Consider the following 102,969-nt stretch of genomic DNA (forward strand, 5'->3'; position numbering starts at 1 on the left):
CTCCTCACCCCCGCCGCCGCCAAGGCCGCCGGCCTGCCCACGGTGCCGCTCGGCTCGTTCTTCTCGACCGACACGATGCCCACCGCCGAGCAGCGCCAGAAGCTCGACGGCGAGCTCGCCAAGATCGGCAGCGATGTCGGGCTCTACCTGGAGGAAGGATTCGTCAGCGACATGAGCATCGTGCTCCTCTCGCTGACCGTCTTCGCCGGCCTCGTCACCATCGGCGCCGCGGGCATCGCCACCGGCCTCGCCCAGGCCGACGCCGAGGCCGACCTCAAGACACTGTCCGCCGTCGGCGCGCCCCCGCGGGTCCGCCGCACGCTCAGCGGCTTCCAGTGCGGGGTGGTCGCCGCGATGGGCGTGATCCTGGGATCGGCGGCCGGTGTGCTCCCTGCGATGGGCCTGCGGCTCACCGAGGAGCGCCAGGAGCTGCGCTTCTACCAGGAGAGCCTCGACCAGGGCTGGGCCACCGCGGCGGAAGCGCCGTACGTCCCGATCGTCGTCCCCTGGGAGACGCTCGCGGCGCTCCTCGTCGCCGTACCGCTCGGCGCCGCGCTCCTGGCGGCCCTGGTGACCCGCTCGCGCGGGGCCCTGGCCCGCCGCGAAGCGACCTGATCGGACCGTTGCCGTCCTGTGCCCCCGGAGAAGGGTGGATCACCCTCCTCCGGGGGCACACCGTGTGGTGAGGCATGTGTGCGAGAGAATGGCGGCATGGAGATGCCGAGGAATGAACGGTCGCAGGAGACTCCCCAGGTCCTCATCGTGGGACAGGACGGGATGGCGCTCGGCGGCACTCAGGGTGACGACGAATCCCGCGAGGTCCCGGTGACGGAAATGGTCGAGCAGCCTGCGAAGGTCATGCGCATCGGCAGCATGATCAAGCAGCTCCTGGAGGAAGTACGCGCGGCACCTCTCGACGAGGCCAGCCGTGTCAGGCTCAAGGACATCCACGCCAGCTCGGTCAAGGAGCTGGAGGACGGGCTCGCGCCCGAACTGGTCGAGGAACTGGAGCGGCTTTCCCTGCCGTTCACCGACGAGGCGATCCCCTCCGAGGCGGAGCTGCGGATCGCGCAGGCCCAGTTGGTGGGCTGGCTCGAAGGCCTCTTCCACGGTATCCAGACGGCGCTCTTCGCCCAGCAGATGGCGGCCCGCGCCCAGCTGGAGCAGATGCGCCGTGCGCTGCCTCCGGGTGCGTCCTCCGACGATGACGACGACAACGGCCGGGGCCACGCGATCCGTTCGGGCCCGTATCTCTAGTCCGCCCCTGCGGGCGGCGCCCGCTGTACGAAGAAGGGCCCGGCACCCCCTCGGGGGTGCCGGGCCCTTTCCTCGCGCTCTCAGGCCGCCGTGGGCGCCACGAGCAGGACCTTGCCGACGTGGGTTCCCGAGTCCAGGGCGCGGTGCGCCTCTGCGGCGTCCCGCATCTCCACCGTACGGTCGACGACCGCACGCACCGTCCCCGAGCCGATCAGCGGCCAGACGTGCTCACGCACTGCGGCGACGATCGCCGTCTTCTCGTGCAGCGGACGGCCCCGCAGCGTGGTCGCCGTGATCGCGCCCCGCTTGGCGAGCAGCGCACCGAGGTTCAACTCGCCCTTCACGCCACCCTGCAGGCCGATGACCGCCAGGCGGCCGTTGACCGCGAGGGCCTTCACATTGCGTTCCAGGTACTTCGCTCCGACGATGTCCAGGATCACGTCCGCACCGGCCCCGTCGGTGGCCTTGCGCAGCTCCTCGACGAAGTCCTGCTCGCGGTAGTCGATCAGGATGTCCGCGCCCAGCTCGGCGCAGCGCGCCAGCTTCTCCGGTCCGCCGGCGGTGACCGCGACCTTCGCGCCGACCGCCTTGGCGAGCTGGATCGCCATGGTGCCGATACCGCTCGCACCGCCGTGCACCAACAGCGTCTCGCCGGGCCGCAGATGGGCGATCATGAAGATGTTCGACCAGACGGTGCACGTCACCTCGGGCAGCGCCGCGGCCGTCACGAGGTCCACCCCGTCCGGTACCGGCAGCAGCTGGCCGACGGGGACGACGACCTTCTCCGCGTACCCGCCGCCCACCAGCAGCGCGCACACCTCGTCCCCGACCGACCAGCCGGAGACCCCCGGGCCCAGCGCGGCGATCCGGCCCGAACATTCGAGGCCGGGGTACGGGGAGGTGCCGGGCGGCGGGTCGTAGAAGCCCTGTCGCTGGAGCAGGTCGGCGCGGTTGACGGCGCTCGCCACCACCTCGACGAGCACCTCGCCCTCGGCGGGCACGGGATCGGGCACCTCGGCCCAGACGAGGGCCTCGGGACCACCGGGTTCCGGAATCGTGATCGCATGCATGGCGGCGAGGCTACTCGGGCGGCGTCGACAGCGGCGTGACGGGCGCGGCCCGGACGATCGTGATCACACGGTCCGTCAACTGCAGCGGGCTGGCCGCCGGATCGTCGTAACCGAGCAGCCGGTGCCCGCGCAACACGCTGACCACCAGGTCCTCGGTCTCCCGCACGTTCTTGCCCACCTCGGCCTTTATGACCGGCCGCTCCACCAGATCGAGCCCCGAACCCTGCTGGATCAGGTCCTCCATGACCGTGCCGGCGCTGGGGCTGAGCACCGAGAGCCCGAGAAGCCGTCCGGCCGCGCTGGCGCTGGTGATGACGGCGTCCGCGCCGGACTGGCGCAGCAGCGGCGCGTTCTCCTCCTCACGGACGGCGGCGACGATCTTCGCGCCCCTGTTGAGCTGCCGTGCGGTGAGCGCGACCAGGACGGCCGTGTCGTCGCGCTGGGTGGCGATGACGATCTGACGGGCCTTCTGGACCTCGGCGCGGAGCAGTACGTCGCTGCGGGTGGCGTCGCCGACCACGCCGACGAAGCCGTCCGCGTTCGCCGTCTCGATCACCTTGGTGGAGGGGTCGACGATGACGATCTGTTCCTTCCGCAGCCCCGTCGCGCAGAGCGTCTGGATCGCGGAGCGGCCCTTCGTGCCGAAGCCGACGACGACGGTGTGCTCTCGCAAGGTGGACCTCCAGCGATTCAGCCGCCACTCCTCCCGGGTCCTTTCGGTGAGGACCTCGAGAGTGGTACCGACCAGGATGATCAGGAACAGCACGCGCAGGGGCGTGACCAGCAGGATGTTCACGAGCCGCGCCGAGTCGCTGTACGGGACGATGTCGCCGTACCCCGTGGTGGAGAGGGTGACGGTCGCGTAGTAGGCGCAGTCGAGGAAGTCCAGGGTGCCATTGGCGTTGTCGTGATAGCCGTCGCGGTCGAGGTAGACGATCATGGTCGTCAGGGCAAGCACGCCGAGAGCCATCAACAGCCGCTTGGTCACCTGCCGCAGAGGCTTCTCGACGACGCGCCGGGGCATCCGGATTCGGGAGGGGGACGTCTTCTCGTCCGCTTGGCGGGCCATGACGTCACGGCTGGGGAGTTTCACGTGAAACATCCTCCCTGGAAGGCGCCGTGGGCCGGAGCCATCGGCCAGGGAAGATCGAGAATCTCCACGGAGTCCCCGGACCGCACTCCCCCGGGGGGCACCACGGCCATCCCGTCGGCGACGGCGATCCCTCGGAGCATCGCCGGGCCGTTGTAGTGCAGGGGAACGGCTTCGTCGCCCTGGTGGACGATGGGGACCAACCGGGTGTCGTGCGGGTGCCCGTGGACCTCGGCCCGCACGGGCGCGCGGTACGGCGCGGGAAGCGGCGCTCCGGCCAGGGCCCGCAGCAGCGGCTCGGCCAGGGTGAGCAGGCCCGAGACGGCGGCGAGCGGGTTGCCGGGCAGCCCGACCAGGTGCCGGCCCGCGTCCAGACGCGCGAGGAGCATCGGATGGCCGGGGCGGACCTTCACCCCGTCGACGAGCAGCACCGCGCCCGCCTTCGCGAGCACGGGGTGGACGTGGTCGACAGGGCCCGCCGCCGTGCCACCGGTGGTGATCACCAGATCGGCGGGGGAGTCGGTGACCGCTGCCGCCAGGGCGTCGGCGTCGTCGCCGATCCGGCGGGTGGCGAGCACCTCGGCGCCGAGCGCGTTCAGCCAGGGGCCGAGCATGGGGCCGAGGGCGTCCCGGATCAGCCCGCCCTGGGGGAGTCCGGTCGTCAGCAGCTCGTCGCCGAGGACCAGGACCTCCACCCGGGGGCGGGCGAGCGTCGGCAGCTCGTCGTACCCGGCCGCGGCGGCGAGACCGAGGACGGCGGGGGTCACCTGGGTCCCGGCCGGCAGAAGCCGGTCCCCGGCACGGCACTCCTGGCCGCGGGGACGGATGTCCTGGCCGGGCACGACCTCGCGCCGTGCGTGGAGATGGCCGCTCGCGTCGGTGCGGGCGTGCTCGCTGCGAATGATCGCCGTGGTCTCCGGAGGCACGTGGGCGCCGGTGGCGATCCGTACCGCCGTACCGTCGTCCAGGGCGGACACCCCGTCGTGACCTGCGAGAACGGCCGCTTCCGTACGGATCTGCCAGGGGCCCGGGCCGGCGACCGCCCAGCCGTCCATGGCCGAGGTGTCGAAGGACGGCAGATCGGTGAGCGCGCTCAGCGGCTCGGCGAGCACCTGGCCCATCGCCTGCCCGAGAGGCGTACGGAGGGGTGTACGCGCCGCCCCGACGGCCGCACCGGCGCGCGCGGCGACAGCCCGCGCGGCGGGCCAGGCGGTGGCGCGGTGCTCTTCGTCGGACCGGGGTCGCGCGCCGCGCGGCGGCGCGACGAGGGCGAGGACCTCGTCCACACCGTCGTCGTCAGCCCCGGACTCCGTCTGGGCCGCGCGCTCCTGAGGGGTCATCCGGCCGCGTCCCGCTCCGCTTCGGCGGCCCAGCGGTTCGCGAGGGCGGCGGCCTTGCGGGCCGCCTCGGCGACCGCCTCGGGACCGCCGCCGCCGTCGGCCGCCCTGCCCGCGGCGTAGCCGACCAGGAACGTGGTCAGCGGCGCGGCGGGGCGGGCTACCCCGTGGGCGGCGTCCCGGGCCAGATCGAGCAGGACGCCGGTGTCGACGTCGATCTCGATGCCCAGTTCGTCCTTGACTGCGGTGATCCATTCGTCCAGCACGTTCCCATGCTCCCTGATCCGGGCCCGGGCCGTGGCGATGTCCTCCCAGGTGTCGCAGTCGAAGGAGGCGAGGGGTTCCGCGGCGACCCGGACGACGCGCAGTCCCTGAGTGAGCAGACGCAGGGGGAGACCGGAGAGGGTGCCGTGCGCGGTGGCGATGAGAGCCAGCTCACGGCGGAGGGCCCCGGTGCGGTAGACGGCGACCAGCGGCTGGTCCCGGCCGCCCGCGTCGACCAGGAGGGCCGCCTCGGCCTCGGGCGCGGCGGCCAGGGCTCCCAGCAGCCGCCGGCCGGTCCCCTCGTCGAGGAACGGCAGATCGGCGGAGAGGACGAGCACCACATCGGCCCCGGCCTCGCGCACCCCGGCGTCGAGCGCGGCCAGTGGTCCCCCGCCGGGCGGATCCTCCCTGGCCCACACCACGGGCCGTACGGTCGCCCGGCGCCCGCCGACGACCACGGTGCGCCGGGCCCCCCGGCACCCCGCGAGCACCCGGTCGAGCAGCGCCCGCCCCCCGACCCGCACCGCCGGCTTGTCCACGCCGCCGAGCCGCTTCGCGGCACCGCCGGCGAGGACGATGGCGTCATACGAGGTCGTCATCCCAGCAGTATGATCCGCCGCCCCCCGCAAAGCTCCCCGCCGTCTCACCCAGGGAGACGGGTGAGACGGCGGGGCGCGGGCGAGGCCCGCAGTCGGCTCGACGTCAGAGCGTGCGGCACGGGACCGCGGGGCGCACGACGCAGTCGGCCGACTTCAGAGCGTGCGCCGGCGTCAGAGCGTGCGGAGCAGTACCGCGGGATGCTCGACGCAGTCGGCGACGTAGCGGAGGAAGCCGCCCGCCGTGCCTCCGTCGCAGACCCGGTGGTCGAAGGTCAGCGACAGCTGGACGACCTGGCGGACCGCCAGCTCGCCGTTGTGGACCCACGGCTTGGGGATGATCCGCCCCACCCCGAGCATCGCCGCCTCCGGGTGGTTGATGATCGGCGTGGAACCGTCGACCCCGAACACCCCGTAGTTGTTCAGGGTGAACGTCCCACCCGTCAGATCACCCGGCGTCAGCGTCCCCTGCCGGGCGGCCTCCGTCAGCCGCGCGAACTCCGCCGTCAGCGACTCCGCCGACCGCGTACCCGCGTCCCGGACCACGGGGACGACCAGACCGCGCTCGGTCTGCGCCGCGAACCCGAGGTGCACGGACGGCAGCCGGACGATCTCCCGGGCCGCCGTGTCCACCGTGGAGTTGAGCTCCGGGTGACGGGCGAGCGCATGGGTGCAGATCCGGGCGAGCAGTGCGAGCAGCGATATCTTCGCGCCGCCCGCCGCGTTCATCGCGGCCCGTGCCGCCATGAGTTCGGTCGCGTCGGCGTCGACCCAGCAGGTGGCGTCCGGGATCTCCGTACGGCTGCGGGACAGCTTGTCGGCGACCGCGCCGCGGATGCCGCGCAACGGAACCCGCTCACCGGCCGCGGCGACGGCCACGGGAGCCGGCGCGGCGGCCGGAGCCGGGCGGGCGGCCGCGGTCTCGGCCGCGGTCTCGGCCGCGGCCAGGACCGACTCCACGTCCGCCCGCAGGATCAGCCCCTCCGGACCGGACCCGCGCACCTCGCGCAGATCGATGCCCTTGTCTCGGGCCAGCTTCCGCACGAGCGGCGAGATCACCGGCACGGGGCCCTCGGGGGCCACCGGAGCCACCGGAGTCTGGACCACCGCGGCCGGAGCCTGGGCCTGGGGCGCGGCCGGAGCCTGGGCCTGGGGCGCGGCCGGAGCCTTCGCCTCCGTACGGCCGCCCGCCGTCACCCCGGGGCCGGCGTGGCGCACCCGGCGGCGCCTGGCCGCCGGACCGGCCGTGCCGTACCCGACGAGCACGTTGCCGGAGTACTCGGAGGACTCGGCGTCCGCCGCCGACGCCGCGGGCTTTCCGGGCGCCGCCGACACCGCCGACGCGCCGTCCGCCGGCGCCGTACCTCCCACCGCGACCGTCAGCAGCGGGGCGCCGACCGGCAGTTCCGTGCCCTCCTCGCCGAAGCGGGCGGTCACCACACCCCCGTACGGGCAGGGCACCTCCACCATCGCCTTGGCGGTCTCCACCTCGACGACCGGCTGGTCGATGGCGACGACGTCGCCCACGTTCACCAGCCAGCGCACGATCTCCGCCTCGGTCAGCCCCTCACCGAGGTCGGGCAGCTTGAACTCCAGCACCTGGGCCATCAGTTCCCCGCTTCCCACTGCAGCCGCGCCACCGCGTCGAGCACGCGGTCCACGCCCGGCAGGTGGTGCCGCTCCAGCATCGGCGGCGGATACGGGATGTCGAACCCGGCGACCCGCAGGACCGGCGCCTCCAGGTGATGGAAGCAGCGCTCGCTCACGCGCGCGGCGATCTCCCCGCCCGGCCCGCCGAACCCGGTCGACTCGTGCACCACGACCGCCCGGCCGGTGCGCCGCACCGACGCGCAGACCGTCTCGTCGTCGAACGGCACCAGCGAGCGCAGATCGACCACCTCCAGGTCCCAGCCCTCCGCCTGGGCGGCCTCCGCCGCCTCCAGGCAGACCGGCACCGACGGCCCGTACGTGATCAGCGTCGCGCTGCGGCCGCTGCGCCGCACCACCGCCTTGCCGATCGGCTCCACCGGCGTCGGCGCCTCGGGCCGCCAGTCGGACTTCGACCAGTAGAGCCGCTTGGGCTCCAGGAAGACGACGGGGTCGTCGGAGGCGATGGCCGCCCGCAGCAGCCCGTACGCGTCCTCGACCGTGGCCGGGGTCACGACGTGCAGACCCGGCGTCGCCATGTAGTACGCCTCGGACGAGTCGCTGTGGTGCTCGACACCGCCGATCCCGCCGCCGTACGGCACACGGATCACCAGCGGCATCGGCATCGCGCCCCGCGTGCGGTTCCGCATCCGGGACACATGGCTGATCAGCTGCTCGAACGCCGGGTACGCGAAGGCGTCGAACTGCATCTCCACGACCGGCCGCAGCCCGTACATGGCCATGCCCACGGCCGTGCCGAGGATGCCCGCCTCGGCCAGCGGGGTGTCCGTGCAGCGGTCCTCGCCGAACTCCTTGGCGAGGCCGTCGGTGACCCGGAAGACACCGCCGAGCGTGCCGACGTCCTCGCCCATCACATGGACGGTCGGATCCTCGGCCATCGCATCGCGCATGGCCCGCTGAAGGGCCTGCGCCATGGTGGCGGGCTTGGCCGTGGCCTTGTCCGCCGTCTTCTGCGCCGTCGTCATCACGCCTCGCTCTCGGCGTCGAGCTCGGCCCGCAGCTGCGCCGCCTGCTCGCGCAGTTGTGCCGTCTGCTCCGCGTAGACGTGCGCGAACAGATCCATCGGGTCGAGGACGGGCTCGGCGTTCATCCGCTCGCGCAGCGCCGCCGCCATCGTCTCGGCCGCCTCCGCCGCGTCCCGCTTGCGGTCCTCGTCGATGATCCCGCGCTCCGTCAACTCGCGCTCCAGGATCTGGATCGGGTCGTGGGCACGCCAGGTCTCGACCTCGCTGTCCCCGCGGTAGCGGGTCGCGTCGTCGGCGTTGGTGTGGGCGTCGATGCGGTACGTGACGGCCTCGACCAGCGTCGGTCCGCCGCCCCGCCGCGCGCGTGCCACGGCCTCGGTGAGCACCTGGTGGACGGCGACCGCGTCGTTGCCGTCGACGAGCCGGCCCGGCATGCCGTAGCCGACGGCCTTGTGGGCCAGCGAGGGGGCCGCCGTCTGCTTGGCGAGCGGCACGGAGATCGCGAAGCCGTTGTTCTGCACGAGGAAGACCACCGGGGCCTGCCAGACGGCCGCGAAGTTCAGCGCCTCGTGGAAGTCGCCCTCGCTGGTGCCGCCGTCGCCGACCATGGCGAGCGCGACGACGTCGTCGCCCTTGAGCCGGGCGGCGTGGGCCAGCCCGACCGCGTGCGGCAGCTGGGTGGCCAGCGGGGTGCTGAGCGGCGCTATGCGGTGCTCACGCGGGTCGTACCCGGTGTGCCAGTCCCCGCGCAGCAGCGTCAGTGCCTGGACCGGGTCCAGGCCGCGGGCGACGGCCGCGAGGGTGTCGCGGTACGAGGGGAAGAGCCAGTCCCGGTCCTCGAGCGCCAGGGCGGCCGCGACCTCGCAGGCCTCCTGCCCGGTCGTGGACGGGTACACGGCCAGCCGGCCCTGCTTGGTGAGCGCCGTGGCCTGTGCGTTGTACCGGCGGCCGCGGACCAGCTCCGCGTAGAGCCGCCGCAGCAGCTCGGGGTCGGCCTGGGCCACCGCGTCCGTACCGAGGACACGGAACGGCTCGGCGTCGGGCAGCAGCGGGGCGGGGTCGGTGCGCGGCTTCCACGCCGGGGGCGGGGTGGGCCGGTAGGCAGGAGCGACACCGGGCGGCTCTTGGACTGTCGAACTGCGCTGTTGCAACGAGTCCACCTCCTCGTGGGAGCGGGCATAAGACCCGAAGGCGGGTGGCGCGAGTGTGGTGTGCGCCTCACCTACCGATTGTTCGGTCGTGGAGGCAATTTGGCTACAGGCACCCTCAGCCTGTGGACAAACGGTTCTCCACAGCCTGGGATGGAGACATGTCGTCCATGGATGAGAGGCGGGGGGACATGGCGGATGAACAAATGGCCGACGGCTGGGAGCAGGCCCTGGCCCAGAGTCCGGCCGGAGCACAGCAGGGACCGCCGGCCCGACCGCTCGACGCGATCGACCGGGACATCCTGCGCATCCTGCAGACGGACGGCCGCGCCTCGATACGTTCCGTGGCCGAACGGGTGCACGTGTCCCGCGCCAACGCCTACGCACGGATCAACCGGCTGATCGACGACGGGGTGATCCGGGGCTTCAGCGCCCGTGTCAACCACGAGCGCGCGGGCCACGGCGCCTCCGCCTACATCACGCTCAAGATCGTCCAGAACTCCTGGCGGACCGTGCGCGAACAGCTCCAGGCCCTGCCCGGCGCCGCGCACATCGCGCTCGTCAGCGGGGACTTCGACGTCCTGCTCCTGGTCCACACACCGGACAACAGGACCCTGCGCGAGCTGGTGCTCACCAAGCTCCAGTCGATCCCCGAGGTGCTCTCCACCCGCACGCTGCTGGTCTTCGAGGAGACGGACCTCGACCCGGACCACTGAGAAGGCGGCCCCGGCGGGCGCACCACAGAACCCGCCGGGCCCCTTGGGCCGGACGGGCGCCCAGCAGTGGTTCGGGCCCCTTGGGCCGCACGGGCGCCCAGCAGCGGTTCGGCGGGCGCGGACGGCGCCTCACCGGCAGCGGGGCCCACGCGGCCGTGGGCAGCCCTCAGCGGGCCGTCCGCAGCCCGTCGAAGGCCAGGTGGGCCACGGTGTCGGCGAGCTGCTCGCGCTCGGCGTGAGCGCCGGGCAGCGGCCGGTACCACTCCACCAACGAGTTGATCATGCCGAACAGCAGCCGGGTGGCGAGCTTGATGTCCACGTCCGCCCGCAGGTCACCGTCGGCCACGGCCGCCTTCAGCAGGTCGGCCACCCTGTGGTCGAACTCCCTGCGGCGTTCCATCGCCCAGCGCTCGGTGTCGGTGTTGCCCCGGACCCGCAGCAGCAGCGTCACGTACGGCAGCTCCGCGATCAGGACCTCGACCGTGCGCCGGGTGACGTACTCGACCCGCTCGATGGCCCGCCCGCGCCCCGCGCCCGGCTCGCCGAGGATCCCGAAGAGCCCGTCGATGGCCCGGCTGACGGCCCGCCGCAGCAGCTCCTCCTTGCCCGCGACATGGTGGTAGATCGAGGACTTGGAGATCCCGGCGGCCTTGGACAGGTGCTCCATGGACGTGCCGTCGTAGCCGCGCTCGTTGAAGACCTGCACGGCGACGGAGAGCAGCGTCTCAGGCGTGTACGTGTCGCGCTTCGCGGTCGTCATGCCGTCGCCTCCTCACCGGCCACGCGCGCGGCCGCGTGCTCGTCACCGGCCGCCTCCCGTTCCCGCCGCGCCTCCGCGGCATGTTCCGCGGCGACGCGGCGGCGCAGCGCCTGCGAAGGGGCGTAGCGGCCCGTCGGGTACTCCTCGTGGAGGTTCGAGAGGGTCTCCAGGACCCAGCCGACCCCCAGCTCCTCGCCCCATGCGAGAGGCCCTCGCGGGTAGTTCACACCCAGCCGCATGGCCGTGTCGATGTCGTCGGCGTCGGCCACCGCGCGCGTGGCGGCGTCGAACGCGAAGTCGGCGAGCATCGCGACCGTGCGGGCGACGATCATGCCGGGGACGTCCCGGATGACGCTGACCTTCATCCCGGCCGCCTGGAAGAGCCCGGTCGCCTCCTGGAGGGAGCGCTCGTCCACGGTCGCGGCGGGGGCGAGCACGATCCGCTCGCAGGTGGCGAAGTCCAGCGCCAGGTCGAAGTGGACGACCGGCATCTCGGCGTCGTCGGCCGAGGTCCCGTCGGCGAGGAAGAGCCGGGTGCCGCTGGGCAGCTCGATCCAGCCCGGGTAACCCGGCACGGCGTCGTCGGCGAGGTCGACCACGACGGCGGACGCCTCGATCCGCCGCACCAGGGCGCGCGCCTGGTAGAGGTCGCCCTGGACCGTCACCGAGGCCGGCGGCTCGGCGGGCGGCGCGGTGTGCGGCTCGGGGGCCGCCGCGCCCTCTCCGTACGGGAACCAGCCGTGCCCCGACTTGCGGCCGAGGCGCTCCGACTCCACCAGGCGCCGCTGCGCGAGGGACGGCGTGAACTTGGGGTCCTGGTAGAAGGAGTCCCAGACGGACCGGGTGACGGCCTCGTTCACGTCCTGGCCGATGAGGTCCGTCAGCTCGAAGGGGCCCATGCGGAACCCCCCGCACTCGCGCAGCGCGGCGTCGATCGTGGCGGGGTCCGCCGCGCCCTCCTCGTAGACCCGCAGCGCCTCCGCGTAGAAGGGCCGGGCTATCCGGTTGACTATGAAACCGGGGGTGTCGGCGCAGCGCACCGGCGTCTTGCCCCAGCTCTTGGCGGTCTCGTACGCGCGCGTGGCGGACGAGGCGTCGGTGGCGAAGCCGCTGACGACCTCGACGAGCGGCAGCAGCGGCGCCGGGTTGAAGAAGTGCAGTCCGACGAACCGGCCGGGCAGCCGCAGCCCTCCCGCGATCGCCGTGACGGAGAGGGAGGAGGTGTTGGTGGCGAGCAGGGTGTCGTCACCGACGATCTTCTCCAGCTCGGCGAACAGCTGCCGCTTGACCGGGAGCTGCTCGACGATGGCCTCGACGACGAGCGCGGCGTCGGCCAGCTCCGTCAGGCGGGCCGCGGCGTGCAGCCGGGCCACGGCCGCGTCGCGGTCGGCCTTGTCCATCCGGCCTTTCTCGACCAGGCGGTCCAGGCGGTTGACGAGGGCCGCGACGGCCTCCTCGGCCCGGCCGGGGGCGGTGTCGTAGAGCCGTACGGGATGTCCGGCGACCAGGGCGACCTGCGCGATTCCCTGGCCCATGGTTCCCGTGCCGACGACGGCGACGGTACGGCTCCGGTCGAGGGCGCCGGTACCGGCGTCCCGCGCCGCGTCCGACCCGGCGTCCGGCGCGTCGTCCGGCGTGGAGTCGCTCACATTGGCGGTCATACGACTGATCCTCCCCGATGGGTTGTCCACAGCTTCGACAGACCCCCTTGTCCCGACCGATCGTTCGGTTACTCTAACTCTGTCAGTCCTTCGCTGCCCACCCGTCTCCCACGACCACCCGTCGTGGAGCGCTACGCGCGCCGAATCGATCTAGCTCGACGAGGAGTTGGTCCTGCAATGGCCGCCGCTCAGCTGACCACCGACGCCCTGGCCGAGAAGCACCGGTCCACACTCGACCAGGCTCTCGACACCATCCGCACCCGCGCCTACTGGTCGCCCCACCCCGAGCACCCCAAGGCCTACGGCGAGAACGGCTCGCTGGACGCCGCCGCCGGTCTCGAGGCGTACAAGGCGCTGCTGAACGCCCGCTTCGAGCTGGACCAGCCCGGCACGGACGGCTGGACCGGTGACGAGGTCTCGCCGTACGGCCCGGCCCTCGGTATCGAGTACCCACACGTCGACATCGACGTCCTGCTGCCCGCGATGCGCGTCGGCATGAGCGCCTGGCGCGACGCCGGCGCCGAGGTCCGCGCCCTGGTCTGCCTGGAGATCCTCGCCCGGATCTCCGCCCGCACCCACGAGTTCGCGCACGCCGTCATGCACACCAGCGGCCAGGCCTTCATGATGGCGCTCCAGGCCGGCGGACCGCACGCCCAGGACCGCGGTCTCGAAGCGGTCGCGTACGCGTACGCGGAGCAGACCCGCACCCCGGGCAGCGCCGACTGGTCGAAGCCTCAGGGCAAGCGGGACCCGCTGGAGCTCACCAAGGCGTTCACGCCCGTCGGGCGCGGCATCGCCCTCGTCATCGGCTGCAACACCTTCCCGACCTGGAACGGCTACCCGGGCCTCTTCGCCTCCCTCGCCACGGGCAACCCGGTCCTGGTCAAGCCGCACCCGCGCGCCGTCCTCCCGCTGGCGCTGACCGTCCGCGTCGCCCGCGAGGTCCTCGCCGAGGCCGGCTTCGACCCGAACCTGGTCGCGCTCGCCGTCGAGCGGCCCGGCGAGGGCATCGCCAAGACCCTGGCCGTCCGCCCCGAGATCCGGATCATCGACTACACCGGCTCCACCGCCTTCGGCGACTGGCTGGAGGCCAACGCCCGCCAGGCCCAGGTCTACACGGAGAAGGCGGGCGTCAACACCGTCGTCGTCGACTCCACCGACGACTACAAGGGGATGCTCTCCAACCTGGCGTTCTCCCTCTCGCTGTACAGCGGCCAGATGTGCACCACCCCGCAGAACCTGCTGATCCCCCGCGACGGCATCGCCACCGACGCCGGCCCCAGGTCGTACGACGAGGTGGTCGCCGATCTCGCCGCGGCGGTCGGCGGTCTGCTCGGCGACGACGCCCGGGCGAACGCCCTGCTCGGCGCCCTGGTCAACCCGGACGTGAAGGCGCGCCTGGAAGCAGCCGCGGGCCTCGGCGAGGTGGCGCTGCCCTCCCGCGAGGTGGCGCACCCGGACTTCCCGGACGCCGTCGTCCGTACGCCGGTCATCGTCAAGCTGGACGGCGCACGGAAGCACTGGGAAGGGGCGGACGTGGACGCCGCGTACTTCTCCGAGTGCTTCGGCCCGGTCTCCTTCGCCGTCTCGGTCGACTCGACCGCCGACGCGCTGGAGCTGCTGCGGCGCACGGTCCGCGAGAAGGGCGCGATGACGGTCGGGGCGTACACCACCTCGGCCGAGACCGAGCGCGCCGTCGAGGAGGTCTGTCTGGAGGAGTCGGCCCAGCTCTCGCTGAACCTGACGGGCGGGGTCTACGTCAACCAGACGGCCGCGTTCTCCGACTTCCACGGCTCCGGCGGAAACCCCGCCGCCAACGCGGCCCTGTGCGACGGAGCGTTCGTCGCCAACCGCTTCCGGGTGGTGGAGGTCCGCCGCCAGGCGTGATCTCTGGGGCTCGCGGGGCCCACGGGCCTCCGCGAGCCCCACCGGTCATCCGCCCGGCGTGATCTCGGCGTACCGCTGCACCCACGCGTGCATCGCGATCGCCGCCGCGGCCCCCGCGTTGATCGACCGGGTCGAACCGAACTGGGCGATCGAGCAGACCATCTCCGCGTGCTTGCGGGCCTCCTCGGTCAGACCCGGTCCCTCCTGACCGAAGAGCAGCACACAGCGGCGCGGCAGGACGGTCCGCTCCAGCGGTACCGCACCCGGCAGATTGTCGATGCCGATGATCGGCACGCCCTCGGCCGCCGCCCACGCGGTCAGCGACTCGGTGTCCGGGTGATGGCGCACATGCTGGTAGCGGTCGGTGACCATCGCCCCACGACGGTTCCAGCGCCGCCGCCCCACGATGTGGATCTCCTTCGCCAGGAAGGCGTTGGCGGTCCGCACCACCGAGCCGATGTTGAAGTCGTGGCCCCAGTTCTCGACCGCGACATGGAAGTCGTGACGCCGGGTGTCCAGGTCGGCGATGATCGCCTCCCGTGTCCAGTACCGGTACCGGTCGACGACATTGCGCCGATCCCCGCCGGTGAGCAGCTCCCGGTCGTAGCGCTCGCCGTCCGGCCAGGGCAGCGGATGCGGCCCCACACCGACCTCGGGGGCGTACCCGTCGTCGTACTGGATCGGCTCGGACTGTTCTGCGGTGCTCACCCCACGAGGGTACGGGGGGCGGGTTCCTCGCCCGTACGGCGCTGCTCGGGCAGCCTGCCGCGCGGACGGGACAGCAGCCTGTCCCTGCCGCGCCCGACCCACGCGCCCAGCCACACCAGGAACGCCGTCGGCAGGAACACCGCGTCGGCGGAGATCATCGCGAGCGAGAACAGCGGCAGTCCGAGCAGGACGGCGATGCCGGCGTGCTCCAGCATCATCGCGACCAGCAGGACGTTCTTGACCTTGCGGTTGAACAGGGTGAACGGGAAGGCGACCTGGATCAGCACGGTGCCGTAGGTCAGCACCAGCACCAGGAAACCGCTGGATCCGAGCAGGTCGGACAGGGCGGGCCAGGGGGCGAAGTAGTCCAGCTGGAGCGGGTAGTAGAGCGCGGTGCCGTCCTGCCAGCGCGAACCCTGGATCTTGTACCAGCCGGCCGTCGCGTAGATCAGACAGACCTCGGCCATGATCACGACGAGCGTGGCGTTGTGGGCGAGGTTGGCGAGGACGTCGAGGAGGGTGCGCGGCTCACCCGGCGCATAGCGGCACACGGCCCACCACAGCGCCTGTGCCACCCACAGCACCCACAGCAGCACCAGGAGCCACGGCGAGCCGGTGACGTCGGAGAAGTACGTCGCGACGAGCAGGAAGCCGCCCAGCACCGTCCACAGGAGCGGGCCGACGACGTCACGGCGGGGCTCCCGGCCCTCCGCCGCCTCGCGCGCGTCGCGGGCGGCCCGGCGGGCGTCGAGGGACCAGACCTGGCCGCAGCGGGTCAGGACGAGATAGATCGCGGCCAGGTGGACGACGTTGTCGCCGCCGTCGCCCACGAAGACGGAGCGATTCTGCAGTGACAGCACCCCGACCATGAAGACCACCGACATGGCACGGGTGCGCCAGCCGAGCAGCAGCAGGACGGCGGAGAGCACGGCGATGGCGTAGACGGCCTCGAACCAGAACGCGCCGTCCCACCACACCAGCGCCGTGAACGCGTCGTTCTGGGCGATCAGCTTCCGGCCCATCTCCCACGACCAGGGGCCGTCGGGGCCGTAGAGCTCATGCCGGTGGGGCAGCTCGCGGAGCAGGAAGAGCAGCCAGGTGAGGGAGAAGCCGATCCGGACGATCGCGCTCTGGTACGGGCCGAGGGCCGAGGCCGTGACCCGCTGCACGGCCCGGGCGAGCCGCCGGTCGAACGGCTCGCGGGCCGCCGCCGGCGGCGCCTTCCGGGCGCTCCGGCCGCTCTCGGCCTTCACGGTGCTGTCGGGGTTCGGGGCGCTCTCGGGGTTCTCGATGCTGGCTGGGTTCCGGGTGCTCTCGGGGGTGCCGGTGCTGTCTGGGTTCCGGGCGCTCTCGGGGTTCCCGGTGCTCTCGGGGGTGCCGGTGCTCTCGGGGCCGTCAGTGCCGTCAGTGCCGTCGGCGTGCTGGTGGTCGAAGGATCGGTTCACCGGCCTGCCTCCGTACGCTCGTCCCCGCGCGCCCCGTCCGCGCGCGCGCCGTCCGGCAGGTCAGCCGCACTCACCGTCCACCACGGAAGCTCCCTGTGGACAGGCTCCGTGCCGATCTTCTCGTTGCTCCACGACGGCGCGGGAACGGCGCGCGTGGCGGAGCGGAGCTGGATCCGCTCCACGACGCCGCCGAGTCGCTGCTCGTCGAGACGGAGCATGACGATGCGGCGGACGTAGCTCTCGGAGAGCCGACCGCGCAGACCGTTGGGCCGGTGGTCCTCGGTGTGGGAGTTCAGATAGAAGTCCCAGGCCCGGCGGAGCTGGTTCTGTTCCGCGTGGCTGGGCACCAGGCTGCCGCGGATCGCCTCGGCGTCCTGCGCGGTCAGATCGATCCACCCCGTCGTGCGCGCGGCACCGTCCGCGCCGGCCACCCGGGCACGGACCTGGACGGCGACATTCTGCTGGAGCGGGTTCGGGGCGAAGAGCTTCCAGTTCTGCTCGAACTCGGGATACACCCAGTCGTCGACCGCCTCGCCGTGCTGCTTGGTCAGCGTGTTCGACGGCGCGACATGCAGAAACACCATCGCGAGGTGGGCGCAGCCGAGAACCCCGACGACAGCCAGCGCGACAGCCGCGACGACCTGGTACGGAAGGGAGAGCGAGGCGATCCCGGCGCCCGCTCGTGGTCCCGGTCCGAGCGGATGGCGCTTCGCGTCCGCGCCCAAGTCGTCCTGCGCTTCCATCCCGCCCCGATCCCGTTCGATTCACCCTCAGTTATCCACAGGGTTGACACCATACGGGCCGCCGACCGACCATTGAAGAGATTCAACCGAACGATCGGTCGGTAGGGAGTGCGATGACGGCAGGGACGGCAGCGACCGCAGTGACCGCGGACGCGCACAGCACGCGGGCGGCCGCGCACAGCGAGCGGGAGACGGCGGCCGCGGCAGCGGCCCAGGCCGCCTACGAGGCGGTGTTCGACGCCGCCGTCGCCGCCGACGAGCGCATCGAGCCACGCGACTGGATGCCCGACGCCTACCGGGCCTCCCTCGTCCGCCAGATCGCCCAGCACGCCCACTCCGAGATCATCGGCATGCAGCCCGAGGCCAACTGGATCACCCGCGCGCCCTCGCTGCGCCGCAAGGCCATCCTCATGGCCAAGGTCCAGGACGAGGCCGGCCACGGGCTGTATCTGTACAGCGCGGCGGAGACCCTCGGCACCAGCCGCGACGAGCTGCTCGACAAGCTCCACTCCGGCCGCCAGAAGTACTCCTCCATCTTCAACTACCCCACGCTGACCTGGGCCGACGTCGGCGCCATCGGCTGGCTCGTGGACGGAGCGGCGATCACCAACCAGGTCCCGCTCTGCCGCTGCTCCTACGGTCCGTACGCCCGCGCCATGGTCCGTGTCTGCAAGGAGGAGTCCTTCCACCAGCGACAGGGGTACGAAGCGCTCCTCGCCCTCTCCCAGGGCACCGAGGCGCAGCACGCCATGGCACAGGACGCGGTGGACCGCTGGTGGTGGCCCTCGCTGATGATGTTCGGCCCGCCCGACGACGAGTCGGCGCACTCCGCGCAGTCCATGGCCTGGAAGATCAAGCGGCACTCCAACGACGAACTGCGCCAGCGGTTCGTCGACATCGCCGTCCCGCAGGCCGAAGCCCTCGGACTGACCCTCCCCGACCCGGACCTCCGGTGGAACGAGGAGCGCGGGCACTACGACTTCGGCCCCATCGACTGGGCCGAGTTCTGGGACGTCCTCAAGGGCAACGGCCCCTGCAACGAACAGCGGCTCGACCGCCGCCGCCAGGCCCACGAGGACGGCGCCTGGGTCAGGGAAGCCGCCGCGGCATACGCCGGCAAACACACGGCAGCACAGCAGCACACGAACGGGGAGGCACGGGCATGACCACCGACGGATGGCCCCTGTGGGAGGTGTTCGTGCGCTCGCGCCGCGGACTGTCCCACACCCACGCCGGCAGCCTGCACGCACCGGACGCCGAAATGGCCCTGCGCAACGCCCGCGACCTCTACACCCGCCGCAACGAAGGCGTCTCGATCTGGGTGGTCCCCTCCGCCGCGATCACCGCCTCCTCGCCCGACGAGAAGGACCCGTTCTTCGAACCGTCGGCGGACAAGCCCTACCGGCACCCGACGTTCTACGAGATCCCCGAGGGGGTGAAGCACCTGTGAACGAGACCACCGACACCGCCGCCCCGGCCGACACCGCCGCGATCACCGCGGCCGCCCTGGCCCTCGGAGACGACGCCCTCGTGCTCTCCCACCGGCTGGGGGAGTGGGCGGGCAACGCCCCCGTCCTGGAAGAAGAGGTCGCCCTCGCCAACATCGCGCTCGACCTCCTCGGCCAGGCGCGCATCCTGCTCTCCCTCGTCGGGGACGAGGACGAGCTGGCCTACCTCCGCGAGGAGCGGGCCTTCCGCAACGCCCAGCTCGTCGAACAGCCCAACGGCGACTTCGCCCACACCATCGCCCGCCAGCTCTACTTCTCCACCTACCAGCGGCTCCTGTACGGACAGCTGGCCGCCGGCGACGGCCCCCTGAGCGGACTCGCGGCGAAGGCCGTCAAGGAAGTCGCCTACCACCAGGACCACGCCGAGCACTGGACCCTGCGCCTCGGCGACGGCACCGACGAGAGCCACACCCGCATGCAACACGCCTGCGACGCCCTCTGGCGCTACACCGGCGAGCTGTTCCAGCCCGTCGAAGGCCTCGGCGTGGACCACGAAGCGATGCGCGCCGCCTGGCTCGACTCGGTCACCACCGTCCTCGAACGGGCCACCCTCATCGTCCCGAGCGGACCGGACACCGGCGCCTGGCGCGCGGGAGCCGGCCGGCAGGGCCTGCACACCGAGTCCTTCGGACGCATGCTCGCCGAGATGCAGCACCTGCACCGCAGCCACCCGGGGGCGACATGGTGACGACCATGACGGACCTCGAGCGGGAACTGAGCCGGATCGCCGGCGCCGTCCCCGACCCCGAACTGCCCGTCCTCACCCTCGAAGAGCTCGGCGTGCTCCGCGGCGTCCAGGTCCTCGGCCCCGGCCGCGTCGAGGTCGAGCTGACCCCGACCTACACCGGCTGCCCCGCCATCGAGGCGATGTCCTCGGACATCGAGCGCGCCCTGCACGACCACGGCGTCCCCGAGGTCTCCGTCGTCACCGTCCTCGCACCCGCCTGGTCCACCGACGACATCAGCGACGAAGGGCGCCGCAAACTCGCCGAGTTCGGCATCGCCCCGCCCCGCCCCCAAGGCCCCGCCGACGGCCCCATACCGCTCACCCTGGCGATCCGCTGCCCGAACTGCAGCTCCACCGAGACCGAACTGCTCAGCCGGTTCTCCTCCACCGCGTGCAAGGCCCTGCGCCGCTGCACCGCCTGCCGCGAACCGTTCGACCACTTCAAGGAGTTGTAGATGCAGTCCTCACGCTCCGGACGGGCTGAGTTCCATCCGCTCCGGGTGAGCGAGGTCGAGCAGCTCACGGACGACTCGGTGGCCGTCACCTTCGCGGTCCCGCCCGAACTCCGCGACCTCTACCGCCACACCCCCGGACAGCACCTCGCCCTGCGCCGCACCGCGCGGGACGGCGAGGAGATCCGCCGCACGTACTCGATCTGCGCACCCGCGGCCCCCACCGGCCAGGAGCCCGTCCTGCGCGTCGGCATCCGGCTCGTCGACGGCGGCGAGTTCTCCACGTACGCCCTGAAGGAACTGGCCGTCGGCGACACCGTCGAGGTCATGGAGCCGATGGGCCGCTTCACCCTCACGCCCCGCGCCGGACACTTCGCCGCCGTGGTCGGCGGCAGCGGCATCACCCCGGTCCTGTCGATGGCGGCCACCCTCCTCACCCAGGAACCGGACGCCCGCTTCTGCCTCGTCCGAAGCGACCGCACCGCCTCCTCCACGATGTTCCTCGACGACGTCGCCGACCTCAAGGACCGCTTCCCCGACCGCTTCCAGCTCGTCACCGTCCTCTCCCGCGAGGAGCAGCAGGCCGGCCTCCCGTCCGGACGGCTCGACCAGGAGCGGCTCACCGGCCTGCTCCCCGCCCTCCTGCCCGTCGACGACATCGACGGCTGGTTCCTGTGCGGCCCGTTCGGCCTCGTCCAGGCCGCCGAACGCACCCTGCGCGGACTCGGCGTCGACCGCTCCCGGATCCACCAGGAGATCTTCCACGTCGACGACGGCTCGGCACCGGCAGCCGCTCCCACCTCGGACGCCCCCGTCCACGCCACGCTGACCGCAACCCTGCACGGCCGCTCCGGCAACTGGCCGGTACAGAAGGGCGAGACGCTGCTCGACACGGTGCTCCGCGCCCGCGCCGACGCCCCCTACGCCTGCAAGGGCGGCGTATGCGGCACCTGCCGCGCCTTCCTCGTCGAAGGTGACGTACGCATGGACCGGAACTTCGCGCTGGAGCCGGAGGAGACCGAGGCCGGATACGTCCTTGCCTGCCAGTCCCACCCGGCCACCGCGGAAGTGGAGCTCGACTTCGACCGCTGACCGTCCCCCCGCGCCCATTCCCTTCCGCCTAGAACCTGTTCTATCTTGACGGTCCGTCAGACAGGCAACGGGAGGGCATGGCCGTGGACTTCACCTTCACCGAGGAACAGCAGGCGGCCGTAGAGGCGGCCAAAGCGGTCTTCGCCGGCGTCACACCCGACGCCGTACCGAGCCCCGCGCTCACCCCCGGAGCCGTCGCCGACGACTTCGACCGCCCGCTCTGGTCCCGCCTCGCCGCCGCCGACCTGCTCAGCCTCGTCCTCGCCCCCGAACACGACGGCGCGGGCCTCGACACCATCGCGCTGTGCCTCGTCCTGCGCGAATCCGCCCGCGTCCTCGCCCGCGTCCCCCTCCTGGAGACCAGCGCGGTCGCCATGACCATCCAGCGCTACGCCGACGCGCGCACCGCGGCCGAACTCCTCCCCCGCGTCGGACGCGGCGAACTCGTCCTCACCGCCGCCTCCAACGGCAGCACGGGCCACGACCCCGCCGAACTCTCCGTCACCGCCCACCGCGACGGCACCGACTGGGTCCTCGACGGCCTGCAGAGCGCCGTCCCCTGGGCCCACGGCGCCGACCGCATCGCCGTCCCCGCCCACACCACCGAAGGCCAGAACGTCCTCGCCCTGCTCCCCCGCACCCACGCGGGCGTCACCCTGGCCGAGCAGTACTCCACCAGCGGCGAACTCCTCGCCGAACTACGCCTCGACTCCGTACGCCTCGACAGCTCCGACGTCATCGACGCCGACGGCGCCTGGGACTGGCTCCGCGGCGTCCTCGCCACCGGAACATGCGCCCTCGCTCTCGGCCTCGGCGAGAACGTCCTCTCCATGACGAGCCAATACACCGGCAAGCGCGAACAGTTCGGCCACCCCGTGGCCACCTTCCAGGCCGTCGCCGTCCAGGCCGCCGACCGCTACATCGACCTGCGGGCCATGGAGGTCACCCTCTGGCAGGCCGCCTGGCGCATCAGCACCGGAGCCGGGGGACCACTGCCGCCCGCCGCGGACATCGCCGTCGCCAAGATCTGGGCCTCCGAAGGCGTACGGCGCGTGGTGCAGACCGCCCAACATCTCCACGGCGGCTTCGGAGCCGACACCGACTACCCGCTGCACCGCTACCACGCCTGGGCCAAGCAGCTCGAACTCTCCCTCGGCCCGGCCGCAGCCCACGAAGAGGCCCTGGGCGACCTGCTGGCCGCCCACTCCCTCAGCTGACCCCCGCCGCAGATCCACTCGGAAGCCCTCCGGGAGCCGCCCCGAGACCGGCGCCCCAGGCCACGAAGCCGGGGCGCTCAGGGCTACGAAACAAGCTGCGCCCAGACCACGAAACCCGGAGCCCCTAGGCCACGAAGCCGGGGGCGCCGGCCTCCGTCACCACCGGCCGACCGGCCGCGTCCCAGGCGATCATGCCGCCGTCGACGTTCACCGCGTCGATCCCCTGCTGCACCAGATACTGCGTGACCTGCGCCGACCGGCCACCGACCCGGCACATCACAAACGCGCGACGCCCATCGGCCACAGCCTCCGTCACCTCACCGAAGCGCGCCACGAAGTCGCTCATCGGCACGTGCAGCGCACCCTCGGCATGACCGGCCACCCACTCGTCGTCCTCACGGACGTCCAGCACCAGGGCGTCGGCAGGCACGGAAGCCACGTCCACCGAGGGGAGCGGGGCGAAGTTCATGGGACAGGCCTTCTCTCGTACGAACGGCTCGACGGGGCTCGAGCTCTGTGAAACCTACTGCACCTACCGCACCAGCGCGGCCAGCTCCGTCTCGCGCTCGGAGACCTGCGCGAGCAGCTGCTCGGCGATCTCCTCGAGGAGCCGGTCGGGGTCGTCGGGCGCCATCCGCAGCATCGCGCCGATCGCGCTCTCCTCCAGCTCCCGCGCCACCAGGGTCAGCAGCTCCTTCCGCTGCGTCAGCCACTCGAGGCGCGCGTACAGCTCCTCGCTCTCGCTGAGCCGCTCCGGCTCGGGCACGGGGCCGGCCGCCCACTCCGCGGACAGCTCGCGCAGCAGCGCGACGTCACCGCGGGCGTAGGCCGCGTTCACCCGGGTGATGAACTCCTCGCGCCGCTTGCGCTCGTCGTCCTCGCGCGCCAGGTCCGGGTGTGCCTGGCGGGCCAGCTCGCGGTACAGCTTCCGGGCCTCCTCGCCGGGCCGGACCCGCTTGGGCGGCTGCACCGGCTGCCCAGTCAGCATGGCGGCGGCCTCGGGGGAGAGACCCTCGGAGTCGATCCAGTCGTGGAAGAGCTCTTCGACGCCCGGCATCGGCATCACGACGGCCCGCGCCTCCTGCGCCCGCCGCAGGTCCTCCGGGTCCCCGGTGCGCGCCGCCCGCGCTTCGGCGATCTGAGCGTCCAGCTCGTCGAGCCGCGCGTACATGGGGCCCAGCTTCTGGTGGTGGAGCCGGGAGAAGTTGTCGACCTCGACGCGGAAGGTCTCCACGGCGATCTCGAACTCGATCAGGGCCTGCTCGGCCACCCGCACGGCCTTCTCCAGCCGCGCCTCGGGCCGCTCCGTCCCAGCGGCCTCGTCACTCGCGCCGGTGCCCGCGCCCGAGTCCACGTCCTGGTCCTGGTCCACGCCCACGTCCTCGCTCCGGTCCGTCACCCCACCAGCCTACGATCCCCGGGGGCCCCCTCCCCCCTCCCTCCCCCGCCCCTCCCCCCTCATCGTCGGCGGCGGCTCGGTGTCGGTGGCGTTCGGGCACGCTTCTCCCCTCACGGGCAGGCGTGCGTCGTCACACTCCGAGCTCGGCCGCTGTCCGGCCGTCGCGTACCGCCGTCACCAGGTCGGTGTGGTCCGCCGTGGTGCGGTCGGCGTAGGCGACGGCGAAGGCCGCGACGGCCTCGTCGAACTCCTCGCTCTTGCCGCAGTACCCGGCTATCAGGCGCGGGTCCGCGCTGTGGGCGTGGGCGCGCGCCAGCAGGGCGCCGGTCATCCGGCCGTAGTCGTCGACCTGGTCCGGGGTGAGCGCGGCCGGGTCGACGCTGCCCTTGCGGTTGCGGAACTGGCGCACCTGGAACGGCCGCCCCTGCACCGTGGTCCAGCCGAGCAGGATGTCGCTGACGACCTGCATCCGCTTCTGCCCGAGCACCACGCGCCGCCCCTCGTGCCCCGCGTCCGGGGCGGTGAAGCCGACCGCCGGAAGGTGGGGGAGCAGCGCCGAGGGGCGCGCCTCCTTCACCTGGAGGACGAGCGGCTCGCCCCGGTGGTCGAGGAGCAGCACGACGTACGAGCGGGTGCCGACGCTGCCGGTGCCGACGACGCGGAAGGCGACGTCGTGCACGGCGTACCGCGCGAGCAGCGGCAGCCGGTCCTCCGAGACGGTGTCCAGGTAGGGGCCGAGCGCGGCGGCGACGGCCGCCGCCTCCTCGTCCGTGACGCGGCGCAGGACCGGCGGCGCGTCGACGAACCGCCGGCCTCCGCCCTCGGCGTCGGTGACTGCCTCGGTGGACTTGGCTGCGAAGCGGGCGCTGGTGTTGTTCCGGGCCTTCTCGGAGACCCTTTCGAGGGTGCCGAGCAGGTCGCGGGCGTCGGTGTGGGAGACGAGCTCCTCGTCGGCTATCGCGTTCCAGGCGTCGTTCGCGGGGAGTTTGGCGAGCAGGCGCATCGTCCGGCGGTAGGCGCCGACGGTGTCGAACGCGGCTGCGCGGCAGGTGTCCTCGCTCGCGCCGGCCTCTCGTCCCGCGAGCACGAGGGAGGTGGCCAGTCGCTTGAGGTCCCATTCCCAGGGGCCGACGACGGTCTCGTCGAAGTCGTTGAGGTCGATGACGAGCCGGCCGCGGGCGTCGCCGTAGAGGCCGAAGTTCGCCGCGTGTGCGTCGCCGCATATCTGGGCGGCGATGCCGGTGACGGGGGAGCCGGCGAGGTCGTGGGCCATGAGCCCGGCGGAGCCGCGCAGGAAGGAGAAGGGGCTGGCGGCCATGCGTCCGACGCGTATGGGTGCCAGTTCCGGCACGCGGTCGCGGCTCGACTCCTCGACGGCCGTGACGGCGTCGGGCCGGTCGTCGGCGAGGGCCAGGGTGCTGTGGGTGCGGCGCGGGACGCGCAGGCGCAGGGCCTTGCCCTGTTGCTTGGGGGAGTCCGTGGCCCCCGCCGTCGCCCGCCGGGCGAACCCGGGCACGTGTGGAAGACGCCCCTTCTCCGTGCCTCGCTGTCCCGGTACCGCTGGTGCCTGGTTCTCGCCCATGGGACGCCCTCCCCCGACTTCGTGCTGCGCTGTCCAACATCAACTGGGCATGACGGTACCGCCGGGTTCGGCGGCCCGTCTTCCCCTGTGGACAACGGACTGTGGACAACTCGGCCGGGCGGTTTTCCACGCGCTTTCCGGCCGCTCAGACCGCGACGGTCTCCTCCATCTCCTCCTCGGCCCCGGCTCCCGCCACCTCCTCCTCGGCCCCGGCTCCCGCCACGGCGGGCGCGGCAGCGGCGCCCGGTGCGGTGGGGACGACAGGACCGCCCGGTGCGCCCGGTGCGGTGGCCGCGGCGGGGACCGCCGGGCGCCTGCGGGTCTCGGCGACGCCCGCGCCGACCGTCACGGCCACTCCGGCGAGGAACCACAGGGCGAGGACCAGCAGGTGGCCGCCCAGTGCGTGGCCGTCGAAGTAGACGTGGCCGCGGACGCCCTCGACGAACCCGGCGCCGTTCCAGAAGGCGTGCAGCGTTCCGAAGAAGCCGGGTTGCAGCTCGGGGCGGTAGATCCCGCCGGAGCTGGTGAAGTTGAGCATGACGAACAGGACCATCACGCCGAGGGTGGTCCAGCGTCGCAGGAAGGTGTGGAGGCCGACGCCGATCAGCAGGATGCCGGCCGAGTACAGCCAGGACATCGCCCAGACTCCGCCGAGTCCGTGGTCGACGAGGTGGAACATCGGTCCCGCGAAGACCGTGCCGACGAGGCTGACGACGAGGGACATGCCGGTGGCGAGCAGGGCGCGGACGCGCAGGGGCAGGACGGCTCCCGCGCCGCCGATGACGGCGACGGAGGCGTACGAGCCGATGCTGAGTGCGACCAGGAGGAAGAAGACGCCCTGTCCGGTGGGGTCGCCGTCCGAGACGGGGGCGACGTCGGTGACCTTCAGGGGTGCGTCCTGTGCGGCCGCGACCTTGGTGAAGACCTTCTCGACGGCCATGGCGCTGGTGTCGGAGGAGGCGGAGGCGACGAGCAGTTCGGGGTGGGCGCCGGGGAGGTAGGCGCCGAAGGACGACTGGTCGCGCAGTGCCGAGACGGCCGTGTCCCGGTCGGGGACGGTACGCACGTCGAGGGCGCCGGAGCCCTTGTCGTGGAGGGTCTGGGCGAGGACCTGGGCGCTGGCGCCGGAGCCGACGACGTCGACGCGCAGGTCGTGGGGCTGGGGGGCGTGGAACGCGCCGAGGTAGGCGAGGCCCATGCCGACGCACATGAGCAGCGGGGTGAGCAGGTGCCCGAGCACGTGCCGTAGCGCACCTGTCGGCGCCGATCCCGCGGAATGGGGTCCTGCGGACACCGAGCACCTCCATGGCCGGTTTTCAACGAAGAACTTGTAACATACATCTAAATGACAGTTGTACTATACAACTGAATCGGCGAGAAGCCGGGAAGGCAGAACCGGTGACCGCCCCAGGGAGCGCATCGTGACCGACGGCCCGCGCAAGGCCTCCGTCGACACCATCCAGCGGGAGCTGACCGCCTTCGCCCGCCGCGCCCGCGCCGCGGCCGCCCGGCTCCACCCCGATCTTCCGCTGGTCTCCTACACCCTGCTCTCCCACATCGCCGACCAGCAGGACTGCCGGGCCACCGACCTCGCCGCCCACTATCTGCTGGACAAGTCGACGGTCAGCCGCCAGATCGCCGGCCTGGAGAAGCTCGGCATGGTCGAGCGACGCCCCGGCCCGGAGGACCACCGGGTCCAGGTCCTGCACCCCACCGAGGCGGGCACCCGCGTCCTCGCCGCGACCCGGGCGAGCCGTCTGGCCGCATACCAGGAGCGCCTCAAGGACTGGCCCGCCGAGGACCTCGCCCGGTTCGCCGCGTACCTGCTCCGCTACAACGCGGCGGGCACGGCAGGCTTCCCCGGCACCGTCGGGCCCCACCCCTCGACACCGGACCGCTGAAGCCCCCGCTCAAAACCCCCGCTACAGCCCCGCGTCGCGCGCCAGCAAGGCCGCCTGGACGCGGTTCTCGCACCCCAGCTTCGCCAGGATCCGGCTGACGTACGTCTTCACCGTGGCCTCGCTCATGTGCAGACGCCTCCCCGCGTCCGCGTTGGACAGCCCTTCCCCGAGCAGAGCCAGGACCTCGCGCTCCTTCTCGCTCAGCGCCGCCACACGCCCCCTGGCCTGCCCCGCGCGCGTCGCCTCCCGCCCCGAGGCCAGCTGCTCCACCACGTGACGGGTCGCGGCGGGCGAGAGGTACGCGTCCCCCGCCGCCGCGGCCCGTACGGCGCGGATCAGCTCGGCCGGTGCCGTGTCCTTGAGCAGGAACCCGGCGCCCCCGTGCTCCAGTGCCCGCAGCACGTTCTCCCGCTCGCCGAACGTCGTCAGCACGATCACCCGCGCCGCGGGCACCGCCCGCCGCAGCTCGGGCAGCGCGGACAGCCCGTCGAGCACCGGCATCTGGATGTCGAGCAACACCACGTCCGCCGCGTGCGCCCGCGCCTGCTCGACCGCGTCCCGGCCGTTCGCCGCCTCCGCCACCACCTCGATGTCCTCGTCCGAGGTGAGGATCATCCGGATCCCGGCCCTGATCAGTGGCTCGTCATCGGCGATCACGACCCTGATGCGCTGCCCTGCCACAGCTACTCCCCAACGGCTACCGGTTCGGGCGGGTCAGCGCTAGCGCGTGACCTCATACGACTTCTTCTCGATCAGCTTGCCGTCCTTGAAGCAGAACCGGAAAACCGGCTCCCTCTCTATGTCCTCCCCCACCTCGGAGGACATGAGCACCAGGCACTCCGACCCCTCGGGCTTCGCCGGGCCCTTGCCGTGCAGTCCGGTGGTGGCGATGGAGTCGCCGGACGGCAGCCGGTCGCGGACGTCCTGCTCGGCCGCACCGACCTTGATCACGTCGTACTCACCCGGATCGATCATGCCCTTCTCCATCGACCCGACCAGGAAGTAGACGCCGAAGCCCCCCGCCACCAGCAACAGCACCAGGGCCGCGAACGCGATCCCGCACCCCAGCGCGATCCCGCCACCCGTACTCCTCCTGCCCCCGCGCATCGCCATCGCCAACTCCCGCTCCGTGAACGTCCAGTCGGCCTGCCCGACCGGGACGCGACCACGGTGGCCCGACCGGGGCTTCGGCGACTGCTGCCGGAAGTCGTCGGCCGCATCGACCAAAGGCGCTGCTTCCACCACCCCGTACGGCAGCACTCCGGCGACCCGGAACCCCCCGTCGTCCATGGGCCCCGTGTGGACGATGCCTCCGACGAGCCGCGCCCGCTCGTGCAGCCCGGTCAAGCCCTGTCCGCCGCTGACCACGCCCTCCGGGGATTTCGCGGGCGCCTCGTTGACGATCTCCACGACGAGCGAGTCCGGCTCGTACCGGAGCTCCACGTCGATGAGCGCGCCCGGCGCGTGCTTGTAGGCGTTGGTCAGCGCCTCCTGCACGATCCGGTACGCCGCGTGGTCGGCGGCCGGCGGCAGGGCCCGGTGATCCCCTCGGCGCCGCAGCCCCACCTGGTTGCCCGCGGCCCGCGACGCCTCCACGAGGCCCTGGATACCGGCGGTCCCCCGCGCCGCCCGCCCCGACGCGTCGCCTGCCTGTGCCGGGACAGCCGCGGTCCCGGACGGCGCCCCGACGCCGTCCCGCAGGATGCCGACGACCTCACGCAGCTCGTGCATCGCGGTCACCGACGCGTTGCGCAGCACCCCCACGGCCTCGCGCTGCCGGTCGGTCAGCTCCCGGTCGACCTCCAGCGCCCCGGTGTGGACGGCCATCAGCGCGAGCTGGTGCCCGAGGCTGTCGTGCATGTCCTGGGCGATCCGCTGGCGCTCCATGAGCCGGGCCTGTCCGACCACCATCGCGCGTTCCCGCAGCAGCTGGGCGTTGTGCTCCTGCAGGGTGTGCAGAAGCGTTCTGCGCTGGGTCCAGTACCGGTTGGCGAGGCCGGGGGCGAGGGTCGTCGCCAGGTAGTAGAGCGTCGCCATGAACACCACCGTGAGCGTCCGGTGGAGGTCCCAGACGTCCACCAGGCTCGCCGAGATGTTCAACACGTACGCGACGGTGTACGCGATCAGGGCCCGCCCGGCGCCCGCGATGTACCGCCCCGACGACCAGCCGACGACGATCAGGAGCACCAGGAAGCCCGGCAGGAGCGGTGCGAGGCCGCCCGTGACGACGAGCACGGTGCCGGGCAGCCGTCGGCGCAGCAGCGACAGCACGGCGGCGCTCAGGGCGACCGCGGCGAGCCGCCACCCCTCGCCGCCGAGCACTTCCTCCATGCCGGCGGCGAGCAGGGCCATCACGACGGCGAGCACCGCCTCGCCGGCGGTCCTGCGCCGCGACCACAACTCGGGCGCCGTGAACCAGTCCCACCCGGCGCCGATCCCGCTCCTGATCTTCGAAGTCGCGTCCACGCTCGCACCCTAGGCAGCGGCCCGCCCCGTCCGCGGCTCTCTTTCGTCTCGTCCCACCGCGACGAACGTCGCACCCCTCACACCGAGTCCGCCGACAAGACGACGAGACGACGAGGCACCCGAGACGACCGGACGACACAACCACCGGACAACGACCACAAAGCGGCACGACAACGCGGAAGCCCCGTAGGTCGATGACCTACGGGGCTTCCGTCTGGTGCGCGAGGGGGGAGTTGAACCCCCACGCCCTTTCGGGCACTGGAACCTGAATCCAGCGCGTCTGCCTATTCCGCCACCCGCGCATTGGGTGTGCTCCGGGCTCCCTCACCGCGTCTTTCCGGTGCGATCGCCTGGCGACATCTGAAGATTAGCACGTCGCAGACGGTGGATTCACATCCGTTGTTTGACCCCCTCCCCGAGCGAACAGGGACAGTCATGAGCACAGCCACGAGCACCGTCACGAGCACAGTCATGAGGACCGACATCAGACGCGCGGGAGGGGGAAGCCCGACGGAACCGGCCGGGCAACCGACCGAGGCAAGCCGACGGAACCGGCCGGGTAACGGGAGGAACGGGACGGACCGCCCCCTCCTTCCCGCCCCACTCCTCCTGCTAGCTCCCCGGGTGCGGGACACTGTCCAGGGGCCGCCTCTACGATCCGTGGGGAAAGCTTGTGAGAGGTGACACTCGTCCACAGGGCAGAGAAGGGGAACCAGCCGATTTCCCGACGCGTGGATACGATCAGTAAGCAGTACCAGGACGACAACGACGGAGGAGGTGCCCCATGGGAGTCCTGAAGCGTTTCGAACAGCGGCTCGAAGGTCTGGTCAACGGCACCTTCGCCAAGGTCTTCAAGTCCGAGGTCCAGCCCGTCGAGATCGCCGGCGCTCTCCAGCGCGAGTGCGACAACAACGCGACGATCTGGAACCGCGAGCGGACCGTCGTCCCCAACGACTTCATCGTCGAGCTGAGCACCCCGGACTTCGACCGCCTCAGCCCGTACTCGGGCCAGCTCGGCGACGAGCTCGCCGGCCTGGTCCGCGACTACGCCAAGCAGCAGCGGTACACCTTCATGGGCCCGATCAAGGTCCACCTGGAGAAGGCCGACGATCTCGACACCGGTCTGTACCGGGTGCGCAGCCGCACCCTCGCGTCGAGTTCGTCACAGCAGCAGGCCCCCGCCGCCGGCCCCCAGCCGGGCCGCGCGCCGGGTGGCTACGGCTATCCTCCGGCCGGTGCTCCGCCGATGCCCGCGGCTCCGCCGCCGGGCGCGGGCGGGATGCAGCGGCCCGGCCAGGCGCCCGCCGCCGGCCGCCCCACGGCCGGTGGACCCGGCCCCATGCCTGCCTCCGGCGCCCAGGTGCGCCGGTGGATCGAGATCAACGGCACCCGCCACCAGATCTCCCGCCCGACTCTGGTCCTTGGCCGCAGCACCGACGCGGACGTGAGGATCGACGATCCCGGCGTCTCCCGCCGGCACTGCGAGATCCGGACCGGAACGCCCCCGACGATCCAGGATCTCGGATCCACCAACGGCATCGTGGTGGACGGGCAGCACACCACCCGCGCTACGCTCCGCGACGGCTCGCGGATCGTCGTGGGCAGCACCACCATCGTTTACCGGCAAGCCGAAGGGTGAAGCGGGGGCAATGTCAGAGCTGACCCTGACGGTCATGCGGCTGGGTTTCCTAGCCGTTCTGTGGCTGTTCGTGATCGTGGCCGTCCAGGTCATTCGCAGCGACCTGTTCGGCACGCGTGTCACGCAGCGCGGTTCGCGCCGCCAGGACGCCCGTCCGCAGCAGAACACGCGCCAGGCGGCGACGCCGCCTGCCCAGCGCGGACAGCAGAACACGGGCGGCGGGCGCCAGCGCCGCGGCGCCCCGACCAAACTCGTCGTCTCCGAGGGGACGCTGACCGGCACGACAGTCGCCCTGCAGGGGCAGACCATCACGCTGGGCCGCGCCCACGACTCGACGATCGTGCTGGACGACGACTACGCCTCCAGCAGGCACGCGAGGATCTACCCGGACCGGGACGGCCAGTGGATCGTCGAGGATCTCGGGTCCACCAACGGCACGTATCTCGACCGGACCCGACTCACCACCGCCACGCCGATTCCGCTGGGCGCGCCGATCCGCATCGGCAAGACCGTCATCGAGCTGCGGAAGTAGTGCTACGTCATGTATGAGTGCGAGCGGAGCGAGCGGGCCGAGGCGGTCCCCACGACGGACCGCGCGGCGGACCGTCAGGTCCGGGCCGCGTACCGGCACGGGCTCCCGACCGGAGGGTGGGCAGTGTGGCTCGAGACCGGCTGTACCCCGAGGCGGCGTCGACAGGGCAGGTGCGCATGAGCCTGTCACTGCGCTTCGCCGCCGGGTCGCACAAGGGCATGATCCGCGAGGGCAACGAGGACTCCGGCTACGCCGGACCCCGGCTGCTCGCCATCGCCGACGGCATGGGCGGCCAGGCCGCCGGTGAGGTCGCCTCCTCGGAGGTGATCTCCACCCTCGTCACCCTCGACGACGACGTCCCCAGTTCCGACATCCTCACCTCGCTCGGCGCCGCGGTTCAGCGCGCCAACGACCAGCTGCGGATGATGGTCGAGGAGGACCCCCAGCTGGAGGGCATGGGCACCACGCTCACCGCCCTGCTGTGGACCGGTCAGCGCCTCGGCCTGGTGCACGTCGGCGACTCGCGCGCGTACCTGCTGCGCGACGGCGTGCTCACGCAGATCACCCAGGACCACACCTGGGTGCAGCGGCTGGTCGACGAGGGCCGGATCACCGAGGAGGAGGCCACCACCCATCCGCAGCGCTCGCTCCTGATGCGCGCGCTCGGCAGTGGCGACCACGTCGAACCGGATCTGTCGATCCGCGAGGTCCGGGCCGGCGACCGGTATCTGATCTGTTCCGACGGGCTGTCCGGAGTCGTCTCGCACCAGACGATGGAGGACACGCTCGCCAGCTACCAGGGCCCGCAGGAGACCGTGCAGGAGCTGATCCAGCTCGCGCTGCGCGGCGGCGGCCCCGACAACATCACCGTGATCGTCGCCGACGTCCTCGACGTCGACGGCGGTGACACCCTCGCCGGGCAGCTCAGCGACACCCCCGTCATCGTGGGCGCGGTCGCCGAGAACCAGGTGCAGCAGTCCGACGGCGGAGCGATGCAGACGCCGGCCGGCCGGGCCTCCGGACTCGGCCGCACGGCACCGCACCAGCAGTCTGCCGGCGGGCACCCGCCCCAGGGCTTCGGTCCGCCCGGCAGCGGGGACGAGCACGGGTACGGCGGGATGCCGCCGCAGGGCTCCTTCGGTGCGTACAACGACGAGGACTTCGACAAGTACGAGAAGTTCGAGAAGCCGCGCACCGGCCGCAAGTGGCTGAAGCGCACCTTCTTCCTGATCCTCGCGCTGGCCGTGCTCGGCGGCGGCGCGTACGGCGCCTGGCGCTGGACGCAGACGCAGTACTACGTCGGCTCCAAGGACGAGCACGTCGCGCTCTACCGGGGTATCAGCCAGGACCTGGCGTGGGTCTCGCTCTCGGACGTGGAGAAGGACCACCCCGAGATCGAACTCAAGTACCTCCCGCCGTACCAGCGCAAGCAGGTCGAGGACACCATCACCGGCGGCAGCCTCGGCAAGGCCCAGACGAAGATCGCGGAACTGTCCGCTCAGGCCACGGCGTGCAAGAAGGCCGAGCAGCGCCGCGAGGCCGCCGAGAAGGCCGCGGACCAGGCGAGCAAGCCGCCCGCCGAAGGCGCGACCACACCCGACTCCAAGCCCACCACAGCCGCTCCCTCCCCGGGCCCCACCCTCACGGAGGACGAGCAGAAGCTGGCCTCGAACTGCGGCAAGCAGTAAGCACCCGTAGGGGGCCTTCACCACCATGAGCGTTGTCACCAACACGACCACCATCGGCGCCATCGAGGCGCCGAGCCGCCGGAACACCGAACTGGCGCTGCTGGCGTTCGCCGTCGTCATCCCGGTGTTCGCCTATCTCAACGTCGGTCTCGCGATCGACGGCGAGGTGCCCGCGGGCATGCTCGGGTACGGGCTCGGGCTCGGCCTGCTCGCGAGCGTCGCGCACCTCGTGGTGCGCAAGTTCGCGCCGTACGCGGACCCGCTGCTGCTGCCGCTGGCCACGCTGCTCAACGGCCTCGGGCTGGTGCTGATCTGGCGGCTCGACCAGTCGCCGCGGCTGATCGCGACGTCGATGCGGCTGTACGACAGCTTCAGCCCGGACGCGCCGAACCAGATGATGTACTCGGCGATCGGCATCGCCATGTTCGTGGGCGTGCTGCTGCTCCTGAAGGACCACCGGGTTCTCCAGCGCTACACGTACATCTCGATGGTCGTGGCGCTCGTCCTGCTGCTCCTGCCGCTCGTCCCGGGCCTGGGCGCCAACGTCTTCGGCGCCAAGATCTGGATCAGCGTCGGCGGTTTCTCCATCCAGCCCGGAGAGTTCGCCAAGATCGTCCTCGCCGTGTTCTTCTCCGGCTACCTGATGGTGAAGCGGGACGCGCTGGCGCTGGCCAGCCGCCGTTTCATGGGGCTCTACCTGCCGCGTGGCCGTGACCTCGGCCCGATCCTGACGATCTGGGCCGTCAGCCTCCTCATCCTTGTCTTCGAGAACGACCTCGGTACGTCGCTGCTCTTCTTCGGCATGTTCGTGATCATGCTGTACGTGGCGACGGAGCGGACCAGCTGGATCGTGATGGGTCTGCTGATGTCGGTGGTCGGCGCCGTCGGCGTGGCCTCCTTCGCGGGCCATGTCCAGGCCCGTGTCGACGCCTGGGCCGACCCCTTCGCCTGCGCCGCCCCCCCGATCAACTCCGCGGCCTGTCAGCAGATGAGCCAGGTGCTGATGTCCTTCGGCTCCGGCGGCATCCTCGGCACCGGCCTCGGCCAGGGCAACTCCGACCTGATCGGCTTCGCCGCCAACTCCGACTTCATCTTCGCCACCGTCGGCGAGGAGCTCGGTCTGACCGGCGTCATGGCCTTCCTGCTGCTGTACGGCCTGATCATCGAGCGCGGTGTCCGCACGGCCCTGGCCGCGCGCGACCCCTTCGGCAAGCTGCTCGCCATGGGCCTGTCCGGCGCCTTCGCGCTGCAGATCTTCGTCGTCGCCGGCGGTGTGATGGGCCTCATCCCGCTGACCGGTATGACCATGCCGTTCCTCGCGTACGGCGGCTCCTCCGTGATCGCGAACTGGGCCCTGATCGGCATCCTGATCCGGATCAGTGACACGGCCCGCCGGCCCGCGCCGACTCCGGCGCCCTCGACGGACGCCGAGCCGACCCAGATGGTCCGGTACAGCGAGACGCCCCCGTCGGGGCAGTGAACACCGTCACACAGGAACCCTGGTCGGCCGGTGCCGCCGGCCCACCGCGGCGCTGACGCGCCCGGCAGGACCCTGACACGCGTGCACCTGTGTGGCCTCCCGCCCGACCGGCGGGAGGCCACACACGTACGCCCCACCAGCCCCTCAGGAACCGCCGAGCCGTCCGCCGCGTCTACTGATCGTGCCCGTAAGGGGCACCGCCCCAGCACGGACGGCCGCACCCTAGACTGTGCAACGGCCAAATTCAGCACCATTTCCTGCTACGCAGACACTGGCGCGAAAGCGGGCACATCTGACACCACGTGGAGAGGCCGGACGTGAACAAGCCCTTGCGCAGGGTCGCTGTCTTCTGCGGACTTCTCGTCCTCGCCCTGCTCTTCCGCGACAACTGGATCCAATTCGTCCGCGCCGACGAGCTGAACGCGCACGCCACCAACAAGCGGGTGCAGATCGAGCGGTACGCCAACGCCCGCGGCAACATCATCGTGGACGGCAAGCCCATCACCGGCTCCGTGGACTCCAAGGACCCGTACTACCGCTTCAAGCGGACCTACGTCGACGGCCCGATGTGGGCCCCGGTGACCGGCTACGCCTCGCAGGCCTACGACGCCAACCAGATCGAGAAGATCGAGGACGGCATCCTCACCGGCAACGACGACCGGCTCTTCTTCGACCGAACCCTGTCGATGTTCACGGGCGACGAGAAGAAGGGCGGCAACGTCGTCACGACGCTGAGCGGCGCCGCCCAGAAGGCCGCCTTCGACGGGCTGGGCGACAAGACGGGCGCCGTCGTGGCGATCGAACCCGGCACGGGCAAGATCCTCGCGCTGGCCTCGACCCCGTCCTACGACCCCTCGTCCTTCGCCGGCTACTCCGGCAAGGACGAGAAGGCCTGGCTCGCGCTGGAGAACGACAAGAACAAGCCCAAGCAGAACCGCGCGCTGCGTGAGATCTACCCGCCCGGCTCCGTCTTCAAGGTCGTCACGGCGGCCGCGGCGCTGGAGAGCGGCAAGGTCAAGGACATCGACGCGCCGACGGACACCCCCGAGCCCTACAAGATCCCGCTCTCCAGCCGGAACATGGTCAACCATGCCAACGGGTGTGAGAACGCCAGCCTGAACCAGGCCCTGGAGGTCTCCTGCAACTCCGTCTTCGCCAAGCTCGGCGACGACGTGGGCCGCGACAAGATGGTCGAAATGGCCGAAAAGTTCGGTTTCAACGCCGAGCAGTTCACCCCGGTCCGCTCCGCCGCCTCCGTCTACGACAAGAAGATGGACCGCGGCGGAAACGCGCTCTCCTCCATCGGCCAGTTCAACACCGCGACGACCCCGCTCCAGATGGCCATGGTCACGGCCGCGATCGCCAACGACGGCAAGCTCATGAAGCCGTACATGATCGACAAGCTGGAGGCTCCGAACCTCGACGTGATCAAGCGGAACGAGCCGGAGGAGATGAGCCGCCCGGTCTCCCAGAAGACCGCGCAGCAGCTCCAGCAGATGATGGAGAACGTCGTCAGCAACGGCACCGGCAGCAGGGCCGACCTGAACATGGACGGCGTGAAGGTCGGCGGCAAGACGGGCACCGCCCAGCACGGCGAGCAGAACTCCAAGCGTCCCTACGCGTGGTTCATCTCCTACGCCAAGACCGACCAGGGCTCCCCGGTCGCCGTCGCCGTCATCGTCGAGGACTCCGCGGGCACGAACCGTGAGGACATCTCCGGTGGCGGCCTCGCCGCCCCCATCGCCAAGGCTGTGATGAAGGCGGTACTGAAGACCAGGAGCTGAGCTTGCGGCCGGGCACCGGCCAGGTACCGGTCAGGTATCAGGTGCCGGTCGCGGGCGGATCGCCCTCCCGTGGCCGGTAGCCTTTGCGCGAACAGCACACCGCCGGACCACACACGGGTGCGGTCGGGACAGACGGAGAGGGCTGGATCAGTTATGGAAGAGCCGCGTCGCCTCGGCGGCCGGTACGAGCTGGGCTCGGTGCTCGGCCGTGGTGGCATGGCAGAGGTCTACCTCGCCCACGACACCCGGCTCGGCCGCACCGTCGCCGTGAAGACGCTGCGGGCCGACCTCGCCCGCGACCCGTCCTTCCAGGCCCGGTTCCGCCGTGAGGCCCAGTCGGCCGCCTCGCTCAACCACCCGGCGATCGTCGCGGTCTACGACACCGGCGAGGACTACGTCGACGGGGTCTCCATCCCGTACATCGTGATGGAGTACGTCGACGGCTCGACCCTGCGTGAGCTGCTGCACTCCGGGCGCAAGCTGCTGCCCGAGCGCACGCTCGAGATGACGGTCGGCATCCTCCAGGCGCTGGAGTACTCGCACCGCGCCGGCATCGTGCACCGCGACATCAAGCCGGCGAACGTCATGCTGACGCGCACCGGCCAGGTCAAGGTCATGGACTTCGGCATCGCCCGCGCCATGGGCGACGCCGGCATGACCATGACGCAGACCGCCGCGGTCATCGGCACCGCCCAGTACCTCTCCCCGGAGCAGGCCAAGGGCGAGCAGGTCGACGCCCGCTCCGACCTGTACTCCACCGGCTGCCTGCTGTACGAGCTGCTGACCGTCCGGCCCCCCTTCATCGGGGACTCCCCGGTCGCGGTCGCCTACCAGCACGTACGGGAGGAGCCGCAGGCGCCGAGCAACTTCGACCCCGAGATCACGCCCTCGATGGACGCCATCGTCCTGAAGGCGCTGGTCAAGGACCCCGACTACCGCTACCAGTCCGCCGACGAGATGCGGGCCGACATCGAGGCCTGCCTCGACGGTCAGCCCGTCGCGGCGGCCGCGGCGATGGGAGCCGCGGCGTACGGCGGCGGCTACGGCAACGGCAACGGCTACGGCGGCTACGCCCCGGACGACCAGCCCACGACCGCCCTGCGCCAGACCGACCCGGCCGGCCAGACCTCCATGCTGCCGCCGATGAACCCGGACGACGGCGGCTACGGCTACGACGACCGCCCGGGCCGCCGCCGCCAGAAGAAGTCGAACACCTCGACGATCCTGTTGGTCCTGGCGGGCATCCTGGTCCTGGTCGGCGCGATCCTCATCGGCCAGTCGATCTTCGACGGCAAGGAGGGCACGCAGCAGGTGCCCGTCCCGTCCCTGGTCGGCCACACCCTCCAGGAGGCCGAGGGGCTGGCGAAGAACTCCCAGGTGAAGGTCGCGCAGTCGGGCTCCGAGCGCTGCGACCAGCCCAAGGGCAAGATCTGCAGCCAGACGCCGGTGGCCGACGGCACGGCGAAGATGAACGTCGACGAGACCATCTCGGTCGTGATCTCCGAGGGCGCGCCGCAGATCGAGGTCCCGGACGTGACGGAGAAGTCCCAGGAGAGCGCGGAGCAGTCGCTCAAGGACAAGGGCTTCCAGGTCAAGGTCGAGTTCAAGGAGTCCGACCAGGAGGTCGGCCGCGTTCTGGACCAGACCCCGAAGGGCGGCTCCAAGGCGGAGCAGAACTCCGAGGTCACGATCACGGTGGCGAAGCAGAAGAAGACGCAGCTGCCGGACGTCACGGGCCGTGCGATCGACCAGGCCATCCAGGACCTCAAGACGCTCGGCTTCGAGAACGTCGGCCGCCAGGACGTCGACTCGGAGCAGCCCGCGGGCACGGTCGTGGACATGACCCCGAAGGGCAACACGGACCAGCCGAAGAACGTCCAGATCACGCTGAAGGTCTCCAAGGGGCCGCAGCAGACGCAGACGGCGATCCCGGCGGGCCTCGCGGGCAAGAAGTTCGAGGAAGTGAAGCAGCAGCTCGAGGCGCTCGGCCTCGTCGTGCAGCAGCAGGGCTCGGACAAGGGCGACGCCACGGTCCTCGGCACCAACCCGCCGGAGGGCAGCCCGGTCACCACCGGCCAGACGATCACCGTCTTCACGGCGGGCGGCGGCGGTGGCGGCGGCAACAACGGCGGCGGCGGCTTCTTCGACTGACCGCTCGACGCAGCGCACAGAGAGCCCCGGCATCCACAAGGACGCCGGGGCTCTCGCTTTACCACGCAACCCCCTCGGACGCAAGCTCCCGGCATGTCGGTCGCGTCCTCATATGCCCTGGCTCGTTGGACGGGAGGGGCGGGGACCACAGCCCTGCCCGTCGACACGACGAAGAAGGGCAGAAACATGATCAACGAAGTGGTGCTGCTGGAGTCGAGGGCGATGCGCGAGGGCGTCGCCGGGCGAACCGAGGTGCTCGACAAGGTGAGGACGCTGTCGCTGCTGCCGGACGGAATGCACGTGACGACGGCGATGGTCGCGACGTATTTCGAGGTGACCGTCAAAACCCTCGAATCCGTTATGGAGGATCACAGGGCAGAGCTGAGCGCCAGCGGCCTCCAGGTCCTCACGGGCAAACGACTGGCCCTCTTCAAGGGGGCCTGTGGGCTCCAGTCACGCTCAAGGGCTCTCGCGATCTTCAGCCGCCGAGCCGTCCTCAACGTGGCCATGCTCCTCCGCGACAGCGAAGTCGCACGTCAGGTGCGTACGTACCTCCTCGACCTGGAGTACACAGCACGATCCCACCCTGTGGAAAACCCTGTCCACAACTCGACCGACTCCCTCGACGAGAGGATCGACCAGCGCATCACCCACATCCTCGGCAAGGCCCTCGTCCCCCTGCTCAGCGCCCTCATCGAAGCGTCGGGTGAGCACCGCAGGGAGCTGATCTGCCTCCGGGAGGACATCGAGAGGATCGAGCACCGGCTCGGCGACCACGCTCTCCGGCTCCGGCACCTCGAACACACCCAGGGCCCCCGCCCCTACACCGGGATCATGGCGTCCATCGACGGAATGAACTGGCGCGAGTTCGAGCACCACGTCGCCATCCTGCTCCGCCGCGACGGCTGCACCGACATCGTCGTCCACGGCGGGCCCGGAGACCGGGGTGTGGACATCACCGGGCAGACCGCCGACGGCCGCAGGATCGTCGTACAGTGCAAGAACTTCGCGCCCTACCGGCCTGTGTGGAGCGCCGAGGTCCAGAAGTTCCTCGGGGCCTCGTTCGTCCAGCACCAAGCCGATCTGGCCCTCTTCGTCGCCTCGACGACGTTCAGCCCGGACGCCCGCACCATCGCCGAGGAGCACGGCGTGACCGTCGTGGACCGCGCGGGCCTGGAGAAGTGGAGCGCGGGCGTCGCGCTGCCGGTCCTCCAGTAGGACACGGCACAACGGAAGGGGCCCGAAGTCGCAAGAGCAAGTTGCGGCTTCGGGCCCCGGTCGGTTCGGAGTTCGTCAGGCCAGCTCCGCCGGCGGCGTTCGCGAGCTGTCGACCTTCTCCGTGCGGACCAGCTCGCCCCACACGATGTACCGGAAGTCCGACGTGTACATCGGCGTGCACGTCGTCAGCGTGATGTAGCGGCCCGGCTTCGCCTTGCCCGATTCCTTCGGGACCGGCTGGAGCACGTCCACGTTGTACTTCGTCGTCTCCGGCAGCGCCTTGTAGACCTTGTACACGAACCACGTGTCCTTGGACTCGAAGACGATCGCGTCGCCGTTCTTCAACTTGTGGATGTTGTGGAACTTCGCCCCGTGCCCGTCCCGGTGCGCCGCCAGCGTGAAGTTGCCCTGCTTGTCCTGTGGAAGGGCCGACGCGACCGGGTCCGTGTAGTAGCCGGCGACGCCGTTGTTCAGCGTCTTGCTGTCCGTGCCCTTCTTGACGAGTATCTCGTCCCCGCCCATCGCCGGGACATGCAGGAAGCCGATGCCGTCCTTGGTGTCCAGGGCGCCCGGGCCCGACGCCCAGTTGTCGCGGACCTGATGGCCGTCCTTGTCGGCGGCGCGGTCGGCCAGGACGTTGGTCCACCACAGCGAGTAGACGACGAAGAGACCGAGCACCAGGCCCGCGGTGATGAGGAGTTCACCGAAGAGACTGATGACTCCGGCGATCCGGTTGCGCGCACGTGCCACTGCGTCGTCCCGTCCTGAAGTGTGGGGTCGTGGGGTCGTAGGGGCTCAGCCTACGAGCGCGTCCGGCTTTCCCTTGCTGCGCGGGCGTTCCTCGACCATCTTGCCCCACACGATCATGCGGTACGTACTGGTGAATTCGGGCGTGCACGTCGTCAGCGTGATGTACCGCCCCGGGCCCTTGAAGCCGGACTGCTTCGGCACCGGATCGATCACCGAGACGTTCGACGGCGCGGTCTGCGGCAGGATGCTCGCCATCTCGTACGTGTAGTACGCGTCCTGGGTCTCGACGACGATCGGGTCCCCCGGCTTCAGCTGGTTGATGTACCGGAAGGGTTCACCGTGGGTGTTGCGGTGACCGGCCACCGCGAAGTTCCCCTCCTTGTCGCCCGGCATCGCCGTCTTCAGGGTGCCCTCGCTGTAGTGGCCCACCATGCCCCGGTCCAGGACCTTCGGCTTGTTGATGCCCTCGGCGACGGGGACGACCACGTCCAGCTTGGGGATGTACATGATCGCGAAGCCCTGCCCCGGCTCGAACGCCCCCGGCGCGCGCCCCTTGGACCAGGAGTCCTCTATCTGCCCCTTGGCCTGGTTCGCCTGCTGCCCGGCCCGCACGTTCGTCCACCACAGCTGGTACGTCACGAACAGCAGCATCACCACGCCGAACGTGATGAACAGCTCGCCCACCACCCGGCTGGCGACGACACCGACGCTGTCCTTCGCCGCCCGGGCCGCGCGGCGCGCCTCGACGCGGGACAGCGGCGCGGCGGGGGCCCCGGAGGCCGGCTCGGCGGACGCTGCGCCCCGGCGGCCCTTCCCCTTGGCCCCCCTGCCCTTGGCGGCGCGCCGCCGCTCGGCCCTGCCGGGGCCCGCAGGCGGCGTCTCCGCCTCCTCCACGGTCCGCAGGGCCATCGTCTCGTCCCGAGGCTCGTACGGCTCGTACGGCGCCTCCTGCGGGCTCTCATACGGCTCCTGAGACGCGTCGTACGACTCCTGGTGCCCGTGCGGCTCCTGAGGCGCGTACGGAGGCGCCTCAGCCGCCGGGGTGGTCTCCGGCACCGACCCGTACCCCGCCCCGTACGCCGACGCGTCGTACCCGTACCCCTCGGGCCGCGGCGCGTACGCCGTCTCCTCAGGCCCCGGTACGGCCTGAGGTATCGACCCCGGCTCCGGTTCCGACACGTTCGTCGCCCGGAACCACGGCGACCCCGTCGTCACGCGACGGCCTTGCCCACCACCGGCGCGAGCCCCGCCGACCTGCCGATCGCCCCCTTGTCGCCGCACTGCTCCAGCCAGTTGGCGAGCATCAGGTGGCCGTGCTCGGTGAGCACCGACTCGGGGTGGAACTGCACACCCTCGACAGCCAGTTCACGGTGGCGAAGTCCCATGATGATGCCGTCCTCCGTCCGCGCCGTGACCTCGAGCTCGTCCGGCAGCTCCGCGGGCTCCGCGGCCAGCGAGTGGTAGCGCGTCGCCGTGAACGGCGACGGCAGGCCCGCGAAGACCCCCTTGCCCCCGTGGGTGACGAGCGAGGTCTTGCCGTGCAGCAGCTCGGGGGCACGGTCGACGACACCGCCGTACGCGACCGCCATCGACTGCATGCCCAGGCAGACCCCGAAGACGGGCACCCCGGTCGAGGCGCAGTGGCGCACCATGTCGATGCAGACACCGGCCTGTTCGGGCGCGCCCGGCCCGGGCGACAGCAGGACGCCGTCGAAGCCGTCCTGGGCGTGGCCCAGCTCGACCTCGTCGTTGCGGAGCACCTCGCACTCGGCGCCGAGCTGGTAGAGGTACTGGACGAGGTTGAAGACGAAGCTGTCGTAGTTGTCGACGACGAGAATCCGCGCGCTCACTGGCCGTCCACCGTCACGTCGTTGAACGGAAGCAGCGGCTCCGCCCAGGGGAACACGTACTGGAAGAGGGTGTACACGACACCCAGGACGAGCACGAGCGAGATGATGCCCCGGACCCACGCGTTGCCCGGCAGATGCCGCCAGATCCAGCCGTACATGACGTCCACTGCCCCTTCCGTTCGTTACGGGCACCAGAGTACGGGGCGAAGGAGCCGTGAGGGGTCAGCCCGCCAAAGCCGGCGGCTTGCCCTGCGTCACAGGCTGGGTGGCCTCCAGATGCGCCCAGGCGATCAGCCGGTGGCTGCTGCCCCACTCCGGCTCGCAGGTGGTGAGCGTCAGATAGCGGCCCGGCCCGTCGAACGCGGACGCGTCCTTCTTCAGGGGCCGGGGCACGGGATCGATCACGCCGACGTCGGTGGGGACGGTCCGGTACGGCTTCCGCGCGATCCGGTACGTGAACCAGGTCGTCCCGTCGGTGAGGACGACCGCGTCACCCGGCCGCAGCCGGGGGAAGTCCTTGAACGGATCTCCGTACGTGCGCCGGTGGCCGGCCACCGAGAAGTTGCCGGTCCCGCCGAGGCGGGCGGTGGAGGCGTAGTGGCCCAGGCCCTTCTTCAGGACGGCGGCGGAGGTGCCCTCCAGGACGGGCCACTCCCAGCCCCCGCCGAGCCGGGGAATGTACATGACGGCGATGCCCCGGCCCGTTCTGTACGGCCGCGGGGGCGGCGCGGCCGTGACCGCTTCGGCGACGGGCCGGTCCACCCACTCCCGCTCCAGGATGCCGATCTGCCCGGCCGTCGCGCTCTCCGCCTGGACGCCGGTCCAGTGGAGGACATAGACGACGAAGAGGACGATCACGGTCCCGACGGTGATGCACAGCTCGCTGAACGTCCTGACGATCAGTCGCACCGCCACCGGCCGGGCCTCCCCGCAGTCAGCTCACAGGCTTCGCGTAGTGGAGATCCACTGTGCCGGAGTAGCCGGGAAGAGTCATCGCCCTGTGCTCGTCGACTTTCCAGCCGAGCCCGTACGCCTTCACGTACAGCTGGTAGTTCTGCACGGCCGGCGCGTCGGCGAGCGCCTTGGTCAGCTTCCCCCGGTCACCCACCGCGGTGATCTTGTACGGGGGCGAGTAGACCCGGCCCTGGAGGATCAGGGTGTTGCCCACACAGCGCACGGCGCTGGTCGAGATGAGCCGCTGGTCCATGACCTGGATGCCCCGGGCCCCGCCCTGCCACAGCGCGTTCACGACCGCCTGGAGGTCCTGCTGGTGGATGACGAGGTCGTTGGCCTGCGGCTCGGGGTAGCCGGGGGCGGCCTGGGCGTTCGGCGGGGCGTCGTTCAGGGTGACCGTCAGGCCCTGCCCGGACACCGGGGTGGTGCCCGCGGCGGCCTCCAGGGCGCGCAGCCTCGCGTCCTCGGCCCTCGTGGAGCCGTCGTCGCGCGCCGCGAGGCCGTCGACCTGTCCCCGCAGGGCGGCGGTGGACTCGTCCAGGCCGGCGTTCTTGTGGCTGCGCTCCTCGATGAGGTCGGAGAGCCGCAGAAGCGAGGCGTCGGTCCGGATGTTCGTACCCTTGGCAGTGTTGAAGCTCGTCACGAAGATCAGCCCGGCGAGGGCGAAGACGGCAGCAGTCAGCAGCCGGACGGGGCGCCACCTGGTGGGTCGGCCCGGTCCGGGGGAAGAGTCGGCAGAATTGCTCAACGTACCCTGATCCCCTTCGGTGCCGTGGAACCACTACGCTAACGGACGCCCGGGGGACGCAGTGGTCCTCCTACGTCACCCAGCCGTCCCACCCCGGCGCCAGCCACAGTTCCCTGCGCGGTCACGCAGCGCATCGACAGGAGAGTCCCTCGTGCCGAAGTCACGTATCCGCAAGAAGGCCGACTTCACGCCCCCGCCCGCCAAGCAGGCCACCAACATCAAGCTGACCAACCGCAGCTGGGTGGCTCCGGTGATGCTGGCGCTGTTCCTCATCGGGCTCGTGTGGATCGTCGTCTTCTACGTCACCGACGGCACGCTGCCGGTGAAGTCCATCAACAACTGGAACATCGTCGTGGGCTTCGGCTTCATCGCGGCCGGGTTCGGCGTCTCCACCCAGTGGAAGTAGCGGGCTCCCGGCGACGGGCTCCGCGGCCGGTTCCGCGGCCGGCTCCCGACTTGCCGGGCAAGCCTTGCCCTGAACTTATCCACAGCGTTGTGCACAGCACTGGATAACTTACGAAGATCTGTGGATAACTCAGGGTCCGGTTGACGCCGGTGTGACTGCGGCGCCGTAGCACAGAATCCACTCCGCCCCTCGCTCCTGCTGGAAAAGCCCAGCTCAGGAGCGGGGGGCGGTGTCGTTCCCCGCGCGGTGCACATGATCCACCACGCGCTGTGGATAACTCTGGGGAAAGCTTTCAGAGAAAGCTCGTCCACAGCCCTGTGCGCTCAGGTGAGCGATGCCGAGCGGGCGAGGACAAGACCCAGATCGATCAGAAGCACCAGTCCACAGGCTCCGTACTGCACGACGTTCCGCTTGGCCCGTGGCGCGTGCAGCAGACCGTAGGTCACCAGGGCGCCGCCGACGAGGCCGCCGATGTGCGCCTCCCAGGAGATCCCGGGGCGGGTGAAGGTCAGCAGCAGCGACAGGGCGACGAAGAGGATCACCGGCCGCATGTCGTAGCGTCGGCGCCGGGTGAGCACCGCCCAGGCGCCGATCAGTCCGAAGACGACGCCGGAGGCGCCGAGCGAGGGCTGGTTCGGCGCGGCCAGCAGGTAGGCGAGGGCGGATCCGGAGAGGCCGGAGAGCAGACAGAGCGTCGCGTAGCGGATCCTGCCGAGCTCGGGTTCGACGATGCCGCCGATGACCCAGAGTCCCAGCATGTTGAAGAGGAAGTGCGGGATCTCCTGGTGGAGGAAGGTCGAGGTCAGCAGCCGGTACCACTCGCCGTCCGCGACCCCCACGATCTCGCCGAGCGGCGGGCTGAACGCGTACCCGATCAGCGACAGCTCGTCCACGAGCCGGTCGCCGGCCACCTGGACGGCGATGAAGAGGGCGAGGTTGACCGCGATGAGGATCTTGGTGACGAGACGCCCGTCCGACGCCACCCGGCCGCCGGCGAGCGTACGGGGCTGATTGGCGTCGGGCGCGTGGCCCGTGCCGGAGCCGTTCCGTACGCAGTCGGGGCACTGGAAGCCGACGGACGCGGAGACCATGCACTGCGGGCAGATCGGCTTCTCGCAGCGGGTGCAGCGGATGCCTGTCTCGACGTCCGGGTGGCGGTAACAGCGCGGCAGGCCGGACTGCGGCTCCATGGAGGTCCCTCCCGAGGAGATGGGGCGGCGAGGCAGCGCCCCGCCTTCCTGATACGGACGGGCGGGGCGGAAAGGTTCCCTGTCGGGGGGTGCGCGGGCCGGGCGCTCACCGGGCCCGCCGGCCGGCTCGGTCGGTGGGGCGGGAGCCTGGTGCCGAAGCGGACCCGCCGTCAGCGGGTCTCGATGACGACCGACTCCAGGACCACGTCGTCGAGCGGCCGCTTGGTGTTCGGGTTGACCGGCGTCGCGGCGATGGCGTCGACGACCTTCTTGCTCGCCGCGCCGACGACCTCACCGAAGATCGTGTGCTTGCGGTTCAGCCAGGTCGTGGCGCCGACGGTGATGAAGAACTGCGAGCCGTTCGTACCCGGGCCGGCGTTGGCCATGGCCAGCAGGTAGGGGCGGTCGAAGAAGAGCTCGGGGTGGAACTCGTCGGCGAACTCGTAGCCCGGCCCGCCCGTGCCGTTCCCCAGCGGGTCTCCGCCCTGGATCATGAAGCCTTCGATGACCCGGTGGAAGACGGTGCCGTCGTAGAGGCGCTCCGCGGCGACGGTGCCGGTGGCCGGATGCGTCCACTCCCGCTCGCCGTTGGCGAGTTCGGTGAAGTTCCTGACCGTCTTCGGGGCGTGGTTCGGCAGCAGCCGAATCTCGATGTCGCCCTGGCTGGTTTTGAGAGTGGCGTAGAGCTGCTCGGCCACGGTCCGCCTTCCGTAAGTCTCCACTGACGCGCATCGCATCCTCGCACGGAAGCGTCGTGGGCATGCCCCGGATGCCAGCCCCGCATGCCGGACCGCGATCGGACAGGCATGATTTCGAAAAGGGTGGAAAGGCGAAATACCGACACCGCCACCGAGTAGGAGGATCCCGTGACCCGGATGGACAGCGTGCGCGCCGCGACCGATTCGGCCAAGGACAGCGTGCTGCACGCCGCGGAAGTGGTGGCGCCCTATGCCGACACGGCCAAGGAACAGGCCGTGCAGTATGCCGGCACGGCCAAGGACCAGGCCACGCGCTATGCGCACGAGGCACGTGTCCGGCTCGCGCCGAAGGTTTCTAAGGCCACTCAGCAGGCCCGTGTTCAAGCTCGTGTGCAGTACAACGCCTATGTCGCACCGCATGTACCGCCGCGGGTCGACGACGCGGCGCATCGTGCCGCGGTGGTGACCCGCAAGGCCGCCCGTCAGGCGGCCGACTACACCGTTCCGCGCGTCGAGAGCGCGGTCGCCGCGACCGGTCCCGTTCTGGACGAGGCCGGATCGCGTTCGGTGGCCGCCTGGGCCGCACTGCGCGGTCAGGTGACACCGAAGGAGATCGAGAAGCTCGTACGGAAGCACAAGCGTCGTGCCAGGGCCGGGCGTCTCGCCAAGGGACTCGCTGTCCTCGGCGTGGTGGCCGCAGGCGCCTACTGTGCATGGAAGTGGTGGGACAAGCAGGCCAACCCGGACTGGCTGGTCGAACCGCCCGCTCCTACCGAGGTCGATGAGGCCGTGTCGGAACCGTCGTCCCGGACTTCGCCGCTGACGTCCGTCGACGGCAGTGGGGCTCTCGATCCCGAGGTGGAGGCCAAGGAGGCCGAGGCGGGCGCCGATGCCGATGCGGACACGGATCGCGACGAGCGTCGCTGACCGTGGACTGCCTCCGCGTTCCGGCCGGCTCGTAGGGCCTGGAGAGGAGTACGTCGACTCCCCATGCCCTACGCCGCCGAGGCGAGCGACAGGCCGGACAGCTCCGTCTGGTCCGTGAGCGCGGTCTCGGCCGGGGAGTCGGCGCGCAGGTGGCGTACGGAGGGCGAGGAGTTGTGCGCCTCGGCGCCGATGCGCTGCTTGATCGTGGGCGGCAGGGAGCGCTCGCGGACCATGGGCCACTGATACGCCGCCCTCTGTGCCGGTACGGCGGTGGTCGTACGGGCTCCGGCGGCGGCGGCGCGCGCGGTCGGCTCCTCCGGCTGCTGGACAGCGGGGGCCTGGGCGGCGGCGGCGGTGGACGCCAGGCCGACGGAGGCGAGCAGGGCGAAGAGTACGGAGATGAAGGCGGTCCAGAACTGCTTGACCTTGGCGGTGGCCATGGCCCCTCACTTTCGGTTCGGGATGCTCGTGCTGTTCGTGCTGTGCGTTCTGTTCGCGGTTGTTCTGTTCGTGCTGTTCTCGGATGGTGCATTTCGGATTGCGCGCTTTTCGTACCTTCCTCATGATGGGGACGCGGATCCGGATTGCCCGGAGCGACGCCGTCCCCGCGCAGTTCTTCCGATGAACACCACCCGTCCGGCTCAGTGGGCGTCGACGTGCTCCGTGGCGCCGTGGGTGAGGGGTGCCCGGTTGCGGGTCCGCTCCGCCCAGCGGACCGCCGGTTTCGTGGCGACCCCGGTGACCAGGAAGAACCCGCCGAGGAGAAGCCAGCCGGGCACGCCCCAGGTGATCAGGAGCGTGGTGACCAGGAGCGGGCCGAGGGTCCGTGCGACGGGGACGCCGGTCCCGTAGAAGCCCTGGTACTGGCCGATCCGGCCGCCGGGCGCGAGGGCGAAGCCGATCTGCCAGGAGCCGGCGGAGTGGCGCATCTCGGCGACGACCTGGAGCGCCGCGCCGAGGGTGAGGACGGCGACGGTCGCCCAGGGCCCGAGGTCGGCCGCCGTCACCGCGAACACGGCGCACGAGGCGAGCATGACGGCGCCGGCCGTGCCCACCGCGCGCGTGGCCTCGGACAGGCCGGTGACCTTCCTGGCCACCCGTACCTGGAAGAGCATCACCGCCGCGGTGTTGAGGACGAAGAGCGCCGACACGATCCACCCGGGCGCCGGGGTCCGCTGCACGATCCACAGCGGCAGGGCGAGGCTGAGCAGCGGAAGCCGCAGGAGCATCAGCGCGTTCAGCAGAGTGAGCAGCGCGTAGGGACGGTCGCGGAGCACGGCGAGGCGCGGCTCGCCGACGGCGGCGACGGGGGCGGGGGGCACGGACGGCAGTCCGCGCAGCACGAGGGCACAGATCAGGAAGCCGGCCGCGTCCAGGGCGAACACCGCCAGGTAGGCCGTGCGGGTGCCGGCGTGCAGGGCGAGTCCGCCGAGGCCTGCGCCGACGGCGAGGCCGGCGTTGAGGGTGGACTGCAGCCGGGCCAGTACCTCGGTACGGGACGCGGGCTCGACCAGCCCGGCGAGCAGCGCCTGGCGGGCGGCGGCGAGGCCGCTCTGGGCGGTGGCGTACACGGCGGCCGCGACCAGGAACGGCACGAATGAGCGGATGACGAGGAACGAGCCGACGGCCGCCGCGGTGGCCAGGGCGAGCAGGACGGCTGTGGACCGGGGGCCGCGCCGGTCGGCGAGGTGTCCGAGCCAGACACCGGCGACCGACCCGACGGCCCAGGCGAGCGTGAGCCCGATGCCGATCCGGGCGGCGGACAGGCCGACGATCTGGCTGAAGTAGAGGGCCGAGGTGACGTAGAAGGCACCGTCGCCGATCGAGTTGCTCAGCTGGGCGACGAGGAGCGCCCGGGGTGCGCGGGAGGCCTGCGGTACCGCGGTGGAGGTGTTCGCCATGAACACGACGCTAAGAGCCGGTGGCCCACCCTGACAGGTCCATTACGAGCCCCCGGACGTGGGCCAATCCGCCCGGCCACGGGCCGCATGACAAAAGCCCCTCCGCACCGCGTTCCCGCGGCTCGGAGGGGCTTGTCCGGTGGAGCCTAGGGGAGTCGAACCCCTGACATCTGCCATGCAAAGACAGCGCTCTACCAACTGAGCTAAGGCCCCGGAACGAGAACAGAGTACCGGGTCACCCCCTCTTTCCCGCAAAAGGATTGGGACTCCCGGTGGACGACCACGCTCCGTAAGATGCTGACCGAGGTTCGCAGTGGCGAACCCCAGGGATGGGGAGAAGTAATGGACGCAGTTCAGCAGGAAGCCACGGCAAGAGCCCGCGAGCTTCAGCGCAGTTGGTACGGGGAGCCGCTGGGGGCGCTCTTCCGTCGGCTGATCGACGATCTCGGCCTCAATCAGGCCCGGCTCGCGGCTGTGCTCGGACTGTCGGCACCCATGCTCTCCCAGCTGATGAGCGGCCAGCGGGCCAAGATCGGCAACCCGGCCGTCGTGCAGCGCGTCCAGGCCCTCCAGGAGCTCGCCGGCCTGGTCGCCGACGGCAGCGTCAGCGCGGCCGAGGCCACCGACCGCATGGACGAGATCAAGAAGTCCCAGGGCGGATCCGTCCTCACCGGCACCACGCAGACCACCACCAGCTCGGGCGCGCCGACCGTGCGCCGGGTGGTCCGCGAGATCCAGTCGCTGCTGCGCTCGGTCGCGGCCGCGGGCGACATCATCGACGCCGCCGACTCCCTCGCCCCCGCCCACCCGGAGCTGGCAGAGTTCCTCCGGGTGTACGGCGCCGGGCGGACCGCGGACGCGGTCGCGCACTACGAGTCGCACCAGAACTGACGCAGAGCAGCCGGTCCGGTGAGACGGACCCGGCACGACGGGGAGCGGGCGCAGCGCAATGGGTGAGGTCTTCGCTGGTCGGTACGAGCTGATCGACCCGATCGGACGCGGTGGGGTCGGCGCGGTCTGGCGTGCGTGGGACCACCGTCGCCGCCGGTACGTGGCGGCCAAGGTGCTCCAGCAGAGCGATGCCCACACGCTGCTCCGCTTCGTCCGGGAGCAGGCGCTCCGGATCGACCATCCCCATGTCCTCGCGCCGGCCAGTTGGGCCGCCGACGACGACAAGGTGCTGTTCACCATGGATCTGGTGGCCGGCGGGTCTCTGGCGCACGTGATCGGCGACTACGGGCCGCTGCCGCCGCGCTTCGTCTGCACCCTGCTGGACCAGCTGCTCTCCGGATTGGCCACGGTGCACGCGGAGGGGGTCGTGCACCGTGACATCAAGCCGGCGAACATCCTGCTCGACGTCACCGGAACCGGGCGGCCGCATCTGCGGCTGTCCGACTTCGGCATCTCGATGCGCAAGGGCGAGCCCCGCCTGACGGAGACCAACTACGTGGTGGGGACGCCCGGTTACTTCGCGCCCGAGCAGATGCTCGGCGCCGAGCCGGACTTCCCGGCCGACCTCTTCGCGGTCGGCCTGGTCGCCCTCTATCTGCTCCAGGGCCAGAAGCCGGACTCCCGCGCCCTGATCGAGCACTTCATGGCGCATGGGACGCCGGGAGCCCCGGAGGGGATCCCTGAGCCGCTCTGGCAGGTCCTGGCCGGTCTGCTCCAGCCCGACCCGCAGGCCCGCTTCAAGACGGCCACGGGGGTGCGCAAGGCGCTCACCGCGGCGGTCGAGATGCTGCCCGAGCCCCGCCCGGACGAGGAGCCGGTCGAGGTCTTCGACCAGATCGGCCCGCTGCCCGCCGGTTTCGGCCCGAACGGACCCGAGACCCCCGCGCCCCACCCTCCGACGGCCCCCGTACACGTACCACCATCCGTACACCCGCAGGACCAGCCACAGACCCCGGCCCAGCAGGCCCAGCAGCAGCTGCCGAGCGCCTCCGAGACGGGCAGCTTCCACCTGCCCCCGCCGCCCCGTCAGCCGGCCGCCGCCCCCACGCAGCCTCCGGTCCCCGTCTCCTCCGCGCACGCGGCCTCCCCCCATCCCGCCGCCGCGCCGGACTACGCCCAGGCCCCGACGGCCGCGGTGTCGTTCCCCCAGCCTTCTACTCGTCAATACACCGCTCACGCCGGACAGGTTCCCGTCCGGGCGACGCCGGGTGCTTCAGCCCCCGCAAAGCGGCCGGGACCGCCCCCGAAGGTGGCGATCCCGGTGCTGTTCGTCGCGCTGGTCTGTTTCGCCGTCGGCATCTGGGCACTGACCCAGACCTGAGCCCGGACCTGAGCCCGGACCGGACCCGGCGGCTGAGCCCCAGCCCCGGCCCCAGCCCCCAGCGGGCCCGCTACCAGGCCGTCGGCGGCCCGAACTGCGGCGGGCCGTCCTGCGGCGCGTCCCGGGCGGCCCTGCGCCGCCCGGCGAGCGTCCACACGCCGAGCCCGACGACCAGTACCGTCCCGGCGCCGATCCCGGCCGCCGCGACCAGGGCCATGCTGTCGCTCCTCCCCGCCTGCGGCCCGCTCGCGCCGCTGGCGGCCGCGTCGCGGTCGTCGTCGGTGACCTTGAAGGGGCCGGCGTCCCCGTCGTACGCGGGACCCGCCTTCGCCGTGCCCGTGACGTTCACCCGCAGGGTCAGCGGCATCGGCTTGTCCCCGTACTCCTCGACGACCTCGGGGCTGAGCGTGGCCGACAGGTAGTACCAGCCCGCGAACCGCAGGGGGTTGGTCTGCCTGCTGGAGGAGTAACGGTTCTCGAACGCGACCGGCCGGAGCGGGTCGAGAGCGAGTGTCGCCGGCTTGCCGGCGTAGGTGACGGTCTCCTGGTCGACATGGCCGCGGGCCGGGTTGGCGAGGGAGAGCACCAGCGCGTTGCTGAGGTACTCGGTGACGCCGGTGGGGCTGCTTCCCAGTTCCACGGTGGCGAACAGCTGCTGCCCCCAGTCGACGGGCACCCGGTAGAACAGCGTCTGCCCGGGCTTGATGTCGGTGCGCCACTCGCCCTGCGTCAGCGAGGTGGCATCGTGGAAGCCCGCGCCTCCCTGCCGCGTCTGCGGGCCGCCGGCGGGTGGCGGGGGCGAGGAGGAGGGCCAGTTCTCGGGAAGCTCGGTGGGGCCGGTCTGCTTCACGCCCGGCTCGGTGACGTACCGGATCTCCATTTCCCAGTCTTCGGGCGTGGAGACGGCCTTCGAGGTCCGCTCGACCAGCACGTAGTAGGCGCCCGCCTGCTGGCAGGTGGAGCTGCCGGCCTCGATCGTACGGTGGGCGTACGCGGTGATGGGGCGGGTGAAGTAGGCGGACTCGAAAAGGGTGACCTGGGTGCCGCACTGCGAGCCCGAACCGTCCTGGAGGCTCACCTTGATGCCGTCGCCGTACTCCGGCTTGCCGCCGGCCTTCGGCACGGCGACCACCGACACGTACGCGTTCTGCTTGTCGTCGAGGTCGACCCGGTAGTAGAGCTTGCCGTCCTTCTCGATGCTGTCCCGGTAGCTCTGCCCGGCCTTCAACTGGCGGGCGTCCAGGCTGGATGCGGCGCCCTTGACCCGTATGCCCCCGCCGTCGAAGGCGTACGGGACCTCGTCGGCCGCCCACGCCACGCCCGGCAGCACCGCGGCCGTGAACACCGCCGCCACGCCCACCGCCGCGGCCAGGGAGCCGGCCGCCCGCATCCCGCCCCGGGTCGACGGAATCCGCGTCGACCGAATCCGCGTCGGCCGAATCCGCGTCGACCGCCGCCGCGTCCCCAGGCGCCGCGTGCTCCAGCGCTGCGTCTTCACGCGCCTCTCCTCGTGTCCGTCGCTGTCCCGCCCCGTACTCGCCCCACAGGGAACACCGCCCCCGCGATCAGTACGACGGCTGCGCCGCCCGCTCCGGCAGCCTCGATGACGGTCCATCCTGCCCCGCCCGTCCCTCCGCTGTCTGCGCGTGCGGACCCTTCGCCCCGCTTGTCCTGCTTTTCCGCCACAGCCGCCGCGCCGTGCCGGAGACGGCCGAGGTCAACTTTGCTCTAGCAACGTAGTGATTTGCGGGGGTGAACTCAAGAGGAACGGTGTCACGGCCCTGAAACAGCACGAGCCGGAACAGCACGCGCCCGGCCAGCGCGCGCCCGGACAGCACGGAGCCCGGACAGCGCGGAGCCCCGGCCGCTCGAAAGCAGCCGGGGCTCCGCCCTCAGACAATCTGCGACTCAGACACCCGAACCTGCGGGCACGGAGTCGGTCGCCTCCGTCCACAGATCCTGCTCGGCGCGATCCGCCTGGATCTGGCGGTACACGAGGAGCCCGCCGATGGCGGCCAGTGCGACCAGGAGAAGCTTCTTCACCGCGCGACCTCGTCTTTCGTTGACGTAGGAGACTTCTGACGCCCACTCTACACACCGACCGATACCGATCGGTGACCTAGGCCGGGCCCGTCGCGTGAAAAGCAATCGGCCCGAACGGGTGAACCGTCCGGGCCGATCTTCGCTGTGGGGCTAACAGGATTTGAACCTGTGGCCTCATCCTTATCAGGGATGCGCTCTAACCAACTGAGCTATAGCCCCGCCGCGCTCTGCGGTGTGTGTCCCGCGCGCTGACTCCTGAAGATTAGCGCACGTGGGGGCCAGTCCCAAAATCGGTTCCGGGCGGCCCCCCGGAGGTCACTCGTCCTCCGCCAGCGTGAGCTCCACACCGCCCACGAAACCGGCGGACAGGTTGTAGATGAACGCGCCCAGCGTCGCCAGCGCGGTCATCAGGACCACATCGATCACGGCGATCACCGAGGTGAACATCAGCACCCGCGGCAGCGACAGGAACGACTGCAGATCGAATCCGTTGGACTCGTTCGACCCCGTCGCCTCGCTGATCGTGCCGCCGACGGTCGAGAAGACGCCCATGGCGTCCATGACCATCCACAGCACCGAAGCGGCCACGATCGTGCAGATGCCCAGCGCGATGGAGAGCAGGAAGCTCACCTTCATCACGGACCACGGGTCGGCCTTCGCCACCCGCAGTCGCGCCTTACGCGTCCGCGGCGTGGTGCGCGCCCCGGTACGCGGCCGGCGTACCGCGCCCGTGTTCTGGCCGCCCACAGCGCCACCGCCGGCCGGGCCGGAGCCCGGCGCCTGAGCGCCGTAGGCCTGCGGCGGGTGGTAGGGCCCGCTCGGCTGCTGCGCGCCCGCGCGCTCGCCGGGCAGCGGCCCGTTGTACGCCTCGTACGAGGGCCCCTGCCCTCGGGTGTCCGTCACCGCAACCCCCTGGGAGTCCGTGGCGGAGCCACGGGCACCGTTCGCTCCAGCACCAGCAGAAGCTCCGGCAGCCGCCGAACCGGCGCCCGTGGCTCCACTCACGCTCTACTCCTCGTGCTCCCCGACCGAGGACTCGTTGCCCTCGGCTGCCTCGACCGCGGTCGCGGTCTCGACGCCATCGCCGATCGCGGCCTCGACCTCTTCGGCCTCGCTGCCCGCCTCGGCGTTCCGCGCGATGCCGACGACGGCATCCCGCTTACCCAGGTTGATCAGCTGGACGCCCATGGTGTCACGGCCGGTCTCCCTGACTTCGTTGACTCGCGTACGAATCACACCGCCGGACAGCGTGATGGCGAGGATCTCGTCCGTCTCCTCGACCACCAGCGCGCCCACGAGCGATCCACGGTCCTCCACGATCTTGGCGGCCTTGATACCGAGGCCGCCGCGACCCTGGACGCGGTACTCGTCGACGTTGGTCCGCTTCGCGTACCCACCGTCGGTGGCGGTGAAGACGAACGTACCGGGCCGGACGACATTCATCGAGAGCAGTTCGTCGCCCTCGCGGAAACTCATCCCCTTGACGCCCGACGTGGCCCGCCCCATCGGACGGAGCGCGTCGTCCGTCGCGGTGAACCGGATCGACTGCGCCTTCTTGCTGATGAGCAGCAGATCGTCCTCCGCCGACACCAGCTCGGCGCCGATCAGCTCGTCGTCGCTGCCGTCCTCCGCCTCACGGAGGTTGATCGCGATGACACCGCCCGAACGCGGGGAGTCGTAGTCCTTCAGCGCGGTCTTCTTCACCAGGCCGGCCTTCGTGGCGAGCACCAGGTACGGCGCGGCCTCGTAGTCGCGGATCGCCAGGATCTCGGCGATCTGCTCGTCCGGCTGGAAGGCCAGCAGGTTGGCGACGTGCTGACCGCGCGCGTCCCGGCCGGCGTCCGGAAGCTCGTACGCCTTCGCCCGGTAGACCCGGCCCTTGTTGGTGAAGAACAGCAGCCAGTGGTGGGTCGTGGACACGAAGAAGTGGTCGACGATGTCGTCCTGCTTCAGCTTCGTGCCGCGTACGCCCTTGCCGCCGCGCTTCTGCGAACGGTAGTCCTCGGTCTTCGTCCGCTTCACATAGCCGCCACGCGTGATCGTGACGACGATGTCCTCCTCGGCGATCAGGTCCTCGATGGACATGTCACCGTCGAAGGGCACCAGCTTGGAGCGGCGGTCGTCGCCGAACTTCTCGACGAGCACCGCCAGCTCCTCGCTGACGATCTGACGCTGACGCTCCTCGGAGGCGAGGATCGCGTTGTACTCGTTGATCTTCGACTGGAGCTCGTCGTGCTCGGCGACGATCTTCTGGCGCTCCAGGGCGGCGAGCCGGCGCAGCTGCATCTCGAGGATGGCGTTGGCCTGGATCTCGTCGATCTGGAGCAGGCCCATCAGGCCCTCGCGCGCGACCTCGACCGTGTCGCTGCGCCGGATGAGCGCGATGACCTCGTCGATCGCGTCCAGCGCCTTGAGCAGACCGCGCAGGATGTGCGCGCGCTCCTCGGCCTTGCGCAGCCGGAAACGGGTCCGGCGCACGATGACCTCGATCTGGTGCGTCACCCAGTGGCGGATGAACGCGTCCAGCGAGAGCGTGCGCGGCACACCGTCGACGAGCGCCAGCATGTTCGCGCCGAAGTTCGTCTGCAGATCAGTGTGCTTGTACAGGTTGTTGAGGACGACCTTGGCGACGGCGTCGCGCTTGAGCACGATGACGAGGCGCTGGCCGGTACGGGACGAGGTCTCGTCGCGGACGTCGGCGATGCCGCCGATCCTGCCGTCCTTCACCAGGTCGGCGATCTTCTGCGCGAGGTTGTCCGGGTTGGTCTGGTACGGAAGCTCCGTGACCACCAGGCACTGGCGGTTCTGGATCTCCTCGACCTCGACGACCGCGCGCATCGTGATCGAGCCACGGCCGGTGCGGTACGCCTCCTCGATGCCCTTGCGGCCCACGACCAGCGCGCCGGTCGGGAAGTCCGGGCCCTTGATCCGCTCGATGAGCGCGTCGAGCAGCTCCTCGTGCGTGGCCTCCGGGTGCTCCAGCGCCCACTGGGCGCCGGCCGCGACCTCGCGCAGGTTGTGCGGCGGGATGTTGGTCGCCATGCCGACCGCGATACCGGCCGAGCCGTTGACCAGCAGGTTCGGGAAGCGCGCCGGAAGGACCGTCGGCTCCTGGTTCCGGCCGTCGTAGTTGTCCTGGAAGTCGACGGTCTCCTCGTCGATGTCCCGGAGCATCTCCATCGACAGCGGCATCATCTTGCACTCGGTGTACCGCATGGCGGCGGCCGGGTCGTTGCCCGGGGAACCGAAGTTGCCGTTGGAGTCCACCAGCGGCATCCGCATCGACCACGGCTGGGCGAGACGGACGAGCGCGTCGTAGATGGAGGAGTCGCCGTGCGGGTGGTACGTACCCATGACGTCACCGACGACGCGGGCGCACTTGTAGAAGCCCTTCTCGGGCCGGTAGCCGCCGTCGTACATCGCGTACAGCACGCGCCGGTGCACGGGCTTGAGGCCGTCCCGGACGTCGGGCAGCGCACGCGACACGATGACGGACATCGCGTAGTCGAGGTACGAGCGCTGCATCTCGGTCTCGAGCCCGACAGGCTCGATCCGCAGCACCGGCTCTTCTTCTTCGGTCGTCACAGGGGGGTTCTCGTCGGCCATTGCTGGTCGTCAGTCCTTTCGTACGGTCAGCTGAGACCGACTCAGATGTCGAGGAAGCGAACGTCCTTGGCGTTGCGCTGGATGAACGAACGCCGGGCCTCGACGTCCTCACCCATCAGCACCGAGAACAGGTCGTCCGCCTGGGCCGCGTCGTCCAGGGTCACCTGTCCGAGGACACGGTGGTCCACGTCCATCGTGGTGACACGCAGCTCCTCGGCGTTCATCTCGCCCAGACCCTTGAAGCGCTGGATCGAGTCTTCCTTGATCCGCTTGCCGTTCTGCTTGCCCAGCTCGACCAGCGCGTCCCGCTCACGGTCCGAGTACGCGTACTCGAAGTCGTCCCGGCCCCACTTGATCTTGTAGAGCGGGGGACGGGAGAGGTAGACGTGCCCGGCCTCGACCAGCGGACGCATGAAGCGGAAGAGGAAGGTCAGCAGCAGGGTGTTGATGTGCTGACCGTCGACGTCGGCGTCCGCCATCAGGATGATCTTGTGATAGCGGAGCTTCTCGATGTCGAAGTCCTCGTGGACTCCGGTGCCGAAGGCCGAGATCAGCGCCTGGACCTCGGTGTTCTGCAGGATCTTGTCGATCCGCGCCTTCTCGACGTTCAGGATCTTGCCGCGGATCGGCAGGATGGCCTGGTACATCGGGTTGCGGCCGGACTTGGCCGAGCCGCCGGCGGAGTCACCCTCGACGATGAAGATCTCGCACTTGGTGGGGTCGTTCGACTGGCAGTCGCTCAGCTTGCCCGGCAGGGACGCCGACTCGAGCAGACCCTTGCGGCGGGTCAGGTCGCGCGCCTTGCGGGCCGCCACGCGCGCGGTGGCCGCCTGGATCGACTTGCGGATGATGTCCGCCGCCTCGACCGGGTTGCGGTCGAACCAGTCGTTGAGGTGCTCGTGGACGATCTTCTGGACGAAGGTCTTGGCCTCCGTGTTGCCCAGCTTCGTCTTCGTCTGGCCCTCGAACTGCGGCTCGCCCAGCTTGACCGAGATGATCGCCGTCAGACCCTCGCGGATGTCCTCACCCGTGAGGTTGTCGTCCTTCTCACGCAGCAGCTTCTTGTCCCGCGCGTAGCGGTTCACCAGGCCCGTCAGCGCGGCCCGGAAACCCTCCTCGTGCGTACCGCCCTCATGCGTGTGGATCGTGTTCGCGAAGGAGTACACACCCTCGCTGTACTGCGAGTTCCACTGCATCGCGATCTCGACCGAGAGCATCCGCTCCTTGTCCTCGGCCTCGACGTCGATGACGGTCGGGTGGATCAGCTCGCCCTTGCGCGAGTTGAGGTACTTCACGAAGTCGACGATGCCGCCCTCGTAGTGGTACTTCACCGTGCGCGCGACCGGCTCGGCGGCGGCCTCGGCGTCCGGGTCGTCGGCGCCGACGGTGGCCTTCGCGGACTCGCGCTCGTCGGTGAGCGTGATGGTGAGGCCCTTGTTGAGGAAGGCCATCTCCTGGAAGCGGCGCGAGAGCGTCTCGAAGGAGTACTCGGTCGTCTCGAAGATGTCCGGGTCGGACCAGAACGTGACCGAGGTGCCGGTCTCGTCGGTCGCCTCGTGCTGGGCGAGGGGCGCGGTCGGGGCACCCAGCTTGTAGTCCTGCGTCCAGCGGTGGCCGTCGGTCTTGATCTCCACCGAGACCTTGGTGGAGAGGGCGTTGACGACGGAGACGCCGACGCCGTGCAGACCGCCGGAGACCGCGTAGCCGCCGCCGCCGAACTTGCCGCCCGCGTGGAGGACGGTCAGCACGACCTCGACGGCCGGCTTGCCCTCGGACGGGACGATGCCGACGGGGATGCCGCGCCCGTTGTCGATGACGCGCACGCCGCCGTCGGCCAGGATCGTGACGTCGATGGTGTCCGCGTGGCCGGCCAGGGCCTCGTCGACCGAGTTGTCGACGACCTCCTGCACCATGTGGTGCAGTCCCCGTTCACCGGTCGAGCCGATGTACATGCCGGGTCGCTTGCGGACCGCGTCCAGACCCTCGAGGACGGTGATCGCGTTGGCGTCGTACGACGCAGCGTTGGTGGACGGAGTGATCTCGTTGGGGTTGCCGGAATCGGCCACGAAGCGCCCTTTCTGGCACAGCACAGGCCGTTCTCCGGGCATACGGGAGCGGCTGCGTCGTTCGACTTGTTCCGCGGGGTGGCGGGATTGTCTACCAGTCTACCGGTAGCGCCGACACGAATGGGGGTTTGCCGGTACCTGAGTACGCATGTGCCGCCCTGGGCGGGAGCAAGACGACTCCCCATATCCAGGGAGGGGCTCCAAAGGGCTCTGACGGCCACCCAGCGCTTCGAGTCGTAGCGGGTTGTGGACACCGCGGCCGCAACCGCTGTGGGCAATCGCTCCCCACCCGCCCACCCCGTTGTGGGCAGATGTTCCGCAGAGCGGAAGGGGTGGGCACCACGCACAAGACCGGAGCCTTCGCTTGACCCGCGCGTGCGCCCCGTACCCGCCCCCGCCCGGCGCTCTAGCCGTACGTGTCCCCAGGCCCCACGGACCCCGGCGCCCGCAACGGCCCGTACCCCTTGCGCGGCCCGCCCGGCCCCAGGACCTTGATGACCCGCACCGTCCCGTGCCCCAGGTCCTCGTTCAGCCGCGCCACCAGCCGCGGCGCCAGCAGCCGCAGCTGCGTCGCCCACGCCGTCGAGTCGCACTGCACCGTGAGCACCCGCTCCTCCGGAGCCTCGTCGTACTTCAGCGGCACACAGTGCTTCGCCAGGTCCTCGCCCACGATCTGCGGCCAGCGCCCCATGACCCCGCCCACCGCCGCGGGCGTCTCCCAGCCGCGCTCGGTGATCAGCCGGTTGATCGCCGCGCCGAGACCGACCGGATCCCGCCCGTCCGCGTGGGCACCCGAGCGCAGCCCGCCACCCCGCCGAGCCTGCTTCTTCTGCTGTGCCGCCGCGCCCCGCGCCTTCGCCTGCTCCTTGGCGGCCCGCAGCGCGACCCGCGCGAGGTCCACACCCGAGGGCTCGGGCGCCTTGGGCGACTGCGGAGCCTGACCGGCCGGGGAAGCCAGGCCGTCCTGGGGGCTCTCGTTCACGCTCACGACCTCACACCCCTCACAGCCTCTCCACCGAACCCCCCGCGACCCCGTACCGAACCCCCGCGAGAACCCCCGGCACGTCGTCGTCGACCGCCGCCGTCACCATCACCTGCTCACCCGGGGCCACCAGCTCCGCGAGCCGCTCCCGGCGCCGCGCGTCCAGCTCGGCGAAGACGTCGTCGAGGACGAGAACCGGCTCGTTCCCCTCGGCCCGCAGCAGGTCGTACGAGGCCAGCCGAAGCGCCAGCGCGTACGACCAGGACTCACCGTGACTCGCGTACCCCTTCGCCGGCAGATCGCCCAGCTTCAGCACCAGCTCGTCCCGGTGCGGGCCGACCAGCGTCACACCCCGCTCGATCTCCTGCTTGCGGACCTCCGCCAGCGCGGCGATGAGCTGCTCGTACAGCTCCTCACGCGTATGCCCGGGGCCCGGCGCGGACGGCCGGTACTCCAGCAGGATCGGTCCGCCACCCGGCGCCAGCTGCTCGTACGCCTTGTCGGCCAGCGGCTGCAGAACACCGATCAGATCCAGCCGCTGGGCGAGCAGCTCGGCGCCCGCCCTCGCCAGATGCTGGTCCCACACGTCCAGCGTCGACAGGTCCATGCCACGACCGCCGTGACGCCGCGCCATGGCCGCGGACTTCAACAGGGTGTTGCGCTGCTTGAGCACCCGCTCGTAGTCGGAGCGCACGCCCGCCATGCGCGGCGCGCGCGCCGTGATCAGCTCGTCGAGGAAGCGCCGGCGCTCCCCGGGATCGCCCTTGACCAGGGCCAGGTCCTCCGGCGCGAACAGCACCGTCCGCACGATTCCCAGCACGTCACGCGGCCTGACCTGCGACGACCTGTTGATACGGGCGCGGTTGGCCCGGCCGGGGTTCAGTTCGAGCTCGACCAGCTGCGAGCGCTCGCCCTGGGTGACCGCGGCGCGGATGATCGCCCGGTCCGCCCCCATCCGTACGAGCGGAGCGTCGGAGGCGACGCGATGGCTGCCCAGAGTGGCGAGATAGCCGACGGCCTCGACCAGATTGGTCTTCCCCTGGCCGTTGGCGCCCACGAAAGCGGTGACGCCCGGGTCGAGCGGGACCTCGACCCGGGCGTAGGAGCGGAAGTCGGCCAGCGACAGATGCGTGACATGCATGGTGTACGCCGACCTTCCCCCGGCTGCTGCGCACCAGGGGTGCACAGCCTGTGGATTACTTCTTGGACTCGACCGCGTGGCCACCGAACTGGTTGCGCAGCGCGGCGATCATCTTCATCTGCGGGGAGTCGTCCTGACGCGAGGCGAACCGCGCGAACAGCGACGCGGTGATCGCGGGCAGCGGCACCGCGTTGTCGATCGCGGCCTCCACCGTCCAGCGGCCCTCGCCGGAGTCCTGCGCGAAGCCGCGGAGCTGGTCCAGGTGCTCGTCCTCGTCCAGCGCGTTGACCGCCAGGTCGAGCAGCCAGGAACGGATGACCGTGCCCTCCTGCCAGGAGCGGAAGACCTCGCGCACGTCGGTGACGGAGTCGACCTTCTCCAGGAGCTCCCAGCCCTCGGCGTACGCCTGCATCATCGCGTACTCGATACCGTTGTGGACCATCTTCGCGAAGTGGCCGGCGCCGACCTTGCCCGCGTGGACCGCCCCGAACTCGCCCTCGGGCTTCAGCGCGTCGAAGACCGGCTGGACGCGCGCCACGTTCTCGGCGTCGCCGCCGTACATCAGCGCGTAGCCGTTCTCCAGGCCCCACACACCGCCGGAGACGCCGCAGTCGACGAACCCGATGCCCTTGGCGGCGAGCTCCTCGGCGTGCTTCTCGTCGTCCGTCCAGCGGGAGTTCCCGCCGTCCACGACGATGTCGCCGGGGGAGAGCAGATCCGCCAGCTCGTCGATGGTGGACTGGGTCGCGGCACCGGCCGGGACCATGACCCACACGACGCGCGGACCCTTCAACTTGCCCACAAGCTCTTCCAGGCTGTGGACATCTGCGAGGTCCGGGTTGCGGTCGTATCCGATGACGGTGTGGCCTGCGCGGCGGATGCGCTCACGCATGTTGCCGCCCATCTTGCCGAGACCGACGAGACCGAGCTCCATCAGAGATTCCTTAAGCGTTGTGTGCGGTTTACCCGGGTCCGAGCCTACGCCCGGACCCCGTTGCACACCTGTGGGGTCAGCCGCTCAGTCGACGGCCACCCATGAGCTGTCAGCCGCTCAGACGAACCGGCATGATCAGGTACTTGTACGCCTCGTCCGCCTCGGCGTCCACGGCCGGCTTGCCGCTCAGCAGCGCGGGCTTGGTGGACGTGGTGAAGGAGAGCTGGGCGACCGGGGAGTCGATCGCGCTCAGGCCGTCCAGCAGGAAGGTCGGGTTGAAGGCGATCGAGATGTCGTCGCCGTCCAGCTGCGCGTCCACACGCTCCACAGCCTGTGCATCGTCACTGGAGCCGGCCTCCAGGATCAGCACACCCTGCTCGAAGCTGAGCCGGACCGGGGTGTTGCGCTCGGCCACCAGGGCCACGCGCTTGACGGCCTCGACGAACGGGGCGGTCTCGATCACCGCGACCGAGTTGAACTCGGTGGGGAAGAGCGTCCGGTACTTCGGCAGGTCGCCTTCGAGCAGCCGGGTGGTGGTGCGGCGGCCGGCGCCCTCGAAACCGATCAGGCCCTCGCCCTTGCCGGAGCCCGAGAGCGCCAGGGTGACCGTGTCACCGCTCGTCAGCGCCTTGGCGGTGTCCAGGAGGGTCTTCGCGGGCACCAGGGCGACCGCGGAGGCGTCGGGGGACTCCGGCTTCCACAGGAACTCGCGGACCGCGAAGCGGTAGCGGTCGGTGGAGGCCAGGGTGACCGTGTCGCCCTCGATCTCGATGCGCACACCGGTGAGCACCGGCAGGGTGTCGTCACGGCCGGCGGCGATGGCGACCTGGGCGGCGGCGGAGGCGAAGACCTCACCGGGCACGGTGCCGGTCGCGGTGGGCATCTCCGGCAGCGCCGGGTACTCCTCCACAGGCAGGGTGTGGAGGGTGAAGCGGGAGGAGCCGCAGACCACGGTCGCCCGTACACCGTCTGTGGAGATCTCGACGGGACGGTTGGGCAGGGCGCGGCAGATGTCGGCGAGCAGACGGCCGGAGACCAGGACGGTGCCGTCCTCCTCGATCTCCGCCTCGACGGAGACACGGGCCGAGACCTCGTAGTCGAAGCTCGAGAAGCTCAGCGCGCCGTCCTCGGCCTTCAGCAGAAGGCCCGCGAGTACGGGCGCCGGCGGACGGGCCGGAAGGCTACGGGCCACCCAGGCCACCGCCTCCGCGAGTACATCGCGCTCCACCCGGATCTTCACCGGAACCGCCTCCTGCTGTTGCTGGCTCTTCGTCGACTGCGGGAACCAGTCTGACGTACGCCGCCGACACTCGGTGCGGGTCGGGGTCAAGTCGCGACAACAGGTCGGGGAGGCTCCGGCACCGAGTTGTGCACAGGTCCCACTTCGAAGCGGATTCCGGGCTAACTCTATGTGGGAGTAGTAGTAGGGCCTGTGGAAACCGTGGATAACGTCGTTTTCGCAGGTCAGCACCGATTTTTTGTCCACTGCCCCTGTGGGTGGAGCCGGTGGACAACAGGGGTTCTCTGTGGACACCCGAAAGTTCTGCACAACCGGTACACAGGCCACTGGGAGTTCTCCCCAGCGCTGTCCCCAGCTTTACCCACGTTCCCCACAGCCCAACCGTCTCCCTCGATGTGACGGCTTTCACTCGACGCGGTGACCCCGGGCGTTTCGTTGCCGAACAGTGGACAGGGGTGTGGAGAACTTGTGGGTAACAGACCCGCCCCTGTGGGTTGCCGGTGGACAACGAACTGAGACCCCTGTGGACGGAAGATTCATCCACAACCTGTGGATCAAGGTTGCCAACAAATCCACACCCTCCTGACCTGGGATCTTGAGGCCCTGGCCGCCGTGCCTGTGGAAGGGATTCGAATAACTCAAGAGTCCCCACCCTGTGGACGGAAGATCATCCCGCAATCTGTGGAGAACACGCCACCGCGTCCACGAAATCGAACAGCCCCGCTGCCGCACACGCGTGTGGGACCCGGCGAACCGCACCCGCGACCATGCGAAGAGGCCCTCCGAAGCGCGCTGCAGAGGGCCCCAGAGGCCAGGGCGCCACCGAGGCAAGCGAGAGGGAGCCGCTGAGGGCCCCGACCGGACGCACCGAAGCGCGGACAGGGCGCCGCCACCGAGGCGAGCGAAAAGGCGCCCCGGGAGGTGTCCCGGAGCGCCCTTCGAGGTGCGGAGAGGCTCTCTCAGCCGTTCTTGATGCGGTTGGTGAGCTCGGTGACCTGGTTGTAGATGGAGCGCCGCTCGGCCATCAGCGCACGGATCTTCCGGTCCGCGTGCATCACGGTCGTGTGGTCGCGGCCGCCGAACTGCGCGCCGATCTTCGGCAGCGACAGGTCGGTGAGCTCGCGGCACAGGTACATGGCGATCTGCCGGGCCGTCACCAGGACGCGGCTGCGGGAGGATCCGCAGAGGTCCTCGACCGTGAGGCCGAAGTAGTCGGCCGTGGCCGCCATGATCGCGCCGGCCGTGATCTCCGGCGCCGAGTCCTCGCCGCCGGGGATCAGGTCCTTGAGGACGATCTCGGTCAGGCCCAGGTCCACCGGCTGCCGGTTGAGGCTGGCGAAGGCCGTCACCCGGATCAGCGCGCCCTCCAGCTCACGGATGTTCCGTGAGATGCGGGAGGCGATGAACTCCAGTACCTCCGGAGGGGCGTTGAGCTGCTCCTGCACCGCCTTCTTGCGGAGGATCGCGATCCGCGTCTCCAGCTCGGGCGGCTGCACGTCGGTGGTCAGGCCCCACTCGAAGCGGTTGCGGAGCCGGTCCTCCAGGGTCATCAGCTGCTTGGGCGGCCGGTCCGAGGAGAGCACGATCTGCTTGTTCGCGTTGTGGAGCGTGTTGAAGGTGTGGAAGAACTCCTCCTGCGTCGACTCCTTGCTCGCGAGGAACTGGATGTCGTCGACCAGCAGGATGTCCACATCGCGGTACCGCTTGCGGAAGGTGTCGCCCTTGCCGTCGCGGATCGAGTTGATGAACTCGTTGGTGAACTCCTCCGAGCTCACGTAGCGCACGCGTGTGCCGGGGTAGAGGCTGCGCGCGTAGTGCCCGATCGCGTGGAGCAGGTGGGTCTTGCCGAGGCCCGACTCCCCGTAGATGAAGAGCGGGTTGTAGGCCTTCGCCGGCGCTTCGGCCACGGCGACGGCGGCGGCGTGCGCGAACCGGTTCGAGGAACCGATGACGAACGTGTCGAAGAGGTATTTGGGGTTCAGTCGCGCGTGCTGCTCGCCGGGTGCGCCGGAGCCCTGCCCGGAGGCCGCGCCGGTGCTGCCTCCCCCGTGTCCGCCGTGTCCACCGGGGCCACCGTGCCCACCCGGGCCGCCGGGCCTCGGACCGTGGCCGGATCCGGGGCGCGGGGCGTCGGGCAGCTCGGCCCGTTCGGGTCGCTGCGGCTGGTCGTAGGCGGGCGGCCGCTCGTCGTAGCGGGGCTGCTGGGGCTGGGGCGAGCGCGGGCCGGTGTACGGGTCGCGCTCCTGGAAGGATCCGAGGCGCGGCTGCTGCCAGGAGAGGTCCTCCTGGGTGCGCGGCCAGGAGCCCGGGTCGGGCCGCTGCTGCTGGTAGTCCGGGTAGGCGGGGCGCGCGGTGGGCATGCCGTCGTCGGGCATGGGCCGGTGGCCGTAGCCGTCGTACTTCTCGTACGTCTCCGCCGGCGGCCGCTCGTCGTAGCGCGGCGGCTGCTGCTGGGTCGGGGGCGCGAGCGGGGTCGGCTCGCCGACCGAGTCGTCGACGGTGATCGCGATGCGGATCGGGCGGCCGCACTCGCGGCTGAGGGTCTCGCTGATGAGCGGGGCGAGGCGTCCTTCGAGGACGCGCTTGCCCCATTCGTTGGGGACGGCGAGGAGCGCGGTGTCGGCCACGAGTGCGAGAGGCTGGCAGCGCTCGATCCACTGCTTGTCCTTGGGCTCGATGCCCTGTTGGCCTTCTCCGAGGAGTTGCTCGAGCACGCGTGGCCACACTGCGGCAAGATCGGCAGGTACGTCAGCCACAGGGCACGCTTCCTCGCAGGTCCCACGAATGTGTGGTTCTCGGGACGGTGGGTCGATGTCTGTCAGGACAGGTAAGGACAGAACGGAAAAAGATTTAGGAGTCCAGCCACGGTAGTCGCGGCGGATGACCTGGTTCAAGTTGTTGTCCACAGCCTGTGCACAATGGACCCCGGCGATCGGTCGGTTTGACCGGATGGCGTAGCCGCGCGTACCGTAACCAGGTCGAGTTGTCGATGGCTGCTGCCGCCTGCCTCCGATGGGCAAAGATCACGGTCTGTGATCGTGAAGCGGTGCACTCGGGCGTATTGCGAGCTACTCGTGGGCGCACGGTGACAGCCAGGCGATGTCCCGCCATCTACGAATCATTTCTGGAGCCCCCGAGTGAGCAAGCGCACCTTCCAGCCGAACAACCGTCGCCGCGCCAAGACCCACGGCTTCCGCCTGCGGATGCGCACGCGTGCCGGTCGCGCCATCCTGGCGAACCGCCGTTCCAAGGGTCGCTCGAGCCTGTCCGCCTGATCCGCTTAAACAGGTCATGACGTGCTGCCTACCGAGAATCGGCTGAGGCGGCGCGAGGACTTCGCAACCGCGGTACGCCGAGGGCGCCGGGCCGGTCGCCCGCTCCTCGTCGTCCACCTACGCAGCGGTGCCACGAACCCGCACGCGCCTGGGGAGAGCGCTCCCCTGACGCGTGCGGGTTTCGTCGTGAGCAAGGCCGTGGGCGGTGCGGTCGTACGCAACCAAGTGAAGCGACGCCTGCGCCATCTCGTCCGCGAACGGCTGTCCGAGCTGCCCCCCGGTAGCCTGGTGGTCGTACGGGCGTTGCCCGGAGCCGGTGACGCCGATCACGCACAGCTGGCCCGAGACCTTGACGCCGCTCTTCAGCGGCTCCTGGGAGGGGGCGCGCGATGAAGTACCCGCTGCTGGCTCTCATCAAGCTGTACCAGTGGACGATCAGCCCTCTTCTGGGGCCCGTCTGCCGGTACTACCCGTCGTGTTCCCACTATGGATTCACGGCCATCGACCGGCATGGCGCGATCAAGGGCACTGCCCTGACCGCCTGGCGCATCCTGCGGTGCAATCCGTGGTCGCCCGGCGGCGTGGACCACGTGCCTCCGCGCAAGCGTCCTCGCTGGCACGAACTGCTGCGGAGCGCGCTGCGTGGCGACAAGGGCGGGTCCCCCGCCGAGACGAGCCCGGCCGCAGAGACCTCGCCCAATGCTCAAGGAGCCTGATTAGTGGACACGATTGCCAATTTTTTCAGCTTCATCACCACACCTGTCTCATGGGTGATCGTCCAGTTCCACAAGCTGTACGGGGCGATCTTCGGCCCTGACACGGGCTGGGCCTGGGGCCTGTCGATCGTGTCCCTCGTGGTGCTGATCCGTATCTGTCTGATCCCGCTCTTCGTGAAGCAGATCAAGTCGACGCGGAACATGCAGGCGCTCCAGCCGAAGATGAAGGCGATCCAGGAGCGCTACAAGAGCGACAAGCAGCGTCAGTCCGAAGAGATGATGAAGCTGTACAAGGAGACGGGTACCAACCCGCTCTCCTCGTGCCTGCCCATCCTGGCGCAGTCGCCGTTCTTCTTCGCTCTGTACGCGGTGCTCTCCCACATCGCCGAGGGCAAGACGATCGGTGTCATCAACCAGTCGCTGCTGGACAGCGCCCGTCAGGCGCACATCTTCGGCGCTCCGCTGGCGTCCACCTTCACGGACAGCGCCGCCGAGGTCGCCGCTCTCGACGCATCGCTGACCTCGGTCCGCATCGTCACCGCGGTCATGATCGTCATGATGTCGGCCTCGCAGTTCTACACGCAGCGCCAGCTGATGATGAAGAACGTCGACCTCTCGGTGAAGACCCCGTACATGCAGCAGCAGAAGATGCTCATGTACATCTTCCCGCTGATCTTCGCCGTCATGGGCATCAACTTCCCCGTCGGTGTCCTCGTCTACTGGCTGACCACCAACGTGTGGACCATGGGCCAGCAGATGTACGTGATCAGCCAGAACCCCACCCCGGGCAGCAAGGCCCAGGACGCCTACCTCCAGCGACTGCTGAAGAGCGTGTCGTCCCACGGTGAGGTCCGCGGCCGCCGCCGGAAGAACGTGGTCAAGGCGATCGTCGCCAAGGGGGGCGACCGCAACGAGAACGAGCGTCGCTTCTTCGTGGGCCTCTCCAAGGCCGGCTTCGCCGCCCAGGCCGACGGCACCGTGATCAAGGGCGAGACCGTCGCCGCCGAGGTCGAGGGCGGTGCCGCGGCCAAGCGTCAGCAGCCCAAGCGGCAGACCAAGGCCCAGCGTCAGGCAGCTGCCCAGCACGCCACTGCCAAGGGCGCCGAGGAGGCCGAGGACTCCGATGACGCCGCCGGCTCCGGTGATGCCGCCGAGCAGCCCACCACGTCGCTGGAGAAGAAGCCGCAGGACGCGGCCAAGGACTCGGCCCAGGGCGACAAGCCCGGGCGTCCGAGCCGGGCCAACTCCGGTGGTTCCCGTCAGGCCAAGTCCGGTCAGCGCAAGGGCCAGCAGCGCCCGAAGCACCCGTCGTCCAAGAAGTAGAAGGAGTCCATCCGTGACGGAAGGCACCACCTCCGCCGCCGCCGCTGAGGGTGGCGACACCCTGACCCGCCTGGAGCAGGAGGGCGAGATCGCGGCCGACTACCTCGAAGGTCTGCTCGACATCGCCGACCTGGACGGCGACATCGACATGGACGTCGAGGCGGACCGGGCCGCGGTCTCGATCATCAGCGACTCGGACCGTGAACTGCAGAAGCTCGTGGGTCGCGACGGTGAGGTTCTGGAAGCGCTCCAGGAGCTGACCCGGCTGGCCGTGCACCGGGAGACCGGTGACCGCAGCCGGCTGATGCTGGACATCGCCGGGTTCCGCGCCCAGAAGCGTTCCGAGCTCGCAGAGATCGGCGCCAAGGCCGCGTCCGAGGTGAAGTCGACGGGTGCGCCGGTCAAGCTGGACCCGATGACGCCGTTCGAGCGCAAGGTCGTGCACGACGCGGTTGCCGCCGCCGGTCTGCGCAGCGAGTCCGAGGGCGAGGAGCCGCAGCGCTTCGTCGTCGTGCTCCCTGCCTGACCTCTCTCGCAGTGTCGGCCCCGTCTGCTCGCAGGCGGGGCCGATCTTGTCAGCCTGATAGCCAGCCACCACAGTGCGCTCGCACCTTCGTGTGCGGTGCGGAAGGACGGTTCCCGTGACGGAGGCAGCGGAGCTCCCCCCTGCGCCCGAACAGGCGCGGACGGTATTCGGTGAGTACTTCCCGGAGGCCGTCCGGTACGCGGAGCTCCTCGCGGACGCGGGTGTGAAGCGAGGGCTGATCGGCCCGCGTGAGGTTCCCCGTCTGTGGGAGCGGCACCTGCTGAACTGCGCGGTGCTCTCCGAGGTGGTGCCCGAGGGCGTCACCGTGTGCGATGTCGGCTCGGGGGCCGGGCTGCCGGGTATCCCGCTGGCTCTGGTGCGCCCGGATCTGAAGATCACGCTCCTTGAGCCGCTGCTCCGTCGTACGAACTTCCTCCAGGAGGTCGTGGAGCTCCTGGGGCTGGACCATGTGACGGTGGCGCGGGGGCGGGCCGAGGAGATGCTCGGCAAGCTCCCTCCGGTGCATGTCGTGACGGCGCGTGCCGTGGCGCCGCTGGACCGGCTGGCCGGCTGGGGTGTGCCCCTGCTCCGTCCGTACGGGGAGATGCTGGCTCTGAAGGGCGACACGGCGGAGGAGGAGATCGACGGCGCTCGTGCCGCGCTCTCCAAGCTCGGTGTGTTGAACACCACCGTGCTTCAGGTAGGCGAGGGCATCGTGGACCCGCTGTCCACCGTCGTACGGGTGGAGGTCGGGGAGAGCCCGGGCGGTGTGAGGTTCGCCGCGAAGCGGGCCAAGGCTGCCCGACCCAGCAGGACCCGTCGCCGCCGCTGAGCCGTCAGTGCGGCACGCATGAGCCGTCAACCCGGCGCAACTGATCCATAAAAGCTGCCATACGTACGTATTTCGGAGTGTCGAGCGGTCCTGCGTCAGCGGCGAGTGCATCGTGTTTCACGTGAAACGTCGCTCACTGCTGCAGGGGATCATCAGCCGCGGCCGCGCGGCCGCCACGCCCCGGGACCGCAAACCCCTCGCGAAACCACTCGCGAGGGGTACGAGATTGTCCACAGAGGTGGATTCATCCACAGAACCACGGGCCTCGCTGGTTCACGACCCCGAAAGCATGGCAGGCTCTGTCCATCGCGAGCCTGAAGCCGAGGAGAGTGAATCCTTGCGGTCCGACGCCAACATCGCGGGACCGATGACCGAACCGGTCCCCGGTCCCCGAACCGAATCGGCGGGGGAGGATGTTTCACGTGAAACACCGCCCCCGATGGACGACACCCCCATTGGCCGTGCTGCCCAACTGGCAGTCGAGGCCCTGGGGCGTGCCGGCGAGGGTCTTCCCCGGCCTGCCCAGACACGCGTGATGGTGGTGGCAAACCAGAAGGGCGGAGTGGGCAAGACGACCACGACGGTCAATCTTGCTGCTTCCCTGGCGCTGCACGGTGCCCGTGTCCTGGTCATCGACCTCGACCCGCAGGGCAACGCCTCGACCGCCCTGGGTATCGACCACCACGCCGAAGTCCCCTCCATCTATGACGTCCTCGTCGAGAGCAAGCCGCTGTCCGACGTGGTGCAGCCCGTGGGGGACGTCGAAGGTCTCTTCTGTGCCCCTGCCACCATCGATCTCGCCGGTGCGGAGATCGAGCTGGTGTCCCTGGTGGCGCGTGAGAGCCGGCTACAGCGCGCGATCCAGGCGTACGAGCAGCCGCTGGACTACATCCTGATCGACTGCCCGCCCTCGCTCGGCCTGCTCACGGTCAACGCCCTGGTGGCCGGCGCCGAGGTGCTGATCCCGATCCAGTGCGAATACTACGCATTGGAGGGGCTGGGTCAGCTCCTGCGGAACGTGGACCTGGTGCGTGGGCACCTCAACCCGACGCTGCATGTCTCGACGATCCTGCTCACCATGTACGACGGCCGGACGAGGCTTGCCTCGCAGGTTGCCGACGAGGTGCGCAGCCACTTCGGCGAGGAGGTGCTGCGGACAAGCATCCCGAGGTCCGTGCGTATCTCGGAGGCGCCGAGCTACGGACAGACCGTCCTCACATACGACCCGGGCTCCAGTGGTTCGCTGTCGTACCTTGAGGCGGCCCGTGAGATCGCGATGCGGGGCGTGGGTATTCACTACGACCCGCAGCATGCCCACATGGGGCACCAGAACAGCCAGCACAGCATGTCGGAGGGGATCCAGTGAGCGAGCGACGTAGAGGGTTGGGGCGTGGGCTCGGTGCGCTGATCCCCGCTGCTCCCCAGGAGCGGCAGGTGCCTGCTGTCGGTGTGGCGGCGGGGTCCGCCTCTGGCGGGGCTGTCCAGGCGCTGTCCTCGGACCGTGGGGTGGCCGCCGCGAAGGTGGCGACCCTTCCGCAGAGCCCGCAGTCTCCGGACTCCGTGGTGCCGGTGGTCGAGGCCCCCGTGGTGGTGGAGGCGGAGGCTCCCGCCGGAGCGCACTTCGCCGAGCTGCCGCTGGACTTCATCACACCCAACCCGAAGCAGCCGCGTGAGGTCTTCGACGAGGACGCTCTGGCGGAGCTGGTCACCTCCATCAAGGAGGTCGGCCTCCTCCAGCCCGTCGTCGTACGGCAGCTGGGTGCCGAGCGCTACGAACTGATCATGGGTGAGCGTCGCTGGAGGGCGTGCCGTGAGGCCGGCCTGGAGCGGATCCCTGCGATCGTCCGGGCCACGGAGGACGAGAAGCTTCTCCTGGACGCCCTCCTGGAGAACCTTCACCGGGCGCAGCTGAACCCGCTGGAAGAGGCTGCCGCCTACGACCAGCTGCTCAAGGACTTCAACTGCACCCACGACCAGCTGGCCGACCGGATCGGGCGTTCGCGTCCGCAGGTCTCCAACACGCTGCGTCTGCTGCGTCTGTCCCCTCCGGTTCAGCGTCGGGTGGCCGCGGGTGTGCTCTCCGCCGGCCATGCCCGCGCACTGCTCTCGGTGGATGACCCGGAGACGCAGGACAAGCTGGCGTACCGGATCGTGGCCGAGGGGCTCTCGGTGCGTGCGGTCGAGGAGATCGTGACGCTGATGGCCTCCGAGCCCACGGCGGCGACCAAGCCGAAGGGTCCGAGGGCCGGCGGGCGGGTCTCCCCGGCGCTGACGGATCTGGCCTCGCGGCTCTCGGATCGTTTCGAGACCCGGGTGAAGGTCGATCTGGGGCAGAAGAAGGGCAAGATCGTCGTCGAGTTCGCCTCGATGGAGGATCTGGACCGGATCCTGTCGACCCTGGCGCCCGGTGAGGGACGTGTCATGGATCAGGGGAACTCCGAGCAGGACGAGGAAGACGAGGGCTGAGCCCGAGGGCTTCTTTCGCGACCCCAGGGCGGGCCGTGATCCGGTGAGAGCCGGAACACGGTCCGCCCTTTGCCTTCGTGCGGTATCGCCCCGATCGCCCCATCGATACGATTCTGGGAGGGCGTATCCGTGCTGCGATGGCCGTGGGAAGCGAGGGAACAGCCGTGGGGCGTCGGCTCGTGCCGCTCACTCTGGACAACCTTCCGGACCTCCCCCATCGATGTCGCTCCTGTGTGTTCTGGGAGCTCGACCCGGTGAGCGGGGAAGCGGCGATGAAGGCGGGCCGGCCGGAGCTGGAGAAGGAGGCCTGGATCTCCGCGGTGCTGCTGGAGTGGGGGTCCTGCGGGCGCGTGGTCTATGTCGACGAGGTGCCTGTCGGCTTCGTGCTGTACGCCCCTCCCGCGTATGTGCCGCGCTCCATGGCCTTCCCCACGAGTCCGGTCTCCGCGGACGCGGTCCAGTTGATAACGGCCTGGATCATGCCGGGCTATCAGGGCCAGGGCCTCGGCCGGATGATGGTGCAGACCGTCGCCAAGGATCTGCTGCGTCGGGGCTTCAAGGCGATCGAAGCCTTCGGGGATGCGCGGTGGAAGGAGCCGGCCTGTGTGCTGCCGACCGACCATCTCACGGCGGTGGGGTTCAAGACCGTACGGCCGCACCCCGCGTACCCACGGCTGAGGCTGGAGTTGAGGACGACGCTGTCGTGGAAGGAAGACGTGGAGCTCGCCTTGGACCGGCTCCTGGGCGCGGTCCAGAAGGAGCCTGCGCTCAGGCCTCTCTGACAGTTCTTCTCTGACCGTCATGCCGACGGCCCGCCTCCGTGTGGAGGCGGGCCGTTGGTGTTTCACGTGAAACGGGAGCGTCAGGCAGTGGGCGTGACGAACGCGTCGAGGTCGCGGAGGATCGCGGCCTTCGGCTTGGCACCGACGATCGTCTTCACGACCTCGCCGCCCTGGTAGACGTTGAGCGTCGGGATGGACATGACGCCGTACTTGGCGGCCGTGGCCGGGTTCTGGTCGATGTTGAGCTTCACGATCTCGATCTCACCGTGCTCGGCGGCGATCGCCTCCAGCGACGGGGCGATCTGGCGGCACGGACCGCACCACTCGGCCCAGAAGTCCACCAGGACGGGCTTCTCGCTCTTGAGGACGACCTCGTCGAAGTCGGCGTCGGTCACGTTCTTCAGGGTGCCGGCCACGGCAACCTCCCTTAACTTTGCGGGGTGTGAGTGGTGAGGATCGGGTCAGACCGCGGGGGTCTCGGCGAGGTTCTCGATGTCGGTGAGGGCCGCGAGGAAGCGCTCGGCATCGAGGGCGGCGGAGCAGCCGGTGCCCGCGGCGGTGATCGCCTGACGGTAGGTGTGGTCGACGACGTCGCCGGCACCGAAGACACCGGGGACGTTCGTACGTGTCGACGGGGCGGCGACCTTGAGGTAGCCCTCCTCGTCCAGCTCCAGCTGACCCTTGAAGAGTTCCGTGCGCGGGTCGTGGCCCACGGCGATGAACAGGCCGGTCGCCGGCAGTTCGCTGGTCTCGCCCGTCTTGGTGTTGCGCAGGGTCAGAGCGGCGAGCTTCTGGTCTCCGTGGATCTCGGCGACCTCGCTGTCCCAGGCAAACTTGATCTTCGGGTCGGCGAAGGCGCGCTCCTGCATGGCCTTGGAGGCGCGCAGGGAGTCCCGACGGTGGACGATCGTGACGGACTTGGCGAAGCGCGAGAGGAAGGTGGCCTCCTCCATCGCGGTGTCGCCGCCGCCGACGACGGCGATGTCCTGGTCCTTGAAGAAGAACCCGTCGCAGGTGGCGCACCAGGAGACTCCGCGACCGGAGAGCTCGTCCTCCTTGGGGAGACCGAGCTTGCGGTGCTGGGAGCCGGTCGTGACGATGACGGCCTTCGCGCGGTGCACGGTGCCGGCGGTGTCCGTGACGGTCTTGATCTGGCCGGTCAGGTCCACGGCCACGATGTCGTCGGGCACCAGCTCGGCGCCGAAGCGCTCGGCCTGGGCGCGCATGTTGTCCATCAGGTCCGGGCCCATGATGCCGTCGCGGAAGCCGGGGAAGTTCTCCACGTCGGTCGTGTTCATCAGGGCGCCACCAGCGGTGACAGCACCCTCGAAGACCAGCGGCTTCAGCGACGCACGCGCTGTGTAGAGCGCAGCGGTGTAACCCGCGGGCCCGGAGCCGATGATGATCACGTTACGGACGTCGCTCACGGGTTTCTTCCTCGTCTCTGCAGACTGCCTACTGCCTACGGGGCGGTCATGTCGGTGACTCTCACCCCACCCAACGGATCCTACGGGGCGAGCATTCCCGAGAACGCCGCGCGGCACGGCGATGAGTCAGGAGCGAGGGTAGGTCTGGGTCAGCAGAACCTCGGCCTTGGCCTGTCCGGCGGTCTCGGCACAGGAGGCATCCAGGACGTAGGCCTGTACCTGGGCGCTGTCGCCATCCGAGGGCAGGACGAGGAGATAGGCGGGTGTTCCCTGGTACTCGCCCCTGTCGAAGGCGAGAACCGCGTCGGTACGGCCGGTGCCGGCCTTGACGCATTCGGGGAGGGTCTCCGCCGTTCCCCGCTTCGGGGTGTTGCCGCCCTCCGCGTTGAGCGATTCGGGTTGGGTCGCCTTGGGGACCCTGAGGCTGTCTCCTTGAAGCAGTTCCTGGACCTGGGTTTCCACAGGTCGGCCGTCGAACTGCTCGGCGGCGACACCGCTGGCGGCGGTGCCGGTCTTCGTGTCGGCCGATTCGCCTCCGGTCAGCGTCTGCATGCCTCCCTGGGTGAGGAAGAGCGTCATGCCGAGCGCCGCGGCGCCGAAGATCGCGCCCAGAGCGGCGGTCCGGCGACGTCGGGGCTTGGAGCGACCGGGGCCCGTGGCGGCCTGAGCCCGTCCGGCGGGTCGATCCGGAGCCGGTGCGGGCGCCGTGGAGGAGGGTGCGTCGGGGCGGCCGCTCGTTGTTTCACGTGAAACAGGGGTGGCGATGTCGGGGGTGGTGGCGCTCAGCAGCGCTTCGGCGGCCAGGGCGGCATCGATGCGGCCGGCGATGTCGGCGGGCATACGAGGCGGGCCGGGCAGGGTGCCGAGCAGTCCGCGGATCTCCTCCAGGGAGGTCCGTACGTCGGCGCAGAGGGAACAGCCCTCGATGTGCCGGCGCACGGCGGCCGTACGGGACGGCGAGAGCAGCCCCTCGGTCAGGTCGGAGATCTCCGAGACGTCCGGGTGCTGTGCTGTGTCGGCCCTGCCGGTCGTGGAAGTCACGCGCGCCCACCTCCGCCCTTCACAGCAGCTGGACCGTTCGGTCCGGTATCCGTTGGCCCCGACACCGGTGGGACGGATGTCCCCGGCGTCCGGTTCCTTCCCCGGTCGGGGCCTTCGTTACCCACGGTGTCGGCGCGCAGATGGCTGAGCATCGGCTGCAGCCGGGCCCGCCCGCGCGAACAGCGGCTCTTCACCGTTCCGGTCGGCACATCCAGGATGCGGGCGGCCTCTGCCACGGGGTAGCCCTGCATGTCCACGAGGACGAGGGCGGCCCGCTGGTCCGCGGGGAGTGTGGCCAGGGCAGCCAGCAGCTCACGGTGGAGGTCCTGGCGTTCGGCGGGCGCCTCGGCCGACTCGGCGGGTTCGAGGAGCTGCTCGAAGCGGGCAGTGTCGTCCACGGGGGAGGTTTTGCGGGACGCGGCCTTGCGGGCACGGTCCAGGCAGGCGTTCACCGTGATGCGGTGGAGCCAGGTGGTGACGGCCGACTGGCCACGGAAGGTGTGCGCGGCCCGGAACGCGGACACCAAGGCGTCCTGGACGGCGTCAGCGGCCTCCTCGCGGTCCCCCAGCGTCCGCAGCGCCACCGCCCACAGCCGATCGCGGTGGCGCCGCACGAGCTCACCGAAGGCGTCGGGATCGCCGGCGACATGGCGTGCCAGGAGTTCCTGGTCGCTGGTGCCGCCGCCTATGGCTTCGTCCAACGGTGAGCCCCCTCCCCCGATGCCGTCAGCTGGTGATCTTGATTTCCGAGATCTTGCCGCGGTAACCACTACCGCTGCTGGGCAGGTCGGTCAGCCAGACGAGAACGTAGCGCGTCTTCACGGGCTTGTCGGCGGTGAGGGCGACCTGCGTACCGGAGCCCGAGGCCATGGTGGTGTAGGCACCGGGCGCGGCGGGCTGGGACGAGGCGTTCTCGGGCGCTGTCCGCAGCTCCACCTTGGTGTTGCCCTCGAAGGTGACCTCCACCTTCGAGACCTGCTGGACCGTGCCGAGGTCCAGAGCGAGGCCCACGCCTTCCTTCAGCCGTCCGAAGTTCGAGTACCCGTAGTAGATGGACGTCTGCCACGACGTGGAGGGGTTGCCGTCGAAGGCATTCCCTATCTCCGACGGGGTCTCGCTGCCGTCGCCCTGCGGGTCGAAGTCCTGAGCACCGGCGATGGTCACCGGCTTGCCCGTGTCGGGCTGCTTCTCGTCCTCGTTGTCCTGCGGCTGGGTGTTCTGCGGGGTCTCTTTGTTGTTGTCCTGGTCGAGGAGCCGGTCCGCGATCTGCCAGCTGCCGAGGCCGAGGGCGGCGATCAGGAGCGCCGACACGGCCCACTTCAGGACCCTGCCGGTGCGGCTCTCCAGCGGGGCCGGGGGCAGCACGACCACGGGTTGGGTCGCCGGGGCGCCCGGGCGGGTCTGTGGGCGGCCGTAGGTGCCCTGCTGGTAGGTCGTGCGCTGATAGTCGGGCGGGGTGGGGAACTCGGGCTCCGGGGGGCGGATGCGGGGCATCGCCGCCACGGCCTTGGCGAGCTCGTCCGGGGTGGTGCAGGGCGGCTCCTGGCGCGAGGCGGTGGCCCCGTCGTTGGCCAGGGCGCGCATGGCGATCTCGGAGAGGCCGCGGTGGACGCCCGCCCGTACCTGGTCGGGCGGGAGCAGGCCGACGCCCTTGGGGAGGCCGGAGAGCCCGTATGCGTCGCTGTCGTACGGCCAGCGCTGGGTCAGCGACGCGTAGAGCAGGGCGCCGATCGCCTCGGTGTCGGTTCGCTGGGGGCGCTCGGCGGTGATGCCCCGCAGCGCGGCGTTCACGGCCAGGCCGCGGATCCGGTATTGCCCCGTCGAGCTGCGCAGTACGGCGCTGGGGGTGAGCCGGAGGTGGGCCAGGCCTTCGCGGTGCGCGGCGGCCATGGCCTGGGAGACCTGGCTGACGAGCTGGTAGGCGTCGTGCGGCTCCAGCGGCCCGGCGGCGAGCAGAGCCGTCAGTTCGGTGGAGTCCGGAAGCCACTCGTGTACGACGTACACGAGGTCGTTCTCCTCGACGGCGTCGAGGACCTGGACGAACCGCGGGTCGCCGAGGAGCGCCGCGGAGCGGGCCGCCGCGAGAACCGAACGGGCTCGTGGGTGGTCGGCCGGCAGCAGATGGACGCCGACGGCACGACGAAGCTTCTCGTCGACGGCACGCCAACTGCTGAAACCGTCCAGACGAGTGACGCACTCCTCCAGGCGGTAGCGCCTGGCCAACTTGTGGCCGCTGTGCAGTTCGGGAGTCTCGATGGAGGGCTGTTCGCCGTTCTGCCGCTGTGCGGCCTTGTCCTCTGTGACCTCGACGGACTTCTCCGTCGTGTCCTGCGCTTCCGCCACCCCGTCGGTCGCGGCCTTCTCCGCCTTGGCGGTCAGCGGGTCGTCACCGCTGTTGTCGGCCACGTCGACGGCAGCCGTGCTACGTTCCGCCACCGTCGTTCCTGCCTCCCCATCCGTTGCGCCACATCCAACAGCCAAGCCAATTGTGCCCACAGTCGGCCGCTATGCACGACACGCGGCGGCCGACGATGGTTGTGCGAGAGCTGTCTGCCTATCGTCCCAGGCGTCCACGGACCATACCGACCATGGAGTTCAGCTCCTCGATCCGCATGCGCTTGGCCGCTACGAAGAAGACGCCGAGCAGGACCGCACCGCCGATCAGCAGGGCCACGAGCGAGCCCAGAGCGCCTTCGCCGAGGAGCTTCAACAGGCCGAAGCCGACGGCGCCGGCCACGACCGCGGCGGGCAGCGAGGCGAGGCAGAGACGGGCGTAGGTCCGCATGATGTGGGCGCCGTCCAGGTCGCCGCCGAGCCGGTTGCGCAGGCGCCGCCAGGCGACGCCGACGCCGACGGCGTAGGCCAGACCGTAGGAGGCGGCCATGCCGACGACGGCCCACTGGGCGGGGAGCACGAAGTAACAGGCCGCCGAGGCGGCCGCGTTGACGGCGGCGACGATGACCGTGTTGTAGAAGGGCGTCCGGGTGTCCTCGTAGGCGTAGAAACCGCGCAGCACCACGTACTGGACCGAGTACGGGATGAGGCCGAGACTGAAGGCCATCAGGATGAAGCCCATGCCCTGGGCGGCCTGGACGCCGCTGGAGGCGTAGAGCAGGGTGCACATCGGGACGCCGAGCGCCAGGAAGGCGAAGGCGACCGGGACGATCGCGACGGCGGAGTTCCGCAGACCGTGCGAGATGTCGTCGCGGACGGCGCCGGGGTCGTCGTCGTGGGCGGCGCGGGAGATGCGGGGCAGTAGGGCGGCCATGACCGAGACGGTGATGATGGCCTGCGGCATGCCCCAGATCAGCTGGGCGTTGGAGTACGCGAGGAAGCCCGCGCCGTTCTTGCCGGACGCCTCACCCGCCGCGGTGGCGAGCTGGGTCACGACCAGCACGCCCGCCTGGTTGGCGAGGACGAACAGCACGGTCCACTTGGCCAGTTTGACCGTCTTGCCGAGGCCGTGGCCCTTCCAGTCGAAGCGCGGGCGGAAGCGGAAGCCCGTCTCGCGGAGGTAGGGGATCATCGCCAGCGCCTGGACGACCAGGCCGAGCAGGGTACCGATGCCGAGCAGGCGGATGCCGTCCTCGGGGATCGTCTGCACTCCCATGTGGGATTCGGCGGAGGTGCCGTAGACCCAGATGAACAGTCCGAACGTGACGATCATGACGATGTTGTTGAGGACCGGGGTCCACATCATCGCGCCGAACTTGCCCCGTGCGTTGAGGATCTGACCCATCACCACATGGACACCCATGAAGAAGATCGTGGGCAGGCAGTAGCGGGCGAAGGTCACGGCGACGCTGTTGGCCGCGGCGTCGTCGGCGATGGTGTTGGACATCAGCCGGATCAGCAGCGGGGCGGCGAAGACGGCGACGACCACGATCGCGCCGAGCGCCACCATGACCAGGGTCAGCAGCCGGTTGGCGTAGGCCTCGCCGCCGTCCTCGTCGTTCTTCATCGAGCGGACGAGCTGGGGCACGAAGACCGAGTTGAGGCCGCCGCCGACGGTGAGGATGTAGATCATCGTCGGCAGGGTGTACGCGATGGTGAAGGTGTCACCGAGCAGGGCGGCGCCGAGTGCTCCGGTGATCACCAGGCTGCGGACGAAGCCGGTGAGGCGGGAGACCAGGGTGCCGGCCGCCATCACCGCGCTGGACTTCAGGAGCCCGGAGGCGCGGCCTGGCTTCTTCGGTGCGGGGGCGGGCATCGGATTCGGCTCCGGAGCGGGCGGGGGCACCTGGCCGGGCGTCTGCTGGTCCCGGTAGAGGTGGGCAAAGGCATCCGGCTCGGGCTGCGCGTCGCCGGCCCGGGTCACGAGGTCGTCCACGCCGGTGAACTGGACCGTGCGGGGGTCGTCGCCGTAGGGCAGATGGCGCGAGGGGCCGTCCGGCTCGGGCGCCGGGGTCTGTGCCCACACCCGGGGGTCGGGGGCGTGCTGGGGCGCCGCGGGCTGCTGGTAGAGCGGCTGCGGTTCCTGGTAGGTGCCCGGAGGGGGCGGCGGGTGCGCGGCGCGGTCGTAGAGCGCCTCGGTCACCGGGTCCTGCGCGGACAGGTCCCGCGCCTGGTAGGGGTCGTGGGTGTAGGCGTCCTGGACGTAGGGGTCCTGGGCGTACTGGTCCTGGGCGTACGGGTCCGAGGCGGGATGCTGCGGCGACGGAGCCGGCGTCTCGCCGGGTCCCGGGGTCGCCGCGGGCGTTCCACCGGACGGCTCGGTGCCGCCCAGCCCTTGGCCGCGGTCACCGTCGTACGGCGCGTTCATGGTTACCCCACCTCATCGTCCCCGGCCGACCGGCCACGACATCGCTCAACGGTCCACTTTCTCACCCGCGCCGGACGGGTCGCCGCTTTCGGGACCGGTGTCCGGTGTCGGGTCACTCGGCTGCTCGGAATCGCCGGCTTCCGCGGCCTCCGCTTCGGCGTTTCTGGCGGCCGCGCGCTTGCGCTGGGTGTACATGCGGGCGCCCGCGAGGACGAGGAGCAGCACGCCGCCGGCGATGACGAGCATCACGGTCGGAGTGATCTCGGAGACCTTCACGGTGAAGGTCATCGGCTTTCCGTACGGTGTGCCGTCCGTGGTGAACAGCTGGGCCGTCATCGGCACCGGACCGTTGGCGTTGGCCGAGGCGGTGAACTTCACGGACTGGCTGTGACCGGCGGCGATCTTGACCGGGAGTTCGGCGACGTCGTCGTCGCCGTTGAGCTTCAGGCGGGTCTTGTTGCCGGAGGTCAGCCTCAGCACGAGGTCGTCCACACCCTGCAGCAGCTTGTTCTGGACAGTCACCGGGATGGTGGCGCTGCGCCCGGAGAGCGTGAGGTCCGACTTCTCGACCAGCTGTACCTCTCGGGTGAGGCTCTGGAGGTACTGGTGCACCGTGATCCGGTACAGCGAGGCGGCGGGGGCCTGGCCGCGCCAGGAGGTGGACATCTCGCGGCTGATCGCGTTGCCGAACGGGGTCACGACGCGGTCGGCCTGGGTGAGGACGACCTTGAAGTCGTCCAGGTCGGCGCGGGTGTCCTTCATGTCCCGGAACGCTTCGACCGGAAGCTCCTGCTTGCGCAGCTGCCGGGGGTAGCGGGAGGCGCTCGGAACTTTGGTGGAGGCCTCCGGGTCCGGCTTCACGGCGGAGGCCGCGGTCAGATCGAGGGGCTGCGTCCAGCGCTGGGCCGACAGCCCACGGAGCCCGTCCGCCATGGACTGTGCCTGTGACGCGGTCGGCACCCGCTGCGGGGCGACCACGATGCTGCGCTGACGGTCGGGCTGCTCCAGAGTGACCGCGAGCGTCTGGGCCAGGAACTCCTGGACGGCGAGGGTCGAGTTCCCGGCGGGGAGCATGTCGCCCTCGAAGGCCGTGGAGAGGTAGGCGTCGCTCACGACGGCTGTCGTGCCGCCGCCGATGGGGCGTGCCGCCGTCGGTGTGTACGGGAGGTCGTCCCGGAAGCTGTCGCTGCGAGCGATCACCTTGTGGGCGCCGGCCGACGTCGCGACATCCATGATCGAGGGGTCGACGGCCCCGTCCACAGGCCAGGAGAAGTCGGTGGACGGCTTCACGTGGAGGATGGTCTCCACGGTCGTCCCGGCCAGCTCCGTGGCCGGCTGGAGGTGGCTCAGCGAGCCGGGGACGTCCTTGCCCCGGTGGGCGAGGGAGGCGATGTCCGGGTCGGCGAACGGCAGGGCGACGACCTTGCGTCCGACCACGGCCTTCTGCAGCGAGTCCATCCACCGCTTGGCGACGGTCTGCTTCGTGCCGGGCACCGTGCCCGTGCCGTCCTTAACCTGGTAGCTCTTCGTCATGGCGTCGACGGTGGCCAGCAGGTCCGGGTCGATCACCCAGGTGATGGGGAGCTCCTTGCCCAGTGTGACCATCTGGTCCAGACGTCCGCCGGGGGCGAGCTCGGCGGCCAGGTCGTCGTTCTCGAAGACCGGTGTCTGCTGGTCGTCGGTGCCGGTCTCGGCCGAGACATGGGCGGAGGAGATCAGCGGCCAGAGGTAGGTGAGCTGGGTCTTCTTCTCCGTCGCCTCGGGCTGGTACGGCAGGAAGGTCCGCTCGATCCCCAGCACCCGCTTCCCGGGCTGGGAGGAGGTCTGGCCGGAGAGGGAGACGCCGAGCTGGTAGACGCCCTCGTCGTCGAGCCCGAGCTTGTCGACGGGGACGGAGAGCCGGAACTCCTGGCTGAACCCGGCCGCCAGCCGGGGGACCTTGACCGTGTACTGGCCGCCGAGGGGGGAGGGGTCGCTGCCGGGCCGGAAGCCGGTGCGGCCGGAGACCTGCTCGATCTCGCTCCGGCTCGTCATCCGGGGGCCGACCCTGACGTCCACCGTGGCATCCGTCACGGTCTGCTTGCCCTGGTTGGTCACCGTCCCGGAGAGCGTGACCGTGTCACCTTCCACCGGAGCGGTCGGCGTGAGGGTGTCGAGAGACACATCCACGGTGCGTGATCCGGTGGCGTTTCCGGCGGTGACGGCGGAGGTTTCCACGGTGCCCGCGGCGACGGCCGAGGGTGCCACCGCGCCCTGCAGGAGCCCGGCGATCAGCGGCGCCCCGGCAAGGAGGGACGCCGTGCGCCGCAGCCATCGGCGGGCAGGTGAGGGAAGGGTCCCCTGGATGTCTGCCGCCTCGGCCACGCGTTCGCCCGTCCTCGTCGTAATCACTGGTGCAGGTGGTTCCCCGGTTGCTGTGTCCAGGCATGGTAACGAGGCACGCTGGGAGCAAGTGCCGGGGACTGCTCCAGCTGATGGGGACAGGACGGGCGTCCCACGGGAAAACGGGGAAGCTGCCGCGGGTCGGGGCACGTACCCTTTTCTGTTGTGCCGAACGCCAACGAAGACACCCCGACTGCACTGAGCCAGGTGCAACGCCGCGCGGTCAGTGAACTACTGCGCGTATCCCCTGTCGCCGACGACCTCGCCGTCCGTTTCCAGGACGCGGGGTTCAGCCTCGCGCTGGTCGGCGGCTCGGTACGGGACGCGTTGCTCGGACGGCTCGGCAACGACCTCGACTTCACGACCGATGCGCGGCCCGAGGACGTTCTGAAGATCGTCCGCCCGTGGGCCGACGCGGTCTGGGAGGTCGGGATCGCCTTCGGCACGGTCGGCTGCCAGAAGGCCGGCTACCAGATCGAGGTGACGACGTACCGCTCCGAGGCGTACGACCGCACGTCGCGGAAGCCGGAGGTCTCCTACGGCGACTCCATCGAGGAGGACCTCGTCCGGCGTGACTTCACCGTCAACGCCATGGCCGTGGCTCTGCCGGAGAAGGAGTTCATCGACCCGCACGGCGGCCTCGACGACCTTGCCGCACGTGAGCTGCGCACCCCCGGGACGCCGGAGGAGTCGTTCTCCGACGACCCGCTGCGGATGATGCGGGCCGCGCGCTTCGCGGCCCAGCTCGACTTCGAGGTAGCCCCCGAGGTCGTCACGGCGATGACGGAGATGTCCGGCCGTCTGGAGATCGTCTCCGCCGAGCGGGTCCGGGAGGAGTTCAACAAGCTGCTGCTCTCCGCCCACCCCCGTAAGGGGCTCGGCCTGCTCGTCGACACGGGCCTGGCCGACCATGTGCTGCCTGAGCTGCCGGCGCTGCGGCTCGAGAGCGACGAGCATCACCGGCACAAGGATGTCTACGAGCACTCCCTGACCGTCCTGGACCAGGCGATCGACCTGGAGGAGGACGGGCCGGACCTCGTGCTGCGCCTCGCCGCGCTGCTGCACGACATCGGCAAGCCGCGCACGCGGCGCTTCGAGAAGGACGGCCGGGTCTCCTTCCACCACCACGAGGTGGTCGGCGCGAAGATGACCAAGAAGCGCATGACGGCGCTGAAGTACTCGAACGAGATGATCAAGGACGTTTCGCGTCTCGTGGAGCTGCATCTGCGCTTCCACGGCTACGGGACCGGGGAGTGGACCGATTCTGCCGTGCGCCGCTACGTGCGCGACGCGGGGCCTCTGCTGTCGCGGCTGCACAAGCTGACCCGCTCGGACTGCACCACGCGGAACAAGCGCAAGGCAGGCGCTCTCTCGCGTGCCTATGACGGGCTGGAAGAGAGGATCGCCCAGCTCCAGGAGCAGGAGGAGCTGGACTCGATCCGGCCCGATCTGGACGGCAACCAGATCCAGGAAATCCTCGGCATCCGTCCCGGGCCGGCGGTCGGGCAGGCGTACAAGTTCCTGCTGGAGCTGCGCCTGGAGAACGGACCGATGGAGCACGAGGCGGCTGTCGCGGCCCTCAAGGAGTGGTGGGCGACCCAGGAGTGAGCCGGAGCGATCCATGTTTCACGTGAAACATCGACGCACGGCATGAGGGAGGGGTGATGTTTCACGTGAAACATCACCCCTTCTGCTGTCGCGTCCCCAGCATCAACGCGATCGAGGCGTAGGCGACGGCGACCATCACGACGAGGGGGACGGATCGGCCGTCGGGCGGCAGCATCACTGCCGCGACCGCGGCCGCGCCCACGAAGGCGACGTTGAAGAGCGTGTCGTAGAGCGCGAAGATCCGGCCGCGGTAGGCGTCGTCCACGGATGTCTGGACGACCGTGTCCGTCGCGATCTTGACGCCCTGGGTGACGAGCCCGAGGAGGAAGGCCGCGACCAGCAGAGGAGCCTGGGCGAAGGGCAGCCCCAGTGCGGGCTCCAGAACGGCTGCCGAACCCGCGCACGCGGTCATCCAGCCGAAGGCGCCGAGCCGCCCGATCGCCCAGGGAGAGATGACGGCGGCCGCGAAGAAACCGGCTCCGGAGATGGCGACGGCGAGCCCGAGCAGCGCGAGCCCCTCCGACTCCGTCGAGCTCCAGGTGTAGCGGCAGAGCATGAGCACGGTCACCGTGAGGGCGCCGTAGCAGAAGCGCATCAGAGTCACCGCGGCCAGTGCGTGGACCGCGGGCCGCCGCTCGGCCAGATGGCGCAGTCCGGCCACGAGACCCCGGGCTGTGGAAGCGAGCGCGGTGCGAAGCCGGGGCTGGATCTCGCCCGGATCCGGGCCGAGGAGCTGTCGGGACATGCGCAGTGAGGCGAGGGCGGAGCAGAGGTAGAGAAGGGCGCCGAGCAGCACGACGGCGGCGTCGGAGTCCTCGGACAGGAGCCGCACGCCGAAGGCCAGGCCCCCGCCCGCGGTCGCGGCCACCGTGCCGGCGGTCGGGGAGAGGGAATTGGCGACGACCAGCCGCTCCGCGTCGACCACCCGTGGCAGTGCGGCCGAGAGGCCTGCGAGGACGAAGCGATTGACGGCCGTGACCGACAGGGCGGAGGCATAGAAGAGCCAGTCCGGTACGGAGGCCAGCATCAGAACGGCCGTGCCGGAGGCGAGGAGGGCCCGCAGCAGATTCCCGTAGAGGAAGATCTGGCGTCGCTGCCAGCGGTCCAGGAGCACGCCCGCGAAGGGGCCGACGAGAGAGTACGGGAGGAGCAGCACGGCCATGGCGGAGGCGATGGCCGCGGGGGAGGTCTCCTTCTCGGGGGAGAAGACGACGTACGTGGCAAGCGCCACCTGGTAGACGCCGTCGGCGCACTGGGAGAGCAGACGGACGGCGAGGAGGCGGCGGAAGTTCGTCAGGCGCAGGAGTACGCGCAGATCACGTACGACGGGCATGGCAGCAAGACTCACATACGACGAGGGCCCCCGGGCGAAAGACCGGGGACCCTCGATCGACGGAGTGGATCAGCGACTCAGCGCTCGACCTCGCCCTTGATGAACTTCTCGACGTTGGCGAAGGCCTCGTCGTCGAAGTACTGCACCGGCGGGGACTTCATGAAGTAGGAAGACGCGGAGAGGATCGGGCCGCCGATGCCGCGGTCCTTGGCGATCTTCGCGGCGCGCAGCGCGTCGATGATGACGCCGGCCGAGTTCGGGGAGTCCCACACCTCGAGCTTGTATTCCAGGTTCAGCGGAACGTCACCGAAGGCGCGGCCCTCGAGGCGGACGTACGCCCACTTGCGGTCGTCCAGCCAGGCCACGTAGTCCGACGGGCCGATGTGGACGTTCTTCTCGCCCAGCTCGCGGTCGGGGATCTGCGAGGTGACGGCCTGGGTCTTCGAGATCTTCTTCGACTCGAGGCGGTCGCGCTCGAGCATGTTCTTGAAGTCCATGTTGCCGCCGACGTTGAGCTGCATGGTGCGCTCAAGACGGACACCGCGGTCCTCGAACAGCTTCGCCATCACACGGTGCGTGATGGTGGCGCCGACCTGGGACTTGATGTCGTCACCGACGATCGGGACACCGGCCTCGGTGAACTTGTCCGCCCACTCCTTGGTGCCGGCGATGAAGACCGGAAGGGCGTTGACGAAGGCGACCTTGGCGTCGATGGCGCACTGGGCGTAGAACTTCGCGGCGGCCTCGGAGCCCACGGGCAGGTAGCAGACGAGAACGTCGACCTGCTGGTCCTTGAGGACCTGGACGACGTCCACGGGAGCCTCGGTGGACTCCTCGATGGTCTGGCGGTAGTACTTGCCCAGGCCGTCGAGGGTGTGGCCGCGCTGGACCGTGACGCCCGTGTTCGGGACGTCGCAGATCTTGATGGTGTTGTTCTCGCTGGCGCCGATGGCGTCGGAGAGGTCGAGGCCGACCTTCTTCGCGTCGACGTCGAAGGCGGCGACGAACTCGACGTCACCGACGTGGTAGTCGCCGAACTGGACGTGCATCAGGCCGGGCACCTTGGCCGCCGGGTCGGCGTCCTTGTAGTACTCGACGCCCTGTACCAGCGAGGCGGCGCAGTTGCCCACGCCGACGATGGCTACGCGAACCGAACCCATTCCGGTTGCTCCCTGTGTGATCGTGGAAGCCCTGCGGGGTGCAGGGATTCACTTGGCGGTGTCGTCGGACGGATCCGGCCGGGTACTGCCCCCGTGCCGGGGCAGGCCGCCCGTTTCTCCAGAATCGTTGTCGTGCTGAGCGGGGGCGTCGGGGGATCGCTGATCCCGTCCCGCCCTCTCGCTCTCGATGAGCTCGTTCAGCCAGCGCACTTCGCGCTCCACGGACTCCATTCCGTGGCGCTGCAGCTCAAGCGTGTAGTCGTCGAGGCGCTCACGCGTGCGGGCCAGAGAGGCGCGCATCTTCTCCAGGCGCTCCTCCAGCCGGCTGCGACGGCCTTCCAGCACCCGCATCCGTACCTCGCGCTCGGTCTGACCGAAGAAGGCGAAGCGGGCGGCGAAGTGCTCGTCCTCCCAGGTGTCCGGGCCGGTGTGGGAGAGGAGCTCTTCGAAGTGCTCCTTACCTTCGGCCGTCAACCGGTAGACGATCTTGGCGCGGCGTCCTGCGAGTGAAGCGGCGAGCGCGTCCTCGGGGGCGCTGCCCGGCTCTTCGATCAACCAGCCGCTGGCGACCAGCGTCTTGAGGCAGGGATAGAGGGTCCCGTAGCTGAAGGCCCGGAAGATGCCGAGGGAGGTGTTGAGCCGCTTCCGCAGCTCGTACCCGTGCATCGGCGCTTCGCGGAGCAGTCCGAGGACGGCGAACTCGAGGATTCCCGAGCGCCTGCTCATCCGTCGCCTCCTCCGCTGTCGGGGTCCTTATGCCGTGCTGATGTATCGACTCGATACATCAGCACGATAGAACGGCGGATCTGCTGCGACAAGTGTGGCCACGGTGACCGGCGTCACATCGTCAATTCACAGCAAACGAGTTGCCTGATTTGGGGTGAACTTCGGCTCTAGGTGGGTTTTGGCCGTGCGTAGTCTGTGCGGCATGCAGACCACCGGGAACCGAGCGACGCCGCAAGGCGTCAGTGATCCGGGTGATCGGCTGCGGTACGGAGGGGCCTTTGGTGAGGTCCGGACGTACGCATTTCGGGGGGACCGGAACTCAACTGCCGCTTCCAGGCGTACGCGCCTGCCCGAGGAGTAGTCGTTCGATGAGCGAGCATCGTCGCAAAATGCCGCAGTCGCAGCCGCCGAGTGGCGGCCGCGCGGCGGCCCGGCGCGCTGCCCAGCAGCCCATGGGCCGCCGGTCGGCCCAGGGACGGGATGTCAGTACCGGCTCCCCTTCGTCTGGGTACGGAGAGGAGCCCACCTACGGTGGACGGGCCGAGGCCCGTCGTGCCGCACAGCGTGGAGGCCGTCGGCGCGCACCCGACGGTGGCGCGGGCGGCCACGGCGGTGGCCGGCGCGGTGGCGGAGGCGGCGGACAGGGCGGTGGCCCGGGCCGTGGCCGCGGGGGCGGTCGCCCGCCGGGCAGAAAGCGCATGATCGACTACCCGCGCCACGACAAGTACGGCTGGCGCCGCTGGGTGCCGTCGTGGAAGCTCGTCACGGGTACCTTCCTCGGGTTCGTCGCCCTCCTGATGGGCGGCGCGACGATCGCGTACTCCCAGGTGGTCATTCCCAAGGTGGATGAAGCCGCCACCGCGCAGAACAACGTTTACTACTGGTCCGACGGCTCCCAGATGGCCGCGACCGGTGGTGAGGTCAACCGGCAGCTCGTGGGGATCGCGGAGATCCCGACCGCGATGCAGAACGCGGTGATCTCCGCCGAGAACAAGACCTTCGAGGAAGACTCCGGTATCGACCCGATGGGCATCGCCCGCGCCGTGTGGAACATGGCGAAGGGCGGCCAGACGCAGGGTGGCTCGACCATCACCCAGCAGTACGTGAAGAACAGCCTCCTCAACGACCAGTCGCAGACCCTGTCGCGCAAGGTCAAGGAGCTCTTCATCTCCATCAAGGTCGGTACCGAGATGGACAAGCCCGAGATCATGGAGGGCTACCTGAACACCGCGTACTACGGGCGCGGTGCCTACGGCATCCAGGCGGCGGCCCGGACGTACTTCGGCAAGGACTCCAGCAAACTCAACCCGAGTGAGTGCGCCTTCCTCGCCTCGCTCCTCAAGGGTGCGACCTACTACGACCCGGCAGGGTCCACGGAGATCGACCCCCGGGCGACGCCCCAGGCGAACCTGGGGCGGGCCACGGAGCGCTGGGAGTGGATCCTCGACGAGATGGTCAAGGACGGCCACCTCGAGCCGACGGAGCGGGCGAAGTACCCGACCTTCCCCAAGGTGCAGCCGCCGAAGAAGAACGCGCAGCTGACGGGTCAGATCGGCTACCTGGTGAGCACGGCCAAGGCCAACTTCGTCAACAACTACCCGGGGATGGACGAGAAGAAGCTCGCCGAGGGCGGCTTCGAGATCCACACGACCTTCGACAAGAAGAAGGTCAAGGCGCTCGAGGACTCCATCAAGAAGGTCTACGACGAGCACATCGATCCGAAGAAGCGGCCGAAGGAGGACACGCACGTCCAGTTCGGCGGCGCCTCGGTCGACCCCAAGACGGGTGCGATCGTCGCCATCTACGGCGGTGCCGACGCCACCAAGCACTTCACCAACAACGCCGACCAGACCGGTGCGCAGGTCGGATCGACGTTCAAGCCGTTCGTGCTGGCCGCGGCCATGCAGTACGGCGTGCGTGACCCGAGAGACCCTTCCATCCGCACGATCGTCGACCCGAACAAGAGCCGCTACAACGGCAAGAACAAGCTGCGGATCAAGAACTACGACGGCACGGTGTGGCACAACGAGAACGGCGAGGAGTGGCTGCAGGTCAACGACGATGACGCGAGCTACGGCCCCATGAGCCTGCGCGAGGCGATGATCCGCTCCGCCAACTCGCCCTATGTGCAGCTCGGCATGGACATCGGCATCGACGAGGTCCGCCAGACGGCCGTCAAGGCCGGTCTGCGCGAGGGTTCGCTGGTCAAGGCCAATGTGCCCTCGTTCTCCCTCGGCATCTCCGACCCGAGCGCCATCCGGATGGCCGGCGCGTACGCGACCTTCGCGAACAACGGCGAGCGCAACGAGCCGTTCTCCGTCAAGGAGGTGAAGGAGAAGGGCCAGGTCATCTACAAGCACGAGGCGAAGACCGAGCAGGCGTTCTCCTCGGCGATCGCCAGCAACGTGACCGACGTCCTGCGTGATGTCGTGGAGGACCCGAAGGGCACCGGCCGGAAGGCCGCCATCCCCGGCCGTGACGTGGCCGGCAAGACCGGTACCACCGACGGCAACAACTCCGCTTGGTTCGTGGGATACACGCCCAACCTGTCGACCGCGATCGACATGTACCGCTTCGACGACGACGAGACCAAGAAGGGTCGCAAGTTCCTGTCGATGTTCGGCACGGGTGCCCAGCCCAAGATCCACGGTTCGTCCTTCCCCTCGCAGATCTGGAAGGACTACATGACCGACGCGCTGAAGGGCATGAAGGCCGAGTCGTTCCCCGAGCCTGAGGACCTGGACGCGGAGGCCGTCTTCGGCGGCGGCGCGCCCAGCCCCACCCCGACGCCGACGGAGACCCCGTCGCAGACGCCGTCGGCGACCGTGACTCCCTCGCAGACGCCGTCGCGGACGCCCAGCAGCACGCCCGACCCTGGCAAGACCTGTGACGTGTGGGACTGGCCGTGCGAAGGCAACGGGGGCCAGAACGGCGGTAACGACGGCGGACCGAGCGGAACACCGTCGACACCGACGACTCCGACGACACCCACACCGACGGATACCGAGACCGGCAGACCCAATGGCGGTGGGAACGGCTGGCTGGGCAGCGACTGACCCAGCCCGCCGGGCTCCGCCCGGTAAGGCCCTGAGGGCCGCCGTATCCGGCACGTACGCACACGTACGGCGCCGGGTGCGGCGGCCCTCACCGTTTCTCGGGGTCGTACGGCAGGATGTCCCCCATGCCGAGCCTCCACAAGACGAGTCCGCCGCAGGACCGTGCGCAGAACCCGGCGACGGTGTCCCCCACCCGTCGCGACGAGGTCGCCGCGGCGGGCAGCGAACTGATCGGCGGGCCGTTCGGCCGCCGCGCCCTGCTCGGCAGCGGGCTGCTCACCCCCGTGCAGGTGATCGCACTCGTGGCCATCGGGATGTTTGCGCTCGGCATGGCGCAGAAGATCCCCTGCTACGACTGGGCATGGTTCCGGGGCACCACCTCCCAGTACACCCACGCCTGCTACTCCGACATCCCCCACCTCTTCGTCGGACGCGGGTTCGCCGAGGGCATGGTGCCCTACTTCGACCGGCTGAGCGGCGACATAGAGTTCCTGGAGTACCCGGTCCTGACCGGGCTGTTCATGCAGCTCGCGGCCTGGCTCACGCCCGGCGGCGGCGACCTGGTGCACCGCGAGCAGATCTACTGGATGGTCAACGCGGGCATGCTGATGGTCTGCGCCGCCGTCATGGCGGTCGCCGTGGCCCGTACGCACCGCCGCAGGCCCTGGGACGCGCTCCTGGTCGCCCTGGCCCCCGCGTTCGCGCTCACGGCCACCATCAACTGGGACCTGCTGGCCGTGGCGCTGACCTCGGTCGCCGTACTGATGTGGTCACGCGGCCGCCCGCTCGCCTTCGGTGTCCTGCTCGGTCTCGCGACCGCCGCCAAGTTCTATCCGTTCCTGATCGTCTGGCCGCTGCTCCTGCTGTGCTGGCGCGCGGGGAGATGGCGGGAGTTCGGCGCGGCGCTGGCCGGCGCGGCCGGTTCGTGGCTCGTGGTGAACCTGCCGGTGATGCTGCTCGCGCCCGAGGGGTGGAAGCAGTTCTACACGTTCAACGAAGAACGGAACGTCGACTTCGGGTCCGTGTGGCTGCTCATCAGCCAGCGCGCCGGTGAGCAGATCTCGCCCGGCAGCGCCAACATCTACACCGTGCTGCTCATGCTGCTCGTCGGCGTGGGCCTCGGGATCCTGGCGCTGACGGCGCCCCGTCGCCCCCGGTTCGTCCAGCTCGCGTTCCTGGTCGTGGCCGCGTTCGTGCTGACCAACAAGGTGTACTCGCCGCAGTACGTGCTGTGGCTCATCCCCCTCGCCGCCCTGGCCCGCCCGCGCTGGCGGGACTTCCTGATCTGGCAGGCGTGCGAGGTCATGTACTTCCTGGGCATCTGGATGTACCTGGCCTTCACCACCAGCGGCAACAAGCAGGGGCTGCCGACGGACGGCTACCACTTCGCGATCGTCCTGCACCTGCTCGGCACGCTGTACCTGTGCGCGGTGATCGTGCGCGACATCCTGGCGCCCGAACGGGACGTGGTGCGCCAGGACGGCTCGGACGACCCCTCCGGAGGCGTCCTGGACGGCGCTGAGGACGCCTTCGTACGCGGCAGGGCCGCTCACCCCGCCCGGCACGCGGCCGCGGCCGTGGAGGGGCCGCGTGTGGAGTGGGGAGCCCCCCGGGAGGGGGCCCCTCGGGAGCCGCTGGGGGGTTAGCGCTCGACGAGCCGGTCGAACTGCGTCGTGGTGTGACGCAGATGGGCCACCAGCTCGTCGCCGACCTTCGGCTCCTGCGCGTCGGACGGCACGAACAGGATCGACACCTGCATGTGCGGCGGCTCGGCGAACCAGCGCTGCTTGCCGGCCCAGACGAAAGGCGAAAGGTTCCGGTTGACGGTCGCCAGACCGGCGCGGGCCACGCCCTTGGCCCGCGGCATGACGCCGTGCATCGCCTTGGGGGCTTCCAGCCCCACCCCGTGCGAGGTGCCGCCGGCGACGACCACCAGCCAGCCGTCGGAGGCGGCCTTCTGCTGGCGGTAGCCGAAGCGGTCGCCCTTGGCGACCCGGGTGACGTCGAGGACGGAGCCGCGGTACTCGGTGGCCTCGTGGTCGCCCAGCCACAGCCGGGTGCCGATCCGGGCGCGGAACCGGGTCTGCGGGAACTGCTGCTGTAGCCGGGCCTGCTCCTGCGCCCGCAGATGGCTGACGAACATGGTGTGCAGCGGCAGCCGGGCGGCCCGCAGCCGGTCCATCCAGCCGATGACCTCCTCGACCGCGTCGGTGCCGTCCGTGCGGTCCAGGGGCAGGTGCAGGGCGAAGCCCTCCAGACGTACGTCCTCGATGGCCGCGTGCAGCCGTCCCAGGTCCTCCTCCAGGATGCCGTGGCGCTTCATCGAGCTCATGCACTCGATGACCACACGGGCGCCCACGAGGGCGTGGACGCCGTCCACGGACGACACGGAGCGGATCACCCGGTCGGGCAGCGGCACCGGCTCCTCACCCCGCCGGAACGGGGTGAGGACCAGCAGGTCGCCGCCGAACCAGTCCTTGATCTTCGCGGCCTCGTACGTGGTGCCCACGGCCAGCATGTCCGAGCCGAACCGGGTGACCTCGTCGGCCAGCCGCTCGTGGCCGAATCCGTAGCCGTTGCCCTTGCAGACCGGGATCAGGCCGGGGAACTGGTCGATCACGGACTTCTGGTGCGCCCGCCAGCGAGCGGTGTCGACGTAGAGGGAGAGCGCCATGGCCGGCCCGGAACCTTTCTGATGGCTGCGGTGTATCAAAGGTGTGTACGAGACTTACGAGATTACGTACGAGGTTACGGGCGGGACGCCCGGGCCGTCAGCGACGCGACATGTAGATGTCGAGCGCCTTGTGCAGGAGCTTGTTGAGCGGGAAGTCCCACTCGCCGACGTACTCCACCGCCTCGCCGCCCGTGCCGACCTTGAACTGGATGAGACCGAAGAGGTGGTCGGTCTCGTCGAGCGAGTCCGAGATGCCCCGCAGGTCGTAGACGGTCGCGCCCATCGCGTAGGCGTCGCGCAGCATCCGCCACTGCATCGCGTTCGAGGGCCGGACCTCGCGGCCGATGTTGTCGGAGGCTCCGTAGGAGTACCAGACGTGCCCGCCGACCACGAGCATCGTGGCCGCGGAGAGGTTCACACCGTTGTGGCGTGCGAAGTACAGCCGCATGCGGTTGGGGTCCTCGTTGTTGAGGACGGTCCACATGCGCTGGAAGTACGAGAGGGGGCGCGGGCGGAAGTGGTCACGGACGGCCGTGATCTCGTACAGCCGCTGCCACTCGGCGAGGTCCTCGTAGCCGCCCTGGACGACCTCGACGCCGGCCTTGTCGGCCTTCTTGATGTTGCGGCGCCACAGCTGGTTGAAGCCCTTGAGGACATCGTCGAGCGAACGGTTGGCGAGCGGTACCTGGAAGACGTAGCGGGGCTGGACGTCGCCGAAGCCGGCACCGCCGTCCTCGGCCTGCTGCCAGCCCATCTTCCGCAGCCGGTCGGCGACCTCGAAGGCACGCGGCTCGATGTGCGTGGCCTCGACGTCCTTCAGGCGCTTCACGTCCGGGTCCTGGATGCCGGACTTGATGGCGGCGGAGTCCCAGCGGCGGATGACGACCGGCGGGCCCATCTTCACGGAGAAGGCGCCCTGCTGCTTGAGATGCGCGAGCATCGGCTGCAGCCAGTCGTCGAGGTTCGGGGCGTACCAGTTGATGACCGGGCCCTCGGGCAGATAGGCCAGGTAGCGCTTGATCTTCGGCAGCTGGCGGTACAGCACCAGGCCCGTGCCGACGATCTCGCCGGACTTGTCGAACCAGCCCAGGTTCTCCGAGCGCCACTCGGTCTTCACCTCAGCCCACGCCGGGACCTGGCAGTGGCTCGCCGCGGGCTGGCTCTGGATGAATGCCAGATGCTGCTCACGGCTGATGGTCCTCAGGGTCAGGCTCACGGGGCGCTCCTCGGCAGGTGTGTCCCCATCGGTTCAGGGGCTCCGGCTCTCGCGCCGAAGCCTACTGTGACCGGGGAGCGCCCCGGTGGGACGTGTGTCCCTGGGCCGTCGGCCGACCGGGGGCGGCTCAGACGAGGCCGCCGTAGAACATGCCGAGGTAGAAGCCCACCGCCGAGGCGCCGAGCCCGACGATCAAGGCGAAGCGTTCCCTCGTGGTCACCGAGATGAACTGGCCGAACGCGCCGGTCCCGATGCCGATCAGTCCGGCCCAGGAGGCCAGCACGTGCAGGCTGTGGAACTGCGCGGTGATGAAGGAGAGGACTCCGAGGAAGAGTGTCACCGCCATCAGGGTGTCCTGGAGCGGGTGGGGCCTGCCGTCGGTGGCGAGGAGGGAATGTCCGGGGTCGGGTCGCATTGCCTGTGCCATGGGGCACCTCCTGGCGTGCCTGCGGGAAGGCGGCGCATCGTAGCGCCGCCGACATCCGATGTGTACAGATTGCGTCCCCCCACCACCGGATTTCAACCGGAAGCGGATGTGCGGGTACTCTGTACGGTCTGCACCGGTGTCTGCCCAGGTCCGTCCCGGACCCGACGCTCTCCTCGCTCGTCGAGGAGGTTGTCAGTGGTGGCGGATACCGTTGCTCACGCATCACGACCCTCCTGCCACGGAACGACCGTGGCCGCTGAGTCCAAAGGAGGTGGGTTCCACATGCGTCACTACGAAATGATGGTCATCCTCGACCCCGATCTCGAGGAGCGCGCTGTCTCCCCGCTGATCGAGAACTTCCTCTCCGTCGTCCGTGAGGGCAACGGAAAGGTCGAGAAGGTCGACACCTGGGGCCGTCGTCGTCTCGCCTACGAGATCAAGAAGAAGCCCGAGGGCATCTACTCGGTCATCGACCTGCAGGCCGAGCCTGCGGTCGTCAAGGAGCTCGACCGACAGATGAACCTGAACGAGTCGGTCCTCCGGACCAAGGTCCTCCGTCCCGAGACCCACTGAGCATCTAGCTCAGAGGTCATCGGGTTCGAGTAGCAGTAAGCAGCCAGAAGCAATCCCGCCGAGAGGTTCATCCAATGGCAGGCGAGACCGTCATCACGGTCGTCGGCAATCTTGTCGACGACCCCGAGCTGCGCTTCACCCCGTCCGGTGCGGCGGTCGCGAAGTTCCGTATCGCGTCCACCCCCCGCACCTTCGACCGTCAGACCAATGAGTGGAAGGACGGCGACAGCCTGTTCCTCACCTGCTCGGTCTGGCGTCAGGCGGCGGAGAACGTCGCCGAGTCGCTTCAGCGAGGCATGCGCGTTGTCGTGCAGGGCCGTCTGAAGCAGCGGTCCTATGAGGACCGCGAGGGCGTCAAGCGCACGGTCTACGAGCTGGACGTCGAGGAAGTCGGCCCCAGTCTCAAGAACGCCACGGCCAAGGTCACCAAGACCACCGGTCGTGGTGGCCAGGGTGGCTACGGCGGAGGCGGCCAGCAGGGCGGCGGCAACTGGGGTGGAAACTCCGGTGGTGGCCAGCAGGGTGGTGGCGGTGCTCCCGCCGACGACCCGTGGGCGACCAGCGCGCCGGCCGGTGGCGGCCAGCAGCAGGGCGGCGGAGGCAACTGGGGTGGAAACTCCAGCGGCGGCGGCTACTCGGACGAGCCCCCCTTCTAGGGCACTCCCCTGGAAGGCAGCTCGTACCCAAACTTCTTGATCACACAGGAGAAACACCATGGCGAAGCCGCCTGTGCGCAAGCCTAAGAAGAAGGTCTGCGCGTTCTGCAAGGACAAGACCGTGTACGTGGACTACAAGGACACGAACATGCTGCGGAAGTTCATTTCCGACCGCGGCAAGATCCGTGCCCGCCGCGTGACCGGCAACTGCACGCAGCACCAGCGTGACGTCGCCACGGCCGTGAAGAACAGCCGTGAGATGGCGCTGCTGCCCTACACGTCCACCGCGCGATAAGGGAAGGGTGACCGAAAAATGAAGATCATCCTGACCCATGAGGTCTCTGGCCTCGGTGCCGCCGGCGATGTCGTCGACGTCAAGGACGGTTACGCTCGCAACTACCTGGTCCCGCGTGGTTTCGCGATCCGCTGGACCAAGGGTGGCGAGAAGGACGTGGCGCAGATCCGCCGCGCCCGCAAGATCCACGAGATCGCGACCATCGAGCAGGCCAACGAGATCAAGGCCCGGCTCGAGGGCGTGAAGGTGCGTCTGGCCGTTCGCTCCGGCGACGCCGGCCGCCTCTTCGGCTCCGTGACCCCGGCCGACATCGCCACGGCGATCAAGTCCGCGGGTGGCCCCGACGTCGACAAGCGTCGCGTCGAGCTCGGTTCGCCGATCAAGACCCTGGGCTCGCACCAGGTGTCCGTGCGTCTGCACCCCGAGGTTGCCGCGAAGCTCGGCGTCGAGGTCGTCGCCGCGTAACGCTGCTCTCAGCAGTAGGAAGGGCCGCACCCCTCGGGGTGCGGCCCTTCCGCCGTTTCACGTGAAACAGGGCGTTTCACGTGAAACATTCACCGCGTGGCGCCGGTGACGATCCAGCGTCCGGAGCGCGAGCGCAGCCAGAGGGTCAGCATGCGCACGGTCATCATCAGGGTCATCGCCCACCACAGGGCGGTGAGCCCGCCGCCGAGCACGGGGACCAGGAGGGCGACCGGGGCGAAGACGGCCAAGGTGAGCAGCATGGCCCAGGCCAGGTAGGGACCGTCGCCCGCGCCCATGAGCACGCCGTCGAGGACGAAGACCACGCCGGCGATCGGCTGGGAGATCGCGACGACCAGGAGAGCCGGGAGCAGGGAGTCCTGAACGGTCGTGTCGCCTGTGAAGAGCGGGATGAAGAGCGGGCGGGCGACGATGAGCAGTACTCCCAGGGCGACTCCGGAGACGATGCCCCACTGGACCATGCGACGGCAGACCTGTCTGGCCCCATCGGCGTCATCGGCGCCGAGATACCTGCCGATGATGGCCTGACCGGCTATGGCGATCGCGTCCAGGGCGAAGGCCATCAGGCTCCACAGCGACAGGATGATCTGGTGGGCGGCGACCTCGGTGTCGCCCATTCGGGCAGCGACGGCGGTGGCGATCATCAGAACCGCGCGCAGCGAGAGCGTGCGGACCAGGAGCGGGACGCCCGCCTGGGCGCTGGCACGTATGCCGGCCGTATCGGGTCGCAGGGAGGCGCCGTGGCGCTTGGCGCCACGGACGACCACGACGAGGTACACGGCGGCCATCGCGCACTGGGCGATGACCGTGCCCCAGGCGGAGCCGGCGATGCCCCACCCGGCGCCGTAGACCAGACCCACGTTGAGCAGCGCGTTGGCCGCGAAGCCGCCGATGGCCACGTACAGCGGTGTACGGGTGTCCTGGAGGCCGCGCAGGACACCGGTGGAGGCCAGGACCACGAGCATGGCGGGGATGCCCAGGCTGGAGATCCGTAGATAGGTGGTGGCGTACGGAGCGGCTGTGTCGGAGGCGCCGAAGAGTTCGACGAGCCAGGGGGCGGCGGGCAGCGTGACGGCGACGACCACCGCGCCAAGGAGGAGCGCGAGCCAGATACCGTCCATGCCCTGGCGGATGGCGGCCTTGAGATCGCCGGCTCCCACGCGACGGGCGACGGCGGCCGTGGTCGCGTAGGCGAGGAAGACGAAGACGCTGACGGCGGTGGAGAGCAGGGCCGCCGCGATGGCGAGACCGGCGAGCTGCGGAGTGCCGAGGTGCCCGACAATGGCACTGTCGACCATGAGGAAGAGGGGCTCGGCGACGAGCGCACCGAAGGCCGGGACGGCGAGGGAGATGATCTCTCGGTCGTGCTGCCGGCGGGCGGCCTTGGGGGTCGGGGGAGCCTGGGTCATGGGTCTCAATCTAATCTTCCACAGGTAAGAGATGCAATGGGCATGTAGTCCTTACATCGCCATGGTGTGGAGCTTCGGGTGTGCGCCGTTTGTTCTGATCTTGGTCCGGAGTCAAAAGTTTTTCTCCCCCACAGCCCGTGGATGGAAAAAGCCCAGGTCAGGGCGGTGTCGCGGGGTGCGCTATGAGTTTGTCCACATGGCTGTCCCCCGGTCCGTGCACAGGTTCGGCAGAGTTCTCCACAGCATCTGGTCGTTCACCCACAGGCCCTGTGGATAACCAGATTGGCTGACGGTGCCCGCGGGCCTACCGTGGTCCGGCGCACGACGCGCCAGAAGCGGAGTCAAAGCCTCTTGTTTGTCCGAGCCGTGGCGTAAGAAAGAGTGGCACGGCGAGGTCCGCGGAGCGGACAGGAGGAGGTGGCTTGGTGAGCATTCCCGAGCCCTTGGACGACCCCTGGGCCGACAGTGGACCGAGCGACCGGCTGCCCGTCGCGCGACCCCGCGGCGAGAGCCGTGGACGGGGCCGGGGCCGTGAGGACCAGCACGACCGTGGGAGCGACAGCGGCCCGTGGGACAGCGGTCTTTCCGGCTTCGAGCGGGTGCCCCCGCAGGATCTCGACGCCGAGCAGTCCGTGCTCGGCGGCATGCTGCTCTCCAAGGACGCCATCGCGGACGTCGTGGAGATCATCAAGGGCCACGACTTCTACAAGCCCGCCCACGAGACGGTCTACGCGGCCATCCTCGACCTGTACGCGAAGGGCGAGCCGGCCGACCCCATCACGGTCGGAGCGGAGCTCACCAAGCGCGGTGAGATCACCCGTGTCGGCGGTGCCTCGTATCTGCACACCCTCGTCCAGTCGGTACCGACCGCCGCCAATGCCGCGTACTACGCGGAGATCGTCCACGAGCGCGCCGTGCTGCGCCGCCTCGTGGAGGCCGGCACCAAGATCACGCAGATGGGATACGCGGCCGACGGCGACGTCGACGAGATCGTGAACTCGGCCCAGGCCGAGATCTACGCCGTCACCGAGCAGCGCACCACCGAGGACTACCTACCCCTCGGCGACATCATGGAGGGCGCGCTCGACGAGATCGAGGCCATCGGCTCCCGCAGCGGGGAGATGACCGGTGTGCCGACCGGCTTCACCGATCTCGACCAGCTCACCAACGGTCTGCACCCTGGCCAGATGATCATCATCGCGGCCCGTCCCGCCATGGGCAAGTCGACGCTCGCCCTGGACTTCGCACGGGCCTGCTCCATCAAGCACAACCTGCCCAGCGTCATCTTCTCCCTCGAAATGGGCCGCAACGAGATCGCGATGCGCCTGCTCTCGGCGGAGGCCCGGGTGGCGCTGCACCACATGCGCTCCGGCACCATGACCGACGAGGACTGGACCCGGCTGGCCCGCCGGATGCCGGATGTGTCGCAGGCTCCCCTCTACATCGACGACTCCCCGAACCTGTCGATGATGGAGATCCGCGCCAAGTGCCGCCGGCTCAAGCAGCGTGCCGGCCTCAAGCTCGTGGTCATCGACTATCTCCAGCTGATGCAGTCCGGCGGGTCCAAGCGGTCCGAGAGCCGCCAGCAGGAAGTCTCGGACATGTCGCGAAACCTCAAGCTCCTGGCCAAGGAGCTCGAACTGCCCGTGATCGCGCTCTCGCAGCTGAACCGTGGCCCCGAGCAGCGCACCGACAAGAAGCCGATGGTCTCCGACCTGCGTGAATCCGGCTCGATCGAGCAGGACGCGGACATGGTGATCCTGCTGCACCGCGAGGACGCCTACGAGAAGGAGTCCCCGCGCGCGGGCGAGGCGGACATCATCGTCGGCAAGCACCGAAACGGTCCGACGGCGACGATCACGGTGGCCTTCCAGGGCCACTACTCACGCTTCGTGGACATGGCGCAGACCTGATCCGCCGGAACGTCAGGAAATGTGGTCGACTACGGCGCGGTTGCCACGTTGGATCGGTCCATGACCTCACCTTCCGAAGCTCTGCTTCCCACTACCGCGCGGGCTCTGCTGCACCGTGTCGCGGTCGCCCAGTCCGAGGGGCGCTCGCCCTCCTTCGTCGGGGCCGTGGCCCGCGAAGGGGGAATGGTGTGGAGCGGATCGCGCAGCTGTGTCGACGGGCACGCCCCGGACGCCGACACGCAGTACCGGATCGGCTCGCTCACCAAGGTCTTCACGGCCGTCCTCGTGATGCGGCTCCGTGACGAGGGCCTGCTGGATCTGAACGACCCGCTGGAGAAGCATCTTCCGGGTACAGGGGTCGGCGAGGTGACGATCGCTCAGCTCCTCGGTCATACCTCGGGCCTGGCGGCGGAGAGCCCCGCTCCGTGGTGGGAGCGGACGCCCGGGACCGTACGGCCGAAGCTGGCCGATGTGCTCGGGGAGGAGCCGGTTCTGCACCCTGTGGGGCGTCGGCACCACTACTCCAACCCCGGCTACACGCTGCTCGGTTCGCTGGTCGAGGCGGTGCGCGGGGTCTCCTGGGAGGAGGCGCTGCGCGGCGAGATCCTGGAGCCGCTGGGGCTGACGCGGACGAGCGCGCAGCCTGTCGCTCCGCACGCCGGCGGTTGGGCCGTGCACCCGTGGGCCGATGTGATGCTTCCTGAACCCTCCGAGGATCTGGGGCTGATGGCTCCGGCCGGACAGCTCTGGTCGACGGCCGAGGACCTCTGCCGCTTCGGGGGGTTCCTCGCCCAGGGCGACAATCGTGTGCTCGGCGCGGCCTCGGTGGAGGAGATGCGGCGGCCGGCGGCTCCGCCCGGCGCCGGTGACTGGGAGGGTGGCTACGGCCTGGGCATTCAACTGCTGCGCAAGGACGGCCGGACGCTGATCGGCCACACCGGCTCACTGCCGGGCTTCGTCGCCTGTCTCTGGGTGAGTGTCGAGGACGGCGTCGCGGCGGTCACCCTCGCCAATGCCACCTCCGGGCCGCAGGTGACGGCGGTGGCCGCCGATCTCGTACGGATCGTGGCGGAGGCCGAACCCCGCTTTCCCGAGCCCTGGCGGCCGATTCCCGAGGCCGAGGTCGATCAGGAGCTGCTGGAGCTGACCGGGCCCTGGTACTGGGGAACGCACGCGTTCGGACTGCGTCTCGGTCCGAACCGGGGCGCGACGCTCGAACCGCTGAGCGGTATCGGGCGGCGTGCGAGCTTCCGGGCGCTGCCGGAGGGTGGTTGGATCGGCCTGAACGGCTACTACCTGGGGGAGACGCTCCGGGCGGTGCGGCGGGCGGACGGCTCGGTGAGCCATCTCGATCTGGGGTCCTTCGTCTTCACTCGCGAGCCGTACGAGCAGGGTGACGCCGTACCGGGCGGAGTCGACGAGGCGGGCTGGCGCGGTCTCTGAGCGGCTGTTTCACGTGAAACAGGGCGCCGGGGCAAGGCGCGATGGCCCGGCCCCGGCGTCCTGGGTGCTCAGAGACTCAGCTTGAAGCCCACGTGGGAGGCCTCGAACCCCAGCCGCTCGTAGAAGCGGTGGGCGTCCTTGCGGGTGGCGTCGGAGGTCAGCTGGACGAGTCGGCAGCCCTGACGGCGGGATTCTTCGATGGCCCACTCGATGAACTGCGTGCCCAGGCCGCTGCCCCGCTCGTCCGCGTGGATGCGGACGGCTTCGATGATCGACCGTGTGGACCCGCGTCGGGAGAGGCCGGGGATGATCGTCAGCTGGAGGGTGCCGACCAGCTTGGCGCCGCGGACGGCCACCATCAGGTGTTGGTTCGGGTCGTGGACCAGCCGCTCGTAGGCGGCGGTGTACGGGGTGAGGTCGTCGGGGGACTCCCGCTGCGCGCCCAGCGGGTCGTCGGCCAGCATGGCGACGATGTCCGCCAGATCGCCCACCGCAGCGGGCCGTATCTCAAGATCGCTCATGAGGCGCAGCCTAGGGCGTGTTTCGGAAGTCCCGTCTGGCCCCGCCCTTCGGGCGGACGACGCTGCTTTCGAAACACGCCCTAGG

At 70.0% G+C, this 102,969-nt stretch carries 94 protein-coding genes and 3 tRNA genes (1 of these 97 running past the window's edge); 41 read left to right on the forward strand and 56 right to left on the reverse strand.

What is annotated here, in order from left to right; translation table 11 throughout:
• Nucleotides 1-615, forward strand: partial view of an ABC transporter permease gene (locus M5362_RS17000; RefSeq protein ID WP_260228396.1) — the 3' portion only. It extends 2,253 nt beyond the left edge of the window; only the last 615 of its 2,868 coding nucleotides appear in the window; its start codon lies beyond the left edge, outside the window; it ends in the stop codon at nt 613-615.
• A 96-nt stretch (nt 616-711) separates the two neighbouring features.
• Nucleotides 712-1,257 carry a bacterial proteasome activator family protein gene (locus tag M5362_RS17005; protein ID WP_308354879.1) on the forward strand — a complete coding sequence of 182 codons (546 nt, stop codon included), beginning with the start codon at nt 712-714 and terminating at the stop codon, nt 1,255-1,257.
• Nucleotides 1,258-1,337: 80 nt separating this feature from the next.
• Here M5362_RS17005 and M5362_RS17010 read toward each other — a convergent pair whose 3' ends face one another.
• The 7 genes from M5362_RS17010 to pdhA form a co-directional block, all read right to left on the reverse strand.
• The gene (locus M5362_RS17010) at nt 1,338-2,327 is read right to left on the reverse strand and encodes an NAD(P)H-quinone oxidoreductase (RefSeq protein ID WP_260228397.1); all 990 of its coding nucleotides are present in this window, start codon (nt 2,325-2,327) and stop codon (nt 1,338-1,340) included.
• Nucleotides 2,328-2,337: 10 nt separating this feature from the next.
• The gene (locus M5362_RS17015) at nt 2,338-3,429 is read right to left on the reverse strand and encodes a TrkA family potassium uptake protein (protein ID WP_260228398.1); all 1,092 of its coding nucleotides are present in this window, start codon (nt 3,427-3,429) and stop codon (nt 2,338-2,340) included.
• Complete coding sequence (locus tag M5362_RS17020; RefSeq protein ID WP_260228399.1) at nt 3,417-4,757, reverse strand: molybdopterin molybdotransferase MoeA; 1,341 nt, start codon at nt 4,755-4,757, stop codon at nt 3,417-3,419. Before M5362_RS17020 ends, M5362_RS17015 begins: the two co-directional genes overlap by 13 nt.
• Nucleotides 4,754-5,617 carry a DUF6457 domain-containing protein gene (locus tag M5362_RS17025; protein ID WP_260228400.1) on the reverse strand — a complete coding sequence of 288 codons (864 nt, stop codon included), beginning with the start codon at nt 5,615-5,617 and terminating at the stop codon, nt 4,754-4,756. The genes M5362_RS17020 and M5362_RS17025 overlap by 4 nt, the downstream gene beginning before the upstream one ends.
• Nucleotides 5,618-5,788: 171 nt before the next feature.
• Nucleotides 5,789-7,222: a dihydrolipoamide acetyltransferase family protein gene (locus M5362_RS17030; RefSeq protein ID WP_260228401.1), complete on the reverse strand. Its 1,434-nt coding sequence runs from the start codon at nt 7,220-7,222 to the stop codon at nt 5,789-5,791.
• The gene (locus M5362_RS17035; RefSeq protein ID WP_260228402.1) at nt 7,222-8,247 is read right to left on the reverse strand and encodes an alpha-ketoacid dehydrogenase subunit beta; all 1,026 of its coding nucleotides are present in this window, start codon (nt 8,245-8,247) and stop codon (nt 7,222-7,224) included. Before M5362_RS17035 ends, M5362_RS17030 begins: the two co-directional genes overlap by 1 nt.
• A complete protein-coding gene (gene pdhA, locus M5362_RS17040) occupies nt 8,247-9,407 on the reverse strand; it encodes a pyruvate dehydrogenase (acetyl-transferring) E1 component subunit alpha (protein ID WP_374214480.1) in 1,161 nt (386 codons plus the stop codon). The genes M5362_RS17035 and pdhA overlap by 1 nt, the downstream gene beginning before the upstream one ends.
• A 194-nt stretch (nt 9,408-9,601) precedes the next feature.
• Here pdhA and M5362_RS17045 point away from each other — a divergent pair, with 194 nt between their 5' ends.
• Nucleotides 9,602-10,111 carry an Lrp/AsnC family transcriptional regulator gene (locus M5362_RS17045; RefSeq protein WP_260228492.1) on the forward strand — a complete coding sequence of 170 codons (510 nt, stop codon included), beginning with the start codon at nt 9,602-9,604 and terminating at the stop codon, nt 10,109-10,111.
• Nucleotides 10,112-10,277: 166 nt separating this feature from the next.
• Here the strand turns inward: M5362_RS17045 and M5362_RS17050 are convergent, their stop codons facing one another.
• Nucleotides 10,278-10,871: a TetR/AcrR family transcriptional regulator gene (locus M5362_RS17050; RefSeq protein WP_260228404.1), complete on the reverse strand. Its 594-nt coding sequence runs from the start codon at nt 10,869-10,871 to the stop codon at nt 10,278-10,280.
• Complete coding sequence (locus M5362_RS17055; RefSeq protein ID WP_261366027.1) at nt 10,868-12,532, reverse strand: 3-hydroxyacyl-CoA dehydrogenase; 1,665 nt, start codon at nt 12,530-12,532, stop codon at nt 10,868-10,870. Before M5362_RS17055 ends, M5362_RS17050 begins: the two co-directional genes overlap by 4 nt.
• A gap of 177 nt (nt 12,533-12,709) precedes the next feature.
• Here M5362_RS17055 and paaN point away from each other — a divergent pair, with 177 nt between their 5' ends.
• A complete protein-coding gene (gene paaN / locus M5362_RS17060; RefSeq protein ID WP_260228405.1) occupies nt 12,710-14,419 on the forward strand; it encodes a phenylacetic acid degradation protein PaaN in 1,710 nt (569 codons plus the stop codon).
• Nucleotides 14,420-14,464: 45 nt separating this feature from the next.
• Here the strand turns inward: paaN and M5362_RS17065 are convergent, their stop codons facing one another.
• The 3 genes from M5362_RS17065 to M5362_RS17075 all read right to left on the reverse strand — a co-directional run bounded on the left by M5362_RS17065 (nt 14,465) and on the right by M5362_RS17075 (nt 17,315).
• The gene (locus M5362_RS17065; RefSeq protein WP_260228406.1) at nt 14,465-15,127 is read right to left on the reverse strand and encodes a TrmH family RNA methyltransferase; all 663 of its coding nucleotides are present in this window, start codon (nt 15,125-15,127) and stop codon (nt 14,465-14,467) included.
• Nucleotides 15,124-16,380 (reverse strand): HTTM domain-containing protein, encoded by a 1,257-nt coding sequence (locus M5362_RS17070; RefSeq protein WP_374214485.1) that lies wholly within the window; start codon nt 16,378-16,380, stop codon nt 15,124-15,126. Before M5362_RS17070 ends, M5362_RS17065 begins: the two co-directional genes overlap by 4 nt.
• A gap of 188 nt (nt 16,381-16,568) precedes the next feature.
• A complete protein-coding gene (locus tag M5362_RS17075) occupies nt 16,569-17,315 on the reverse strand; it encodes a DUF5819 family protein (RefSeq protein WP_260228407.1) in 747 nt (248 codons plus the stop codon).
• Nucleotides 17,316-17,428: 113 nt separating this feature from the next.
• On the opposite strand from M5362_RS17075, the gene paaA reads away from it, so the two are divergent.
• The 6 genes from paaA to M5362_RS17105 all read left to right on the forward strand — a co-directional run bounded on the left by paaA (nt 17,429) and on the right by M5362_RS17105 (nt 22,311).
• Nucleotides 17,429-18,481, forward strand: a complete 1,053-nt coding sequence (gene paaA / locus M5362_RS17080) for a 1,2-phenylacetyl-CoA epoxidase subunit PaaA (protein WP_260228408.1) — start codon at nt 17,429-17,431, stop codon at nt 18,479-18,481.
• A complete protein-coding gene (paaB, locus tag M5362_RS17085; RefSeq protein WP_260228409.1) occupies nt 18,478-18,765 on the forward strand; it encodes a 1,2-phenylacetyl-CoA epoxidase subunit PaaB in 288 nt (95 codons plus the stop codon). Before paaA ends, paaB begins: the two co-directional genes overlap by 4 nt.
• Nucleotides 18,762-19,511, forward strand: a complete 750-nt coding sequence (paaC, locus tag M5362_RS17090; RefSeq protein ID WP_260228410.1) for a 1,2-phenylacetyl-CoA epoxidase subunit PaaC — start codon at nt 18,762-18,764, stop codon at nt 19,509-19,511. Before paaB ends, paaC begins: the two co-directional genes overlap by 4 nt.
• Nucleotides 19,508-20,005, forward strand: coding sequence for a 1,2-phenylacetyl-CoA epoxidase subunit PaaD (gene paaD, locus M5362_RS17095; RefSeq protein WP_308354882.1), 498 nt, complete (start codon nt 19,508-19,510; stop codon nt 20,003-20,005). Before paaC ends, paaD begins: the two co-directional genes overlap by 4 nt.
• The gene (locus M5362_RS17100) at nt 20,006-21,094 is read left to right on the forward strand and encodes a 2Fe-2S iron-sulfur cluster-binding protein (protein WP_260228412.1); all 1,089 of its coding nucleotides are present in this window, start codon (nt 20,006-20,008) and stop codon (nt 21,092-21,094) included.
• Nucleotides 21,095-21,177: 83 nt separating this feature from the next.
• Complete coding sequence (locus tag M5362_RS17105) at nt 21,178-22,311, forward strand: acyl-CoA dehydrogenase family protein (protein ID WP_260228496.1); 1,134 nt, start codon at nt 21,178-21,180, stop codon at nt 22,309-22,311.
• Between the two features lie 124 nt (nt 22,312-22,435).
• Here the strand turns inward: M5362_RS17105 and M5362_RS17110 are convergent, their stop codons facing one another.
• The 4 genes from M5362_RS17110 to M5362_RS17125 all read right to left on the reverse strand — a co-directional run bounded on the left by M5362_RS17110 (nt 22,436) and on the right by M5362_RS17125 (nt 26,586).
• Complete coding sequence (locus M5362_RS17110) at nt 22,436-22,780, reverse strand: rhodanese-like domain-containing protein (RefSeq protein WP_260228413.1); 345 nt, start codon at nt 22,778-22,780, stop codon at nt 22,436-22,438.
• Between the two features lie 63 nt (nt 22,781-22,843).
• Entirely contained in the window at nt 22,844-23,665 is an 822-nt protein-coding gene (locus tag M5362_RS17115) for a hypothetical protein (RefSeq protein WP_260228497.1), read from the reverse strand.
• A gap of 175 nt (nt 23,666-23,840) precedes the next feature.
• Nucleotides 23,841-25,292, reverse strand: coding sequence for a DUF2252 domain-containing protein (locus tag M5362_RS17120; RefSeq protein WP_260228414.1), 1,452 nt, complete (start codon nt 25,290-25,292; stop codon nt 23,841-23,843).
• A gap of 145 nt (nt 25,293-25,437) precedes the next feature.
• Nucleotides 25,438-26,586: a hypothetical protein gene (locus M5362_RS17125; protein WP_260228415.1), complete on the reverse strand. Its 1,149-nt coding sequence runs from the start codon at nt 26,584-26,586 to the stop codon at nt 25,438-25,440.
• 127 nt (nt 26,587-26,713) lie between these two features.
• On the opposite strand from M5362_RS17125, the gene M5362_RS17130 reads away from it, so the two are divergent.
• Nucleotides 26,714-27,193, forward strand: coding sequence for a MarR family winged helix-turn-helix transcriptional regulator (locus M5362_RS17130; RefSeq protein ID WP_260228416.1), 480 nt, complete (start codon nt 26,714-26,716; stop codon nt 27,191-27,193).
• A 21-nt stretch (nt 27,194-27,214) separates the two neighbouring features.
• On the opposite strand, the gene M5362_RS17135 is transcribed toward M5362_RS17130, so the two are convergent.
• From M5362_RS17135 to M5362_RS17145, 3 genes are all read right to left on the reverse strand, one after another.
• The gene (locus M5362_RS17135) at nt 27,215-27,874 is read right to left on the reverse strand and encodes a response regulator transcription factor (protein WP_260228417.1); all 660 of its coding nucleotides are present in this window, start codon (nt 27,872-27,874) and stop codon (nt 27,215-27,217) included.
• A gap of 39 nt (nt 27,875-27,913) precedes the next feature.
• Nucleotides 27,914-29,659: a sensor histidine kinase gene (locus tag M5362_RS17140; protein WP_260228418.1), complete on the reverse strand. Its 1,746-nt coding sequence runs from the start codon at nt 29,657-29,659 to the stop codon at nt 27,914-27,916.
• A 215-nt stretch (nt 29,660-29,874) separates the two neighbouring features.
• A tRNA-Leu gene (locus tag M5362_RS17145) sits at nt 29,875-29,961 on the reverse strand.
• A 482-nt stretch (nt 29,962-30,443) separates the two neighbouring features.
• On the opposite strand from M5362_RS17145, the gene M5362_RS17150 reads away from it, so the two are divergent.
• The 7 genes from M5362_RS17150 (at nt 30,444) to M5362_RS17180 (ending at nt 40,151) form a co-directional block, all read left to right on the forward strand.
• Nucleotides 30,444-31,298, forward strand: a complete 855-nt coding sequence (locus tag M5362_RS17150; protein ID WP_260228419.1) for a DUF3662 and FHA domain-containing protein — start codon at nt 30,444-30,446, stop codon at nt 31,296-31,298.
• A 10-nt stretch (nt 31,299-31,308) separates the two neighbouring features.
• Nucleotides 31,309-31,830: an FHA domain-containing protein gene (locus tag M5362_RS17155; RefSeq protein WP_260228420.1), complete on the forward strand. Its 522-nt coding sequence runs from the start codon at nt 31,309-31,311 to the stop codon at nt 31,828-31,830.
• Nucleotides 31,831-32,006: 176 nt separating this feature from the next.
• Complete coding sequence (locus M5362_RS17160) at nt 32,007-33,518, forward strand: Stp1/IreP family PP2C-type Ser/Thr phosphatase (protein WP_260228421.1); 1,512 nt, start codon at nt 32,007-32,009, stop codon at nt 33,516-33,518.
• A gap of 25 nt (nt 33,519-33,543) precedes the next feature.
• Nucleotides 33,544-34,998 (forward strand): FtsW/RodA/SpoVE family cell cycle protein, encoded by a 1,455-nt coding sequence (locus M5362_RS17165; RefSeq protein WP_260228422.1) that lies wholly within the window; start codon nt 33,544-33,546, stop codon nt 34,996-34,998.
• Between the two features lie 317 nt (nt 34,999-35,315).
• Complete coding sequence (locus tag M5362_RS17170) at nt 35,316-36,782, forward strand: penicillin-binding protein 2 (protein WP_260228423.1); 1,467 nt, start codon at nt 35,316-35,318, stop codon at nt 36,780-36,782.
• A gap of 153 nt (nt 36,783-36,935) precedes the next feature.
• Nucleotides 36,936-38,933, forward strand: a complete 1,998-nt coding sequence (pknB, locus tag M5362_RS17175; RefSeq protein ID WP_260228424.1) for a Stk1 family PASTA domain-containing Ser/Thr kinase — start codon at nt 36,936-36,938, stop codon at nt 38,931-38,933.
• A 186-nt stretch (nt 38,934-39,119) separates the two neighbouring features.
• Nucleotides 39,120-40,151 (forward strand): restriction endonuclease, encoded by a 1,032-nt coding sequence (locus tag M5362_RS17180; RefSeq protein WP_260228425.1) that lies wholly within the window; start codon nt 39,120-39,122, stop codon nt 40,149-40,151.
• Between the two features lie 75 nt (nt 40,152-40,226).
• Here M5362_RS17180 and M5362_RS17185 read toward each other — a convergent pair whose 3' ends face one another.
• The 6 genes from M5362_RS17185 to M5362_RS17210 are packed head-to-tail and all read right to left on the reverse strand — an operon-like array spanning nt 40,227 to nt 44,453.
• Complete coding sequence (locus tag M5362_RS17185) at nt 40,227-40,901, reverse strand: class E sortase (RefSeq protein ID WP_260228426.1); 675 nt, start codon at nt 40,899-40,901, stop codon at nt 40,227-40,229.
• Between the two features lie 45 nt (nt 40,902-40,946).
• Nucleotides 40,947-42,194 (reverse strand): class E sortase, encoded by a 1,248-nt coding sequence (locus tag M5362_RS17190; protein WP_261366091.1) that lies wholly within the window; start codon nt 42,192-42,194, stop codon nt 40,947-40,949.
• A complete protein-coding gene (locus M5362_RS17195) occupies nt 42,113-42,751 on the reverse strand; it encodes an aminodeoxychorismate/anthranilate synthase component II (RefSeq protein ID WP_260228428.1) in 639 nt (212 codons plus the stop codon). Before M5362_RS17195 ends, M5362_RS17190 begins: the two co-directional genes overlap by 82 nt.
• A complete protein-coding gene (locus tag M5362_RS17200) occupies nt 42,748-42,918 on the reverse strand; it encodes a hypothetical protein (protein ID WP_260228500.1) in 171 nt (56 codons plus the stop codon). The genes M5362_RS17195 and M5362_RS17200 overlap by 4 nt, the downstream gene beginning before the upstream one ends.
• Nucleotides 42,919-42,973: 55 nt before the next feature.
• The gene (locus tag M5362_RS17205; protein WP_260228429.1) at nt 42,974-43,666 is read right to left on the reverse strand and encodes a class E sortase; all 693 of its coding nucleotides are present in this window, start codon (nt 43,664-43,666) and stop codon (nt 42,974-42,976) included.
• A gap of 19 nt (nt 43,667-43,685) precedes the next feature.
• Nucleotides 43,686-44,453: a DUF881 domain-containing protein gene (locus tag M5362_RS17210; RefSeq protein ID WP_260228430.1), complete on the reverse strand. Its 768-nt coding sequence runs from the start codon at nt 44,451-44,453 to the stop codon at nt 43,686-43,688.
• A gap of 151 nt (nt 44,454-44,604) precedes the next feature.
• Between M5362_RS17210 and crgA the strand changes: the two genes are divergently transcribed.
• A complete protein-coding gene (crgA, locus tag M5362_RS17215; protein WP_137988265.1) occupies nt 44,605-44,859 on the forward strand; it encodes a cell division protein CrgA in 255 nt (84 codons plus the stop codon).
• A 323-nt stretch (nt 44,860-45,182) separates the two neighbouring features.
• On the opposite strand, the gene M5362_RS17220 is transcribed toward crgA, so the two are convergent.
• Both M5362_RS17220 and M5362_RS17225 read right to left on the reverse strand, forming a co-directional pair.
• Nucleotides 45,183-46,049, reverse strand: a complete 867-nt coding sequence (locus M5362_RS17220) for a rhomboid family intramembrane serine protease (protein WP_260228431.1) — start codon at nt 46,047-46,049, stop codon at nt 45,183-45,185.
• 170 nt (nt 46,050-46,219) lie between these two features.
• Nucleotides 46,220-46,747, reverse strand: coding sequence for a peptidylprolyl isomerase (locus M5362_RS17225; RefSeq protein WP_308354880.1), 528 nt, complete (start codon nt 46,745-46,747; stop codon nt 46,220-46,222).
• A gap of 168 nt (nt 46,748-46,915) precedes the next feature.
• Between M5362_RS17225 and M5362_RS17230 the strand changes: the two genes are divergently transcribed.
• Nucleotides 46,916-47,674: a DUF5324 family protein gene (locus tag M5362_RS17230; protein WP_260228433.1), complete on the forward strand. Its 759-nt coding sequence runs from the start codon at nt 46,916-46,918 to the stop codon at nt 47,672-47,674.
• A gap of 68 nt (nt 47,675-47,742) precedes the next feature.
• On the opposite strand, the gene M5362_RS17235 is transcribed toward M5362_RS17230, so the two are convergent.
• The 3 genes from M5362_RS17235 to M5362_RS17245 form a co-directional block, all read right to left on the reverse strand.
• The gene (locus tag M5362_RS17235; protein WP_260228434.1) at nt 47,743-48,114 is read right to left on the reverse strand and encodes a DUF6344 domain-containing protein; all 372 of its coding nucleotides are present in this window, start codon (nt 48,112-48,114) and stop codon (nt 47,743-47,745) included.
• A 201-nt stretch (nt 48,115-48,315) separates the two neighbouring features.
• The gene (locus M5362_RS17240; RefSeq protein WP_260228435.1) at nt 48,316-49,575 is read right to left on the reverse strand and encodes an MFS transporter; all 1,260 of its coding nucleotides are present in this window, start codon (nt 49,573-49,575) and stop codon (nt 48,316-48,318) included.
• 140 nt (nt 49,576-49,715) lie between these two features.
• Nucleotides 49,716-49,788: transfer RNA gene (locus M5362_RS17245), tRNA-Ala, on the reverse strand.
• Nucleotides 49,789-49,917: 129 nt separating this feature from the next.
• Here M5362_RS17245 and M5362_RS17250 point away from each other — a divergent pair.
• Both M5362_RS17250 and M5362_RS17255 read left to right on the forward strand, forming a co-directional pair.
• Nucleotides 49,918-50,466: a DNA-binding protein gene (locus tag M5362_RS17250; protein WP_260228436.1), complete on the forward strand. Its 549-nt coding sequence runs from the start codon at nt 49,918-49,920 to the stop codon at nt 50,464-50,466.
• A 58-nt stretch (nt 50,467-50,524) separates the two neighbouring features.
• Nucleotides 50,525-51,847, forward strand: coding sequence for a serine/threonine-protein kinase (locus tag M5362_RS17255; protein WP_260228437.1), 1,323 nt, complete (start codon nt 50,525-50,527; stop codon nt 51,845-51,847).
• Nucleotides 51,848-51,917: 70 nt separating this feature from the next.
• Here the strand turns inward: M5362_RS17255 and M5362_RS17260 are convergent, their stop codons facing one another.
• The 11 genes from M5362_RS17260 to dnaA all read right to left on the reverse strand — a co-directional run bounded on the left by M5362_RS17260 (nt 51,918) and on the right by dnaA (nt 66,615).
• Nucleotides 51,918-53,237, reverse strand: a complete 1,320-nt coding sequence (locus M5362_RS17260) for a hypothetical protein (RefSeq protein WP_260228438.1) — start codon at nt 53,235-53,237, stop codon at nt 51,918-51,920.
• 518 nt (nt 53,238-53,755) lie between these two features.
• Nucleotides 53,756-53,890: a DLW-39 family protein gene (locus M5362_RS17265; protein WP_003958712.1), complete on the reverse strand. Its 135-nt coding sequence runs from the start codon at nt 53,888-53,890 to the stop codon at nt 53,756-53,758.
• Nucleotides 53,891-54,035: 145 nt separating this feature from the next.
• Nucleotides 54,036-54,109, reverse strand: a tRNA-Ile gene (locus M5362_RS17270).
• Between the two features lie 96 nt (nt 54,110-54,205).
• Nucleotides 54,206-54,793: a DUF3566 domain-containing protein gene (locus M5362_RS17275; protein WP_260228439.1), complete on the reverse strand. Its 588-nt coding sequence runs from the start codon at nt 54,791-54,793 to the stop codon at nt 54,206-54,208.
• Between the two features lie 105 nt (nt 54,794-54,898).
• Nucleotides 54,899-57,496 carry a DNA gyrase subunit A gene (gyrA, locus tag M5362_RS17280; protein ID WP_260228440.1) on the reverse strand — a complete coding sequence of 866 codons (2,598 nt, stop codon included), beginning with the start codon at nt 57,494-57,496 and terminating at the stop codon, nt 54,899-54,901.
• A 41-nt stretch (nt 57,497-57,537) separates the two neighbouring features.
• Nucleotides 57,538-59,586 carry a DNA topoisomerase (ATP-hydrolyzing) subunit B gene (gyrB, locus tag M5362_RS17285; protein WP_260228441.1) on the reverse strand — a complete coding sequence of 683 codons (2,049 nt, stop codon included), beginning with the start codon at nt 59,584-59,586 and terminating at the stop codon, nt 57,538-57,540.
• Between the two features lie 382 nt (nt 59,587-59,968).
• Entirely contained in the window at nt 59,969-60,520 is a 552-nt protein-coding gene (locus M5362_RS17290; protein ID WP_260228498.1) for a DUF721 domain-containing protein, read from the reverse strand.
• Between the two features lie 43 nt (nt 60,521-60,563).
• Nucleotides 60,564-61,685, reverse strand: coding sequence for a DNA replication/repair protein RecF (gene recF, locus M5362_RS17295; protein WP_260228442.1), 1,122 nt, complete (start codon nt 61,683-61,685; stop codon nt 60,564-60,566).
• Between the two features lie 55 nt (nt 61,686-61,740).
• A complete protein-coding gene (gnd, locus tag M5362_RS17300) occupies nt 61,741-62,619 on the reverse strand; it encodes a phosphogluconate dehydrogenase (NAD(+)-dependent, decarboxylating) (protein ID WP_260228443.1) in 879 nt (292 codons plus the stop codon).
• Between the two features lie 109 nt (nt 62,620-62,728).
• Complete coding sequence (gene dnaN / locus M5362_RS17305) at nt 62,729-63,859, reverse strand: DNA polymerase III subunit beta (protein WP_260228444.1); 1,131 nt, start codon at nt 63,857-63,859, stop codon at nt 62,729-62,731.
• Nucleotides 63,860-64,818: 959 nt separating this feature from the next.
• A complete protein-coding gene (dnaA, locus tag M5362_RS17310; protein WP_260228445.1) occupies nt 64,819-66,615 on the reverse strand; it encodes a chromosomal replication initiator protein DnaA in 1,797 nt (598 codons plus the stop codon).
• A gap of 381 nt (nt 66,616-66,996) precedes the next feature.
• Between dnaA and rpmH the strand changes: the two genes are divergently transcribed.
• From rpmH to M5362_RS17355, 9 genes are all read left to right on the forward strand, one after another.
• Nucleotides 66,997-67,134, forward strand: coding sequence for a 50S ribosomal protein L34 (rpmH, locus tag M5362_RS17315; RefSeq protein WP_060891143.1), 138 nt, complete (start codon nt 66,997-66,999; stop codon nt 67,132-67,134).
• Between the two features lie 21 nt (nt 67,135-67,155).
• Nucleotides 67,156-67,527: a ribonuclease P protein component gene (gene rnpA, locus M5362_RS17320; protein WP_260228446.1), complete on the forward strand. Its 372-nt coding sequence runs from the start codon at nt 67,156-67,158 to the stop codon at nt 67,525-67,527.
• Nucleotides 67,524-67,850 (forward strand): membrane protein insertion efficiency factor YidD, encoded by a 327-nt coding sequence (gene yidD / locus M5362_RS17325; protein ID WP_260228447.1) that lies wholly within the window; start codon nt 67,524-67,526, stop codon nt 67,848-67,850. Before rnpA ends, yidD begins: the two co-directional genes overlap by 4 nt.
• Nucleotides 67,851-67,853: 3 nt before the next feature.
• On the forward strand, nt 67,854-69,173 hold the full coding sequence (gene yidC, locus M5362_RS17330) for a membrane protein insertase YidC (protein WP_260228448.1): 1,320 nt from the start codon (nt 67,854-67,856) through the stop codon (nt 69,171-69,173).
• Nucleotides 69,174-69,186: 13 nt separating this feature from the next.
• Nucleotides 69,187-69,699, forward strand: a complete 513-nt coding sequence (locus M5362_RS17335; protein WP_260228449.1) for a R3H domain-containing nucleic acid-binding protein — start codon at nt 69,187-69,189, stop codon at nt 69,697-69,699.
• A 115-nt stretch (nt 69,700-69,814) separates the two neighbouring features.
• Nucleotides 69,815-70,531, forward strand: a complete 717-nt coding sequence (gene rsmG / locus M5362_RS17340) for a 16S rRNA (guanine(527)-N(7))-methyltransferase RsmG (RefSeq protein ID WP_260228450.1) — start codon at nt 69,815-69,817, stop codon at nt 70,529-70,531.
• Nucleotides 70,532-70,820: 289 nt separating this feature from the next.
• On the forward strand, nt 70,821-71,897 hold the full coding sequence (locus M5362_RS17345; RefSeq protein ID WP_260228451.1) for a ParA family protein: 1,077 nt from the start codon (nt 70,821-70,823) through the stop codon (nt 71,895-71,897).
• Nucleotides 71,894-72,997, forward strand: a complete 1,104-nt coding sequence (locus M5362_RS17350; RefSeq protein WP_260228452.1) for a ParB/RepB/Spo0J family partition protein — start codon at nt 71,894-71,896, stop codon at nt 72,995-72,997. Before M5362_RS17345 ends, M5362_RS17350 begins: the two co-directional genes overlap by 4 nt.
• Before the next feature lie 164 nt (nt 72,998-73,161).
• Nucleotides 73,162-73,779, forward strand: a complete 618-nt coding sequence (locus tag M5362_RS17355; protein WP_260228453.1) for a GNAT family N-acetyltransferase — start codon at nt 73,162-73,164, stop codon at nt 73,777-73,779.
• An 80-nt stretch (nt 73,780-73,859) separates the two neighbouring features.
• Here M5362_RS17355 and trxA read toward each other — a convergent pair whose 3' ends face one another.
• The 7 genes from trxA to M5362_RS17390 all read right to left on the reverse strand — a co-directional run bounded on the left by trxA (nt 73,860) and on the right by M5362_RS17390 (nt 83,373).
• Complete coding sequence (gene trxA / locus M5362_RS17360) at nt 73,860-74,195, reverse strand: thioredoxin (RefSeq protein ID WP_308354881.1); 336 nt, start codon at nt 74,193-74,195, stop codon at nt 73,860-73,862.
• Nucleotides 74,196-74,240: 45 nt separating this feature from the next.
• The gene (gene trxB / locus M5362_RS17365) at nt 74,241-75,206 is read right to left on the reverse strand and encodes a thioredoxin-disulfide reductase (protein ID WP_260228454.1); all 966 of its coding nucleotides are present in this window, start codon (nt 75,204-75,206) and stop codon (nt 74,241-74,243) included.
• Nucleotides 75,207-75,332: 126 nt separating this feature from the next.
• Nucleotides 75,333-76,247, reverse strand: coding sequence for a zf-HC2 domain-containing protein (locus M5362_RS17370; RefSeq protein ID WP_260228455.1), 915 nt, complete (start codon nt 76,245-76,247; stop codon nt 75,333-75,335).
• Nucleotides 76,244-76,948 (reverse strand): RNA polymerase sigma factor SigM, encoded by a 705-nt coding sequence (sigM, locus tag M5362_RS17375; protein WP_260228456.1) that lies wholly within the window; start codon nt 76,946-76,948, stop codon nt 76,244-76,246. Before sigM ends, M5362_RS17370 begins: the two co-directional genes overlap by 4 nt.
• A gap of 25 nt (nt 76,949-76,973) precedes the next feature.
• The gene (locus tag M5362_RS17380; protein WP_260228457.1) at nt 76,974-78,683 is read right to left on the reverse strand and encodes a protein kinase family protein; all 1,710 of its coding nucleotides are present in this window, start codon (nt 78,681-78,683) and stop codon (nt 76,974-76,976) included.
• A 118-nt stretch (nt 78,684-78,801) separates the two neighbouring features.
• The gene (murJ, locus tag M5362_RS17385; RefSeq protein WP_260228458.1) at nt 78,802-81,009 is read right to left on the reverse strand and encodes a murein biosynthesis integral membrane protein MurJ; all 2,208 of its coding nucleotides are present in this window, start codon (nt 81,007-81,009) and stop codon (nt 78,802-78,804) included.
• A 45-nt stretch (nt 81,010-81,054) separates the two neighbouring features.
• A complete protein-coding gene (locus tag M5362_RS17390) occupies nt 81,055-83,373 on the reverse strand; it encodes a DUF6049 family protein (RefSeq protein WP_260228459.1) in 2,319 nt (772 codons plus the stop codon).
• A 183-nt stretch (nt 83,374-83,556) separates the two neighbouring features.
• Between M5362_RS17390 and M5362_RS17395 the strand changes: the two genes are divergently transcribed.
• The gene (locus tag M5362_RS17395; protein WP_260228460.1) at nt 83,557-84,999 is read left to right on the forward strand and encodes a CCA tRNA nucleotidyltransferase; all 1,443 of its coding nucleotides are present in this window, start codon (nt 83,557-83,559) and stop codon (nt 84,997-84,999) included.
• Nucleotides 85,000-85,072: 73 nt separating this feature from the next.
• Here M5362_RS17395 and M5362_RS17400 read toward each other — a convergent pair whose 3' ends face one another.
• The 3 genes from M5362_RS17400 to M5362_RS17410 form a co-directional block, all read right to left on the reverse strand.
• Nucleotides 85,073-86,332, reverse strand: a complete 1,260-nt coding sequence (locus M5362_RS17400) for an MFS transporter (protein ID WP_260228461.1) — start codon at nt 86,330-86,332, stop codon at nt 85,073-85,075.
• A 77-nt stretch (nt 86,333-86,409) separates the two neighbouring features.
• Nucleotides 86,410-87,492, reverse strand: a complete 1,083-nt coding sequence (locus M5362_RS17405) for an inositol-3-phosphate synthase (protein ID WP_260228462.1) — start codon at nt 87,490-87,492, stop codon at nt 86,410-86,412.
• Nucleotides 87,493-87,540: 48 nt separating this feature from the next.
• On the reverse strand, nt 87,541-88,218 hold the full coding sequence (locus M5362_RS17410; protein WP_260228463.1) for a PadR family transcriptional regulator: 678 nt from the start codon (nt 88,216-88,218) through the stop codon (nt 87,541-87,543).
• Between the two features lie 531 nt (nt 88,219-88,749).
• On the opposite strand from M5362_RS17410, the gene M5362_RS33170 reads away from it, so the two are divergent.
• The 3 genes from M5362_RS33170 (at nt 88,750) to M5362_RS17425 (ending at nt 92,920) form a co-directional block, all read left to right on the forward strand.
• Entirely contained in the window at nt 88,750-88,920 is a 171-nt protein-coding gene (locus tag M5362_RS33170) for a hypothetical protein (protein WP_260228464.1), read from the forward strand.
• Nucleotides 88,917-91,274 carry a transglycosylase domain-containing protein gene (locus tag M5362_RS17420; protein WP_260228465.1) on the forward strand — a complete coding sequence of 786 codons (2,358 nt, stop codon included), beginning with the start codon at nt 88,917-88,919 and terminating at the stop codon, nt 91,272-91,274. The genes M5362_RS33170 and M5362_RS17420 overlap by 4 nt, the downstream gene beginning before the upstream one ends.
• A 125-nt stretch (nt 91,275-91,399) precedes the next feature.
• Complete coding sequence (locus M5362_RS17425) at nt 91,400-92,920, forward strand: glycosyltransferase family 87 protein (protein ID WP_260228466.1); 1,521 nt, start codon at nt 91,400-91,402, stop codon at nt 92,918-92,920.
• Here M5362_RS17425 and M5362_RS17430 read toward each other — a convergent pair.
• The 3 genes from M5362_RS17430 to M5362_RS17440 form a co-directional block, all read right to left on the reverse strand.
• A complete protein-coding gene (locus M5362_RS17430; protein ID WP_260228467.1) occupies nt 92,917-93,948 on the reverse strand; it encodes an alanine racemase in 1,032 nt (343 codons plus the stop codon). The genes M5362_RS17425 and M5362_RS17430 overlap by 4 nt on opposite strands.
• Before the next feature lie 97 nt (nt 93,949-94,045).
• A complete protein-coding gene (locus tag M5362_RS17435; RefSeq protein ID WP_260228468.1) occupies nt 94,046-95,164 on the reverse strand; it encodes a peptidoglycan bridge formation glycyltransferase FemA/FemB family protein in 1,119 nt (372 codons plus the stop codon).
• 127 nt (nt 95,165-95,291) lie between these two features.
• On the reverse strand, nt 95,292-95,591 hold the full coding sequence (locus tag M5362_RS17440) for a hypothetical protein (RefSeq protein ID WP_260228469.1): 300 nt from the start codon (nt 95,589-95,591) through the stop codon (nt 95,292-95,294).
• A gap of 282 nt (nt 95,592-95,873) precedes the next feature.
• Between M5362_RS17440 and rpsF the strand changes: the two genes are divergently transcribed.
• From rpsF to rplI, 4 genes are all read left to right on the forward strand, one after another.
• A complete protein-coding gene (gene rpsF, locus M5362_RS17445; RefSeq protein WP_159689873.1) occupies nt 95,874-96,164 on the forward strand; it encodes a 30S ribosomal protein S6 in 291 nt (96 codons plus the stop codon).
• A gap of 74 nt (nt 96,165-96,238) precedes the next feature.
• Nucleotides 96,239-96,820, forward strand: a complete 582-nt coding sequence (locus M5362_RS17450) for a single-stranded DNA-binding protein (RefSeq protein WP_260228470.1) — start codon at nt 96,239-96,241, stop codon at nt 96,818-96,820.
• Nucleotides 96,821-96,878: 58 nt separating this feature from the next.
• Nucleotides 96,879-97,115 carry a 30S ribosomal protein S18 gene (gene rpsR, locus M5362_RS17455; RefSeq protein WP_003956534.1) on the forward strand — a complete coding sequence of 79 codons (237 nt, stop codon included), beginning with the start codon at nt 96,879-96,881 and terminating at the stop codon, nt 97,113-97,115.
• Between the two features lie 18 nt (nt 97,116-97,133).
• Nucleotides 97,134-97,580: a 50S ribosomal protein L9 gene (gene rplI, locus M5362_RS17460; protein ID WP_158988579.1), complete on the forward strand. Its 447-nt coding sequence runs from the start codon at nt 97,134-97,136 to the stop codon at nt 97,578-97,580.
• 89 nt (nt 97,581-97,669) lie between these two features.
• Here rplI and M5362_RS17465 read toward each other — a convergent pair whose 3' ends face one another.
• Nucleotides 97,670-99,007: an MATE family efflux transporter gene (locus M5362_RS17465; RefSeq protein WP_260228471.1), complete on the reverse strand. Its 1,338-nt coding sequence runs from the start codon at nt 99,005-99,007 to the stop codon at nt 97,670-97,672.
• 425 nt (nt 99,008-99,432) lie between these two features.
• Between M5362_RS17465 and dnaB the strand changes: the two genes are divergently transcribed.
• Both dnaB and M5362_RS17475 read left to right on the forward strand, forming a co-directional pair.
• The gene (dnaB, locus tag M5362_RS17470; protein WP_260228472.1) at nt 99,433-100,920 is read left to right on the forward strand and encodes a replicative DNA helicase; all 1,488 of its coding nucleotides are present in this window, start codon (nt 99,433-99,435) and stop codon (nt 100,918-100,920) included.
• Nucleotides 100,921-100,980: 60 nt separating this feature from the next.
• Nucleotides 100,981-102,363, forward strand: a complete 1,383-nt coding sequence (locus M5362_RS17475; RefSeq protein ID WP_260228473.1) for a serine hydrolase — start codon at nt 100,981-100,983, stop codon at nt 102,361-102,363.
• A gap of 68 nt (nt 102,364-102,431) precedes the next feature.
• On the opposite strand, the gene M5362_RS17480 is transcribed toward M5362_RS17475, so the two are convergent.
• Nucleotides 102,432-102,884, reverse strand: coding sequence for a GNAT family N-acetyltransferase (locus tag M5362_RS17480; RefSeq protein ID WP_260228474.1), 453 nt, complete (start codon nt 102,882-102,884; stop codon nt 102,432-102,434).
• Nucleotides 102,885-102,969: the final 85 nt, after the last annotated feature.

It is taken from the genome of Streptomyces sp. Je 1-79 (genome assembly GCF_025195125.1).
Taxonomy (GTDB): Bacteria; Actinomycetota; Actinomycetes; order Streptomycetales; family Streptomycetaceae; genus Streptomyces.

What these genes read in the sequence shown, in the direction of transcription:
- paaB (WP_260228409.1), top strand. Translation starts at nt 18,478, where the DNA reads ATGACCACCGACGGATGGCCCCTGTGGGAGGTGTTCGTGCGCTCGCGC.
- M5362_RS17255 (WP_260228437.1), top strand. Translation starts at nt 50,525, where the DNA reads ATGGGTGAGGTCTTCGCTGGTCGGTACGAGCTGATCGACCCGATCGGA.
- M5362_RS17035 (WP_260228402.1), bottom strand. Translation starts at nt 8,247, where the DNA reads ATGACGACGGCGCAGAAGACGGCGGACAAGGCCACGGCCAAGCCCGCC.
- M5362_RS17100 (WP_260228412.1), top strand. Translation starts at nt 20,006, where the DNA reads ATGCAGTCCTCACGCTCCGGACGGGCTGAGTTCCATCCGCTCCGGGTG.
- M5362_RS17020 (WP_260228399.1), bottom strand. Translation starts at nt 4,757, where the DNA reads ATGACCCCTCAGGAGCGCGCGGCCCAGACGGAGTCCGGGGCTGACGAC.
- M5362_RS17010 (WP_260228397.1), bottom strand. Translation starts at nt 2,327, where the DNA reads ATGCATGCGATCACGATTCCGGAACCCGGTGGTCCCGAGGCCCTCGTC.
- M5362_RS17260 (WP_260228438.1), bottom strand. Translation starts at nt 53,237, where the DNA reads ATGCGGGCGGCCGGCTCCCTGGCCGCGGCGGTGGGCGTGGCGGCGGTG.
- M5362_RS17150 (WP_260228419.1), top strand. Translation starts at nt 30,444, where the DNA reads ATGGGAGTCCTGAAGCGTTTCGAACAGCGGCTCGAAGGTCTGGTCAAC.
- recF (WP_260228442.1), bottom strand. Translation starts at nt 61,685, where the DNA reads ATGCATGTCACGCATCTGTCGCTGGCCGACTTCCGCTCCTACGCCCGG.
- M5362_RS17220 (WP_260228431.1), bottom strand. Translation starts at nt 46,049, where the DNA reads ATGGAGCCGCAGTCCGGCCTGCCGCGCTGTTACCGCCACCCGGACGTC.
- rplI (WP_158988579.1), top strand. Translation starts at nt 97,134, where the DNA reads ATGAAGATCATCCTGACCCATGAGGTCTCTGGCCTCGGTGCCGCCGGC.
- M5362_RS17345 (WP_260228451.1), top strand. Translation starts at nt 70,821, where the DNA reads ATGGCAGGCTCTGTCCATCGCGAGCCTGAAGCCGAGGAGAGTGAATCC.
- M5362_RS17160 (WP_260228421.1), top strand. Translation starts at nt 32,007, where the DNA reads ATGAGCCTGTCACTGCGCTTCGCCGCCGGGTCGCACAAGGGCATGATC.
- M5362_RS17045 (WP_260228492.1), top strand. Translation starts at nt 9,602, where the DNA reads ATGGCCGACGGCTGGGAGCAGGCCCTGGCCCAGAGTCCGGCCGGAGCA.
- M5362_RS17030 (WP_260228401.1), bottom strand. Translation starts at nt 7,222, where the DNA reads ATGGCCCAGGTGCTGGAGTTCAAGCTGCCCGACCTCGGTGAGGGGCTG.
- pknB (WP_260228424.1), top strand. Translation starts at nt 36,936, where the DNA reads ATGGAAGAGCCGCGTCGCCTCGGCGGCCGGTACGAGCTGGGCTCGGTG.
- M5362_RS17180 (WP_260228425.1), top strand. Translation starts at nt 39,120, where the DNA reads ATGATCAACGAAGTGGTGCTGCTGGAGTCGAGGGCGATGCGCGAGGGC.
- M5362_RS17015 (WP_260228398.1), bottom strand. Translation starts at nt 3,429, where the DNA reads ATGTTTCACGTGAAACTCCCCAGCCGTGACGTCATGGCCCGCCAAGCG.
- M5362_RS17050 (WP_260228404.1), bottom strand. Translation starts at nt 10,871, where the DNA reads ATGACGACCGCGAAGCGCGACACGTACACGCCTGAGACGCTGCTCTCC.
- M5362_RS17440 (WP_260228469.1), bottom strand. Translation starts at nt 95,591, where the DNA reads ATGGCACAGGCAATGCGACCCGACCCCGGACATTCCCTCCTCGCCACC.
- M5362_RS17410 (WP_260228463.1), bottom strand. Translation starts at nt 88,218, where the DNA reads ATGAGCAGGCGCTCGGGAATCCTCGAGTTCGCCGTCCTCGGACTGCTC.
- rpsF (WP_159689873.1), top strand. Translation starts at nt 95,874, where the DNA reads ATGCGTCACTACGAAATGATGGTCATCCTCGACCCCGATCTCGAGGAG.
- M5362_RS17165 (WP_260228422.1), top strand. Translation starts at nt 33,544, where the DNA reads ATGAGCGTTGTCACCAACACGACCACCATCGGCGCCATCGAGGCGCCG.
- M5362_RS17075 (WP_260228407.1), bottom strand. Translation starts at nt 17,315, where the DNA reads ATGGAAGCGCAGGACGACTTGGGCGCGGACGCGAAGCGCCATCCGCTC.
- M5362_RS17420 (WP_260228465.1), top strand. Translation starts at nt 88,917, where the DNA reads ATGATCGACTACCCGCGCCACGACAAGTACGGCTGGCGCCGCTGGGTG.
- rpsR (WP_003956534.1), top strand. Translation starts at nt 96,879, where the DNA reads ATGGCGAAGCCGCCTGTGCGCAAGCCTAAGAAGAAGGTCTGCGCGTTC.
- M5362_RS17400 (WP_260228461.1), bottom strand. Translation starts at nt 86,332, where the DNA reads ATGCCCGTCGTACGTGATCTGCGCGTACTCCTGCGCCTGACGAACTTC.
- murJ (WP_260228458.1), bottom strand. Translation starts at nt 81,009, where the DNA reads ATGAACGCGCCGTACGACGGTGACCGCGGCCAAGGGCTGGGCGGCACC.
- gyrA (WP_260228440.1), bottom strand. Translation starts at nt 57,496, where the DNA reads ATGGCCGACGAGAACCCCCCTGTGACGACCGAAGAAGAAGAGCCGGTG.
- M5362_RS17405 (WP_260228462.1), bottom strand. Translation starts at nt 87,492, where the DNA reads ATGGGTTCGGTTCGCGTAGCCATCGTCGGCGTGGGCAACTGCGCCGCC.
- M5362_RS17240 (WP_260228435.1), bottom strand. Translation starts at nt 49,575, where the DNA reads ATGGCGAACACCTCCACCGCGGTACCGCAGGCCTCCCGCGCACCCCGG.
- gnd (WP_260228443.1), bottom strand. Translation starts at nt 62,619, where the DNA reads ATGGAGCTCGGTCTCGTCGGTCTCGGCAAGATGGGCGGCAACATGCGT.
- M5362_RS17450 (WP_260228470.1), top strand. Translation starts at nt 96,239, where the DNA reads ATGGCAGGCGAGACCGTCATCACGGTCGTCGGCAATCTTGTCGACGAC.
- M5362_RS17480 (WP_260228474.1), bottom strand. Translation starts at nt 102,884, where the DNA reads ATGAGCGATCTTGAGATACGGCCCGCTGCGGTGGGCGATCTGGCGGAC.
- M5362_RS17005 (WP_308354879.1), top strand. Translation starts at nt 712, where the DNA reads ATGGAGATGCCGAGGAATGAACGGTCGCAGGAGACTCCCCAGGTCCTC.
- M5362_RS17425 (WP_260228466.1), top strand. Translation starts at nt 91,400, where the DNA reads ATGCCGAGCCTCCACAAGACGAGTCCGCCGCAGGACCGTGCGCAGAAC.
- M5362_RS17475 (WP_260228473.1), top strand. Translation starts at nt 100,981, where the DNA reads ATGACCTCACCTTCCGAAGCTCTGCTTCCCACTACCGCGCGGGCTCTG.
- M5362_RS17055 (WP_261366027.1), bottom strand. Translation starts at nt 12,532, where the DNA reads ATGACCGCCAATGTGAGCGACTCCACGCCGGACGACGCGCCGGACGCC.
- M5362_RS17235 (WP_260228434.1), bottom strand. Translation starts at nt 48,114, where the DNA reads ATGGCCACCGCCAAGGTCAAGCAGTTCTGGACCGCCTTCATCTCCGTA.
- M5362_RS17110 (WP_260228413.1), bottom strand. Translation starts at nt 22,780, where the DNA reads ATGAACTTCGCCCCGCTCCCCTCGGTGGACGTGGCTTCCGTGCCTGCC.
- M5362_RS17155 (WP_260228420.1), top strand. Translation starts at nt 31,309, where the DNA reads ATGTCAGAGCTGACCCTGACGGTCATGCGGCTGGGTTTCCTAGCCGTT.
- M5362_RS17025 (WP_260228400.1), bottom strand. Translation starts at nt 5,617, where the DNA reads ATGACGACCTCGTATGACGCCATCGTCCTCGCCGGCGGTGCCGCGAAG.
- M5362_RS17465 (WP_260228471.1), bottom strand. Translation starts at nt 99,007, where the DNA reads ATGACCCAGGCTCCCCCGACCCCCAAGGCCGCCCGCCGGCAGCACGAC.
- M5362_RS17430 (WP_260228467.1), bottom strand. Translation starts at nt 93,948, where the DNA reads ATGGCGCTCTCCCTCTACGTCGACACCGCTCGCTGGCGGGCGCACCAG.
- yidD (WP_260228447.1), top strand. Translation starts at nt 67,524, where the DNA reads ATGAAGTACCCGCTGCTGGCTCTCATCAAGCTGTACCAGTGGACGATC.
- M5362_RS17120 (WP_260228414.1), bottom strand. Translation starts at nt 25,292, where the DNA reads ATGGGCGAGAACCAGGCACCAGCGGTACCGGGACAGCGAGGCACGGAG.
- M5362_RS17250 (WP_260228436.1), top strand. Translation starts at nt 49,918, where the DNA reads ATGGACGCAGTTCAGCAGGAAGCCACGGCAAGAGCCCGCGAGCTTCAG.
- paaA (WP_260228408.1), top strand. Translation starts at nt 17,429, where the DNA reads ATGACGGCAGGGACGGCAGCGACCGCAGTGACCGCGGACGCGCACAGC.
- paaN (WP_260228405.1), top strand. Translation starts at nt 12,710, where the DNA reads ATGGCCGCCGCTCAGCTGACCACCGACGCCCTGGCCGAGAAGCACCGG.